This is a genomic window from Roseateles sp. FW305-36, assembly GCF_058787015.1.
On the sequence record NZ_JBYSZK010000001.1, the window covers coordinates 830,402 to 938,066 of the forward strand.

At 62.9% G+C, this 107,665-nt stretch carries 99 protein-coding genes; 62 read left to right on the forward strand and 37 right to left on the reverse strand.

Translation table 11 applies throughout. The features are described 5' to 3' along the window. Positions 1–305: 305 nt before the first annotated feature. Positions 306–806, reverse strand: coding sequence for a hypothetical protein (locus AC3WOE_RS03750; RefSeq protein ID WP_492688354.1), 501 nt, complete (start codon positions 804–806; stop codon positions 306–308). 91 nt (positions 807–897) lie between these two features. After that, positions 898–1,242, reverse strand: a complete 345-nt coding sequence (locus tag AC3WOE_RS03755) for a copper-binding protein (RefSeq protein ID WP_268149155.1) — start codon at positions 1,240–1,242, stop codon at positions 898–900. A 151-nt stretch (positions 1,243–1,393) separates the two neighbouring features. On the opposite strand from AC3WOE_RS03755, the gene AC3WOE_RS03760 reads away from it, so the two are divergent. The 4 genes from AC3WOE_RS03760 (at position 1,394) to AC3WOE_RS03775 (ending at position 4,384) form a co-directional block, all read left to right on the forward strand. Then, positions 1,394–2,071, forward strand: a complete 678-nt coding sequence (locus AC3WOE_RS03760; protein WP_492688355.1) for a heavy metal response regulator transcription factor — start codon at positions 1,394–1,396, stop codon at positions 2,069–2,071. Positions 2,072–2,136: 65 nt separating this feature from the next. After that, entirely contained in the window at positions 2,137–3,567 is a 1,431-nt protein-coding gene (locus AC3WOE_RS03765) for a heavy metal sensor histidine kinase (protein WP_492688356.1), read from the forward strand. Between the two features lie 92 nt (positions 3,568–3,659). After that, positions 3,660–3,953 (forward strand): CopK family periplasmic copper-binding protein, encoded by a 294-nt coding sequence (locus AC3WOE_RS03770; protein WP_492688357.1) that lies wholly within the window; start codon positions 3,660–3,662, stop codon positions 3,951–3,953. A 74-nt stretch (positions 3,954–4,027) separates the two neighbouring features. Then, positions 4,028–4,384 carry a DUF305 domain-containing protein gene (locus AC3WOE_RS03775; protein WP_492688359.1) on the forward strand — a complete coding sequence of 119 codons (357 nt, stop codon included), beginning with the start codon at positions 4,028–4,030 and terminating at the stop codon, positions 4,382–4,384. A 102-nt stretch (positions 4,385–4,486) separates the two neighbouring features. Here the strand turns inward: AC3WOE_RS03775 and merR are convergent, their stop codons facing one another. Continuing rightward, positions 4,487–4,885 (reverse strand): mercury resistance transcriptional regulator MerR, encoded by a 399-nt coding sequence (gene merR / locus AC3WOE_RS03780; RefSeq protein ID WP_492688360.1) that lies wholly within the window; start codon positions 4,883–4,885, stop codon positions 4,487–4,489. A 77-nt stretch (positions 4,886–4,962) separates the two neighbouring features. Between merR and AC3WOE_RS03785 the strand changes: the two genes are divergently transcribed. From AC3WOE_RS03785 to AC3WOE_RS03795, 3 genes are read left to right on the forward strand one after another with little or no spacing between them, the layout of a single operon-like run. Further along, positions 4,963–5,304, forward strand: coding sequence for a mercuric transporter MerT family protein (locus AC3WOE_RS03785; protein WP_492688362.1), 342 nt, complete (start codon positions 4,963–4,965; stop codon positions 5,302–5,304). A gap of 11 nt (positions 5,305–5,315) precedes the next feature. After that, the gene (gene merP / locus AC3WOE_RS03790) at positions 5,316–5,594 is read left to right on the forward strand and encodes a mercury resistance system periplasmic binding protein MerP (RefSeq protein WP_492688364.1); all 279 of its coding nucleotides are present in this window, start codon (positions 5,316–5,318) and stop codon (positions 5,592–5,594) included. A gap of 26 nt (positions 5,595–5,620) precedes the next feature. Continuing rightward, positions 5,621–5,818 carry a GDCCVxC domain-containing (seleno)protein gene (locus tag AC3WOE_RS03795; protein WP_268149454.1) on the forward strand — a complete coding sequence of 66 codons (198 nt, stop codon included), beginning with the start codon at positions 5,621–5,623 and terminating at the stop codon, positions 5,816–5,818. A gap of 279 nt (positions 5,819–6,097) precedes the next feature. Here the strand turns inward: AC3WOE_RS03795 and AC3WOE_RS03800 are convergent, their stop codons facing one another. The 6 genes from AC3WOE_RS03800 to AC3WOE_RS03825 form a co-directional block, all read right to left on the reverse strand. Then, positions 6,098–7,918: a 2Fe-2S iron-sulfur cluster-binding protein gene (locus AC3WOE_RS03800; RefSeq protein WP_492688365.1), complete on the reverse strand. Its 1,821-nt coding sequence runs from the start codon at positions 7,916–7,918 to the stop codon at positions 6,098–6,100. Then, positions 7,915–8,607, reverse strand: a complete 693-nt coding sequence (locus AC3WOE_RS03805) for a PepSY domain-containing protein (RefSeq protein WP_492688366.1) — start codon at positions 8,605–8,607, stop codon at positions 7,915–7,917. The genes AC3WOE_RS03800 and AC3WOE_RS03805 overlap by 4 nt, the downstream gene beginning before the upstream one ends. Positions 8,608–8,675: 68 nt before the next feature. Continuing rightward, complete coding sequence (locus AC3WOE_RS03810) at positions 8,676–11,384, reverse strand: TonB-dependent receptor (protein WP_492688367.1); 2,709 nt, start codon at positions 11,382–11,384, stop codon at positions 8,676–8,678. Between the two features lie 242 nt (positions 11,385–11,626). After that, positions 11,627–12,052 (reverse strand): hypothetical protein, encoded by a 426-nt coding sequence (locus AC3WOE_RS03815; RefSeq protein ID WP_492688368.1) that lies wholly within the window; start codon positions 12,050–12,052, stop codon positions 11,627–11,629. A gap of 149 nt (positions 12,053–12,201) precedes the next feature. Then, positions 12,202–12,501, reverse strand: a complete 300-nt coding sequence (locus AC3WOE_RS03820; RefSeq protein WP_492688370.1) for a hypothetical protein — start codon at positions 12,499–12,501, stop codon at positions 12,202–12,204. A gap of 235 nt (positions 12,502–12,736) precedes the next feature. After that, a complete protein-coding gene (locus tag AC3WOE_RS03825; RefSeq protein WP_492688372.1) occupies positions 12,737–13,141 on the reverse strand; it encodes a hypothetical protein in 405 nt (134 codons plus the stop codon). A 446-nt stretch (positions 13,142–13,587) separates the two neighbouring features. Between AC3WOE_RS03825 and AC3WOE_RS03830 the strand changes: the two genes are divergently transcribed. Beyond that, positions 13,588–14,430 (forward strand): class I SAM-dependent methyltransferase, encoded by an 843-nt coding sequence (locus AC3WOE_RS03830; protein WP_492688374.1) that lies wholly within the window; start codon positions 13,588–13,590, stop codon positions 14,428–14,430. A 12-nt stretch (positions 14,431–14,442) separates the two neighbouring features. On the opposite strand, the gene AC3WOE_RS03835 is transcribed toward AC3WOE_RS03830, so the two are convergent. Together AC3WOE_RS03835 and AC3WOE_RS03840 are read right to left on the reverse strand one after the other, a co-directional pair. Further along, the gene (locus AC3WOE_RS03835) at positions 14,443–15,741 is read right to left on the reverse strand and encodes a hypothetical protein (RefSeq protein ID WP_492688375.1); all 1,299 of its coding nucleotides are present in this window, start codon (positions 15,739–15,741) and stop codon (positions 14,443–14,445) included. Continuing rightward, positions 15,725–16,039 carry a helix-turn-helix domain-containing protein gene (locus AC3WOE_RS03840; protein ID WP_492688377.1) on the reverse strand — a complete coding sequence of 105 codons (315 nt, stop codon included), beginning with the start codon at positions 16,037–16,039 and terminating at the stop codon, positions 15,725–15,727. The genes AC3WOE_RS03835 and AC3WOE_RS03840 overlap by 17 nt, the downstream gene beginning before the upstream one ends. A 99-nt stretch (positions 16,040–16,138) precedes the next feature. Between AC3WOE_RS03840 and AC3WOE_RS03845 the strand changes: the two genes are divergently transcribed. Together AC3WOE_RS03845 and AC3WOE_RS03850 are read left to right on the forward strand one after the other, a co-directional pair. After that, on the forward strand, positions 16,139–16,798 hold the full coding sequence (locus AC3WOE_RS03845; RefSeq protein ID WP_492688378.1) for a hypothetical protein: 660 nt from the start codon (positions 16,139–16,141) through the stop codon (positions 16,796–16,798). A gap of 81 nt (positions 16,799–16,879) precedes the next feature. Then, a complete protein-coding gene (locus AC3WOE_RS03850) occupies positions 16,880–17,284 on the forward strand; it encodes a hypothetical protein (RefSeq protein ID WP_492688380.1) in 405 nt (134 codons plus the stop codon). A 342-nt stretch (positions 17,285–17,626) separates the two neighbouring features. On the opposite strand, the gene AC3WOE_RS03855 is transcribed toward AC3WOE_RS03850, so the two are convergent. From AC3WOE_RS03855 to AC3WOE_RS03880, 6 genes are all read right to left on the reverse strand, one after another. Continuing rightward, positions 17,627–18,949: a hypothetical protein gene (locus tag AC3WOE_RS03855; RefSeq protein ID WP_492688381.1), complete on the reverse strand. Its 1,323-nt coding sequence runs from the start codon at positions 18,947–18,949 to the stop codon at positions 17,627–17,629. Between the two features lie 104 nt (positions 18,950–19,053). Then, on the reverse strand, positions 19,054–23,046 hold the full coding sequence (eruA, locus tag AC3WOE_RS03860) for an NACHT domain-containing antiphage protein EruA (RefSeq protein WP_492688383.1): 3,993 nt from the start codon (positions 23,044–23,046) through the stop codon (positions 19,054–19,056). Between the two features lie 41 nt (positions 23,047–23,087). Next, positions 23,088–24,059: a tyrosine-type recombinase/integrase gene (locus tag AC3WOE_RS03865; protein WP_492688384.1), complete on the reverse strand. Its 972-nt coding sequence runs from the start codon at positions 24,057–24,059 to the stop codon at positions 23,088–23,090. Positions 24,060–24,464: 405 nt separating this feature from the next. Next, positions 24,465–24,800 carry a helix-turn-helix domain-containing protein gene (locus AC3WOE_RS03870; protein WP_492688386.1) on the reverse strand — a complete coding sequence of 112 codons (336 nt, stop codon included), beginning with the start codon at positions 24,798–24,800 and terminating at the stop codon, positions 24,465–24,467. A gap of 486 nt (positions 24,801–25,286) precedes the next feature. Then, a complete protein-coding gene (locus AC3WOE_RS03875; RefSeq protein WP_492688388.1) occupies positions 25,287–25,664 on the reverse strand; it encodes a hypothetical protein in 378 nt (125 codons plus the stop codon). Beyond that, the gene (locus AC3WOE_RS03880) at positions 25,661–26,185 is read right to left on the reverse strand and encodes a hypothetical protein (RefSeq protein WP_492688389.1); all 525 of its coding nucleotides are present in this window, start codon (positions 26,183–26,185) and stop codon (positions 25,661–25,663) included. The genes AC3WOE_RS03875 and AC3WOE_RS03880 overlap by 4 nt, the downstream gene beginning before the upstream one ends. A gap of 313 nt (positions 26,186–26,498) precedes the next feature. On the opposite strand from AC3WOE_RS03880, the gene AC3WOE_RS03885 reads away from it, so the two are divergent. From AC3WOE_RS03885 to AC3WOE_RS03925, 9 genes are all read left to right on the forward strand, one after another. Further along, a complete protein-coding gene (locus AC3WOE_RS03885; RefSeq protein WP_492688390.1) occupies positions 26,499–26,894 on the forward strand; it encodes a BPSL0761 family protein in 396 nt (131 codons plus the stop codon). Positions 26,895–27,549: 655 nt separating this feature from the next. Beyond that, positions 27,550–29,667, forward strand: coding sequence for a TonB-dependent receptor (locus tag AC3WOE_RS03890; protein ID WP_492688392.1), 2,118 nt, complete (start codon positions 27,550–27,552; stop codon positions 29,665–29,667). Beyond that, on the forward strand, positions 29,667–30,725 hold the full coding sequence (locus AC3WOE_RS03895) for a PepSY-associated TM helix domain-containing protein (protein WP_492688393.1): 1,059 nt from the start codon (positions 29,667–29,669) through the stop codon (positions 30,723–30,725). Before AC3WOE_RS03890 ends, AC3WOE_RS03895 begins: the two co-directional genes overlap by 1 nt. Positions 30,726–31,712: 987 nt before the next feature. Continuing rightward, positions 31,713–32,228: a hypothetical protein gene (locus AC3WOE_RS03900; protein WP_492688395.1), complete on the forward strand. Its 516-nt coding sequence runs from the start codon at positions 31,713–31,715 to the stop codon at positions 32,226–32,228. Further along, on the forward strand, positions 32,225–34,174 hold the full coding sequence (locus tag AC3WOE_RS03905) for a hypothetical protein (RefSeq protein WP_492688397.1): 1,950 nt from the start codon (positions 32,225–32,227) through the stop codon (positions 34,172–34,174). The genes AC3WOE_RS03900 and AC3WOE_RS03905 overlap by 4 nt, the downstream gene beginning before the upstream one ends. Then, the gene (locus AC3WOE_RS03910) at positions 34,164–35,150 is read left to right on the forward strand and encodes an AAA family ATPase (protein WP_492688398.1); all 987 of its coding nucleotides are present in this window, start codon (positions 34,164–34,166) and stop codon (positions 35,148–35,150) included. Before AC3WOE_RS03905 ends, AC3WOE_RS03910 begins: the two co-directional genes overlap by 11 nt. 103 nt (positions 35,151–35,253) lie before the next feature. Next, on the forward strand, positions 35,254–36,813 hold the full coding sequence (locus AC3WOE_RS03915) for a hypothetical protein (protein WP_492688399.1): 1,560 nt from the start codon (positions 35,254–35,256) through the stop codon (positions 36,811–36,813). A gap of 72 nt (positions 36,814–36,885) precedes the next feature. Beyond that, entirely contained in the window at positions 36,886–38,385 is a 1,500-nt protein-coding gene (locus tag AC3WOE_RS03920; protein WP_492688401.1) for a PIN domain-containing protein, read from the forward strand. 167 nt (positions 38,386–38,552) lie between these two features. After that, positions 38,553–39,158: a hypothetical protein gene (locus AC3WOE_RS03925; protein ID WP_492688402.1), complete on the forward strand. Its 606-nt coding sequence runs from the start codon at positions 38,553–38,555 to the stop codon at positions 39,156–39,158. 132 nt (positions 39,159–39,290) lie between these two features. Here the strand turns inward: AC3WOE_RS03925 and AC3WOE_RS03930 are convergent, their stop codons facing one another. Then, on the reverse strand, positions 39,291–39,632 hold the full coding sequence (locus AC3WOE_RS03930) for a hypothetical protein (protein ID WP_492688403.1): 342 nt from the start codon (positions 39,630–39,632) through the stop codon (positions 39,291–39,293). A 241-nt stretch (positions 39,633–39,873) separates the two neighbouring features. Here AC3WOE_RS03930 and AC3WOE_RS03935 point away from each other — a divergent pair, with 241 nt between their 5' ends. From AC3WOE_RS03935 to AC3WOE_RS03950, 4 genes are read left to right on the forward strand one after another with little or no spacing between them, the layout of a single operon-like run. After that, entirely contained in the window at positions 39,874–40,557 is a 684-nt protein-coding gene (locus tag AC3WOE_RS03935) for a phosphatase PAP2 family protein (RefSeq protein WP_492688405.1), read from the forward strand. Beyond that, on the forward strand, positions 40,554–42,233 hold the full coding sequence (locus tag AC3WOE_RS03940) for a phosphoethanolamine transferase (protein WP_492688406.1): 1,680 nt from the start codon (positions 40,554–40,556) through the stop codon (positions 42,231–42,233). The genes AC3WOE_RS03935 and AC3WOE_RS03940 overlap by 4 nt, the downstream gene beginning before the upstream one ends. A 38-nt stretch (positions 42,234–42,271) precedes the next feature. Further along, positions 42,272–42,808 carry a hypothetical protein gene (locus AC3WOE_RS03945; protein WP_492688407.1) on the forward strand — a complete coding sequence of 179 codons (537 nt, stop codon included), beginning with the start codon at positions 42,272–42,274 and terminating at the stop codon, positions 42,806–42,808. A gap of 16 nt (positions 42,809–42,824) precedes the next feature. Then, the gene (locus AC3WOE_RS03950; protein WP_492688409.1) at positions 42,825–43,214 is read left to right on the forward strand and encodes a diacylglycerol kinase; all 390 of its coding nucleotides are present in this window, start codon (positions 42,825–42,827) and stop codon (positions 43,212–43,214) included. 104 nt (positions 43,215–43,318) lie between these two features. Here AC3WOE_RS03950 and AC3WOE_RS03955 read toward each other — a convergent pair whose 3' ends face one another. After that, entirely contained in the window at positions 43,319–43,456 is a 138-nt protein-coding gene (locus AC3WOE_RS03955) for a hypothetical protein (RefSeq protein ID WP_492688410.1), read from the reverse strand. Positions 43,457–43,614: 158 nt separating this feature from the next. Then, entirely contained in the window at positions 43,615–44,478 is an 864-nt protein-coding gene (locus tag AC3WOE_RS03960) for a BrxR family transcriptional regulator (protein ID WP_492688411.1), read from the reverse strand. A 62-nt stretch (positions 44,479–44,540) separates the two neighbouring features. On the opposite strand from AC3WOE_RS03960, the gene AC3WOE_RS03965 reads away from it, so the two are divergent. From AC3WOE_RS03965 to AC3WOE_RS03980, 4 genes are read left to right on the forward strand one after another with little or no spacing between them, the layout of a single operon-like run. Continuing rightward, the gene (locus AC3WOE_RS03965) at positions 44,541–45,971 is read left to right on the forward strand and encodes a Wadjet anti-phage system protein JetA family protein (RefSeq protein ID WP_492688412.1); all 1,431 of its coding nucleotides are present in this window, start codon (positions 44,541–44,543) and stop codon (positions 45,969–45,971) included. Further along, positions 45,961–46,599 carry a DUF4194 domain-containing protein gene (locus AC3WOE_RS03970; protein ID WP_492688414.1) on the forward strand — a complete coding sequence of 213 codons (639 nt, stop codon included), beginning with the start codon at positions 45,961–45,963 and terminating at the stop codon, positions 46,597–46,599. The genes AC3WOE_RS03965 and AC3WOE_RS03970 overlap by 11 nt, the downstream gene beginning before the upstream one ends. Continuing rightward, a complete protein-coding gene (locus AC3WOE_RS03975; RefSeq protein WP_492688415.1) occupies positions 46,596–49,991 on the forward strand; it encodes an SbcC/MukB-like Walker B domain-containing protein in 3,396 nt (1,131 codons plus the stop codon). Before AC3WOE_RS03970 ends, AC3WOE_RS03975 begins: the two co-directional genes overlap by 4 nt. After that, a complete protein-coding gene (locus AC3WOE_RS03980) occupies positions 49,988–51,211 on the forward strand; it encodes a Wadjet anti-phage system protein JetD domain-containing protein (protein WP_492688417.1) in 1,224 nt (407 codons plus the stop codon). The genes AC3WOE_RS03975 and AC3WOE_RS03980 overlap by 4 nt, the downstream gene beginning before the upstream one ends. Before the next feature lie 26 nt (positions 51,212–51,237). Here the strand turns inward: AC3WOE_RS03980 and AC3WOE_RS03985 are convergent, their stop codons facing one another. The 3 genes from AC3WOE_RS03985 to AC3WOE_RS03995 form a co-directional block, all read right to left on the reverse strand. Continuing rightward, positions 51,238–52,602 (reverse strand): esterase/lipase family protein, encoded by a 1,365-nt coding sequence (locus AC3WOE_RS03985; RefSeq protein ID WP_492688419.1) that lies wholly within the window; start codon positions 52,600–52,602, stop codon positions 51,238–51,240. Positions 52,603–52,745: 143 nt separating this feature from the next. Then, positions 52,746–53,033 carry a PepSY domain-containing protein gene (locus tag AC3WOE_RS03990; protein ID WP_492688420.1) on the reverse strand — a complete coding sequence of 96 codons (288 nt, stop codon included), beginning with the start codon at positions 53,031–53,033 and terminating at the stop codon, positions 52,746–52,748. A gap of 128 nt (positions 53,034–53,161) precedes the next feature. Continuing rightward, entirely contained in the window at positions 53,162–55,723 is a 2,562-nt protein-coding gene (locus tag AC3WOE_RS03995; RefSeq protein ID WP_492688421.1) for a TonB-dependent receptor, read from the reverse strand. Between the two features lie 21 nt (positions 55,724–55,744). On the opposite strand from AC3WOE_RS03995, the gene AC3WOE_RS04000 reads away from it, so the two are divergent. Further along, entirely contained in the window at positions 55,745–57,118 is a 1,374-nt protein-coding gene (locus tag AC3WOE_RS04000; protein ID WP_492688423.1) for a hypothetical protein, read from the forward strand. On the opposite strand, the gene AC3WOE_RS04005 is transcribed toward AC3WOE_RS04000, so the two are convergent. Next, positions 57,112–58,494, reverse strand: a complete 1,383-nt coding sequence (locus tag AC3WOE_RS04005; RefSeq protein WP_492688425.1) for a sensor histidine kinase — start codon at positions 58,492–58,494, stop codon at positions 57,112–57,114. The genes AC3WOE_RS04000 and AC3WOE_RS04005 overlap by 7 nt on opposite strands. Next, the gene (locus tag AC3WOE_RS04010; RefSeq protein ID WP_492688427.1) at positions 58,494–59,153 is read right to left on the reverse strand and encodes a response regulator; all 660 of its coding nucleotides are present in this window, start codon (positions 59,151–59,153) and stop codon (positions 58,494–58,496) included. The genes AC3WOE_RS04005 and AC3WOE_RS04010 overlap by 1 nt, the downstream gene beginning before the upstream one ends. Before the next feature lie 102 nt (positions 59,154–59,255). Here AC3WOE_RS04010 and AC3WOE_RS04015 point away from each other — a divergent pair, with 102 nt between their 5' ends. Next, entirely contained in the window at positions 59,256–60,095 is an 840-nt protein-coding gene (locus AC3WOE_RS04015; protein ID WP_492688428.1) for a MipA/OmpV family protein, read from the forward strand. 92 nt (positions 60,096–60,187) lie between these two features. On the opposite strand, the gene AC3WOE_RS04020 is transcribed toward AC3WOE_RS04015, so the two are convergent. From AC3WOE_RS04020 to AC3WOE_RS04035, 4 genes are read right to left on the reverse strand one after another with little or no spacing between them, the layout of a single operon-like run. Beyond that, complete coding sequence (locus AC3WOE_RS04020) at positions 60,188–61,132, reverse strand: hypothetical protein (protein ID WP_492688430.1); 945 nt, start codon at positions 61,130–61,132, stop codon at positions 60,188–60,190. 2 nt (positions 61,133–61,134) lie between these two features. After that, the gene (locus tag AC3WOE_RS04025; RefSeq protein WP_492688432.1) at positions 61,135–61,533 is read right to left on the reverse strand and encodes a hypothetical protein; all 399 of its coding nucleotides are present in this window, start codon (positions 61,531–61,533) and stop codon (positions 61,135–61,137) included. Then, positions 61,530–62,042 carry a GNAT family N-acetyltransferase gene (locus AC3WOE_RS04030; RefSeq protein ID WP_492688433.1) on the reverse strand — a complete coding sequence of 171 codons (513 nt, stop codon included), beginning with the start codon at positions 62,040–62,042 and terminating at the stop codon, positions 61,530–61,532. Before AC3WOE_RS04030 ends, AC3WOE_RS04025 begins: the two co-directional genes overlap by 4 nt. 14 nt (positions 62,043–62,056) lie before the next feature. Then, the gene (locus AC3WOE_RS04035) at positions 62,057–62,644 is read right to left on the reverse strand and encodes a hypothetical protein (protein WP_492688434.1); all 588 of its coding nucleotides are present in this window, start codon (positions 62,642–62,644) and stop codon (positions 62,057–62,059) included. A gap of 798 nt (positions 62,645–63,442) precedes the next feature. Between AC3WOE_RS04035 and AC3WOE_RS04040 the strand changes: the two genes are divergently transcribed. The 23 genes from AC3WOE_RS04040 (at position 63,443) to AC3WOE_RS04150 (ending at position 88,030) form a co-directional block, all read left to right on the forward strand. Further along, positions 63,443–63,784 carry a hypothetical protein gene (locus AC3WOE_RS04040; protein ID WP_492688435.1) on the forward strand — a complete coding sequence of 114 codons (342 nt, stop codon included), beginning with the start codon at positions 63,443–63,445 and terminating at the stop codon, positions 63,782–63,784. Positions 63,785–63,869: 85 nt separating this feature from the next. Continuing rightward, positions 63,870–65,186, forward strand: a complete 1,317-nt coding sequence (locus AC3WOE_RS04045) for a TolC family protein (protein WP_492688436.1) — start codon at positions 63,870–63,872, stop codon at positions 65,184–65,186. Then, positions 65,183–66,364: an efflux RND transporter periplasmic adaptor subunit gene (locus AC3WOE_RS04050; RefSeq protein ID WP_492688438.1), complete on the forward strand. Its 1,182-nt coding sequence runs from the start codon at positions 65,183–65,185 to the stop codon at positions 66,362–66,364. The genes AC3WOE_RS04045 and AC3WOE_RS04050 overlap by 4 nt, the downstream gene beginning before the upstream one ends. A 13-nt stretch (positions 66,365–66,377) precedes the next feature. Next, on the forward strand, positions 66,378–69,545 hold the full coding sequence (locus AC3WOE_RS04055; protein ID WP_492688440.1) for an efflux RND transporter permease subunit: 3,168 nt from the start codon (positions 66,378–66,380) through the stop codon (positions 69,543–69,545). Next, positions 69,542–69,883, forward strand: a complete 342-nt coding sequence (locus AC3WOE_RS04060; RefSeq protein ID WP_492688441.1) for a P-II family nitrogen regulator — start codon at positions 69,542–69,544, stop codon at positions 69,881–69,883. Before AC3WOE_RS04055 ends, AC3WOE_RS04060 begins: the two co-directional genes overlap by 4 nt. 39 nt (positions 69,884–69,922) lie before the next feature. Next, a complete protein-coding gene (locus tag AC3WOE_RS04065; protein WP_492688443.1) occupies positions 69,923–70,264 on the forward strand; it encodes a zinc ribbon domain-containing protein in 342 nt (113 codons plus the stop codon). After that, positions 70,264–70,812: a hypothetical protein gene (locus AC3WOE_RS04070; protein WP_492688476.1), complete on the forward strand. Its 549-nt coding sequence runs from the start codon at positions 70,264–70,266 to the stop codon at positions 70,810–70,812. The genes AC3WOE_RS04065 and AC3WOE_RS04070 overlap by 1 nt, the downstream gene beginning before the upstream one ends. Next, a complete protein-coding gene (locus tag AC3WOE_RS04075) occupies positions 70,812–71,207 on the forward strand; it encodes a hypothetical protein (RefSeq protein ID WP_492688444.1) in 396 nt (131 codons plus the stop codon). The genes AC3WOE_RS04070 and AC3WOE_RS04075 overlap by 1 nt, the downstream gene beginning before the upstream one ends. Positions 71,208–71,239: 32 nt before the next feature. Beyond that, positions 71,240–71,971: a hypothetical protein gene (locus AC3WOE_RS04080; protein ID WP_492688446.1), complete on the forward strand. Its 732-nt coding sequence runs from the start codon at positions 71,240–71,242 to the stop codon at positions 71,969–71,971. Next, entirely contained in the window at positions 71,961–73,256 is a 1,296-nt protein-coding gene (locus tag AC3WOE_RS04085) for a hypothetical protein (RefSeq protein ID WP_492688447.1), read from the forward strand. Before AC3WOE_RS04080 ends, AC3WOE_RS04085 begins: the two co-directional genes overlap by 11 nt. A gap of 301 nt (positions 73,257–73,557) precedes the next feature. Then, complete coding sequence (locus AC3WOE_RS04090; protein WP_144397096.1) at positions 73,558–73,875, forward strand: hypothetical protein; 318 nt, start codon at positions 73,558–73,560, stop codon at positions 73,873–73,875. 144 nt (positions 73,876–74,019) lie between these two features. Next, positions 74,020–74,370, forward strand: a complete 351-nt coding sequence (locus AC3WOE_RS04095; RefSeq protein ID WP_144397095.1) for a CzcE family metal-binding protein — start codon at positions 74,020–74,022, stop codon at positions 74,368–74,370. A gap of 155 nt (positions 74,371–74,525) precedes the next feature. Next, on the forward strand, positions 74,526–74,906 hold the full coding sequence (locus tag AC3WOE_RS04100; RefSeq protein ID WP_088481193.1) for a DUF2946 family protein: 381 nt from the start codon (positions 74,526–74,528) through the stop codon (positions 74,904–74,906). A gap of 107 nt (positions 74,907–75,013) precedes the next feature. Beyond that, the gene (locus AC3WOE_RS04105; RefSeq protein WP_088481192.1) at positions 75,014–76,315 is read left to right on the forward strand and encodes a TolC family protein; all 1,302 of its coding nucleotides are present in this window, start codon (positions 75,014–75,016) and stop codon (positions 76,313–76,315) included. Positions 76,316–76,339: 24 nt separating this feature from the next. Then, the gene (locus AC3WOE_RS04110; protein WP_277583787.1) at positions 76,340–77,953 is read left to right on the forward strand and encodes an efflux RND transporter periplasmic adaptor subunit; all 1,614 of its coding nucleotides are present in this window, start codon (positions 76,340–76,342) and stop codon (positions 77,951–77,953) included. A gap of 13 nt (positions 77,954–77,966) precedes the next feature. Next, positions 77,967–81,146, forward strand: coding sequence for a CusA/CzcA family heavy metal efflux RND transporter (locus tag AC3WOE_RS04115; protein WP_088481190.1), 3,180 nt, complete (start codon positions 77,967–77,969; stop codon positions 81,144–81,146). Between the two features lie 97 nt (positions 81,147–81,243). Continuing rightward, positions 81,244–81,927, forward strand: a complete 684-nt coding sequence (locus AC3WOE_RS04120) for a heavy metal response regulator transcription factor (protein WP_088481189.1) — start codon at positions 81,244–81,246, stop codon at positions 81,925–81,927. Beyond that, a complete protein-coding gene (locus AC3WOE_RS04125; protein WP_088481188.1) occupies positions 81,924–83,315 on the forward strand; it encodes a heavy metal sensor histidine kinase in 1,392 nt (463 codons plus the stop codon). Before AC3WOE_RS04120 ends, AC3WOE_RS04125 begins: the two co-directional genes overlap by 4 nt. Before the next feature lie 30 nt (positions 83,316–83,345). Next, the gene (locus tag AC3WOE_RS04130) at positions 83,346–83,537 is read left to right on the forward strand and encodes a hypothetical protein (protein WP_088481187.1); all 192 of its coding nucleotides are present in this window, start codon (positions 83,346–83,348) and stop codon (positions 83,535–83,537) included. Positions 83,538–83,569: 32 nt separating this feature from the next. Next, a complete protein-coding gene (czcI, locus tag AC3WOE_RS04135; RefSeq protein ID WP_088481186.1) occupies positions 83,570–83,932 on the forward strand; it encodes a cation efflux protein, CzcI family in 363 nt (120 codons plus the stop codon). A gap of 162 nt (positions 83,933–84,094) precedes the next feature. Beyond that, positions 84,095–86,800: a heavy metal translocating P-type ATPase gene (locus AC3WOE_RS04140; RefSeq protein WP_268149236.1), complete on the forward strand. Its 2,706-nt coding sequence runs from the start codon at positions 84,095–84,097 to the stop codon at positions 86,798–86,800. Positions 86,801–86,855: 55 nt separating this feature from the next. Next, positions 86,856–87,296 carry a DUF6328 family protein gene (locus AC3WOE_RS04145; RefSeq protein WP_241516792.1) on the forward strand — a complete coding sequence of 147 codons (441 nt, stop codon included), beginning with the start codon at positions 86,856–86,858 and terminating at the stop codon, positions 87,294–87,296. After that, on the forward strand, positions 87,293–88,030 hold the full coding sequence (locus AC3WOE_RS04150) for a ZIP family metal transporter (protein ID WP_088481183.1): 738 nt from the start codon (positions 87,293–87,295) through the stop codon (positions 88,028–88,030). The genes AC3WOE_RS04145 and AC3WOE_RS04150 overlap by 4 nt, the downstream gene beginning before the upstream one ends. A gap of 86 nt (positions 88,031–88,116) precedes the next feature. On the opposite strand, the gene AC3WOE_RS04155 is transcribed toward AC3WOE_RS04150, so the two are convergent. From AC3WOE_RS04155 to AC3WOE_RS04175, 5 genes are all read right to left on the reverse strand, one after another. Continuing rightward, positions 88,117–89,979 (reverse strand): hypothetical protein, encoded by a 1,863-nt coding sequence (locus tag AC3WOE_RS04155; protein WP_158218119.1) that lies wholly within the window; start codon positions 89,977–89,979, stop codon positions 88,117–88,119. After that, a complete protein-coding gene (locus tag AC3WOE_RS04160) occupies positions 89,970–90,464 on the reverse strand; it encodes an ABC-three component system middle component 2 (protein ID WP_088481181.1) in 495 nt (164 codons plus the stop codon). The genes AC3WOE_RS04155 and AC3WOE_RS04160 overlap by 10 nt, the downstream gene beginning before the upstream one ends. After that, on the reverse strand, positions 90,461–91,537 hold the full coding sequence (locus tag AC3WOE_RS04165) for an ABC-three component system protein (protein WP_088481180.1): 1,077 nt from the start codon (positions 91,535–91,537) through the stop codon (positions 90,461–90,463). The genes AC3WOE_RS04160 and AC3WOE_RS04165 overlap by 4 nt, the downstream gene beginning before the upstream one ends. 78 nt (positions 91,538–91,615) lie before the next feature. Next, complete coding sequence (gene flgB / locus AC3WOE_RS04170; protein ID WP_088481179.1) at positions 91,616–92,062, reverse strand: flagellar basal body rod protein FlgB; 447 nt, start codon at positions 92,060–92,062, stop codon at positions 91,616–91,618. Between the two features lie 63 nt (positions 92,063–92,125). After that, entirely contained in the window at positions 92,126–93,172 is a 1,047-nt protein-coding gene (locus AC3WOE_RS04175; RefSeq protein WP_088481178.1) for a porin, read from the reverse strand. A 372-nt stretch (positions 93,173–93,544) separates the two neighbouring features. Here AC3WOE_RS04175 and AC3WOE_RS04180 point away from each other — a divergent pair, with 372 nt between their 5' ends. From AC3WOE_RS04180 to AC3WOE_RS04195, 4 genes are all read left to right on the forward strand, one after another. After that, the gene (locus AC3WOE_RS04180; RefSeq protein ID WP_158218118.1) at positions 93,545–95,137 is read left to right on the forward strand and encodes a tetratricopeptide repeat protein; all 1,593 of its coding nucleotides are present in this window, start codon (positions 93,545–93,547) and stop codon (positions 95,135–95,137) included. A 94-nt stretch (positions 95,138–95,231) separates the two neighbouring features. Beyond that, a complete protein-coding gene (locus AC3WOE_RS04185; protein ID WP_193466476.1) occupies positions 95,232–95,840 on the forward strand; it encodes a mechanosensitive ion channel family protein in 609 nt (202 codons plus the stop codon). Between the two features lie 22 nt (positions 95,841–95,862). Continuing rightward, on the forward strand, positions 95,863–96,633 hold the full coding sequence (locus tag AC3WOE_RS04190; protein WP_088481176.1) for a hypothetical protein: 771 nt from the start codon (positions 95,863–95,865) through the stop codon (positions 96,631–96,633). Between the two features lie 62 nt (positions 96,634–96,695). Further along, positions 96,696–97,163 (forward strand): hypothetical protein, encoded by a 468-nt coding sequence (locus AC3WOE_RS04195; RefSeq protein ID WP_088481175.1) that lies wholly within the window; start codon positions 96,696–96,698, stop codon positions 97,161–97,163. A 19-nt stretch (positions 97,164–97,182) separates the two neighbouring features. Here the strand turns inward: AC3WOE_RS04195 and AC3WOE_RS04200 are convergent, their stop codons facing one another. Continuing rightward, positions 97,183–97,425: a hypothetical protein gene (locus tag AC3WOE_RS04200; RefSeq protein ID WP_492688452.1), complete on the reverse strand. Its 243-nt coding sequence runs from the start codon at positions 97,423–97,425 to the stop codon at positions 97,183–97,185. Between the two features lie 94 nt (positions 97,426–97,519). Next, a complete protein-coding gene (locus AC3WOE_RS04205; protein WP_163334438.1) occupies positions 97,520–97,657 on the reverse strand; it encodes a hypothetical protein in 138 nt (45 codons plus the stop codon). 330 nt (positions 97,658–97,987) lie between these two features. On the opposite strand from AC3WOE_RS04205, the gene AC3WOE_RS04210 reads away from it, so the two are divergent. Together AC3WOE_RS04210 and AC3WOE_RS04215 are read left to right on the forward strand one after the other, a co-directional pair. Continuing rightward, positions 97,988–99,310, forward strand: coding sequence for an MBL fold metallo-hydrolase (locus tag AC3WOE_RS04210; protein ID WP_492688454.1), 1,323 nt, complete (start codon positions 97,988–97,990; stop codon positions 99,308–99,310). Positions 99,311–99,340: 30 nt separating this feature from the next. Then, positions 99,341–100,420 carry a restriction endonuclease gene (locus AC3WOE_RS04215; protein ID WP_492688456.1) on the forward strand — a complete coding sequence of 360 codons (1,080 nt, stop codon included), beginning with the start codon at positions 99,341–99,343 and terminating at the stop codon, positions 100,418–100,420. A 402-nt stretch (positions 100,421–100,822) separates the two neighbouring features. On the opposite strand, the gene AC3WOE_RS04220 is transcribed toward AC3WOE_RS04215, so the two are convergent. Continuing rightward, positions 100,823–101,290 carry an antirestriction protein gene (locus AC3WOE_RS04220; protein ID WP_492688458.1) on the reverse strand — a complete coding sequence of 156 codons (468 nt, stop codon included), beginning with the start codon at positions 101,288–101,290 and terminating at the stop codon, positions 100,823–100,825. A gap of 697 nt (positions 101,291–101,987) precedes the next feature. Between AC3WOE_RS04220 and AC3WOE_RS04225 the strand changes: the two genes are divergently transcribed. From AC3WOE_RS04225 to tnpA, 4 genes are all read left to right on the forward strand, one after another. Then, positions 101,988–103,016, forward strand: a complete 1,029-nt coding sequence (locus tag AC3WOE_RS04225; RefSeq protein ID WP_492688460.1) for a DNA-binding protein — start codon at positions 101,988–101,990, stop codon at positions 103,014–103,016. A 487-nt stretch (positions 103,017–103,503) separates the two neighbouring features. Further along, a complete protein-coding gene (gene iteA, locus AC3WOE_RS04230) occupies positions 103,504–104,667 on the forward strand; it encodes an anti-phage ATPase IteA (protein ID WP_373716923.1) in 1,164 nt (387 codons plus the stop codon). Next, positions 104,633–106,936 carry a S8 family anti-phage peptidase IteS gene (gene iteS, locus AC3WOE_RS04235; protein WP_492688461.1) on the forward strand — a complete coding sequence of 768 codons (2,304 nt, stop codon included), beginning with the start codon at positions 104,633–104,635 and terminating at the stop codon, positions 106,934–106,936. Before iteA ends, iteS begins: the two co-directional genes overlap by 35 nt. Positions 106,937–107,228: 292 nt before the next feature. Continuing rightward, positions 107,229–107,573: an IS66-like element accessory protein TnpA gene (gene tnpA, locus AC3WOE_RS04240; protein WP_492688463.1), complete on the forward strand. Its 345-nt coding sequence runs from the start codon at positions 107,229–107,231 to the stop codon at positions 107,571–107,573. Positions 107,574–107,665: the final 92 nt, after the last annotated feature.

Sequence of the window (107,665 nt, forward strand, 5' to 3'; positions counted from 1 at the left end):
GCTGTTGGTCTGGGCAGCGGTTGCGCTCTGCTTGACCGCCGGCGATGTAGTGCTCTGCGCGCTGGCAGGGCCGGCCAGTGCCGAACTGGCCAACGCTGCAGCGATCAGCACGGTGTGGTGAGGTGACATGAAATTCCTGCTTGTGCGAGCAAGGCGCGCCGAGGATGGACACACGCTTGCCAGGGAAGGGGAGATCGTTTCGGCGCGCCGGATCTGGCGGCGCAACGACTGGGTCGGTCGGGGCTCATCCAGCTCGCGCACGGCGTGTGCAGGCATGGCGGCGCCGCGCCGGCCCGACCGGCGCTTCAGGAGCGCGACGTTCGTGGCGGCCGCTCGGGCCCGCTCGTCAAGAAGGCAATGGGCGCCTGCGAAGTCCAAGCCATAACGCCCTGGATGGGCACCGCCTCATCGATGATCAGGGTGCGCGATGGCAGCGCGGCGATCGTGCAGCAGCTTGCGCAGACGCTGCACTTCATCTTTCCTGGCTTGCTCAGGTCATGATGCCCGCCACCGTGCTCATCGTTCGGCTGGCTGCTTGAACCGCCGTTAGCGGCGTGATCATCGGCGGGATGGTCGTGGCCGGCATGGTGGTGGCCACGCGCTTCGTGGCCTTCGCCGCCCGCAGGGGACAGGCTGTCGGGTAGCGAGCCAGAGGGTGCCGCGGTCGACTGCACGACTGAGGCAGCGCCGATCGACACGTGGTGATGGTCTGGGCCGCAGCACAGCATCGATGCAGACGCCCATCCCTGCATGGGAAGTGCGAGGGCAAGGAGCCACATCAGCGCTGATCTGAGCCAGGACCGCATTCGCAAAGTCTAGTAGAGCGTCTCGGAAGAGGCATCTGTCCGGGCTGCCTGACTTGCACAAGGCAGCCCACGGTCATAAGCCCAGGCTGATTCAGCGTGCCACCAGCTCCGTCACCTTGATGGCGCCGTCGACGCGGTCGGCCTTGAACTTCACGGCGTCACCCACCTTGAAACCGGAAAGCGTGGCAGCGTCGGCGCGGAACACCATGGTCATGCCCGGCATGCCGAGGTTGTCGATCGGGCCATGCTTGATGGTGACCTTGCTCTGCTCGACATCGATTTTCTTGATCTCGCCCTCGGCGAAGCTGGCGCCCTTGGCTGCGGGCGCGGTCGCCTGCATCGGTGCCGATGCGGCGTCGCCTGCGGCCAGCGCCCACGGGGCGATCGCACCGAGGGAGGCAATCGTCAGGACGGAGAAGATCATTCGGATGGACATGGATAACTCCTGGGAAGCTTGGCTGTTGCTAGGAACCCGCGGGTGCTTGTTCCTCTGGGCGCCACTTTATGCACTTGGCTGGCACTTGAGGGTGACTGCAACATTACGAATTCGTAATGAAAGCCAGGCGAGCCACAGCGACACTTCGACGATGCGCATCCTCGTCACCGAAGACGAGCCTCGGCTCGCGGACTACCTCAAGAAGGGCCTGACCGAAGCCGGCTACGTCGTGGACGTGGCGAACAACGGCGTCGACGGCAGCCATTTGGCAACGGAGGGCGACTACGACCTCATCGTGCTGGACGTGATGCTGCCCGGCATCGACGGCTTCGGGGTCCTCCGGAAGTTGCGTGAAACGCGCAACACGCCGGTGCTGATGCTGACAGCGCGGGACAAGGTCGAGGATCGCGTCCAGGGACTCAAGGGCGGCGCGGACGACTATCTCGTCAAGCCATTCGCGTTCAGCGAGCTTCTGGCGCGCGTGGAGGCGCTGCTGCGACGTGGCGGTGCGGTGACGTCCCAGCCGCTGACGTCGATGCGGCTGGGCGACCTTGAGCTGGATTTGGCGCGGCGCAAGGCGACGCGTGGGGGCCAACGCTTGGACCTGACGCCCAAGGAATTCAACTTGCTCACGCTGATGCTGCGCCGGCAGGGAGAGGTGCTGTCCAGGACGGTCCTCGCCGAGCAGGTCTGGGACATGAATTTCGACAGCGAAACGAATGTCGTGGACGTGGCTGTGCGGCGTTTGCGATCAAAGCTGGATGACCCGTTCGACCAGCCGCTGTTGCACACCGTCCGCGGCATGGGCTACGTTCTGGAAGAGCGCTGATGGGCGGGTGCTGCGATTCTTCGCCGGAGCCGTCCCTCTCCTTGCGCGAGACCATATCGCTGTCCATGCGTTCCATCTCGGGCCGATTGACGTTGGCGGTCGCCATCGTGGGGTTGGCGGTCTTCGTGGTGGTGGGATCGATGCTCCAGTGGGCTCTGCGGCGTGAGCTGGAGCGCATGCGCGACCGCGATCTCGATGGCCGGGCCGACGTCGTTGCCCATTTTCTGGACGAGGTCGAGGCAGGGGACGATCTTTCCGAACTGCGGCATCACCTGGACGACGTGCTGATCGGCGATGGCCAACTGCGCATCTGGTTGATCGCGGACTCAGGCGCCGTGGTCTATGGCGGCAAGACCCGACCTGCAACTCAGCCTGCAGATCCCAACGCCGCGGTGGGAAAGCTGACGATCTGGCGCGAGGACGGCGTGGCGTTGACGGGGCGGTCATTTCGCGTCAAAGCGCATGGCCCTGTGCCCGACGGCATCGCGCTGATTGGTGTCGACACTCGCAGCGACCAGCGCTTGCTCAGTGCGTATCTGGGCGCTCTGGTCTTTGTCTGCGGGCTGGGTGTGGCAGCGCTCTCTGCGCTGGGCGCATGGGTGGCGAGGCGCGAACTGCGGCCTGTGCGCGAACTGTCCACGGAAGCAGCCGCGATTTCGCCACGAGCGCTGTCGTTGCGACTGTCGTCCCAGGGCGTGAGCGTCGAGCTCGAAGACCTGGTCGACAGCTTCAACCGTGCGCTGGACCGGGTGCAATCGGCCTACGAGCACCTGGAAGCGTTCAGTGCCGACGTCGCGCATGAGCTGCGAACGCCGCTCACCACCATGATCAGCGCCACGGAGGTCGAGCTCGCCCGAGAGCGCACGGTCGCAGAGCTGCGCGACACGCTGTCTGGAAACCTCGAGTCCCTTCACCAGTTGACGACGATGGTCAACGACATGCTGTTCCTTGCGCGCGCCGACCAGGGTGGCACGGCGCAGACCTTGGTAGTCACGGATCTGCGACTGGTCGCGGGGCAGGTCGTCGAGTACTTCGACGCGGTGCTCGACGAGCGGCTTCAGCGGGTCGATATCGTCGGCGAGGCTCAAGCGCCTGTGAATGCTGCTCTCGTCCGACGCGCGCTGGCCAACCTGTTGAGCAATGCGAGCCGATACACGCCGGCCGGCCGAACCATCTCGATCCAGCTGAGCACGGTGGCAGCGACCTCCAGCGACGAACGAGTCGCCATCACCGTGGTCAATCCTGGTGAGGGCATCGACCCGGTGGTGCTGCCGCGGTTGTTCGAGAGGTTCTTCCGTGCGGACACATCGCGCCAAGGATCTGCCGAGCATCACGGGCTGGGACTGGCCATCGTCCGCGCGATCGCGCGCATGCATGGCGGGGATGCCTTTGCCGCGAGCGCAGGCTGCATCACAAAAGTTGGCTTCACGCTCCGCACCGCAGAGGCGAGCCCGTTGCCTGGCGATGGGGCCATCGAGCCGCATGGAGACCCATGACGAAATCGTAATCCGCGCGTTGGCCTGGCGTCGGTGCCCGGTTCCTAGAGTTCAAGCGTGCTTCGGGCACTCAACCAACGAAAGGAACACACATGAAGACGCTCATCATCACCACCACGCTGGTCGCCGCACTCGCAGGCATCGCCGCGCCGGTGCAGGCGCGTGACGCGCTGGAAAACGCCGTCAAGACGACGATCGAGCTGCAGGACGGCTCGACGCTGTACGTGTTCAAGGACGGCAAGATGGCCAGGGAAGACTCCTTCGGCCGCGCCGTCTTCCTCAAGGCCGGCGAGACGCTGAAGGCCAAGGACGGCCGAGAGATCAAGGCCGTTGGCAACGAAGTTGCACGCCTGGATTCCCTGTTGCGCGAAGGTCACGGCGGCTGACGTCAAGTTCAGGTCGCGTCAGCTGAGACGGGCACGCAGATTGCCGAGGTTAGGCTCAACTTTCAGGAGCACACATGCGCACCCGTTTCGCCCTACCTATCGTGGTTTCCTTCATCATCGCTGTGCCGGCAGTGAGCTTCGCCCAGACTGACTCGATGGGTATGAAGGGGCAAGCTGATCAAGGCTCACAGCAGCTGCATCAAAAGATGAGAGGCGGCATGGAAAGCATGCAGGCGTTGAAGCCCACAGGCAACGTCGACAAGGACTTCGCGATGATGATGAAGATGCACCACCAACAAGCGCTGGACATGGCCGAGATCGAACTGCGCAATGGCAAGTCGCAAGAGATGCGCGACATGGCGCAGATGATCATCAGCGCGCAGAAGAAAGAGATCGCGCAGTTCGACAAGTGGCTGGCCGCCAACAAGTGACTTCGGTTCTACAGCGCTTGCACGCCGGTCCGGTTTGTTTACCTCGGAGAAAGAAGCCCGGAGGGGCTTCGCAAGCGTCCGACGATCCCGTCTTGTGGCGGATCAGTCAGCGGCCAGTGCGTGGATGATTGGGCAGCCGCCCTTGGTTACCCCCGTGTCGCATTGATGCAGCAGCGCCGTCAGCGCTTTGCGCATCGCTTTCAGGTCGGCTAGCTTCTCTTCGATGACCTGCAGCTTGTGCGCGGCCAGCTCGCGTGTTTCGGCACAGGCGCAGGCCTCGTCGAGTTCGAGCAAGCTGCCCACTTCGTCCAAGGTGAAGCCCAGCACCTGTGCTCGCTTGATGAAGCGCACACGCTTGATTGCATCCGAGGCATAGCGGCGATGCCCGCTCGTCGGCTTGTCGGGTTCGGCCATCAAGCCGCGGCGTTGGTAGAAGCGGATCGTCTCGACGTTCACGCCGGCCTCGTTGGCCAGTCGCCCTATCGTCAGCTCGGTTGTCATCTGAATCCCCTTGACTCCGTACCATGGTACGGACTCTAGACTGTGCGCCATCGAATAAGTTCACCCCGGTGATGGCAATGTTGAGGATCAAGGGTTCGCTGATTGCTAGCGTGCTGGCGGCGGTCGGCGCGTCGGTATGTTGCGTCGGGCCGCTGGTACTGCTGACGCTGGGCATAGGTGGCGCATGGGTCTCCAGCCTGACTGCGCTGGAGCCGCTGAGGCCCTGGCTCCTGGCCACGACGTTGCTTTTCCTGGGCCTGGCGTTCCGGCACCTGTACCTGCGGCCGCAGGCCTGCGAACCAGGTGCTATGTGCGTTGAGCCAATCGTCCTCAAGCGCCAGCGGCTGATCTTCTGGGTTGTTGCACTGGCACTCCTCTCGTTGTTGTCTGTGCCTTGGTTGGCACCGCTTTTCCTCTGAAGGGACTACCCATGCGTAACTTGTTTGCCGCTGTACTTGTCGCAGTGATGCCGTTGGCCGCGCTTGCCGCCACGCCGCAGACCGCCGTTCTCGACGTCCAGAACATGACCTGCGGGCTGTGCCCGGTGACAGTGAAAAAGTCGCTGGAGCAAGTGGCCGGCGTGACTCAGGTGCGGATCGACTTCGCGAAAAAGACGGCCACCGTGACGTTCGACACTGACAAGACCAATGCGACGGCATTGACCAAGGCCACGACCGACGCGGGCTACCCCTCGACGGTTCACAAGTGATAACGACCGCACCTCAATTGGAGTCGATGCTGACATGCCCGGAGTGCAGCCACGCCAAGCGCGAGGTCATGCCGACTGACGCCTGCCAGTTCTTCTACGAGTGCGAGCACTGCAAGACCGTGTTGCGGCCAAAGGCCGGTGACTGCTGCGTGTTCTGTTCGTACGGCTCGGTCAAGTGCCCGCCGGTGCAAACGCAGCGGGGCTGCTCGAGTTGCGGCGCCTGATGGGCGCCAACGGTGCGGCAGCAGCTGCAGCGGCTCATCACCGCGGCAGCGCGCTTGCCCGTATGCAGTGAGCCTGCGAACAGCCAGTCCCAACGGCCCAGCGCGATCGGTCGCGTCTGATTTTTGACGCCGTTCTTAGCTTCCATCTTGTCCAGCCAATTGCCGGTTGGACAAGATCGATAGCACTCCCAAAGCGCTTCTCAAGACGGGTTCGCTGGACGCTTGAGGGGCTTTCTACATTTCTGGGGGCAAGTTCGCGGCGCGATAGCCGAGAAACGATCAGATCTTGAAGTCGTCGAAGGCCACCCGGTCGTCCTCCACACCGAGTTTCTTTAGCAGCGCAAGCATCGCGGCCAGCATCGCCGGCGGACCACACAAGTAGAAATCGCAGGCCTGCAGGTCAGGGTGTGACTGCAGCACTCGTTCCCTCACCACCTCGTGAACCATGCCGAAGGGATGCTCCGTACCTCGCTCGTCCGACAGGACCAACTGCCAACTGAAATTGGGATAGCGCGCCGCCAGCGCCTGCATCTCGTCGACGTAGGGAGCATCGGCAACCGTGCGAGCGCCGTACCAGAAGTGGATGGGCTCTTCGGCACCGGACTCCAGCAGATCCCTCACCATGGCGCGCAATGGCGCCATCCCTGCGCCGCCGCCGATGAAGATCTTCTCCCGCTCGCCGTGGCGAATAGCGAAGTCCCCGAAGGGCCCGCTGTACTTCAGCTTGTCACCCGCCTTGAGGCCAAAGACATAGGACGATCCTTTGCCTGGCGGATGGTTCTTGCCACCCTGTTTGCCGTGGCAGAAGCGCACGAGCAAAGACAGCCGCCCGTTCGTCTGGTGGACCGGTGCCGACAACGAGTAGGACCTGCGCAACAAGCTGCCGCTGGTCCATTGAGTCGGCAGATGCAGACCGGCCCATGCTGGGCGGTGTTCGTCGGGCGATTCGATCTGGTGCTTGCCCATCTTGTAGGCCGGCACATGGATCTGGATGAACGAACCGGGCCGGTAGTCAGGGCCGAGCTTGTCCTTGGGCAGCAGCACGACCTCCCGCAAGAAAGGCGACAGCGCGCGGACGCTTTCGACTTCGGCATCGTGCACGGCCCCAAGTTCGGCACCACCGCGGACTTCGATGTCCAGGTTGCGGTCGAGCTTGAGATTGCAGGCCAGACGGCAGCCGGCTTCTATCCTCGACGGCGAAAGCAGCGCGCGATCCGCGCTGGTTGCGTCGGGAGCTGCTCCGCGCACGCGCACCTCGCACAGACCGCAGGTCTGGCCACCACCGCAGTTGGACGGCAGCTGCAGCCCTTGCTGGGCCAGCGCGGAGAACACGGTGTCGCCGGCGTGGGCACGCACGCTGCGCAGGCGACTGCCATCCGGCGCATGGATCATCAGCGCCCGGGTGCCGCGCCATCGCTTCGGTATGAACTCGGCCAGGCTGAAGCTCGTGAACAGCAACCAGATGCCGCTCAACGCCAGCCAGAATCCTCCGACGGCAGCGCTGACCACGAGCGGATTGTTGAAGTCCTGGCGTCCGCTGTAGTCCATGATGTGGAGCATCCAGAAGAAGTCGAACAGCCGCCAGGTCTTGTTACGGTGCTCCAGCACATCGCCCTGCAAGGTCAGGTAGACGGTGGTGTCTTCTGCGTCCGCGAAGACGACGCGCCACACCTTGCCGTCGTGAGCACGAGTCTCCAGCGACTTGTCGACGAGCTCCGCAGACTTCACCGTGCCCGGGCCGCGGTACGAGGCCTGCGCGAGGCGCTGAGCCAGGGCGGCATCGAGCTCGACCCGCTGGCCGCTGCGGGCGTCGATCAACTGGGTCGACTTCTCGCTGACCAGCCGGTAGACGGGGCGATCCATCAACCAGCCGGTGGAAGCCACCTGGGTCAGGGTACGTTCCTGCGCCAGCAGGCTGCCGACCGGTTGAACATCCTGAGGCCAGGGCCTTTTGGCGGCCGCAGGCGCTCGGAACTCCCGCCCTCGAACCTTCTCAGCATCCAGAAGACTCATCACCAGGCCGCTGCACATCCACAGCACGAGCTGCAAGCCGATCAGCAAACCGATCCACTTGTGAATCTTGCGCATCCAGGGGGTCATGGCTGTGCCCTCCGACGGAAGCTGTAGAACACGAGCCAGGCGCCACTCAGCGCGAACACCAGCCCGGTGCCGGCCGCGACGCGCAGCAGGTTGTTGTTGACGTCGTCGCGCGTGTCGTAGTCCATGATGTGGAACATCCACAGGAAGTCGAACCAGCGCCAGAGATCGTGACGGCGGGCCAGAAGGTCGCCGGTGTCCGGCGAGAAGTACAGCGTCGTGTTGGATCGGTCGTCGAAACGGACGGCCCACATCGGCACCGGCCGCTTTGCCACCTCCTGGGGTGCCTGCGTGATCCAGGTCACCTCGCGGATTTCAGCCTCACCCTGGTAGATGTCCTTGGCGCGCGCAACGATTTGCTCCCTTGCCAACGGGCTCAGCACATTGCCTTTTCGCGCGTCGACGAGGGTTGCCTTGCCGCCGGCACGCAGCTCGTAGACCTCCTTCCCGAGGAACTTCTTGAGCTTCATCGACTCGAAGCCGGGGCGGATCTTGGCGAGTTGCTCGATGTCCAGCCGCTCGCTGACCTGGTCGAGAGGGCCATCGAAGACATGGGCGAGGTGGTCGCCATGGATCACTTCGAGCGATATCGCGGTCATGTACAGGCCACTGACCATCCAGAGCAAGGCCTGGACGCCAATGACAAGGCCGATCCATTTGTGGGCTCGGCGCACCCAGAAGGGTAGGTTCATAGGAGATGTCTCACTGCATTTGATGCGTCACGGGGCACCGCGGGGTGAACCGCGGCGCCCCGCTGGACTTACCAGCGATAGCCGGCGCGAACGTGCCAGCGACGACCTTGGAGGTCATAGGTCATCGTGTCGGTGTTCGCATCGGTATAGGACTTGACGAACGGCGCCTTCTTGTCGAGCAGGTTGTCGACACCGACAGCGAAGTCCAACTGCTTGCTGTAGGCGAACTTCAGCTGCGCCGAGTGGTAGGTGATCGCCGGTGCCTTGGCCCCGATGTCCGTCGGTGCGGCATTGATGTCGTCGGCCGAGCCGATGTACTGCAGCGTGTAGGCCCCCGACCATGCCCCCTTGGCCACCGTCAACGAAGTCAGCGAACGCCATTGCGTATAGCTGCCTCGACCGCCGGTGGTCTTGTTGGTGTAGTCGATGGCAGCGGCGCCTGGGAACGGACGAACCTGGTAGTTCTTCAGGTGCGACACCTCGGCATTGATCGTGCTCGTGAAACCGCCGAAGCTGAACTCGTACAGGCCGCCCAGGTCGAAGCCAGAGATTTTCTCATCGGCCGCGTTGACCGGTTGCGACGACAGGAAGTCGATCTCGCCCGTGGTCTTGTTGCGCGTGAAGCTGGAAGGGCTGCAGAAGATGTGCGTGAGGCCCGGCGTGTTGTAGCAAGTCGCCAGCTTCGTCGATCCGGCCACGCTCTGGATCGCGTTGGTCACCTTGATGTTGTAGTAGTCCAGCGTCACGGTGAGGGTCTTCATTGGAGACCAGACCACGCCTGCGGTCATGGTCTTGGCGTCTTCAGGCTCGAGCTTGGGATTGCCGCCCACCGTGGTGAGGATGGTGTTGCCCAGCTGCTTGAAGCCTGCGGGAACGCCGGCCGCCTTGCAGTTCTGCGACACGACGGACGAGGTCGGTAGCGTGCTCCAATTGCTGCAGGGGTCGGTCGTCGTCAGGTTGCCTTCCGACACGCCGCCGTAGAGCTCGGGGATGTTCGGGACACGGAACGCCGAGGACACGTTGCTCCGGAACTTCAGGCTCGGCACGACTTGCCAGTCCAGGCCAGCCTTGTAGGTGCTCTTGGAACCGAACAGGCTGTAGTCAGAGAAGCGCGCCGCGGTGTTGAACTGCAGCGACTCGACGAAGGGGATGCGCTTGAGCAGCGGCACGGCGAGTTCCGCATAAACCTCGCGTGCCGTGTAGGTGCCGGAGATGGGATCTTGCCGGTTGGTGTTGGCCACGCCGATGACCGTCAGGTTGTCCGGGTTGCGCCAGCCGCTTTCCTTGCGAACTTCTGCACCTGCCGCAAATCCCACCGGACCGGCAGGCAGCGTGAACAGCTCGCCGCTGATGTTGGCGCTGATGCTCTTCTGGTCGTTGCCGCCAGTGTCGCGCGTCGTCGCAAGGATGTAGCGCAACACCTCGGGTGTCAGGTTGCCGTAGCCGAGGTAGTTGCCGCACGGAATCGCGGCGCCAGGTGCCGTACTGCACTTGGTGCGGTCCAGCGTCTGATCGACCCGGTCAAGGTTGGCCACGTTGGTCGTGCCGTCTACACCGGTGTTGCGTCCCCAGTTGACTGCCGCGGACCAGTCCCAGTTGTCGCCAATGCTGCCCTTCACGCCGGCCACGACGCGGAAGATGTTCGATTCCTGCGAGAAGGTCCGGGTGCCAGCCTCTTCAAGTCGCCGGCGCTCGAGCACGAGGCTCTGGCCGGTGGGGTTGGTGGGATGGTTGGCCGCGATGTTGATGGTGCGGTAGACGCCGAGCGAACCGGGGGTGGCCAACTGGTTCGACTCGCGGTGCGAGAACAGCATCTCGGTGAACAGCTGGGTGTCTTCGGTCAGCTTCACCGTGCCGAAGGCGCTCAGGCCCAGGCGCTTGATCGGATTGACCGCGTTCAGCGCCGGGTTGCTGTTGTAGTTGTGCTTCGCCGCCGAGTACGGCTCATACGCGCTCGGATTGCCGCCGGGCGTCTGGTTGAAGTTGACACGCGTCCCGTCGGCGAGGCGGGCCCGCCCACCGATGGTGGCGGAGCTGCCCACGCATTCGAGCTTGCCGTTGACTTCACCCAGGCCGCAGGGTGCGCGGGTGGCCATGTTGATGGCGCCACTCTCTGAATAGTTGATGCCGGTCACGAGCGAGCCGCCAGCGGCCTGCAGTCCCCACGTCAGGTCGATTGCTTTTTCATCACCGTCGCCGCGGGTGGTCTCTCCGTAGCGCACGGAGGCTTCCACGCCCTTCAGACCGGTCTTGGTGATGATGTTGACGACGCCGGCGACCGCATCCGCGCCATAGATCGCCGACGCGCCGTCCTTGAGCACCTCGATGCGCTCGATCATGGCGACCGGGATCATGTTCAGGTCGACGGAGCTGTTGGCACCGGTGCCGCCGTTGACCACGCGGCGGCCGTTGAGCAGCACCAGGGTGCGGTTGATGCCCAGGCCGCGCAAGTTGACTTGGGTCGTGCCGTAGCCGTTGCCGGTCCAGTAGGCGCTGGTCTGGTTGCCGGCGGTGCCGGCCGAGGCGGGCAGCCGCTGCAAGAGGGTTTCGGCGGAGATGGCGCCCGTGCGCTGGATGGTTTCGGCATCGATCATGGTGACCGGGCCAACACCGGAGATCTGGGCCTGCTTCAGGTTGATGCGGCTGCCGGTGATTTGCACCTTGTCCAGTGACGTAGGTGCAGCGCCGGCGTCAGCGGCGGGAGCTTGGGCCGACGCGCTGTTGACGAGAAAGAGGACGGCGGCAGCGACTGCCGTTTGGGTAAGTCTGATGGGCATCATGTACATCCAGTTGGGTGCCTGGCGTCGCCGATTCAGTGGCCGGACGCGATTCAAGGCACCTGCGAACAGTTGTTCGTTGGCGAGTACATGGCGAAGGACGAGCCGGAAGGAATTGGGCTCGAAACGGGGGCGCGATGAGAGAGCCGGCCGTCTATCGACGCATGCGACTCAGCCAAACCTTGTGCCAGCAGTAAGTGCGTGCGCCATCGCGCTCGCAGCCTGCCGGCGGCGGTGCTGAGTCAGCTGGCTCTGGGTGGGCGTTCCTGCCCTGACAGCAGAAATTCCGCTCTCGGTCCCAGGGACTCGGGGAGGAGGGTGAGCGGAAGCGGGAGCGCATCGGTCCCGACATCCGCGTTCATAGCCATGACCGGGCAGGTACCGCAGCCAGAGCATTGGCTGCAGGGCGTCAGATCGCAGCAGTGGTCGCCTTGCTGATCGGCAGAAGCAGCCTTCGCAATCTGGACCTTCGCCTTTGCCTTGGGCTTGGCTTTGGCCATCTTGGCATGAACACCCGACGCGGCCGCGTGCTTGGAGACGCTCGCGCTCTGGGTTGCCTCCCGACGCAGTTCAGCGGACGTCGGAGCGGTCGTTGCCGAAGCAATGACCGCTGTCGCCGGTATCAAAACGGCGAACAAGACGAGGAGCCAAAAGGCGAGGAGCTTCATGCGGCGGCAAGTGAATGTGCTGCATTGCACCAAGCCGTCGGTTGCCTGTCTAGCTAGGGAGTTCCCCGCCGCCTTGGCGTGACTTTTGGCCGCAAGGCCGCAGCCGCCTTCTCCTAGGAGCCGGGGCTATGCCTGAGGTCACCGCCGGTTCACTTGGTCTTTGACGCGCACGCCTTCAACTGTGCTTCGTGGCGCTCTCTGCGCAATTGATTGATGTAGGGACTCGTATCCGCCCGTGGTCCGTGGTCGAGTTGCAGCACCAGTGGGTCCACACGACATTCGCCTTGTGCACCTGATGGGGGCAAGGAACTGGCATGTTGGGCAGGTTGGACAGCGGCCTGCTTGTCCTTCCGAGCCTTCTCGATGATCTGCCAATCAGGGCCTGCCAGCGCTGGTGCAGCGGCTGAAAGAGTGAATGAGCCGATGAGGGTGATGAGTAACTTCTTCATGATGAACTCCTTCGTGGACTGGCGGGGTACTGCCAGCACGCGCATTGATGAACCGGTGTCGCTCAGCGACCGGCGTAGAACTGATGAAACGGTGAGTTCGCGCGGCCCAGCTCGCCTCGGTACGGACGTGCTCAGACGCTCGCCGTGTGTTGGCGTAGTGGGGATGACGTGACCCAGCGCGCGTGTCTGCGCGGCTGGCCAACGGAGTCAACTCAGCGCGCGCTGCGGCAAGGGATCAAAGTCGGAAGCAGCAGTGTCGAATCGCAATGGGCGGCGCCGTCGTGCGCTGCAGGAACGACGCCTGCTCGGCTGCCGGGAGTGGCAAGGCGACAAGGGGTTGCAGCGGGAGAAGGATGGTCGAGACGATTGCGACAGCCGGTGTGACCGTCGGCACTTCTGGCTTGTCCAGCGACGACTTGCCGTCAAGGCAATGCGCGTGGCAAAGACCGAGGCTGGCAGCGTCCGGCTGATCGCAGCCAGGCATCTTCGATGCTGGTGCCTGGTCAGCAACCCAACTATCGGGGGCGCCCTCGCTTTGAAGGTCCGGACAGGAATATGACGCCACGGCCGCCTGCATGAACAGCATGCTGAACAGCGCGATGAGCGCGGTCAGGATGCGGTGATTGCGGGACGTTTTCATGTTCATAGATTAGGTCGTGGCTACCGGCTTTTCCTTACGTTTTCAGCCTGCCAGGCCAAGGCTGAGGAGCCAGTTCTTCCACTGTAGACCTTCCCATAGCAGGAAGGTCAAGCCCCATTGCAGGGCGCCCGATCGACCACGTCACCCTGTGTGAGGCATCGGCGCGCGATATGCCGACAATTTGCTGCGGCCGGCCGCGTCCGAGACCCTCCCTGCAGCAGCTCCAGGAGATTGGCCCCGAACACGAACCGTCCGGGATACGCCGATCCTCAATCCGCTCAGCTTCAAAATGACCGGCGTGCGCCACGGCTCGATGCCGGCCAGGCGCCGAGTTGCCGCTAACCTTGTTGCCACCCATTCAAAGGGAGAGTGCAGGTGTGTGAGACGGTCATCGAGAAAGAACATGCTTCGCGTATCGCGAGGCGGGCGTTGGACCACGCGCCGGAATGAACGCCGCGACCGCCGCTCCCGGGCTTCTCGGCGACACCTCGGCGCGGGACTACGCGCGCAAGTTGACGCTCTTCAACGCGTTCGCCGCGCCGGAGATCCGCCTGGCGATTGCGAGTCTTGCTCTTGAACCCGGCATGCACGTCCTCGATGCGGGGTGCGGCACGGGCGAGGCACTCGGCTGGTTGTCTGCGGCGGTGCAACCTGGAGGCACGGTTGTCGGCATGGACCTGTCGACAGCACACGTGACTGCGGCGCATTCCCGGGCGCCCGAAGGCTCCCTGGTCATCCAGGGTGACCTGCAGCGTGCACCACTGGCCGCCGCGAGCTTCGACGTCATCTGGTCCTCCAACACCTTCAACCATTTGCGTGACCGTCTGGAAGCCGTGAAGGCGGTGTCGGGCCTACTTCGACCAGGTGGGCGGATCGCGCTGGCACAGAGCGCGCTGCTGCCGGACATGGTCTTCGCCTGGGATTCGCGGCTGGAGCGGCTGACGAACGAAGCGGTGCGGCGCTACTACCGGGATCGCTATAGCCTCGAAGAACGCGACTTGGCCGATATCCGGGCCATCGTGGGCCTTCTTCGATCGGCCGGTCTTCGGCGCGTCAACGCGCGCACCTTTGTCATCGAGCGCGTGACGCCGTTGCGTCCGGAGGACGAAGGCTACCTCCTCGAGGCCATCTTCCAGAAGACGTGGGGAGCACGGCTGAAGCCCTATCTCGCGCAAGACGACTACGAAGAACTGTCCCGACTTTGCGATCCTCAGCATCCGGAGTTCGCGCTGCGGCGTCCGGACTTCCACTTCCTGCAGACCTTCACTTTGGTGGTGGGCGACGTTTGACGGGCCGTCACGTCAATCTAGACCGAGGAGATCTCTCAGGCGAGCCTTGATGCCGGCCGGGTGGGCAGGTTTAGCAGTCAGTTGGCAGGAAGCATCGTCACGCAGGCTGTCGGTCCAGACCAGCAGGCCTTTGAGGTCGTCAGGTAGGGACGACCGCCTTGCAAGATTGACCCAGCAGGTGGTGTAGTGGACGCGATCGTTTTGCGCATTGGCATCTCGATGAGCCACCAGCGCATCGATCAACGCGGGCGCTTGGTCAGGCGCGCTCAGTCGCCAGTAGCCAACGAGAAAAATGTCGGAGAACACCTCGCGCCATTGCTGTGTTGCCGGCTCTTCAGTGGCGGCCAAGTAGCCGTTGATGTCGGACACCTTGGTCGCTTGGACCGGCGCTATCGAATGCGTGGCGACTTTGCGGCTGGACGCGAGAGCCAGATCGCGCCACGTGTCGACGCAATGGCCCAGCTCATGGATAGCAACGCCCCGGACCCACAACGCTGGATCCACACCGGAGCCGCCCCCGAAGCCGGCATGAATTCGGTTTGGTGAAAAGTTGAGGGTACAAAAGCCTGACCCCAGACCCATCGACGCGACCGAAGCCTCTGGCACGCGCACACTGGTCAGAGACCAGCTCTGATCGACGCCACCGAGGACCACGTTGACGCCAAAGGTGTCACTTGCAAGCTGCCGGATCGCTTCGAAACCCCCTGGATCGGCGGCATAGGCTTCGCGTTCGAGCTGGAACGAGCGCTTGGAAGCGGACTGGATGATCAGCATGGCCGAATCGGGCACCAGCATGGAAACAGCGACGGCAAACGCACCTGCTGTTGAGCAGAGCATCCGCCGCTGCCAGCGCGTGGCCGTTGAGACCTCGTGATCAAAGATGCTCAAGGTCGCCGCGGTCGCGTAGCCGAGCAAACCAGTCAGTCCCAGGGTCACGAGATAGAGCACTGGCTGCGGGGCGAGAAGCCAGCTCAGGTTGCATAGGGTCGCCAGCACCAAGGACCAAGCCGCCAACAGCAAGCCCCCTCGCAACAGGTTGGGAGACTCCTCGCACATGCGCAGGCATCGCAGGAGATGGCTCTTCTGGTCCGGATTCAGCCTGTGCAGCTGCTCATATTCGTCGAGACGCGCCTTGAACTGCCACTTCCACCCCGGTCCGCGGTCGATTGCCTGTTGTTCAAGGCCGGCACCAATTTCATGCGGCTGGATGTCCGCCACCACCCTCAGGACGGCAAAGAGGTAGCGGACGCGGTCTTCGTTCGGTACCCGGGCCGCTCGGGTTGATGACTGACGCTTAGCGAACGCGGCCACGGGAGGGGCGGGGCTTGCGCGGCGCCGGCACCGCTTCTTCCGGCGGATCGCCCGCTGGATCAAAAAGGGAGCCCGGTGTCACGGCAAGGCTGGTTGCCAGCGCGTGAATCATCGTCAGCGTCGGATTGGCCTGGCCCGTCTCGATGCGGCTCATGTAGGTCCTGAACAGCCCACAGCGCTCGGCCAGGTCTTCCTGGGTCATGCCGGCAAGCAGCCGCAGCTCCTTGATGCGGGAGCCGAAAGCCTTCTGGGGAGCAATTGCACGTGTGGACACGCGCGCACTTTCCAGAAAGTACACTCATTCATACACACACTAATTCGTACATTTCGGCGCGCGCTGTTTTGGCCGATGTTCCCGTTCGGATGTTTTCATCAGGTCATACATCAAGGAGGATCCATGACCGTTCCACATCACGCTTCCACGTCATCGGTGTCTGCTCGGTTCTTGCAAGCGCTCGCCAGCGCTGCAGGGCTGTTTCTGGTGGCCTCAGGCCTGGCGGGATGCGCAAGCACCACGCCCACGCGGGAGACGAGCCAAGCCTATGCGATCTATGACGTGAAGGCCCCCGACGTGGCGCCTGCACGCCTTGTGGAAGCGGTCAAAGTCGGCCTGCAAAAGAACATGAGCGCGGTCCAGATCAACAACGGCATCCCGCCCTCGCCGCTGCCTCAACGAGCGCCAAGGTTTCAGCTGGCGTCGCCGCTCAAGGGCACCGGTCTCGCCGCGCTTGCCGCAGTTTCCGGCCAGTCCCTGCAGGTGCCCACCTGTGAAGGCGCGATCATGACCGCCAACGGCCGCGACACGTCGATGTCCAAGTACGGCGAGGGGACGACGTTTTTCGCCTGCGTGATGCCCTACGAGGGCGGGTACTCGGTGAACATCTATTCGACCTTCACGAAAGCGTCCGGCGCGTTCAGCGCGGCGACCTTGGGCGCCACGCTGGCGCGGACTGTCACTGGTGATTCGAGCCAGTTCATTCCGCGCACGATCAACGACATCGTCAACGGAATCAAGGCGACCGGAGCGACCGTCACGCTGACGGAGGCCTATCCCTAACAACGAGGGCGCTAGGTCGATTCGGACGTCTGGGCCGTCACGCTTGATCACAATGCATGCTTTGGCATTTAGAGCATGCCCATGGCCGCTTGGCAGTTCGATGTTTTGGCAGTCTTTGACGGCAGCACCTCACTGCCGCCACCGCTCCGCCGTCGGGCGGAGAAGCTGCTGGCCGAACATTACGGCCAACCGTCGGAGATGTTCAAGGACTTTCGGGTCTACGGAGGGGCTGGGGGAAACCGGATCGACCTGATCACCAGCGACGACGGTTGTGGCGAGCTGTGGATGCGGGTGGACGCCCGAGCGGAAATCGACACGTTCATGCGTCAGGTCGTGATCCTGATGATCGAGATGGAGTGCTCTCTCAAGGTGGCCGAGACCGGGCACCACATGCCAGCCGAGATCGACTTGTTCAACCAGGCGCTGCAACGGTCTGACGCATGGAAGTTTGTGCTCGGCGCTGCCCCGTCGTCAGATGCGGTTTGATGCCGTCCAGACGAAAGGGCAGGGGAGTGTTAGCGCGTGCGTCTCAGGCAGGCAGCGATCTTCGTTTCGCGAGTTGCACATAGCGCTCATGCGCCAGGCCCAGGACAAACGAGGCCTTGCTGAGGCGTGACATCGAGGCGGCGTCACCCGGCCGGACTCGTGCCAGAGCCGCGCTGTAGATACGCTGTGCGGACAAGACGCGCCGATTCGCTTGTAGCAACGGACTGGGTGTCATGAAGCCTCCCGAGCCAGAACCCAGCATAGGCGGCCTCGTGAGGAAGGTGAAGCGGCTGTTACATCGGTGCCGTCGCTGCAGCGCTCAGGTGTGACCTAACTATCACTTCACCGGCTCTGGTCGACGATCATCCGCAAGTCGTAGTACCGGCCGCTCCACCGCAACGAGTACAAGAAATATGGGTCCAGGATGGTCACGCCGCGGTGAGGCTTGAAGTCCAGCGTGGGAATCTTGAAGGACTTGTTCTGGGCGACCTCGGTCATCAGGCTGAATGTCTCTGCCAGTAGCTCACGATCTGGACCCTTGTCATCGGCAACGAGCCGCGCGGCACGTTCTTCCAATGAGTCGCGCTGTGCCACGAAGGGAATGTTGATCCTCGGCGGGCTCAAACAGAGTGTGGCAACGGCCAGCTCGTTCATCGTCAGGGTTCCCTCGCCCTTGGCGCGGAAGACCCTGGGCGCCGCAGGCTTGGGCGTGTTCTCGAGCAAGTAGATGCTGGCGCTGTAGTCCACGGACCGGATCGTTGTGCCGAACACCGCATTGAGCTGGTCCAGCCGAACCTGGAAGCGTTCCGGGGCGGGTCGAGCCTCGCTGATCTCCAGCTCCTTGCACAGATCCAGGCACAGACGCTGCATGAGCTGCGGACTGCCGGCTGACTCGTCTGCAATCGCGAGCAGCGCGGATTCGTTGATGATCACGTTCAGCTTCTCGAAGCCCTTCATAGCAATCGATACCAGGTCCTCGGCGGACCAGTAACTGAACTCGATACGCTCGATGCGGCCGGACAGGTCGGGCAGATTGGCGATCGGATCGTCGGCCATGTGCGGCACCTCGGCCAGCACGATCTTGACGTTCTTTTCCGCCGCGGCCTTGAGCTGAGCCGCCACATACCTCTTCATGGTCGAAGGGATGGTGTGGAAGTCGTCGATGAACAAGAACCGCCCCTTGCGCAGCAACTCGTCGGTCGCCGCACCGAAGAGGTCGTCTTCGATGGCGTGCTCAAACGATCGCTCTTGGGAGGTCTTTCCGGAGCCGCCGATCTTGCCGCCCAGGCTCACGACGCCCAGTTCGAGACCGACTTCGCCTTCGACCTCGGCGCCTTTTTCCATCGTCGTTTGGGTGGTGGCCTTGCGGTCTACCCGAACTTCCAGCTTTGCGGACACGATCCGCCACAGCGACTCCTCGCTGTATAGCGAGGATCCAGGCACTTTCACGAACTGGGCCTCGGGGATCATGCGGTGCAAGGCAACGGTCTTGCCCGACTTGGAGGGGCCCGATACCTGGACGATCATGCCGGGCCTGTTGAAGGCCTCGGTGATCTCGTTCTCCGGGTCCCGCAAACGCTTTGACACCGGGTCGGTGAACCGACGATGGACGTAGGTATGCGTGGGGAATCCCCCAGCGATGAACACGTCGAAGCGTGACGGCATGATGGCTCCCCTGGATGGTCTTGTCGTCGATAGGTTAGCGACAAAGCTTGCTAGGCATAAGTGGGGGCTGCAACCCTCAAACTGCTGAGGCTCGAGACCAGGGATCAGGGCTGCGCCGTCGCGGCATGAGCATGCGGCAGCAAGCGGGTGATCGATGTGCGCTCGAGGTCCAGCACGACGACGACCACCCGTCCCTCCTGTGCAGATCGACTGGACGCAATGAGCTTGGTGCGGAACTCTTCGGGGCTGGTGGGGGCTCTTTTGCCGCGTCCCGATGATCTCGGCAGCTTGGATTTCAGGACCTGACGGCCGAACCAGAGGACCAGGTAAATGCCGCGGCGCTCGGCCGCGTAGTCAGCGGTGTAGAGCCTGTCGAGCTGGGAGTCGGCGGCGGTCCAGACGTCGGCATGCCACTGCCCCTTGATCTCGACGGGAAGCCGCATACCGGCCAGGATCCCGATGATGTCGGCACGCTTGTCGTTCGCCAGGTGCCCCTCCGGCAACATTTGAATTGACTCGGGCCTGGGGCCCAGCATGACCAGCAAGTAGTCACGACAGATTTCTTCGTTGTGTGGACCCGTCGGACCGTAGAAACCCCGCCATGAATCGGCCGGGTCCGAGCGAACCCGCGCTTGCACCTCTTCGAGAAGGCAGAGCACGGTCGATTGCAGGTCTGCCACCGTGGACGGCGGCTGGGCACGCACGATGGCTCCTACGCTGGCGAGCGTGGGTGGGCGGTATCGCTCTTCCGTGGCTTTTCTTCGCTGCTCGGCCGCCAGCACCTTGAGGTATTCCGTGTGGCTGTCCTCGGCCGCATTGCGAAGTGCGGTCAATCCGGATATCGCTTCGTCAGATGTCATCTCTGCCAACCGGTCCGCCACGTCGGACAGGAACTCGGACGCCGGCGCGCGGGTGTCGTCGCCGGTGTCGCTCCCCCTACGCCCATGGGGGAAGACACCCCGGAAAGTAGCGAGCAGCCACGTGAGCTGAGCCGGCGAAAGCGCAACGCTGAACCGGCGGTTTCGGCTGCTGGCAGATCGGCTGCGAACCGCCATGATCAGTTCGGCGTCGGCTCTGGCCCAGCCTGACAGTTGGGACTGGTACGAGTCGAAGTTGGCGACGAACTGCACGGCCTGCCAGTTTCGTCGACGCTCATCGCTCAGCTGCTGTTTCAGCCGCGCTTGGGCCAGCGAGATCAGCGCTGTGAACCTACGGGATGCGATGAGACGGTCGATGAGCGTGGCCTCGGGCTCCCCGGCCATGTCAGGTATCTCTTGGAGCCACTGAAGGGACTGATCAGCCGCCTGCTGATCCGACAGGTCGTCCCAGACCATGGAGTGGAGTTCAGACACGTAGCTGCGCCGTGCCTCCAGCTGGGGGCGGATCCATATCGCCAACGTCGGCGCGACGAGACCTCGTGACTTCGCCTCGGCTTCGACGGCGTCTTGCAGCGTCGGCAGCTTGGCGTGGTCGTCGATCCGCGTGTCCCGCAATTCCAGGAAGCAAGCGGCAATCCTCTCGTCGCTGATCCCATCGAACCCGCGTCCGGTGCGCAGCCGCTCGGCGATGGCCGCGACGATGATGGCGCCCGTTTGCCACCGCTTGGACTCGGCATGGCTGGCGGCCATGGTGGCCGGGCTCAGGGCGGTACCGTTGTGGAGGAAGGCCTCAAATCCTTCCAAAGCGGCCGCGGTGATTTGGGGGCCCAGCCACTGGGTGAGGCGCTCGACCGGCGTCGCGTCATGGTTCAGATCGTGAAACTTGTCGAGGTAGGCGCTCGACAGGTCGATCATGGGTTGAAGTTGCCCGCTTGCGATGGCGGTCAGCTTCTTGCCGAAAGTCGCACGATGCTGCTGCCATTGAACGGCCTGTTTTGCGGCGCGCCTGCGTTTCTCCTGCTCTTGCTTGATCTCCCATTCAGGCGTCCGGGGTTCAGCCAACCGGTCGATCCAAGCCTGCATGTCGGGCCGGTTCTGCACGAAGCGTTTGGCTGCGTCACGCGGGCCCTTGCCCGCGCTGTCGGAGTGGCGCACCAGCGTCAGCAGATCGCGCCAGCGCTTGTCAGACCGGTTTGTCGGGTCCAAGCTCTCAAGAAGAGCCACGATGTCGTCGTCGGTGTAGCCGTAGCCGCTGGAGCGGCTTTCGAGGCGCCACCCTCGCTGATAGATCGTCTTCGGACCTGGCTCTTCAAGCAGCACCAGGCGCTGAATGGGGCGGCGGAGGTCAGGGCGGTTCTTGATGAATTCATGCACCCTTACCCGTTCTGAGCCACCGTAATACGTGTCGGTGTGAAAAGGCTTGAGCCACCTCCACAAATCCAAAGCCTCAACCGGTTGCCATGCAAGCCGCCTGGCGATAAGCCTATACGCAAGGTCGGTCAGCTCGTGATTGCCAGCCCGCTCGAACCGGCTGCTCGGAGGCGCCAACAGCTTGGCCAGCTCATCCAGGATGCCGCTGACGCGTGCGTCAGGAGCGATCCGGACCATCTTCGAAAACAAGCCGATGGTCCTGTCGTTGCGCTGTGCGTGGCTGACGACCAACTGCGCGATGTCCGCATCACTGAACGGCCCGAAGCCCTTTTCCTCGACGACGTCCAGAGCAAGCCGCACGCCGTCATCTCCGGCACTTCGCAGCGCTTGAACAAGTTCAGGGAGGTTCGTGCGCGAGGAATCGATCAGCACGTCGCAGACGCGAGATCGGACGGCGAAGGCCTCCTGTGGGTCGATTGCGATGTGCATGCAGGCATCGAACAGCGGATCGGCAATACCGGAGCCCCGGACGGCGCCGAGCAGCAGCATGCGCAACCGCAGCGGGGTGCTCCTCTGGCTGACCAGGCCAAGCACCCGATCTAGATGGAACGGCTGCGCCACGCTGGATATCGTGAACCGTTGCCAAGGCCCTTTGAGGAAGTTGGGGTCTTCCCGTGCAGCCTGTTCCAACGCATCCAGCAGCAGACCGGCCTGGGCTCGATCCAGGGAATCAGCGTCGCCGTATTCGATGACGCCCATGGGATCTTTGCCGATGACCTCAGCGGCCAGGTCACCGTGATGGGTGGCCAGCCAGGCGTGAAGGCCTCGAAGCGACGACGGCACGACGTCATGCGAGTGGAAAAGGGCCAGCAAGCGCTTGCGCTTCATCACCGTGGAGCATTGCTTCGCCAGCCACCGCGCGCCGAGATATTCCCCGATGCGCCGGTGGCAGTAGCTGAAACGACTCGCCGCGCCAACTGTGGCGAAAAGCCGGGTGCCCAAGACCGGCCGCAACTCCGAGGCCATGGGCAGCGCCGCCGCCTCCGCAAACGCTATTTCTCCATCTTCCGAGTTGGCCGTGGCCACCGTCACAGCGTCGCTGCCGGTCAGGATCAAGGCCGCGAATGCAGCGCCGGCGGCATCCAACGCTGCCTCCATGCTCGGCTGGCGTTCGATCTTTTCATCGCGGTGTTCAAAGCGCAGCACATCTGCGGCGCGCCGGAAGAGGGCCTCCTTGGTGTTGGGAAGCGGACCCGCCTTGGCGACACTGGCGATCATCTCCAGCGTTTGAGGGTTGGCCAGGAGCCCGCCCAGTCCGACGCCTTCGAAGTGCTCGACGACAGCGACCGCGGCGGCTTCGGTGCCGAGCTTGCCGGTCAAGATGGCAAGGACCTCGTCATCGTCGAAGGCGCACATGTGCATCACCGACACTTCGGGCTCTGCGTAGACCTCATGGATCGCGGCAACGGCGGTTGCGTTGCGCCAGTCCGCTACTCGGCACGACAGCACGAACCGTGGGTATCCCAAGTCACCGAGCCGCTGAAGAACGAGGTCAACGGCGTCCCCGTCTCCCTGGACGCTGAGCTCGTCGAGGGCATCAATGACCACCGTCGTGGCGTCGCCAAGCAATCGAGCCGCATCCAGCCGGGTGTTGTTCAACTTGCGCGCGGTGCAGTAGACATGGCCCGGCTGCTGTCCCAACCAGCTGAGCAGCTCGGTCTTGCCCATGCCTGCCTCACCCAGAACGACGAACGAGTCTGTTCGGGACGGCAAAGCGGCTTGTTCAACGGTCACCGCTCCATCCGTGGACTCATGCCAGAGCTTTCGAGGGAGGGTCAATTGCGGCATCTGATGCAGGGGCTCGTTGGGGGGTAATCGTCAGGGGGCCATCACCCCTGCGTGCCGGCAGCCCCTGGGCTGCTGTTGGAAAGGCCACGCTCGAACTTAGCCTTCACGGCATCACGAGGCACGTCGATGTAGCGCAGCGCCGAGCTGGCGTCGCGCCACCCAACGTGCTCCATCAGCTCCTTCAACTCCCATCCATTGGCGCTGGCCCAGCCCGCGAAACCTCGCCGCAGGGAATGACTCGAATAGGTGGCGGCCTCGGCAGTCCCGGCCTCAGCGAGGATGCGACGAAGCAACGGAAGGATGGCTTGGCTCGCCATGTGAGCGGCGGAGATGTTGCCCCAGCGGTCGATGCCGGGGAACACCGGCCCGGACGTGCGGCCACTGAGCTCGATCCAATCGATGTAGGCGTCGACCGGGCACAGCCTCGAAAGGGCAGGGCAGTAGAAGCTCCGGTCTTCGTCCTCGTCGGTCGTCTTGGTCCGGCCTGGCCGGCAAGTCAGTCCTTGACCCCGCACGGCTTGCACTTCCGAAATCCGCATGCTGGCAAGCTCGTCTGACCGAAAGGCTCGCCAGAAGCCGAGCAGCACCAGCGCGCGGTCCCGGCTTAGGCGCAGCTCCTTGGTGCGGTTCCCCTGCTGGCGCGCAGCTGCCTGGGCAGCCAGCAGCCAGTTGGAGACGTCCTCAAGAACATCCAGCAGCAGCGGTCTGGCGCGTCGTTGAGCCGTCGCATGCTTGGAGCGGATGCCGCGGAGCACCTTGTGGACGAGTGGCGCCCGCGTTGGGTCGGGGAACCCGTTGTCCGCATGCCACCGGGACAGCGCGGCGATGTGCAGCCGTAACGTGCTGAGTCGGTAGGTGGTCGCGTGCTCGGCCAGGTAGCGGGCTACGGTGTCGCTCGTGCTGGGCAGCAGGCCCTTCCAGACTTCCTCGAAGTTTTTGAGGGCACTGGCATAGCTCCGAACCGTGTTCTCACGGTCAGCGGCAAGCACATAGTCTTCGACCTTCGCGGGCATAGATCGGAATTCTGTCTGATGGTGCTCCTGCGATCGACACACGGCCTCCGATGCTGCCTCGGCAGTGCCAGAGTTGCTCAGCCCGCTGGTCTGCGCGGATGGGCATCTCGCCACTGGTGCGCGCAGGTCGCACTCGAGCTGTACAAAAGCACAGTGTATGCACTGCCGCTGCATTTGCGCGGAGGTCAACCGCTCGCGTTCAGGCGATCCCCCGCATGTTGTCTACGCCGGCTTTCTAGTCTCGCCGAGGAAGTCGGCGCGATGCGCGTCAATTTGGTGGCGCACGTGACCATCCCAAGCGACCCTTTTTGGCCTTTGCGCGCAGCCAGCGCCGCGCCGGTCTCAATCCTCTGTGTGACCACCGAGAGGTTGACCGCGTCCGCGCAGACTCCTCAATTGGAGGGACTACTCATCGCTCCGGGGGCGCCGTCGCGTTGTGCCGGCTCGAAGTTGGCGTCGACGCGTTCTTTGGCGCATGCGCGGATCGGTGATCCCGTGGGAGCGCAGCTCTGCGTCCAGCGTTCGAACAAATCTCAAGAAGCTGATGTCCAGCGCAGCTATCCAGTCTCTCAACTGAATGACGTCGAGGCGCCGCTCGCCTCGCTCGACCTTGCTGACCGTTGCCTGACTCTTGCCCAGCAGGACGGCAAGGTCGGTCTGCCGCAGCCGCTTCCGCTCGCGCAGGCCCCTGAGCATGTCCAGGAAGATGGTGTTGTGTCGGCTGTGGAGAGTCTTGCCCATGAGAACCTTTCGGGCGACACGCTACGCGACCGTCCGGAATATTCGGAAAGGGAATTCATCTCCCAACGCCGTGCTCGGCGATCTGCGCCGCTGGTTGGGAAGTGCTTCGGCCGTCTGAGGCATGGGTCCGTCCATCCGCTACACTGTATGAATTAGTGTGAGTGCGATTGAGTGTACGTTTGTGCAGAGACCGCCTGCGCTCGAGCGGCATCAGCCGTCCGTTGTCGACGATGGCGCGACCCCCGTGCGCCTGAACGCCGAAAGGCATCGTCTCAGCGGCGAGAGGCCGCAGGCTCACTGGCCATCTCGATCGGCCGTTCGTCGTCGAAACCGAATGCTCGCTCGATCAATCAGCCCGCGAACCGAGCTTCGATTTCGCGCCAACCGCGCAGGCAAGAACTGCTACTGCGCGGTGTAGCCCTCGCGAGGACGGTTCTTGCCGTGCGTCCTGCATGGTGTTGAAGTAGCTACTACACACGAAAGTAGCTACTGAAGCCCGGCGCTGCTGCGGAAAAGCGAACGGGCGACGACATGGCCGAGAAACTCTGTCCAGGCGTCGTCGCTCACGTCAATGGCTCCCAGGAGTCCTACTCGGATGGCGTTGGCGCGCAGCAGCGCGACGGCCATACGGTCCTCTTCGGGCGAAGCAAGGAGCTTGTAAAGGCGGCCCGACGATGTAGCTAGGGTGCGTCGCTTCAGGTCCACGGCGCTGACGGGCGACGTGACCCGAACAGTTTGTCCATCGCGGTACGTCATCAAGTGAAGAGCGCCGGCGGGCGCCTGAAAGAGGCGCCACGACAGAACCTCCACTGTCGCCTGTTCTTCGACAGGCGGGGGATCAGGCTCATTCACGAAGAAGATCATGCTGACTGATCAGCTGTCCATGCATGCTTTGCGCCTGCTCGCGCGGAGTTCCTGAGTCGGCGGGCGGCGGCCTGCCGCCGGCGGCGCGGCTTGAACTTCAGCAGCAACTGACGATCAGCGACAGCGGTATCTGGTTCAGTCGGCAGGCCTACATCTAGCGCTTGACCATCCGCGTCGATCAGTTGCAGGAACTGGTGTCCATCACCAGCGCTAGCGAGCCAGACCTCGCGAACTTCTCGGGAGGTCCATTGACCACATGGCGCCTTCCAGCCGGGAACCATGCACACCAACCCTTTGATCTCCCCAGCGTCCACGGTGGGTATGAAGCTGATGAGGTCGCTCTCCCAGCCAAAGATCATGGTGCGCACGAAGCTCATCCCGGCTTCGCCATCAGGCACCTCAACCGACAGAAGGAACCACGGGGCGTGCAGAGATAGTTCCACTACGCGCCAACAGCGCGCGTCAGGATGGGCCAGGCCTGGTGGGATGGGGAACTCATAGGGTGGATAGGTGGTGAACATGAAAGCTCGTGCGCCGAGGTAGTGAGTAGTCGGCGCTGCGAGGTTGGAAGCGATGTCCAAATGTTCTGACACCGCCTTTGAAACACCAAGCACTGGTGTGCAGTGCCAGCATGATGCGATCAGGTAAACATTCAGATTCGGAATACCGCCTGATCTGGGCTAGTTTGCTGGGAGAAGCTCCACGCTGATGTGCGTCGCCACGAGGTAGCACTGTTCCGTTGGCATGCCAAATCGGAATTCAAACTTCCGAGTGCAATATTGGGAAAAGCGGTGTCCGAAAGCGGCGAGCACGCGACTCTCGAAAAATGGAGGCATGTCGACACAAGAAGAATATTTGCGATCGTTACGCGAAACGCGCGAGCTACTCGAGACCGTGACGCAAGAGCAGCGTCTGTCTATGGATCTCAGGTGCGGCGCGCAGGCTGCGCTCAAGGGCTTCCCGCACGAGACGGACATCACCGTCTGGTTGGAAGGCGCGACTCATATTCCCACGGCGGCGTGGGGCGTGGCGTTTGCAGCTGGGCGGCTCATGTTGGTGGTCCTGCAGAGCACACTTCAGGTCGACGACCCACTGCGGAGGTGGGCGCATTTTGCGGAGCGACATTTCCCTGAAGCGAGATGGCTTCCTGAGGGGAGTGCAGGGTCCGAAAGATGGGCGCCCTCGTTCTTGGACCCCTTGCGTGCCTTTCGACAAGAGTTGAAGGACTGACAGTTGTTGCTTGCCGGCGGAATCCGTGCAGTTGGCATGCGCGACGCGAGCACCGCAGCGCAGGTTCGAGTTCCGCTGGCTTGCCAGATATCCAACTGCTCTTGACCAATGCCGGGCCTCGCTCCAGCGGCATCCGCGCACTGGAGCTTGGTGGCGGGCACGAAGACGGGCTCGGCTAGGAAGCAGGCGGACGAATGCGGTCCAGGCTGGGCAGCTTGCACGCGGAGGCAGCGGCGTGCGCCAGGGTCTGCGGCAGATCGGCGGCAGGCCTGTCAGGCTAGCAGCGCATGAGGAGCGTGCAGACCAAGCAGCTCCCCACTCTGCAGGCAGGACCAAGTGCGGATTGCGCCGGCAGGGCGGCTCAGCGGCGGCGCACGGCCGACCAGGTCATCAGGCGACGGGCAAACGTAGCGGCTCCCCAGGCCCAGGCATCACCCCAAGCCGTTGAACCCCAGGATCCTGCACGGAACGCTGCCGGCCAACGGTCACCGTGTCCCGGGCCGCGGCCATTCCACACGTAAATGGCCGGAGTACATCGCGGCAATCGGGGGACGCGAAACATGCAAATGAGATTGATTCGCATTATGAATTAACATTGCTTTGTATCGAGCCGAGCGCTCCTCCGGCAGTGCCCCCCACTTTCGAAATCCAAACCGTGACCTCCCTGCGCTTCAGCCCGCTCGCCCTTGCTCTGTTCTCTGTGCTTCCCGCTGTCGCCCAGCAGCCCGCCGACCCGCAACTGCAGCGCGTCGTCGTTACCGCCACCCGCGGCACCAAGGCCATCGACAAGATTCCCGGCGCGGTATCGGTCATCACCGCCCAGGAGATCGAGACGCAAACCCTGGTCGCCGAGGACCTGAGCGCGGTGTTGTCCGTGCTGGCGCCCTCCTATGCACCGTCGCGCCAGAAGATGACCAGCTTCGGTGAATCCATGCGCGGACGCACGGCGCTGCTGCTGTTCGACGGCGTGCCGCAGAGCAACCCGCTGCGCAACGGCGCCCGCGAGGGGTATTTCGCTGACCCTTCGCTGATCGAGCGCATCGAAGTCATTTCCGGCGCCTCCGCCGCCCAGGGCCTCGGCGCCACCGGCGGCATCATCAACTTCATCTCCAAGACACCGCGCGAAACCGGCACCCGCCAGCGCGTCGAGCTGAAGTACGGCACCCAGGGCCACAGCGACGACGCGCTGTGGAAGGCCGCCTACACGCTGGAGCACAAGGGCAACTTCGACGCGCTGCTGCACGTCGGCGCGACGCTGCGCGGCGTGGGCGTGGACGGCGACGGCCGCCGCCTCGGCCTGGAGGCCGTGCAGGGCGACACGCAGGACTCGCGCGCCGACGACATCTTCCTGAAGCTGGGCCACGACTTCGGCGCCCAGCGCCTGCAGTTCTCGTTCAACAACTTCCGCCTCGAAGGCGATGGCGACTGGAAGCCGGTGCCCGGCAACCGCGCCACCGGCCAGCTCACCGGCGCCACGCCTGGCACGCCGCCGGGCAGCCCGCCGCGCAACGACGTGCGCACGGTCTCGCTGGACTGGAGCCACGCCGATCTGGCCGGCGGCCAGGCGCGCGCCCAGGTCTACAAGCAGGACTTCGCCGCCCTCTACGGCGCGACAGCTGCGACCACCTTCCAGGACACCCGCATCGCGCCGCAGGGCCAGCTCATCGACCAGTCCGAGGTGGTCGCCGACAAGGCCGGCGTCAAGCTGAGTTGGGTGCGGCCCGACCTCTTCGTCGAAGGCCTGGAGCTCACCGCCGGCCTGGACTGGCTGAAGGACACGTCCCAGCAGTGCCTGGCACTGACCAACCGCACGTGGGTGCCGCCGCTGAAGTTCACCAGCACCGCACCGTTCGCGCAGCTGGAATACGAACTGGGCCCGGTGACCATCCGCGGCGGTGCGCGCCGCGAGAGCGCCAACCTCAAGGTCGACAGCTACCAGACGCTGGCCTTTTACAAGAACACCGCCGTGCAGGGCGGCGAGCGCAGCTTCAGCCAGTGGGTCAAGAGCCTGGGCGCGGTCTGGCGCCTGGGTGGCGGCTGGTCCACCTTCGTGGCCTACAACGAGGGCTTCGGCGTGCCCGACGTCGGCCTGGTGCTGCGTGCGGTCAATACGGCCAACCAGTCGGTGGACAAGCTGATCTCGCTGGAGCCGGTCGTCACCGACAACCGCGAGGTGGGCCTGGCCTGGCGCGGCCGCTTGGGCAGCTTCTCGGCCTCGGTCTACGACTCGCGCTCCAAGCTGGGCTCGCAGATCCGTGTCGACGCGGCCACCGGTGTTGGCGGCGTGCTGCGCGTGCCGGTGCAGGTGAAGGGCTTGGAGTTCAACGGCGAGGTCAAGCCGCTGGCGGACTGGACGCTGAGCGCCAGCTACGCCCGCACCCGCGGCAAGACGGCCACACAACCCGATGCACCGTTGGACGTGAGCCTGGGCGCTCGTTCGCAGGGGCCTGACAAGCTGGTGATGGCCGCTGCTTGGCAGTTCGCGCCTAAGGGCAACGTGCGCCTGCAGGCCACGCGGCTGGCCTCGCGCCATATCAACACCGGCCGCATGGTCGGCACGTCGCGGCTGGAGGAGAACTTCGATGGCTACACGTTGGCTGACCTGGCGGCCACCCATGGCACGGCCTGGGGCGATTTCGGCGTCGGCATCGAGAACCTCTTCGACCGCCAGTACGTCGGCTACTACTCGCAGGCCAACCCGGCCGGCACCAACGACGACTACTTCGCCGGCCGTGGCCGCACGCTGACCGTCAGCTGGCGGCGCAGCTTCTGATGCGCCGCTTCTGGCTGAAGCTGCACCGCTGGCTCGCGCTTGCACTGGCCTTGCCGCTGATCGTCGTTGCGCTGCTGGGCAGCATCCTGGTCGTGCTCAAGCCGCTGGACCGTTGGCTCAACGCCGAGCTATTCAGCGTATCGGCCGGCCCGGCCGCGCTGGACCTGCTGGAGCGCACCCGCCGGCATTTGCAGGCCGAGTTCGGGCCTGAAGCGTCCTTCGTGTTGCGCCCGCCGCGCGAGGCTGGTGAGAGTCTGCGCGCGACGGTGCGCGGAAAGGCGTGGGAAGGCTTCATCTACCTCGACCCGCGCGACGCCCGCGAACTGGGCCGCCGCGGCGAACGTGAGGGGCTATTCAACTTCGTCTTCGAGCTGCACAGCTCGTTGCTGCTGAACGAGACCGGCAAGCCGCTGTTGGCCGTGCTGGCCTTGGCCTATTTGGTGCTGTTGATCGGCGGCTTGGTGCTGTGGTGGCCCAAACGCTGGAAGCAGGCCTTTGCGCTGACACTGGATCGCGGCGTATTGCGCGGGCTGTTCGACCTGCACCGCACCGCCGGCGCTCTGCTCGGCCTGCTGATCGCTGTGCCGGTTGCCAGCGGGGCCTACATGGCCTGGAAGCCGCTGTCCCAAGCGGTGACCTCGATGGCAGGGCAGACGCCGCGGACCCCGCCCAAGATCAAAGTCGGCGACACGGCCCTGCAGCCCGCCCCGCTGGATGCCCTGGTCGCGACGGCGATGGCCCGCTTCGGCGGCGCGCCCGTCGGCTACATCGCGCTGCCCGCAGGTGCGGCCAAGCCGGTGCGCGTGCGGCTGATGCTGGCCGACGACCCGCATCCCAACGGCCTGACCTCGGTCTGGATGCATCCGCTGACCGGCGCAGTGTTGCGGGCCGACCGTTGGAACGAGCTGGACCCCGGGGCGAGCGCCAACAGCGTCATCTACCCGCTGCACACAGGCGAACTCGGCGGCTTCGCGCTTGAGGCGGTGAACGCCGTGCTTGGTATCGCCTTGGCTGCGACGGGCATGACCGGGCTGTTGCTGTGGTGGCTGAGACGCTGATCCGCCATCAACTGATCCGCATAAGCCGTGTATTGGCTGTCGGTGATTGCCCCACGATCCTGCATAGCCGCGATGAGGCGGCAGGCGTAAGAGACCAACAAGGCAACCGACGTCTCTACGGGGAGAAGGGCCCCTCTGAGCTCGCTGCACGTTGCCAAGACGCCAACTTCCGCTGCCAGCGCAGAAGGGCAACTTCCTCGTAACCGCTGCACAGTGCCAACAAGATTCGGCGGTGCTTGCCGCGCACGATCAGTCGCTCCGCGGCTGCCAAACCTGCCAAGTCTTCCAGCGGCCGCATGAATTGGTGCGTGGGGCGCACGCGCGTACCAACAACATTCGCAGACTTGACGCGCACAAGAAGCCAACTTCCTGAACACCCCAAGGTGCGCTTCGACCCCTGTCGCGCGTCAATGGAAGCCTAGCCACGCCAGGGGAGCACGGCATTAAGTTCGCGCAGCCGTTTCACGCGCAAAAAGCAAACTTTTCTGCGCGCACAAAACTCAAACTTTTGTTGACGCTTCGGAGTTTGGACATTCATACCTAGCAAGTTTGCTAGCTACGACCGAATATACACGCCAGAACTCAGGCCGGCGGAGACGCAAAAAATAAGCGCGCAGCCTCCTGGAGGACTGCGCGCATTTGAAGAAAAGGCTTGATCTATCGGCGCCAGAACGGCTACCGTGGAACGATGTCCAACTCTTGAAAGCGCAAACGGAGCCCGCCAACCACGACCGCTCCGTTGCTGATCGACCCTTCCTGCACAAAAGTTTCGACCTGCTTTGATCCTACGTTCAAAACGCGACGTAGTCAAGGCACGGGAATGCTTTTGCCTGTCGATCCCGCGCTTAGGTCGCGACGATGAAGCAAGCAGCGAGTCCCGGTGCGCCTTCCAAACTCGGATGGGCCAAAGCACTTACCAGCTCTGGCGATCAATGGATCACGGAGTCATATAAGTCTGGAATCCAGTCCATCATTTTAATGTCCGCCATGGACTGGATTGTTAGCCATGCGCTTGAGTTAGATCCCACAATCGAAAGATTCAATTATTTGCGAGACGCATGCCGACCTCGTAAGCGCAAAGATGCACCCACGCCACGATGGCAGTTTTGGGTGAAACCCAGGGCCGGTGATCAGTACTTGCTGGAGGTTCTCGAACGGAACCGCAGGCGTTCAGACAAATCCACTTCCAGGCGCCATCGTCAATGTTTTATTGATGACCTGCCGGAACCGGAAATTGGCGTTAGCAACATGGGCGCCGTCGCTTACTTGGCTTCCACGTGGTTTCATAGCACGGCCCACGAAGAATCGGCAATTCTAAGGATCAGCGCTGACGGACAGGTGCGCACGCTTAAACAGATGTTCGAGCAGGTGCGCGGCAACCATGCAGTTTTTGTGAGCGCTGTGCTCCGTTTGCACATTGTCGGATCAATCTCCACCAATCTTGAAAGCCGCCCTCTGGGTTGGCTGACACACATTTCGGTCAATGTGGTGAGGCCAACTTGACAAAAGGGCTCACTCGAACAAACGTTTCGGCGTCACTGATTGCGTTGCTTGTCGATGTAATTCCAGAGCCTGGGCGGCAAACCGATAGATATAACGCCCTAAGCGAGTATATCGATGGCAAACCGATCAAATATATAGAAGCCACTCACCATGTAAATCGATCAGATGTGCTCCAAATGTTTCGCGCGGCGCTCGAGCGGCACGCAGATGGCAGACTCTGGGGATACCGCGTCTGCAAACGATGGTCGCAAGTAAAAAAGCGGAAGAAGAGGGCGTCGAGTAAGACGAGCGCTGGGAAGTTTGAACATTGGCTGGAATCGCTCAAGCCCGAGCATGCCGCTTTTATGGTTCGAGTCTTTTCGGTGGCAAAAGAGAGCAAGCGTCTAAATTGCGCGAAATATTGGCGAAATGTAGTTGTTCCTTTTCTGAAGGACACTGAGAACGGACCGGGATATACGAAAACGAACTATCCACTCAAGAACAGAGACCTTGGTGCCGAAGCATTTCGAAGGCATTTGAAGAAGGCAGCTGCACCCAAGCTTAGCGTGCTGGCCACAGCGGCAGAAGCGATTGGCGCAACCGCACTCAATCCGCTGATGCGATTTGCACGCCCACTCGACTTCATTCAAATCGACGAGTGTGAAATCGATTTCGTCCGCACCGTCCGGGTGGTCGATGCGAGGGGCACCGTGCTGTGGATACCTACTTCTGATATTACGATTCTTGCGGCTCGGGACGCCTGTTATCCAATTGTCTGGGGATTCATTGTTTTCTATCACAAGGTGGTCTCAGAGGAAGATATGTATGACTTCCTCATCACCTTCAATCAGAGATGGACTCCCAGGCGAATCAAGAGCGGTAATGCTCAATACGCAGTCGGTGCGGCTATGCCGACGGGACGTTTCCCGGAGTTCATTGGCGCCCAATTCTCAGCACTGATGGCCGACCGGGCGCTGGCACATAAGGCTTATTCGTTCACGCACAGCGCTCGCCGGGCACATGGGTTCTCGTTGAACCTGGGACCGGCGTACCGTTGGATCGTGCGGCACACCATGGAGGGAACGTTCTCGATCATGGACACCACGCACGTCCATCAAGAGGCAGCGACGCTGGGGACTGGGCCGGATGATCCGCGCAGAGAGCATGCCTTCACAGTCGCGGTCGATCAACATATCGAAGAAGCCGAGTTGCTCGACCTGCTCTCAGTGGCCTTCGCGGACTTCAACGGGGCGCGTCATGGTGGTCCCAGCGGGCTAGAGCAGTTGGAGAACTACTTGAAGTTCGACAAGAACTTCATGGTGCGCACGCTGCCACCTCCGCTTCCCAATGCGCCACCGCTGTACGTCATCGTCGTCAACTTAAGAGTCAGAGCAAGTGCCACTGGGAACTATGTCCATCATCACGGGACCTGGCGTGGAGGAGCGCTGAACAGCTTTGCACCCGAGACCGTGGTGCAACTGCACATCGACAGGCAAGACATCCGAGCGCCACAGCTTTACTTCGAAGGTGTCGACCATGGCTTCGTGACTGCCGAGAAGCGGTGGAACGGGGATCATCCGATTCTGTATTCCTCTCTGGTTGCGGCGTCGCGGCGCTACGCCATAACCAAGGCCGACAACGGCCAGGACTCTCATCCTGACTACCTGTCGGCGCTGGAGCGTGCGGAGCAGAAAGTCGCGGTGACCAAAGGCAGCAGGCGCAATTCACCCTCGAAGGATGCCAGTTTGCTCGCTGACTTGCGGCGCCAGACCCCGACGGACCAACCGCCCGAAATTGATTCAGAACGAACACCTGGCACCGAGGTGAAAGAAGGCAAGAAGAGTTCCGTGCCTTCTCGGATTTCGGTCCCGCAGCCGCTACCGACCCAATTCCAGTTCGACGAAGAATTGCTTCAGCGAATTGCGGCACTAGGGTCAGTTTCGAGGGAGCGGAACGATGACCAGTGACGAATCAGCCAAGAAGCCAAAACTTAGCGAGTGGCAATCCAGCATCATTCAGCGGATTCGGAATGAAGGGATGCAGTTGATTTCGAATCCGGGAGCTGATCTGTTGCTCGCAACAATTGTCCTGGCGCTCGAGCGACGTTGGCGGGGAATCATCGTCACCGCGTTCACAACGTTTGGGAAGACGTTGGGAATCGAGTGGGCAATGTTGCAGCTTCCGAAATTACTCGGAACCGTCGTCCCGTGGTTGTCTGTCGAAACCCCTGACAAGAAAGTATTCAAGTCGCCTACCGCCTTCTTGGACATGATGGTCGCGGAAGCAAAAATAGAAGCGCCATCCCGGAATTCTGTGAAGCGAATGGATCAACTCGCGAAGCACTTCACAAATCTGGCAGCTCGTTCAAAAGCTCGGTCATTCATTTTAGTAGTTGACGAAGCGCAAGAGATGAAGCTTGACGACTACGAGTTGCTCAAGCTCATTGGCAATCTGAAGAAAAAGAGGAAGACGCTGCTGATGGTCGTGCTGATTGGTCAGCCCGGACTGGCGTCGCTGCGATCACAGCTATTGGAAGCGAAACCGATCGATGCAGATCAACTGTATGAGCGCTTTGCAAAACGCGTGATTCGCTTTCCCGGCATCCGGTCGGAGAAAGAGCTTTTGGCGTTCATCACAAAATTTGAGGCAGAAATAGAGGTGAACGGAAATTCAGTCGTTGCGAGCTTTGTTCCTATAGCGGTTGACGCAGGCTTCTCGCTGGCGACAATCGTTCCGAGACTGTGGGAAAGAATATGCGCACAAGCATCGGCGTCACAGCAAGCGACGGGTGTTGAAATTGGCATTGGGCACGTCGTAGAAATTATCGCCTTCCTGCTTTCGGACATGGCGCTGATAGACAAGGTTGATCTGCAGATTTCCAATGAGATGCTAGATCTTTGCATCAGGAATTCCGAGTATCCGAGTTCAATCATCAACCAATAGCGAAGCCCAAATAATGTCTCGCGCGAGGTATGATGAAGAAGGCTCAGCCGAAAAACTCATTTGGCTGCCCAATATCGTGCGGCCTTACGAATCGCTTGCGTCCATGGCGGTCAAGCTCTGCTTCATCTCAGAGGAACGACCGAAGCAATTCTTCCCAAGGCTCGTCAAATTGATGGGATGTGATTTTAATGAGTCAGCAACACTGACAACATCCCGCCTGGAAAAACTCCAATCACTAACTGCGGAGAGCCCCAAGCTGCTGAGGTTGTCGGGACAGCTTCCAATTCCAGCCGGCTTGGATCAATTTCTGGATCACGCCGAGCCTAAGGCCAGAAGGCTCCATTTCTGCAGTGATTGCATGGCCGAGGGCTATCACTCAACTCTTCATCAATTGACTTGGCTCAATCGATGCTTCAGGCATCGGACTGAACTGAAAGCGGCACCTCGCGGCTTGGCGTCGCTCGGATTCTTGTATTCGAATTGGTTTGGGCCAACCGCAGAGTGGCCCCAGCGTACCGACCCGTGGGAATGGGACGCGTTTTCACGACGGGACTACCTTGGTTTGGTGCCAGAAATTCTCAGGGACGTCGGTGTGGTATGCCGAGCCAACAAGATGGGGGGATTAGCGCTTCAAAAGGGGGCGCAGATCTCGGGGAGCGACAGTGCGAGACTCCGGGTGCTCGCGCTGTCGGCCACAACGCGACACGGGGCCATCTCACCTTCGACGGCAGCACTGTTGGGCACCGAGGACTTTGAGCTCGTCAGGGTAGCGCTTCCGCTGCGGTCCTCGGCCGTGCAGACGCTTTTGAGCCGAGCTGATCTGCCGACCCTGGTCGCAGCCAGGCTGGAGTCCAACCTTGCCGCCGGCGGCTCCTCACCGTGGATCGCAGAGATGCGCAAGGGCATCCGCGCGGGTTGCGTCGAACATTCCCAGTGCATTCGGTTGCTGTGTGCTTGCGTTTACCGGTGGCAGAGCATCTGGCCTCATCGAAGCGAAGCCGGCCGCTCGTCAGAGATCCTGCACGACATCTTGTCGGTCAGCGGCCTCGAAACCTGTCCTGCGGTGCGGTTGATCGAGCGTCTTGCCTCCATGCGAATGGCGGACAGCTTTCGAGGTCGACGTTCGGCACCATGGTTCTCGTGGAGCAATCCGGAGCAAGCGGTTGGCAAATGGCTCTACCGTTCCAGGATCATCGAGACCAAGCGTCCCCCGCCCACTGACCCGGCGACCGTGCGGATGTTGGATCTCATGGTCGAGTTCTGGGTCAAGACGAGACTGTCACAGTCGTTGCGCCATCGTCAGCAGGATGCGCTGGCGAAGCAGGGCACTGGTTCACTTGCCGAAGCCAGCGCCGGTTTGAGCGGTATCAACACGTCGTCCTGCGAGGCCGTCCTGCACATCGACTTCATGAACCACGCCTTGTTTGTTGAGGAAAACGGGCAGGGCTATGTGCTAGTCGGGATGCCGAGAGTGTGCTTGGCGCCAGACTCGTTCTCCGCGGCACACTTCGAGTCGCTGAAGACTGCGGTCACGCGAATCGAGGTGGCCAGTGAGCTGGAGTGGCCGAGCGACAAGTTTGTCCGCGCCAGTCCGGTGCCGGCTGTGCTCAGGTCGCGAATGTGCAGCCCTGGTGACCCATCTCCAGCTGGCTTAGCTGATTGAGCTGCCACGGGCTCACGCGGTGATCCGGTTAGGGTGGGCAAAATTCAGCCAACACAGCATTCACCGCCGCCCTTGAAGACTCTCTACCTTTTCCCTGACACCAACGTCTTTCTTCAGTGCAAGCCGCTGGACCAGCTGAGTTGGGCGGCCATGGGCGATTTCGACGAGATCGAACTGGTTGTGACGAGGCCAGTGCAGAAGGAGATCGACTCACTGAAGGGAAAAGGAAACTCAAGGCAGGCCTCTCGAGCTCGAGCTGCTGCCAGCCTGATCGATCTTCTGCTGGATTGCGAGGATCACCGGCACAGAGTGCGGGACGGAAAACCTGTCGTGCACCTGCGACTCGATCTGCTGCTGCGCCCAGAGAAGCCGCAGCCAGACAGCCTGGACTATGAGCAGCACGACGATCAACTCGTAGGCATCGTGCTTGGATACCAGAACGTGCATCCCGACGCCGTCGTCAAACTCTTGACAGACGACAGCGGCCCCAAGTTCAGCGCCAAGACCGTCGGCGTGCAGTTCCAGTCAACACCCTCCGAATGGTTGCTGCCGCCGGAGGAGGACGAAGCGACCAAGCGTGCCAACGTATTGAAGGCGGAGCTGGACCTCTACAAACGCCAGGAGCCCAACTTCAAAGTGACGTTGAAGAAGCCCCAGGGTAGCCGGCTAGAGATCAGCGTCGACAAGTACGAACCGCTGACTGCGGAAGAAGTCGACAGCCTGATGACCCGTCTGCAGGAAGATCACCCGCTCGTGACAAACTTCTTCGAGGCCCAGCCGAAGCAGCATGTGCCTAAGGGTCCTTTGGACCTTGCCGCCCTGGCGATCCCAGTGGAGGCGGGCATGCAGCCGATGGCACCAGCGGATATCGAGCACTACCGCAAGCGGTACGACGAATGGCTGCAAGATTGCAGAGCGAAGTTGACGAACCTTCCCAAGGCGCTCCAGCAGCAACTGGCATGGCCGGAGATCAGCGTCACCGTGGAGAACGTGGGATCGCGACCTGCAGAGGATGCGTTGGTCGTCGCTGAGTTCGAAGGGCCGTTCGGGATTGGTCTACCCAAGAGAAAGTCTGACGACGAACCGGAACGCTCGCCTTACCAGAGGGGCACCGAACTTGCCAATCCTCCCCGAGCCCCCGAGACAAGGGCGATCGGAAAGGGTGCCTCCTCCATGGCCTCGCTGATCAAGCGAAGCAGTTCTTCCCTGGTGGATTCGAAGGTGACGTTGCCGCACGTCTACAAACCACCGGAACTCAGGGATCCCAACGCGTTCTATCTGAAGGTCGGCAGTCGCGGGGCGCCACTGCAGCGGATCGTGTACTCGTGCGATCAGTGGCGTCACGGACAAAGGGCCGAAGACTTCGATTTCGAGTTGTGGTTCCACACCAATCCCGGCACTCATTCAGGCGTAGTCAAGTTCGGAGTGCATGCGGCGAACCTGACTCAACCTGTGAGAATCAACCTGCCGGTGTCGATCACTGTCAACCCGGTCTCGTGTCTGACGTATGCCACCGCGATGGTCGCTGCCGTCAAAGGCCCGTCTCGCTATCGCCTGGCAATTACTGAGTGACACCTGATGGCGCTGGCCATCCAGGGATAAGTGGGTCGCTACCTCGCGCCATTGCTCAGTCGCCGGCTGATGCCGCGGCGAGCCAATCCGAGCTATTTGCGGCAGCCTGTGCAAGTGTCCATCGCGTTAGTTGATTGGGCCCTGCATCGTTCCGAGCAGAATGCACCATGACCGACGAACCACCCTTCCATAGATATTCAACGGTTGCTCGGTCCTACCTTGCGAGGGCGGAAGAGCATCTCAAAGCGTTCCAGGATGAGGGCGACGTCGCACGCTTCTTCTACGCGGCCCTGGAGCTCCGATACGGCATCGAGGCAAGACTTCAGGAGTACATCGACGCCGCGCTCCGTTCGTTGAAGCAGGAGCCGTCAGACACGTCAGCGTACGTGGCGACCAAGCTGATGCAACAACTGAAGAAGTTGAACCCCGATGCGGACAAGGTCCAGGGGATTCGCATTGCCGAAGAAGGCTCGGGCGCTTTGGCGTTCTCAGGACATTACACGCCAGTGACCCCTCGGTTGGCCAAGATTCACGGCATGCTTGGGGAACTGCTGCACTACAAGTTCTTTGGCAACAACAAGAACTGGTTTATCAAGGGGGCCTCACGTGGTCCTGGCAAGCAGACGCTGACTGACCATGCGGCGCTTCTACAGGAGGCCATCGAAGAATTGAGGATGGCTACTAGCGGAACTATCTTGCATTCCAGCTTCATCAAGGCTGCCGTCCAATCAGCGTTGGACGAAGGCCCTCCAGCTGAGGCAGTCGACGAATAGTTCCAAGTCCCGAAGGCCCGTAGAGCAGCAAACGCTGCTGTTTGCGCGCCGAAGTCCGGGTAGCGTCGAGCATTGAGGGCAGGGGCTTGGACGGCAACTTTTGCCCTTCGCAGGATGCCCGCTCGAAGAGGCTCAGGCTGTGCCTCCAGGAGCCAGCATCGACGCATTGATCGCCCCGGCCGTGGTGTCGCCGTCCTCGAAGATGACCAGGAACCAGAAAGACTGTTCAGGAGCGCCGAGGAGTTCCTTCAACTCGCTCGCCGGCTTGGCGAACTTGCTCTGGATCTCGGGTCCAAGCGCCGCGGCCTGCGCCAGACGCTCGCGAGGAACCGCCTCAAACGACGGATCGCCGTCGCTCAGATCCAGCAAAACGACCAGGTCGTTGGACTTGTAGTGGCGCTGGGCGGCCTGGGCGAACTCGAACACACGGTGGTCGATGACTTCGCGAAGTCGGGCGGGGATGTGCGCAAGCAATGGCTCTCCTTTGTGACAGTAGTCAATCTTCCACCCAACGTGCCTTCTGAGCTGACAAGCCCGGCCCTGCGCCGGACCTTAAGCGTTCCTTAAGGCACCGCCTTGAACACTGCGCGCCGTTTTGAACGGCTCACCTGTGTTCGTGACTCCAGACCCTCTGGCCCAGCCATCGGCCCATCCCCTTAGCCGCCCTGGCGCTCCCGCGGCCAAACCACTCTCCATCGACCGGGCGCAGCAAGACGTGTTGGTCCTGCTGATGGGCCTGGCCGCGCTCGCCCTGTGGGAGTGGTCTCGCTTGGACCTGCCGCTGGTGCGCCTCTATGCGACGGAGCAGGGCTTTGCCTGGCGCGATCATTGGCTGACGGCCAAAGTCCTGCATGACGGGGCGAGGCTCGTCGGCTGGGCATTCTTCTTTACGCTTTTGGCGAGTGTCTGGCGTCCGAGGTTGCTGCTCCCGGAGGTGCCCAGACGCGAGCGCATCTGGTGGATCCTGACGACGTTGGTCTGCGTCGCACTGATCCCGCTGATGAAGCGCGTCAGCACCACGAGCTGCCCGTGGTCCCTGGTCCAGTTCGGCGGCGAGTTCGCGCGGTACGTCCCGCATTGGGTGCTCGGATCGCAGGACGGCGGCCCCGGAGGTTGCTTTCCGTCTGGGCATGCATCGACAGCGTTCGCGTTGCTACCTGGCTGGTTTGCGATCAGGGACCATGTGCCACGCGCGGCCCGCCTCTTCCTTGCGGTTGTTATCACCTGCGGCGCGTTGCTCGCCTGGGTCCAGATGATGCGCGGCGCTCACTACTTGAGCCATTCGCTGTGGACTGCCTTTATCTGTTGGACGGTCAGCGTCATCAGCTGGCATGGGTTGCAGGCGTGGCGTGACCGGAAGCGCCTCGATGGCCAGCCTGCACGCGAGGTCCTCCCGTGAAGCGGGTCGTCGACTGGCTCTATCCAGATCCGTCGCGACCGCTCACCCAGGTCTGGATCTCGGCGATGTGGATGGGGCTGGTCGCGAACTGGCCGTTGTGGAAGCACCTGCAAACGCTTCCGGATCTCAGCGGAGCGCGCGGCCTGGTGTTCATCGTGGCCTTCGCCGGCATGGTGACGGCCGCGACCGGCGCATTGTTGAGCCTTCTGGCTTGGCCGCGTTTGATCAGGCCGGTGCTGACCGTCCTGCTGGTGGCATCCGGCTCGCTGGCGTACTTCATCCACAGCTACGGCATCGTCTTCGATCCGACGATGGTGGTGAACCTGGTCCAAACGGACGTCCGGGAGACGCGTGATCTTCTGAGCCTGCGGCTACTGCTGACCGTCCTGGTCATCGGGCTCGTGCCGGCTGCCTGGCTGTGGATGCAGGCCAGGGCTCCTAGCCAGCCTCTCCTCAAGCGGGTGGGTGGCAACCTGGCCAGCCTCTTCCTGGGGCTCGCGGTGATGGTGGCCTTGGCGCTGGCGGTGTTTGCGGACCTGTCCTCAACGATGCGCAACCACAAGTCGTTGCGATACATGGTGACACCGCTGAATGCCGTCTACTCGGTCACGGCCGCGGCCGTACGAAGCCAGGCCGCGCCCGGTGGCCCACCAGAGGTCATCGGCGCGGATGCCCATTTGTTGCCGCGGCCGGAAGGGACCAAGCCACCGCTGCTGCTGCTGGTCGCCGGCGAAACCGCGCGCTCGATGAACTTCAGCCTCAATGGCTACGGGCGCCAGACAAATCCGGAACTGGCCAAGTTGCCCGTGGTCAGCATGCGCGACGTCACGTCCTGCGGCACGGCGACCGCCGCCTCCTTGCCTTGCATGTTCTCGCCGCTCGGGCGGTCTCGCTTCGTCGATCTCAAGGGAACTCAGGAAAACCTATTGGACGTTCTCCAGCGCGCCGGCTTGGCTGTGCTTTGGCTGGACAACCAGAGTGGCTGCAAGGGATTGTGCGACCGGGTTCCCAACAGTCCGACGTCGAAGCTCCCCGAGGGTGCAAAGCCTCTGCCCGAGATGCTGTGCACCAGGGATGCGATGGGCGAGTCGGAATGTTTCGACGAGGCGCTGCTGCACGAACTGGACAAGCGCATCGCGACGCTGGATCCGCAGCGGCTCCAGCGCGGCCTGGTGCTGGTCATGCACCAGATGGGCAGCCACGGGCCGGCCTACTTCAAGCGGTCGCCAACTGATCTGGAGCTCTTCAGGCCGGAATGCCAAAGCAACGCGCTGCAGCAATGCAAGCGGGAGGAAGTCGTGAACGGCTACGACAACACCATCGCGACGACCGACCGGCTTCTGGCCAGGTCGATTGGCTGGCTGCAGACGCAGTCGGAGAGGTTCGATGCAGGGATGCTGTACGTGTCCGACCATGGTGAATCGCTGGGCGAGAACGGGCTCTACCTCCACGGGATGCCCTACGCCATGGCGCCGCGTGAGCAAACCCAGGTACCGATGATTCTGTGGGTGCCTGCCGGCGGGGACCTCGACCGCTCACTGAAGCCCGGGTGCTTGGCGGCCCTGCGTGACCGGTCTGCGTCGCACGACAACCTGTTCCACACCGTGATGGGATGGGTCGGTGCGCGAGCAGACGTCTACCAGCCCGCACATGACCTGCTCGCCGGATGCCGTTGATGGCTGGTGAATCCTGGGTTGGTCTGCTTGAGAAGCATATGAAGGGCGAGAACCAGATGAACCTAGATCGAAGGACCCGCGTCGCCCTCGTTGGGCTCATAGCCATGGCGGCACTCTCTGCGAGCGGGCAGGCGCCGGAGCCCGACCGGTCACCCGGCGCAACGCTCTCGGACAAGTCTGCGGCGCTGTTTGGCAACCAACCAGGCCACAGGTTCAACGGCACTCCGCTAGCGGCCGCAACGGTTCCGCCGCGCACAGACACGCTGACCCTGACGATCGCTCCCGGGAAGGGTGTTCAGGTGAGGACTCAGGTTGATGCCAGCCAAGGGTTCGTATTCCAGTGGACGGCGACTGCCGACCTGCTGATGGACATGCATGGCGAACCGGCTGAATCGACTGAGACCTACACGGCGTATGCCATCGGCGCGAAGCGGCGGCAGGCGTCGGGGACATTCGTCGCCCCGTTCTCAGGCAAGCACGGCTGGTACTGGCAGAACCCCAGCCTGGATCCCGTCACGGTGAAGGTGGTCGTGACCGGGTTTCAGAAGGATCTGCTGCGGGCGATAAATCGGTAGAAGCATCCTTAACGCCATGATCACCAACCCCCACAAGGGCCGCACAGGCTTGGACCGGATCGCTCATGCTTTCGGCTACTCAATGTCAGGCCTGGCCGACGCTTTCAAGGGCGAGAGCGCGTTCCGCCAGGAGGTCGTGCTAGCGATCGTCTTGGTGCCGCTGGCGCTATGGCTGGCGAGCGACTGGGCGCAACTCATGCTGATGATCGGCTCGCTGATGATCGTGCTCATCGTTGAATTGCTCAATTCGGCCATCGAAGCGACGGTCGACCGCATCTCGTTCGAGCATCACCTGCTGTCCAAGCGCGCGAAGGACATGGGCAGCGCGGCCGTGCTGCTCTCGCTCGGATTGGTGTCGTTGGTCTGGGGCTCGGTGATCTGGGTGCGCCTGGACGAGGCGTTCTGAGGCTCGCGGCCACGGGTGGCTGGGAAGTCAGCGTGCCCGGGAATAGGCAAGAGGCGACTGCGCAACGGCAGTCGCCCTGGATGGACAGACATCTGCCCAGCCTGCTACTTCTTCTTCGGGTCGTGCTTGTGGATCGGCAGCGTCGGGTGCTTTTTCGAGTTCTCCTCGTCGACGTGGCGGCGGCGGTCGTCCGTCCCGTCTTCCTTCTTCGGCTTGGGGCCAGGCTTGATGTGATAGGTCATCAGTTCATGCTTTCGTGTTGCACAGCCACAGTGGCTGCAACAGTGATTTAGCCCCTGCGCGCCTCATCTCACAATGCTCGAAATAGAGGGCTTGAAACGGCGAGCCGCGCCTCTATTTCGGGCCGCGCCGCCGACGGCGATCTCCGAGTGGGACTGGCTTAACTCCCGTTTTTGGCCTCCGGCAAGAGGTCGCCGATGTCCTCAGGCGAGGCCAGCGCTAACTGGAACTCCGGTGGCAGATCGCGCTTCAAATCCACCGCCACGCGGAGATCCTGCAGGACGTACATCGCCAGGCTGCGTCGCACCCTCAGGCGCTTGGCACGGGCGCCAGGGAACATCTCGGACGCGATCAGGTTCTGCTGGGGCTCTGTGAGGCTGGGATGGGGCACAAGACGCAGATCCACCATGCGCGTCCAGCCGGTGTCACGGTCCTCGGCGGCCTCAGGGGGGCGTGCCGCATCGACGCCTTCTGCGGCCTGCACGCGCGACAGGACGAAGTCCCGGAAATCGCGACGTTCGGTGCACCACGCTCGCATGTGCCAGCGCCGCGGCGCGCGAACCAGAGCGTGGGGGAACACGATTCGCGGAATTCCCTCCGGATGGTTCATGGATCTGTAGAGGATCTTCACGCCGGTGCCCGCCCTGGCGGCCTGCAGCACGGAGGAGAACACGCCGGGATGCACGGCGGTCAGGTCAATCCGGGCGTCATGAAGGCAGGGCAAGAGCGCATCGGCGCCCCCAGGCGCGGACGAAACCAGCTTCAGGTAGGCGTCCGGGGACTGCCTCAGGTTGGAACGTGGGGCAGGGGAGGCCCAGACGATGGGGCCCCGCTTGTTGGGCCGCTTGATCAAGGCGCCAAGTCGCTCGATGAGTTCAGCGAGCAGCCGGCTGGCCCAGACCGGCTTGACACCCAGGAACTGCCGGATCCGGGCGTTGTCCAACTCGCCTTCCCATCGGAGGATGGTTTCCAGATCTGCCAGCCGATCTGGCGCTCGTTCCTCGACGACGTCGTCTGATGCCATGAGTCGCCTCGGTAAAAGTGATGTTGACAGTTAGTCTAGACCATAACTTATATTAGAAGCTAATGAACATCTTCGACCGCCTCCCCCTAGGCCTGTTCGGTCCGCTGACTGGGCGGAACGGTCGTCGGATGTGGGATCTGATCGGGCGCCTGGCCCAGCAGTTCTTCGGGCCGGACTGCATTCCTCCCTACGCCGAGGGTTATCTGCATGAGCAGATCACCAAGGAAATCGAGCGGTTTCTGCTGGACGCTCAATGGGAAGACGAAGAGCGCGGCGAGATCCTGACCACCCCGCTCAACAGCCAGGCCAACAACCTGCAGGAGCGACTGGTCAGCACTGGCTGGCTGATCGAGGACCGGGTCGGCGCGCGCGTATTCGTGAGCATGCGGCCCGTGGTGGCACGGTTTTTTGAGACGGTTCACCAGTTTGTCGAGGATGGCCCGCCACTGATCGGCGGCAATGTGCAGTTGGTGTTCAACCAGTTGCGCAGCGTTGTCGAGTCGCCGCGGGAGCAGGCTCAGGGGTTCATTTCCGCGGCCCAGTTGTGCGTCAGGCTGATCCATTCCCTGTCCGCCACCACCCTGCGCGCGCGAGATCTGATCAAGGAGCTGTTGCGCGAGAGCGAGACCCCGGCCTTCGTGAGGCGGTTCTTCGGCGAACACATTTCCGAGTTGTACGTCCGGGACTTCAAGAACCTGCGGACGGAAAACCATCCACTGCGCCTGCGCGGGGAGATCCTGGACATGGTGAGCCAGGTCACCACGGATCCGGTCGCGCGGGCCGAGCTGCTCGCGGGCTATGCCGCGATTGCCAAGAGCAGCGAAGTGCCGGAGCAGATGTTGGACCGCGACATCCGGCGCTTCGAGCGACTCATTGACGTGCAGCAGTTCATCGACCGCATGGACCAGGTGATGGAGCAGGCGGGCCGCATCGCCGCCAGCCACCTTGAGTACAGGCTCAAGGCGACTGACCGCATCGAGTCGACCATCGAAGACACCATCCGCGCCCTTCAACGGGCCGAGACGCTGGGCATCGACGTCGAAGGATCGTTGTTCACGCCGGCTGGCTTGGTCTCCGAAGCCCGCCTGCGCCTGCCAACGCCAGCGCCGGTCAAGCAAGTGCGCCAGCCGATGCGCAAGCGAGAAATGACCTTGCAGGAGCGTGCTGCCCAGTTGCTGAGGCGGGAGATGACCCAGCACCGGGATTCTTCGCCGAAGGTCTTGCAGGCCTACGTGGCGAGTCACCTCAAGCCGGGTGAGACGCTGCCGGCGAACAGCCTTCCGGTCGACAAGGTAGAGGACGCCGTTGCTTTCCTGGCGCTGGTTCATATCGGCTCCATCTCCAGGCATGCGCCACGAGCCATCCAGCAAAACCCGTTGCTTCGGCGGATGGACTTCGAAGTCGAGCTCCTGCCGTTTCCGGCCCGAGTTCAGACACCGCTCTTCGACGCGCCGGATTTCGTGATCCGCAGAAAGGGTTCCCATGCCTCGTAACTGGCTATCGCTCGCCGAGAGCACCGAAGGCGACTATGTCGTCGCGGACTTCCAGCAGGCCCTCCACCAGTTGGTGACGCAGCAATGCCTCTATGCCAGGTTTCTGCACCAGAGCGTCGCCTACCGGCTGATCTGCGCATTCCGCGACGACTTCCAGGACGCCGTGGGGCTGCAGGGCCTGCGCTTGGGGTTCAAGGACAACTGGCAGTTCTGTTTTGTGACTCAAGAGGTGACGAAGCCGCAGCTGATGGACAAGAGGGACACCCAGTTCCTGCTGGCGCTGCGCCATGCCTATCACCTCCAGGCAACGGGCGGCGCCCTCAATGAACTCGGCGAAGCGCACGTGGGGCTGGTCGAGTTTCAGGAGGGATACAAGGCGCTGACGGGTCAGGACATCGACGTCCGGACCAAGTCGATCGAGCCACTTTGCAAGATGGCGTTTCGCCAGGGCTTGGCCAAGCTCGTCGATACGGAGGACGGTGACGTGCAGCCGCATGCCATCCTCATTCTTCCTGGCATCGCCGAAATCCTCAGCGAGCAGGCCATCGGGCGGTTTGGTGCGGCACTGAAGGCGAGCATGCCCGCCGCCAACGATGCCGTGGTCGAGCCGAGCGGGGATGCCGAATGAAGCACCTCATCGCGGTCCACCTGGTGCAGTTCTCGTTCTGGGACTACGAAACCTTCGTGCTGTCCAACGGCGGCACTGCGTTCATCGGTCCTAACGGCGCGGGCAAGACCAGCCTTGTGGACGCCGTGCAGATCGCGCTGATTGGCGCGAATGGCAACAGCATGCAGTTCAACGCCCAGTCGGTGCATGCCAACGCGCGCTCGCTGCGGGACTACGCGCTGGGCACGATGCGCTCAGGCGATGGAGATGCAAGCCTTCAGACGCGCAAGCGGGACGAGGCGACTTCGTACATCACGCTGGTGTTCCAGGATGAGGTGTCCGGCGAGACGTGCAGTGCTGGCCTCGCAATGGAGAGCAGCGCCAAGATGCGGGACGAGGTGATCCTGGGCCTGTTCGTGCTGCCGGGCGTGATGTTGACGCTGGACCACCACCTCGAGGACCTTGGGGCGACGGGCAAGGCGCCGATGGACTGGGACCTCTTCGCGGCCCAGGCGCGGCAGCTGTCGGGCAAGGCGGGCCGAACACCCACGATCACCAAGAAGCCAGAGACCTACCTTGAGGAACTGCTCCACCATCTGTCCGACCAGAAGAAGGGCATCGACCCGCGCAAGTTCCTGAAGGCGCTCAGGCAGAGCCTGAAGCTCAAGGACATCCAGAGCGTCAACGACTTCCTTCGGCAGAACCTGGTGGAGGCGACCAAGATCGACCGGTCGAGCACGCTGCGGTTGATGCAGACGTACAGGAACATCATCGATCAGATCGCGCTTGTGAACCTGCAGCTTTCGCAGCTCGACTCCCTGACGGGCCGGTATGACAACGTGGCACGCCTGCACAAGACCAAAGCTGTCGTCGAAGCCGTCCGGCTGGCGCTCCTGGTCGAGTCGTCGGATGCCGAGGTGGCCCGATTGACCGGGCTTCAGGACAGTCTCAGCGGCCAGGCGGCGATCGGTGCCAAGGCGCTAGAGACCGCAAAAGCCGACGTGGCGTCGACTTTCAGGACCTACGAGGAACTGTTGGGCGCGCTCAATCGCGATCCGGAGGCCAGCCAGCCAGAACAGGCAAGGCAGCTTCAACAGGCCATGGCCAACGCAAGTGCTTCCGCTCAGCGCGAGGTGGAGCAGCTTGAGTTCCAGATCGCCGATGCACTCCAGCAACTTGTGATCGCCTTTGAGGCCGCCGATCGCGACGTCCATGAAGCGGCCTATCAGGCACTCAAGGCTTGGGACGCGCGGCGCAACAGGAACATCCGACCTGACGCAGGTCAGGTTTCAGAAGCGCTGCAGTTGCTGAGGCGATCGCAGGTCAGCCTGGAAGGGCTCTTGAAGACCCGTGGGGCCGAACTTGCTCGGGCGGAGCGGGCGAAGACGGCCGTGGCTAACAAGCTCCATTCGGCGGCCAAAGGGCGCAACATCAAGGACGAGAACATTGCGGCCGCACTGAGGCTCTTTGACGACAAGGGCATCGGCTGTCGCACCGCGGCCAGCGTGCTGACGTTGAAGGACACCAGTTGGCAAGAAGCCGTCGAGACGCTGATGGGCGGCACGCGGTACGCGATCCTTGTCGATGAGAAGAGGGAGGACGACGCGATCGGCCTTGTTCGCAAGTACCAGATCCCTGAGGTTGCGGTCATTCAGCCGGACCACTTCCAGTCGTACATCGGTGCAGCGCCGGTGCCTTCGACTGTCGCCGCGCTTTTCGAATCGAAGGATCCGGTGGCAAAGGGATTCGTCAACTTCCTCTACGGCACCATGAGGACGGTGCAGACGGAAGAGGAGCTGCGGAAGAACCCGCGGTCGCTGACCAAAGACGGCATGCTGAGCACGGGTGGCGTGACGAAGCGCATGCGGCTCATTGAATCGGGCGATTTCCTCCTCGGCGTCGAATTGTCGCTAGACGATCGGGAGAGCTTGCGGCGCGAATTAATCGCCGCGACCGAGGCCGAACGCCGAGCCCTCGCCGCGAAGAACCAGGCTCAGGTGGCTTTGGGGGCAGTCGGCCAAGCCGTTCGCTCGGTCACCGAGGACGCGTTCCGGTCCGCATTGTTGGCCAACCAGTCGGCACAACTCCAAGCCACTGCAGCGCTCGAAGCGGCAACGAAGGCGCCGTCCGAACGGCTGCTCCAGATGCGGGCGGCTGTCGACGAGGCGCGGGATACTCATACAGCGGCGCAAGAGCGATCTGGAGAGGCCGATCGAGCCCTGACCATCGTGAGAGGGAAGATCGAACAGGCGACGGTCGACTTGGGCAAAGCCACCCAGTTGCTGGCAGAAGTCTCGGCTCAGCATGACGTAGCGCTGGCAGATCCTGACTACGACCCGGATCTGGCGGCGTCGCGCGTCGACCAGGTCTACCGTGCCGGCGCGGATGGTCTGGCACAGGAGCTTGGCGCGCTGGTCACCGAGGGCAACAAGGCCGCAGCATCCATTGCCAAACTGGTGCCGGACATCCGCGATCAGTTCATTGCGTTCATCAACGAGCATTCGATGGGCCTCGTCGAGGAGCGAAATGATTGGCGCCAGGCGGCCGGCTGGATCAAGACGTTCAGCGACAAGCTGCGAAGTTCGACTCTGCAGGACTACAAGGCCGAGGCCGAGGCCGCAGAGGAAGCCGCCAAAGCAGCGTTTGAATCGGACATCAAGTTCGGCCTGCGTGAGGCACTGCGCGGCATCGACCGCGAGATCAAAGACCTCAACAAGATCCTGGCAACGTGCCCGACGTTTTCGAACAACGAGCGCTACAAGTTCGTGTCGTCGGTCGACCCGCAATACGCAGCGCTCTACGACCTCATCGTCAATCAATCGGAGGACGGCACCAAGGCGATGTTCGGGGCGGGGACCTTGCAGAGCCAAGTGCTGAGCATGCTCAAGGAGGCGGAGCTGGGCGGTGCGAAGGGCAAGAACCCCATTTCGGACTACCGGCTCTTCTACCTCTTCGACCTTGCCATCATGGTCGATGGCCGGGAGGTGGACAGGCTGAGCCAGCGCATGGGCAAGGCCTCCAACGGCGAGCACCGTGTGCCCTTCTACGTTATCGCCGGCGCATCGCTCGCTTCGGCCTATCGCATCCAGCAAGGCGACCGGCACAAGGGCGCCGGCATCATGATCCTTGACGAGGCGTTCTACGGCATGGATGCCCAGAACACCGTAGCCACGGCCGAGTTCCTGAAGTCGCTGGGCCTGCAGCTGGTGATGGCGGGGCCCGATGCAGACACCAGCAAGCTGACGGCGGTGCTCGACTCGTACTACGACCTGACACGCTTCGGGCCGGATGTGTTCGTTCACTGGATTGGAGTGAATGAACAGGCAAGGCAGCTGCTGCAGAGCGACATGCCCAGCCGGCACCCGGATCTACTGGATGCCAAGGTGCAGCAGTTGTCCCTGGTTGGCGAATGAACGGGGTCGCCGAGCGCGCGCTGCTTAAGCTCCTGGCCCTGGCTGAGACCGCCTGGGCCAATGGCACCGATGGCAAGGCTCTGTCGCTACCGTTTTCCGAATCGAAGTTGCGGGCGTATTTCGAGTTCGCGACGAGCGCTGATCGCGTGGCATGCAACGCCGACTTGGGGCTGGCTGAGCGGGCGCGCGCCATCGACATTCAGTGGGATCCCCGAAGCGGCGACAAGCGGCAGATTGCTCGCATCACCCTGGTGAATGCGGACAAGCTGGCTGCTTTCCTCGAGGTGCCGCCAAGGTGGGCCGTCGTGGATTCAGCGACTGCCTCCGTGAAGCACCTGGTGGGAGAGTTTCCTGTCTTGCACCAGGTGCTTGCAGCGTGGAAGGCAGGCGTGCTCGTGCGCCGGACGAGTGCCGCGGACGTGCTCGACTGGCAGGAAGCCTGTCGCGTCATCCTCCACCGACGTGCCAGCGGCGACGTCGATCTCCCACATCGCGGACTCAGCGTATCGCTGTTCAACGACAGCAAACGTCTCGAGGCGCTTTGGCCGATGCTCGACATCCTGCTTCAAGGCGGCATGGACGGCGCCTCGCGCAGTGACGAGGAGATCTGTGGCGAACTCGGCATCGTCAAGTTTCCGTCCACGGTGCTGATGGCGGGGAGCGTCCGCGTGATCTACGGCGGGGACGCCCTGGATGTCCGTCGGCCGTACCTTGGCCTGTCGCCAACGCATATCGACGGGGTTGAACCGCTGGGACAGATCGACACACTGCTGACCGTCGAGAACTTGTCCACCTTCCACGAGCTCGCTCGTCAGTCGTTGGCGGACCGGCGATGTGCATTGATCTACACAGCGGGCATGCCCAGCCCCTCGTGGCTGCGGATCTACCGGTTGATGCTGAGGGCGCTACCGGATGCCGCCATCGTCCGACATTGGGGTGACATCGATGCCGGCGGGTTCCGGATCGCCAACCGGCTGGCCACCGCCTGCCAGGATGAGGGGCGGGCACTCATGCTGTACGGCATGGCTGGAGAGCTGAACAAAGAGGCCAACGAAGCAGGCGAGGGCGCCCGCAAGGCGCTGGACGATGCCGAACTCCGGACGATTCGCCGGATCTGCCTGGCGCGGGGGTGGGATCGGGAGCGGGTTTTCGTCGACGAGCGCAAGCTCGCGTATGAACAGGAAGGCATGCGCGCAGCCTTGCCGACCCTCGGGTCATGAGGCGCCAGGGCGAACGCTGACTTGTCTCAGACGTACTGCGTCAGCCGGAAGACCTGCGCGTTCGGGCGGCGAGGAATGATGATCTTCAGGAAGTGGGTGCTGTAGCGCTTCAGCCAACGAGCTTCTGGGTGGGTGTCGTCAAAGAGGTGCAAAGGTTTGAACCCCTGGGAATCGCCGCCCTCCGCACTGAAGTAGCGGCTGTTGGGCCCCGGTGGCGCAGCTGAAATGCTCAGCAGCAGCTCCTTCTTCGCGTTCCCGGCGATGCTGGCATAGAAGCCGTTCATCAGCTCCGTGCGGTCCAGGTAGAAGCACCTGCAGCCCGCTTGGGTTGAGTTCTGGTGGACGTTTCGAATCACCTTGTCGTGGAAGTACATCATCGGCGCCGAGTTCGTCTCGTGATCCGGGCCGTAGAACTCGATGAAGTGGTCGTCGACGGGGTTGCCGAGGTCGTCGACGACGAATGTGTTGAGCATGAAGAAGCGGTGGCGAGACGAGTCCTTCGCCACCTCAAGTGCATCCGTCGCCGTGCTCCATGTCTCTTGGATCTTGCGATATTCGGCGACGTCCTTGCATTTCAAGGCTTGGATGATGAGGTTCAGTGTGTCGGCACCGCTGGCACTCTTGATCGAGGTGTGGTCCTCATCTGCCAGCGCCTGGTAAGCGTAGGGCGCCAGGTTGTCACGTGGTTTCCAGGGAGTGAAGTCCGGGTCCTGTTCATTGACGGTGAAGTCCAGCGTAGCTCCGTATGCCGACAGGTTGGCTGCAGGGGCCCTGACGGTGCCGTCAGCTCCGTCTTCGTTGACGATCTTCATCAGGATGCCGGAGTAGCCCTTGATGCCGGAGAGCACAAAAGGAAGGCATCCGCCTTCGCCGTAAGTCGGCGAGGGATCGCCTAGGCTGCCGTCGGTCGTCAGCACATCCGAGAGGGCAAGGCCCCACTGGTAAGGAGAACCGAGCTCCAGTGCGTTCAAGACCTGCGTGCCGGTCTGGAAGCCGTTGCTGATGCCTTTGGTCACGCGACCGATGAAGGACTTGCCCTTGGCCGCCAAGGCGGAGCCATAGTTCGCCGGCGCCAGCATGACCAGGCGCTTCAGCCAGCGCGGCTTGCGCATCCGGTCGTAGAAGACCAGCCATTGGCGGGATACCAGGCCGCCCGTGCTGTGGACGACCATGTCAAACGGAGCAGTCAACGTTCCGGCGTTGACCAGTCCGGATATGACTTCTTCCATGCGCTTGGCGATGTCGGGAATCGTGACATCGTCATCCATGGACTCGTAGTCCGCGAGCCAGATGTCCAGCGTGTCAAAGCCGTTGTCCTGAAGCTTCTTGCTGAGCTCCCGGAATGATCCGGACTGGTCGCTCCAACCGTGCAATACAAGGACCTGTCTCATGGGTTCTCACTCCAGTTCTGGCTGTGCCCGGAGACTGTAGGCCCGCCGTTAGCGCGGCGTCATTTCCGGCAGCCAGCTGGGGCGCGCCACGCCCTCAACTTTGAGGAGATCGGCAACGAAAGCCGGCCTGCGCTCTAGAGGATTCACTTCTTCCCCACGGACTTCTCGGCCCGGGGATACACACGATCGAAGGTCTTGGGATTGAAGAAGGCCTCGACCTCGGCGCCCTTGCCATCGGTGGCGTGGACCTCGTAGCAACCGTTGGCTTCCTCGATCTTGCTGACTTTCCAGCCGTCGCCCTCGAGTTTCTTCTGGAGTTCTGTCTGCGGTTTTTTCTCTTCCTTGGCAATGGCAGGGCAAGAGACGTCGACGTGGGCATGGGCGGTCGAGGCCGCAAGCGCGAGGAGCAGGGAGGCAAGGAGCTTCATCATTGGCCTTTCCATCGATGGCGGGAAGACGGGCGGAGTTTTGGGCGCCGGTGTGTAGGCATCGATCTTCGGCGCCAATGTGCTGCACGGCAAACCGGCCCGAGCCTCGCGGGCCCGGGCCATTCACAACATCAGAACTTGTAGCTGCCGGTCACCGTCACCACGCGCCCCGTGCCGGGAACGTAGAACGTGGGGTAGAGCGCGTCGGCGTAGCGTTTGTTCGCGACGTTGCTGACCATGAGCTTGAAGAGCAACGGTTCCTGCACCGCGTACTCGGCCATGACGTCAGCCGTGACGAACTTTGGGGCATAGAAGCCGGGATTGCGGAACGGTTGCTGGCTGCTGCGAGCATTCAGGCCGCCACCGAAGCGAAGCTTGGGCGAGGCCTGGTAGGTGGTCCACAGGCTGCCGGAGTACTGCGGTGTGAGCGACGGACGTGCACCCTGGCCTTCGGCGCCCGGCGCGGCTACGTCGATCTTGGACACCGGCATCCAGGTGAAGTTGGCGAAGATCTCCCACTCCGCCGTGACGCGGCCGACCAGATCGAGATCCAGGCCGGCAGCGTGGCGCTTGCCCGAGAGCACCACCGCATTGATTAGCGGGTCGGTGTTCCGTTCGTGCAGCTTGGTGTTGCGGAAGATGCCAGCGCGCGCGCTCAGCTTGCCGTCGGCGGAATCCCACTTGGCGCCCAGCTCGACATTGACCGACTGCTCTGGCGGCACGTTTTCGTTGGCAGCGCTCAGCGAGTAGGTGTCGCCGGAGCTGTTGAAGGACGTGGCGCCCATCAGGTGGAAGGACCACTGCTCGTTAGGCTGGAACAGCACAGCGGCGCGCTTGCTGATCTCCGAGATTTTCATTCGGTAGGAGGTGGTCACCGGCGGTACGGCAGCCGAGTACTGCTTGTACTTGCCGTCCAGGTTGTCGTAGCGCAGGCCGGCGAGGACCTTCCATGCCGGTGCCAGCTGGATCAGATCCTGGAAGTACACGCCGTACGCCTTGGAGGTGTAGTCGTTGCCGGTACGGAAGGTCCGAACGTCTTCATTGATGGAAGCGCCGTCGTACGGTGTGCCAATCGTGGTGTTGGGCTTGGCAGGATTGGAGCCGTTGGACGCGAAGACCTGCTTCTTCTCGTTGGCGAAGTCCACTCCCGCCTGGAGCGAATGCTCAAAGCCCATGCCCTTGAACTTGGCGCTGAGGTCACTTTGTGCGGTCAAAGTCTGCATGTCCTGCTTCTTGATCTGCAGGCCGCGCGTGAGAACGGTCTTGTCGCTCAATGTTGCGAGGGAGACGGGCTGGCCACCCGGCTGGAGGGCCGCGCCGCCGAAGTTCCAAAGCGTGGCGCGCTGGTCGCGCGTGTAGTCGGCGGTGCGAACCTTGGTCAGCAGCTCCACGCCTGGCGCGATACGTCGCGTGTGCGTGAAGGTCACATAGCGCGCCGAGCCCTTGTTGAAGTCGCTGGCCATGCCGTAGTACGTGTTGGGATCGACAGGCAGCAGCGTGGTGTCGCTGGCAGAAGATGCCGCCGTGGGACGGATCCAGCGCACGTTGAAGTTCATGCCGTTGTCGTTCTGCAGCGCGAAGCCGGTCAGGCTGAACTCGTCCTGCTCGTCGATGCCCCAACGCACCGTGCCGCCAATGCCCGCCTTGCTGATCTTGGTACCGGCACCGTTGCTGTCGGCCTCGTTGACCATCGTGCCAATACGAACAGCTGCGTTTTCGCCGGTGCGCAGGTTGAAGTCGCCCACAGCCCGGACGGCGTTGTGGCTGCCGACAGAGACATCCACCTGGTTTTCGTTGGCCAGTCGCGCTTGCTTGTTGACCTGGTTGACGGCGCCGCCTGTCGAGCCACGCCCAAACAGCAGGCCAGCGGAGCCGCGCAGGACTTCGACCTTGTCCATGAAGAAGGTGTCGCGGTCGTAGAAGGCCGGGTCGCGCATGCCGTCGATGAAGACATCACCCGTGCTTTGCAGCGAGATGCCGTGGATCTTGATGTCTTCCTCGCCGCCTTCCGCAGCCAGGAAGGTGATGCCGGATGTGTTCTTCAGAACTTCCTTGACGCTGGTCAAGCCGCGGTCATCCATGACCTTCTCGGTGATGACCGTCAGGGATTGGGGAATATCACGGATGTCCTGCTTGCCCTTGCCGATGCGGGTCTCGGTGGCTTGGTAGGCATCCTTGCCCTGGGGCTCCGCGCTGGCCCTGGCGCGCACTGTCGGAAGAGTGGTTGCTTCGGTCTTTGGCGCGGAGGCGGCGGCAGCCGGGGCGGACGGGACCTGCGCGAAGGACGTAGAGGCCAGGCCGAAGCCAGCGGCGAGGGCGCCGACGGGCAGCAGCGCATGTGCTTTTTTGGTGTTCTTTCGGGACATGAGGAACTCCTCTGGGACTGGGGCGGCAAAGCGCTGCCCACGCGGCCTGGCGATGGCTTGGCCGTCTTGTTGATGGAAATGGAAATGGGATTCGGGCGGCCGGGCTGGGGGCCTCGGGCGAAAGCCCTCGACAACTGGTCTGTCGATGCATGAGGCGTGGATCGCCTCATGCGCCGCGCAGCCTAGCGACGGAGAGTGGGAAAGGCCACTGGCATGACGGATTGGGTGGGTTGGCGCGAGTGCCGACTGCCGGAAATTGGTTGTTTCGGTGCCTTTGCGCTCACAGTGGCTCCGTTCGAACGACGGCTGGGTACATTCATTCCACAACAGCCGAAATGGAGGACGAGGGTGGGACGCGACTGCATCATTTGTGGAAATTACGCTGGATCAGCGGAGCACATCTTTCCAGCGGCCCTCGGTGGCAAGCGCAAGAACAAATCCATCTATTGCGATACCCACAACACGGCCTACTCGGGGCTGGTGGCACTGCTCGCACAGCAGCTCGAGCCGCTGAACTCACTTCTCGAAGTGAAATCCGATCGAACGAACGAGGTTCGCCCAGTCAAGACGACGGAAGTGGGGACGGGTTTGCCGATGAACGTCGTTGGCGGCCGAGCGGCACTCACCGCTCCACGGATCATTCGGGAAGAGCCACAAGCGGACGGAAGCGTCAGGCAGCAGCTCAGCATGCTCAGCAAGAAGGATGCATGGGCGAAGATCGATGACATGCGAGATCGTGGGGTCCTTCTCCACAATGAGAAGCCTAAGCGCACGCCTCGAATCGTCGGCCAGCTACGTCAAGGGCTTGAGCTGGGATCCGGCGATGGCCTCAGAGCTGCGGGCTACATCTTGCAGACCTACCTGGCGCAGGAGTTCCCAGAATTGGCGCGCAGCGCAGCCATAGATGCCTTCAAGGCTTACACGTTGGGCAAGGATTCAACGACTCGAGTGCGGTGGGATTTCGAGAAGGCCGACGCCTATCCGACCAACGCGTTCAAGTTCGGACACCAGGTACTTCTTGGCGTCGATCCAGAGTCTGGGCGGATATATGGACGGTTGAGCTTCTTCTCGACGATCTCGTTTGTCGCTGAGATGGGGAAGGTCGACCTGGACAAGGCCCCTTCAAATGCCGTGGTCATCGACATCGACCCGCTGGCCGAAGGACAGCCTCAAGATCAGTCAAGAACGGAGTTTGCCGCCGGTGCATTCATTCCGGCACAGCTTGCGGAAGAGGTTGCTCAGAAGGCGATGCAGGATGGTGGCGTGCAGCAGGCTTTTGGCCGATTGATCGTCAAGATCGAAGACCATATGCGCGAGCGGCAGGCCCAAGACATCATCGACCGCCTGCAGGCGAAGAACGCCAGCTCTGAGGCCGATAAGGAAGCAGTCCTGTCGGCGATCAAAGGCGAGCTTGTGCAGCGCGCTTTCAACCTGGCCGGCCATATCTTGGAATCAGTCCGCCTGGATCCGCGGGTGGCAAGGTTCGCGCCTCGCTTCGAAGCGCTGCTGCGACAAGATGACACAGCCATCCATGGCATCAGCGACGAGGGTTTTCAAGCAGTCCAAGACTGCGCGTCTGGCCTTGCCGAGCAACTGCGCAAGGACTGGTCGAGTGGCCAGCTCGTGCTGGACGACGTCGCCATGCTCATTGGCGGCGGACGTGGTGCCGGCATCGTCGGCGATGTTCTGTTCACCAAGTACGCCGGGGTGCAAATTCAGTGAGCGGGCGGTGAGGGTGGCATTGCATCGCTGTGGGGAAGTGCGCCTGAAGCGCGGGGAATGAAGACGATGGTGACCGCCAAGCCTCGGCCTTGGCGGCCCCAGTCCAACTCCACCTCGGCACCGTGGCGCTCGGCGATCGCTCGAACGATGGACAGGCCAAGGCCGCTGCCGCCAGGATCGTTGCTGCCGGACACGCCACGGAAGAAGCGGTCAAATACCCGTTCCCGTTCTTCCGCGGGGATGCCAGGGCCGTTGTCGATGACGCGAAGAACCGGCTGAGCCGTCTCCGTGACGACCTCAATGTCGACGGCGCCGCCCGGGGCATAGCGCAACGCGTTATCGACGAGGTTATTCAAGAGTACGGTGAGCTGCATGAGATCGCCGTCGATGACAGGCCGATCGCGGACACGCACGCCAAGATCAACGCCTCGCGCGTCGGCCCGCACAGCGAACGTGCCTGCCACGCTGCGCGCAAGAGAGCCCAGGTCGATGGGCTGCGTCCGGATGGCTTCGACATCCCGCTCGCTGCGTGCGATCTCTAGCAGTTGCTCGACGAGGTGCTGAGAGCGGTTGATGCCCGCCTCCAGGTCCTCGAGGGCTGTTTGTCGGGACTGCTCGTCTTGACTGCGCTGAAGCAGTTGCAGTTGCAGTCTGAGGGCGGTGATGGGCGTGCGAAGTTCGTGCGCCGCGTCGGCAAGGAACCGGCGCTGGGCAGAGAAGGAGTCGGTCAGGCGCCGTAGAAGCTCGTTCGTGGAATCAATGACCGGCATCAGTTCGCGGGGCGTTTCGCCGGCAGGGATAGGGGAGAGCGCGCCAGCGCTGCGGGTGGCGATGTCGCGAGCGGCAACGTCTAGCGGCGCAAGACCTCGTCGAAGACTGAGCACCAGCAGCACGCCGACTCCGGACACCAGCGCGACCATCAACGTCGCAATCTGTGCGGCCGATTCGCCCGCCATTTGCTCTCTTTGAGACTGGCGCTGGGCGGCCTGTGCAACGTAGTTCTGGCCGACGACGGTATGCATGATCCAACGGTCACCGCGAACGATGGGCTCGCTGTGGCCGCTTTCCGCAGCGAACGGCAGTGAGACGCGTGGGTCAGAGATGAAGAGCCGCCTGCCGGACGCCCTCCAGCTCTGCGTGACGATCTCTGAATCGTCCGGCTCATCGGTTCGGATGGGGAGGGCGGCACTGGCGCTCCAATCTCGGTTGGCCTGGTGCATCCGGGCCACGCCTTCGGCAATGGTCTTCAGTTCGGCGTCGAAGACCTCGCGCATTTCCTGCAGCGTCACCCAGTAGGCTACTGCGGTCAGCAGCACTGTGCCGAGCGCCAGAGCGCCGACGATCCACTTCAGCAGGTCGCGTTCAAGGGAGCGCATCAGGCCTCCGCCACGCGGTAGCCGACCCCACGTAGATTGCGAATGCGCTCTGATCCCACCTTGCGACGCAGGTTGTGGACGTGCACCTCGATGGCGTTGCTGGCGATCTCTTCCCCCCAGCCATAGATGGACTCTTCGAGTTTCTCCTTCGAGATCACGGTGCCAGGTCTGAGCATCAGCGCCTCCAGGAGCCCGAATTCGCGGGCGGATAAATCAACAGGTTGGTCTTGCAGGGTGACGATGCGCTTGGCAGGGTCGAGCATCAGCGCGCCGCATCGCAATATGGGAGTGCTGCTGCCGGCGTGCCGGCGCAACAAGGCGCGGACGCGGGCGATCAGCTCGTCGAGATCGAAGGGCTTCAGAACGTAGTCGTCGGCGCCGGCTTCGAGTCCTGCAATCTTGTCCCGGACGTGGTCTCGCGCGGACGCGATGAGAACCGGCATGCCGTTGCCACGGCTCCGAAGCTTCCCAAGCAGTTGCATGCCGTCGATCTTGGGCAAGCCGAGGTCGAGGATGGCCAAGTCATGGATGCCGTGGCCAAGCGCCAGTTCGGCCTCGCGGCCATCACGGACCCAGTCGACGCAAAACCCAGCCTGAACCAGACCCCGCTGCAGGGACTTGCCGACCATCTCGTCGTCTTCGACCAATAGCAGGCGCATGTCGTTCTTGTTGCCTCAACGGGCGCATCTTAGATATCGAGCTGACATGGTCCCGTGATGTTTCTTAAGGCCGGCTTAAGCCTCGGACTTCGACGATGGGCCATGATCTCGCCCCATCGTCCCCTGTTTCGCACGCTCCCATGCGTCCTTGCCCTGACCCTGCCAGTGCCAGCCCTAGCTGGTGATGAGGATGACCAGAAGACCTCCCAACACAACTACCTGCTCGGCGCCATGGCGCTGTCGCAGCCTGAGTACGAAGGTTCTGACCGACGGGTGCTGAAGATCCGGCCCCTCTGGGCGTACCAGTGGGGAAGGTTCAGGCTGAGCACGTCCCGCTCGGCCGCCGCGATGAACTTTGCCTCGGATCCCCAAGGGCCAGGCGCCAGTGCCCTTCTCGTGGACGGAAAGCGGTTCCGGTTTGGCGGAGCCCTGCGCATCGACAGCGGACGGCAGTCGGGCGACTCGCCGCGGCTGAACGGACTTCCAGACGTCGAGCGGACCTTGCGGGGGCGTGTCTTCGTCGGATACCGGTTGAGCGACAACTGGGATGTCAGCGCCAACGTCTCCCAAGACCTGCTGGGTCGCAAGGGCGGTGCCGTCGGGAGCTTCGACGTGGGTTACCACCGCAGGCTGGGTCAGAACGTCCAGTGGTCAGCCGGAGTCGGTCTATCCATGGCGAATCGACAGAACATGCAGACCTACTTCGGCATCACGCCGGAGCAGTCAGTGACTTCCAAGCTTCCGGTCTTTATGGCCGGTAACGGAGTGCGGAATGTCTATGCCGGCACGGGCTTCATCACCGCACTGACACCCAGCTGGATCTTGTTCGGCAATGTGGGCGCTTCTCGTCTGCTGGGAGATGCGGCGGCCAGCCCGCTGACGGTGAACACCAGTTCCGTGTCTGCGGGGCTTGGGCTCGCCTATCGCTGCTGCAAGTGGTGAAAGGAAGCGCGGGCAAAGCAAGCATCTAGAGCAAGCGGGCCCGACAAGCGGAGTCGCCTATGCGGGCAGCACCTGCCTGGAAGCCGCACCACTCACTTCTTCGAGGGCTTTGCGATGGACATCCACCATTGCGCCAACGTCAAAACTTCGCGGCTTCCACAGCTCTGCTTCAGCAGGCGCATCATCATGTCAAAGAAGGCAGAGCCAGGGCCGATGGAAGCATGAGTCAGGATGTTGCTCGAGGAGACAAGCAGGCCAATGATTTCTTCAAGCGCAGCTGTCATGCGCCGGAACTTGTCCACCTTCATGCCCTTGAAGCCGTCTACTGAAGCAGCATCCCAATCCTTGGAGTACTGCTCAAAGAGACTCTTGATGCGATTGATCAGGTCCGCGTCGACGTAGATGCACTTTGCGCCCTTGCCGGTCTCCTTGACAGCCGCAAGCCACTTTTTCTTGTCGTGGTTGGCTTCAAGCCCTTGCAGGGCGGCAACAAAGTTGAATCCGCCTTCATTGGTTGAGCTTGAACTGGAACTGCTGCTCGCGCCAGACTTCTCCTCCGCTTCAGCAGCACGCCGCCTCTGGAGCTCTCTGTACAAACGCTGCGCGTTGGCAAGAAAGACCATCAACGTGTCGTACATGTCCCTGCACTTCCGGGCGAGACGACGCATGTGCTCGACCGACGCACGTTCATGGATTAGGTCATCTTCTTCTTGTTGCAAGGCATGCTGCAACTCCGGGCTCGCGATGCTCATGATCTGCTCCACCAACTCGGACAGTTCAGGAGATTCAAACGTGTACCTCTCCAGCCAGATGTCCAGGTTGAAGCCGTAGGGGTGAAGCTCGGTTTCCAACAATTTCATCAGCTCAAACAAGGCAGCGGCAGCTTCCGTGGCGACAGCTTCGTCAGCGTCGCTCATGATTTCAATGGGAAGCTTCTTCTTCCGGTCGTCATCGCCGTCATCGCGACCGCCGCCGCCTTTTCGAGAACCTCCGACCAGTCGGTCCGTAACAATTCTTGCTGCGTCAGGCGCTTCCATGGTCAAGCTCCCTTAGATTGAAAGGTCGTCGCAAGACGATCGACGGCGACCAGCAGTGGATCGGTCAGGTGAAGGACGTCATCACACCCTGATATCAACTCGTCGGTGAGGATCCAAGACTTCATCTGAGCGACGCTTTTGGCGGAGTCGAGGGGTTGGGCAAGCTTCTCCTGAGCACTGCGCACCATGGCCGCAGCCTTCTGGTAGTCACTTCCACCGCGTCGGTCCATTTCCGCAGCCAACTGACGAAGCGCCGATTGAGCGCGCAAGGAGGCACCTTCCCATACCAAAGTGCCGACGCGGTCCTGTTCCGAAGACTCGCCAACGGCCTCAACTATCACCTCCAAGGGGACGTCAAGGGCCGTCATCAGCCATGCATCTTGTTTCTTTCGATCACTCATATCGCGCTCCATTGCTTATTCCAGTGCGATTCGAAGAGCTGTGCGGCTTCGGCGTCCTGCGACGACGCGCTTGCGGCCGATTTCTGCTCCGTTGAAACGAGACTCCACCCGATAGCTTGGAAGAAGGCGCGTTGCGCGCTGACCGCGTAAAGCCTTCTTTCACCCACCTCCGCAGCCTCTTGCATCAGCCAGCTGACGAGCCGGCGACCCAGGCCTTGTCGTCGGTGGGGGAAGGCGACGACCAGGTTGGAGAGGCACGTAGCGAGCCGACCGGATTCAGGCAAGAACGTTCGCACGACGCTTGCGCAAGCCATGACTTGGTGGTCACCCAGCGCAATCGCTGTGAAGGGCAGGTCTGAACCCTCGCAGCGCGGCAAATGGCAACCTGGCCATTGCGCCAGGAAGAGGCGGCGAGCTGCAGCGTCGAGGGCGTCATCCTGTCCGTAGCGAACGAACCGCCAAGGCGGCAGTTCGACATGCGGCCCTGCCATCACTTCATTCACCTCCATCGCGTGCTCCCGACCTACCTCAGTTTTCCGGACAGATCAGTCAGCGACCGCTCAAGCGTGGCGCGTATCGTGACCGGAACAAATGGGTTCGAATCGAGTTCGCCGATGAAGGGGTCGCTGACAGCCTGCCGATGGAAGAAGCGAACCAGGCGAGCCGCCTCGCGATGCAGTGAGTCTCGGTCTGAGTCTTGCGGCCCGGCCGCCAAGCGGTTGAAAAGGCCGGAAAGATCGTCGGCGAATGCATCCAGCACGCCGTCCAGCTTCCGTAGCTTGCCGGCAATCTGCGGAAAACCTTCTCGCTTCCCGTAGACCTCCGTGATCGCATGCTCGAGCTTCTTAAGTTCGGCTGCGACCTTCGTTTTGGTCGCATCCCAGACGAGCCGGCATTTGGCGTAATCGACCATCCCGGCTGTACTGCCGGCACGCTGGCGAGAACGTCCAGCATCCGGCTCGTTCGCTGATTGAGGCGCTGAGCTCTCCTTCAGGCGTATGGACTCGAGAACCTCGCGCACCGCGGACTTTGAAGGAGTTGGCATGATGGTCACCGGGGTGAATACATAACTTGCAGGTCGGTCGGCGTAGCCGACGGGCTCAACGAGCAAGAAGACAGCGCCATTTAGTCGCCCGGGCTGCTGGAAAGTTCCGTTAGCAGAAGCGCAGAAAACAATGGACAGGCATACCCGAATACGCCGCAAGGGCATCACCGCGTAAGGGGCGGCCCCGAGTACGCCGATTCAAAGCAGCGTGGTTTCGGGAGGCGACGGTCAGCGCCGCTATGGACTTCGATGGTCGAGCGATCGCGATGGCCGATCCGTTGGCGCCGCTGACCTCTTTGAAGATCTGAAGGAGCGGGAGGGCGGTGCCGTCGCGAGTTTGGACATCGGCTACCTCTGCAAGGTGGGCCAAAACTCCCCCCGGACGTCGTGGGCGCAGACCTGGCTGCCACGCCGAGCGACCTCGGCAGAACGTGAATGCAAAAACGGCCAGCATCTGCCGGCCGTTCATGCAGTGAAATCGCAGAGCGATTCACCAAGTACAAGCGGTGTCAGTAGCCTTCTTCCAAGTCTGATGGCGCGCCGGCCAAGATACGGGAGCAATGAATTGCCTGCCGATCCTCAAGCTCATCGCGCCAAACTGAGAGTGGGACACCGGCACCGATCTCAGTTGGCTCGCTCTTTACAGAGGCAGAAGTCCCCGTACCTTTGGAACGAAGCCTTCCGCACCCAGAAGATGCCCTGCAAAACATGCAGGAGCAGAGAATTTGCCACACGCCCGCCCAGCATGCAAACGTCCGTCGAGCACTCCAGAAGGCTGACACGATGCTTGTCCCTCAGGGGCAGGGCGATCCGCCCCTAAGGGCGAGGCTGGCAAATCTGTTGGCCATGGGTACACTGCAAAACGTGAGACGCCTCTTCGTCATCCTGTTGATGATCGTCCTGCCGGTGCAGTTCACCTGGGCTGCGGCATCCGGGTTTTGCGGCCACGAGAACGGCGCTGCCGCGAAGCACTTCGGTCATCACGAGCACAAGCATTCCGGCCAGGCGCAGACCAAGGAAACCAAGGCAGCCAGCCTTTCGCATGCTGATTGCGAGATGTGCCATTTCGGATTCAGCGTTCCGAGCGTGGACGTGCTGATCACCGCCGACACACCCCCCAACCAGGATGTCTTCGCGGAGCCGCTTGAGCACCCGTCCCACATCCCTGGGCTGCCAGAACGACCTGACAGACCGCGCATCGCCTGATCCGGCGAGACGCGCGCTATCCCCTCTCTGACTTCGACGACGTCTCGTCGGATTCCCCGTTGGTTCATGCCACTAGGAGAATTCGATGCGAAAGCGTTCGCTGGTACTTTCCAGCGTTGTGCTCATGGCCGCTGCCATGTGGTGGGCGGAAGCTTCAGCACAACCGGCGTCTGCGCCGGCCGGCAAAGGGCCGGACCTGACTCTGGCTTTGGCTCTGCAGATCGCGGAGTCCAACAACGCCACCTTGCGGGCCACGCAGGCTCAGCTTGACGCCGCTCACGGCGCGCGCCGGGAAGCTCGATCGCCCCTCTACAACAACCCGCAGGTGTCGGTCGACCGTACGCGGCGGGATGTGCCTCAGGCAGGTTTGCCGACCGACCGGCGGCGGGAGTGGGGTGCGGGCGTCACGCAGGCTTTGGAGATCGCCGGACAGCAGGGCCTGCGTCGCGACATCGCTGGCGCCACGCTCACCGCCGTCCAGGAAGACATCGAGGCCACGCGACGCGACGTGCGCGCCGAGGTGGCGCAGAAGTTCTTCCGCGTGCTCGGCCTGCAGCAGCGCATCACCGTCGAAGAACAGGCGGTGCGCCTGTTTGAAGGAACTGCAAACGCCGTTCAGAAGCGCAGGGCTGCCGGCGAGGACACCAAACTCGACGCCAACCTGGCCGCCGTCGAGTCGGAGCGCGCGCACAACCAACTTGCCATGCTGCAAGAGCAGCGCGATGACGCGGCGGCGGAGCTGGGTGTCGCGATGCAGGCCACCAGCCGCATCCTGCCTATGGTTGCCGGTGACCTGGAGCGAGGTCTGGAAGCAGGCCTGCCGAATGTGGATGACTTGCTTGCGACGGCGTCCTCGCAGCCGCGACTGAGGTCGCTGACGGCGCGCGTCGACAGCGCTCGCTCCAAGCTTGGACTCGAGCGGGCGGGGCGTTATCCGGACGTCACGGTTGGCGTCAACGTCGGTCGGGAAGGGAGCATGGACGCGCGTGAGCGCCTCACCACGCTGTCGCTGTCCCTGCCCCTGCCGGTCTTCCGTCGCAACGACGCAGCCATCGGCCAAGCGTCCACGGACCTGACGCAGGCACAGATCGACCGTGATGCGGCTCGCAGGGACCTCGACAGCCAGGTCAGGGTGCTCTGGTACCGACTGCAGAGCCTCAAGCAGCGAGTGCAACGCCTTAAAGGCACGGTTCTGCCCACGCTTGCGGACAACGAGCAGTTGTCCTTGAAGTCACAGCGCGCCGGGGAGATCGGCCTACTGGAACTCATCGTCGTGAACCGGCAGACGCTGGACGCGCGACGCGACCTCATTGACGCACTGGTCGATTTCCAGACCACCCGCATTGCCCTGGAACACGCCGCAGGGCGCGTCCCTGCCGAGGATCAAGGAACCCAACCATGAAGAACCGCCCAGTCGCCACCTTGGCATCGGTCGCAGCGATGGCCATTGTTTTGGCCGTCAGCGGGTGCGGCAAGTCCGACAAGCCTGATCCTGCCAAGGCTGCTGAGGCCCCGTCGGAGAAGGCCAGCGCTCCCGAAGGGCTCAGGTTGGCGCCCGACGAGGCACAGCGTGCCGGTCTTCAGTACGAGACCGTGCAGAACAAGTCGGTACCGGACGTCATCAGCGTCACAGCCACGATCCGGGTGAACCAGGACCGTATCGCGCGCGTCGCGCCGCGGGTCGAAGGGCGAATCGTCGGGGTGTCGGCCAATCTGGGAGATCAGGTGAAGGCGGGGCAGCCCTTGGCCACTCTGGACAGCCTGGCGATCGGTGAAGCGTCAGTGGCCCTGCTTCAGGCGCAGTCCACCGATCGTGCGGCTGAGGCGGACTTCAAGCGCGCATCCGCACTGAACGCTGAGGAGATCATTGCGCAGAAGGACTTCCTGAGGCTCAAGGCCGAACGCGAGCGCGCCGCAGTCGCCCTGCGCGCCGCCGAGGACCGGCTGAAGCTGCTGGGCGTGGACCCCAAGCGTCTGAGCCGCGTCGAATCCACGTTCCCGTTGACGGCGCCGTTAACGGGCACCGTGGTGCAGAAGAAGGCCACCGTCGGCGAACTGGGAACGCCCAGTGATCCGCTCTTCACGGTCGCTGATCTGTCGACGGTCTGGGTGGAAGCCAATCTCACTGAAAACCAGCTTGGCAAGGTGAGGCCGGGCGTTACGGCTGGTGTGACGGTAGCGGCCTATCCAGACCAGACCTTCCAGGGCAAGGTCACCTACGTGGCGAGCTTGCTGGACAAGGAAACTCGCACCATTCCGGCACGCATCGAAGTGGCCAACAAGGACGGCAGGCTCAAGCCAGAGATGTTTGCCAGAGCCGTCATTGACACCGGCGGTGGCGCACCGACATCCACGGCGATCAGCGTGCCGGACGCGGCCATCGTCCTCATGCAGGGCCAGCCGACCGTCTTCGTGTTCGCCAAGGGCGGGTACGAGCAGCGTGCCGTCGAGCTCGGCGACAAGCTCTCCGGTCGTACGGTCGTGAAGTCGGGGCTGTCCGTCGGCGAGCAGGTCGTGATCGCAGGCACCTACGCGCTCAAGGCACGGGTGCTGAAGTCGCAGATCGGCGACGAACACTGAGCAGGAGCCGACCATGCTCAATGCCATCGTCGACGCGTCCTTGCGCTACAAGGTCCTTGTCATCGTTGCCTTCACCGTGCTGGTGGGGCTGGGGGTACAAGCGTTCCGGGAGGTGCCAGTAGACGCGTTCCCGGACGTGACCCCCATCCAGGTCAATATCTATACCGAGTCTCCCGGCCTTGCCGCGGAGGACGTGGAGAAGCTGCTGACCACGCCCATAGAGGGCGCCATGGCAGGCCTCCCGGGCGTGGAGGAGGTGCGTTCGGTCTCCCTCTTTGGCCTGTCCTACGTCGGCGTCTACTTCAAGGACAACGTCGACATCTACTTCGCGCGCCGACTGGTCGGCGAGAAGCTGCAGGAGGCCAAGGAGCGCTTGCCGCAAGGCTATGGGGAGCCGGTGCTCGGACCGAACAGCTCCGGTCTTGGGCAGGTGTTCTGGTACACGATCGAGTCGGCTGACAGCAAGCTGACTGCGATGGACCTGCGCACCCTGCATGACTGGACGGTGCGACTGATCCTGCGTACTGCACCAGGTGTGGACGATGTCATCTCCTGGGGCGGCCATGAGAAGCAGTTCCAGGTCCAGATCGATCCGCGCAAGCTCATCAAGTACGGCCTCAGCTTCAAACAGGTGATGGAGCGCCTGGCGGCCAACAACAAACAGGTCGGAGGTCAGTACATCAACCTCGGCGCGGAGCAGTATCTGGTGCGCGGCCTTGGGCTCGTCACGGGCACCACTGACATAGGGACCATCGTCGTGGAGGAGCGCAACGGCGCGCCTATCTACGTCCGCGACATCGCCGAAGTGAAGGAAGCACCCGCCCTGCGCTTCGGTGCCGTGACCCGCAACGGCAAAGAGACCGTCCTGGGCATGGCCCTAGCGCGCGTCAACGAGAACGCCAAGAGCGTCGTCGACGCGGTGAAGGCCAAGATCTCGATCGCCCAGGCGGCGCTACCCAAGGGGGTGGAGCTCAAGGCGATCTACGACCGCACGGAGATCGTCGCCAAAGCGTTGAAAACGGCCGAGAGCGCCCTGGTCGAGGGCTCGGTGCTGGTCGCGATTGTCCTGTTCCTGTTCCTCGGCGAGGTGCGCTCGGCAGTGGTCGTCATCGTGACGCTGCCACTGGCCATGCTCATCGCCTTCCTGCTGATGAACCAGTTCGGCCTGTCCGCCAACCTGATGTCCCTGGCAGGTCTTGCGATCGGGACCGGGATGATGGTGGACGGGGCCGTTGTCATGGTCGAGAACGCCTTTCGGCTTCTGGCCCACGCGAAGGAGTCGGGCGGGCCGATCGACAAGACGCACTTGATCCTTGAGGCGGCGCGCGAGGTGGCCAACCCGATCGCGTTCGCCATCCTCATCATCATCGTGGTCTTCATGCCGCTCTTCTCCCTCAGCGGTTTGGAGGGCAAGCTGTTCAAGCCGATGGCCCTGACCATCACGTTCGCGATGGCCGGCTCGCTCTTGCTCTCGCTGACCCTGGTGCCGGTGCTCGCCGCGTTGATCCTCAAGCCTAAAGAGGAAAAGGACACCTTCATCGTGGCGCGCACCAAGCGCGTCTATCTGCCGCTGTTGGACTGGGCGCTTGAAAGAAAGCGCCTGGTCGTCGGCATCGCGGTGGTGCTGCTGATCGGCTCTGTCGCCTTGTTCCCCTTCTTGGGCAAGGAGTTCATGCCTCAGCTGCAGGAGGGTTCCATCATGTTCCGCATCACCGGAATTCCGTCTACATCGTTGGATGAGTCGATCCGGGTGTCGAACGCAGTGGACGCCAACCTGCGCAAGAACTTCCCTCAGGTGAAGACGGTACTGGCGACGATCGGCCGCGCTGAGCGCGGTGAGACGTCGGACGTGAATTACATGGAGGTGCTGCTGGAGCTCAAGCCGCAGTCCGAGTGGACGGAGAAGATCTCCTACGGTGCCCTGGCCTCTCAGATGCAAGAGTCGCTCGAGAAGCAAGTGCCGACAGCGGTCTTCGGCGCGACGCAGCCGATCCAGATGCGGGTGGAGGAGCTGATCTCAGGGGTTCGCGCCACGCTGGCGCTGAAGCTGTATGGCGAGGACCTGAACACGCTGGATCGACTCACCGCGGAGATCAAGAACGTGCTGGACAAGGTGCCTGGCGTGGCCGACCTGTCGGCCGAGGCGAACAAGGGCAAGCCGCAGTTGGTCATCAAGGTCGATCGGGAATCCGCGGCGCGCTATGGGATCAACGCCGACGAGATCCTGGAGGTGGTTCAGGCGGGTATCGGCGGGGCGACGGTCAGCACGCTGATCGACGGCACCAAGCGTTTCGATATCGCTGTACGGCTAGCCGACGAATTCCGCGCCGACCCGGCTTCGATCGCTGCCATTCCGATCCGCACAGGGGAGGGCGCGCTAGTCCCGTTCTCGCAGGTGGCCAAGATCGAGCTGGACGAGGGCTACTCGTTCGTGCGCCGTGAGTCGTTGCAGCGCTACTCCGTCCTGCAGATGGACGTCAAAGGCCGGGACGTTGACAGCTTCGTCAAGGAGGCTGGCGCTCGACTGACAGCCAACGTGAAGCTGCCGCCCGGCTACTGGGTCGAATGGGGCGGGGCGTTCGAGAACCAACAGCGCGCCATGGCGCGCTTGGCTGTGATCGTGCCGCTGACCATCGGCTTGATCTTCATCCTCCTGTACACCGCGTTCAACTCGGTTCGGCACGCGACGCTGATCATCGCCAACGTGCCCTTCGCCATCATTGGCGGGATCGTTGGGCTGTTCATCAGCGGCCAGTACCTGTCCGTGCCGTCGGCCATCGGCTTCATTGCGGTGTTCGGTGTGGCCATGCTGAACGGCATCGTGATGGTCTCGTTCCTGAACGATCTGAGGCGTCAGGGCTTGCCGATTCGCGAGGCAGTTCGCCACGGGGCAGCACTCCGCCTGCGCCCGGTGCTGATGACGGCTTCGGTGGCCATCTTGGGCCTCATTCCGATGCTGATCTCGACTGGAGTCGGAGCGGAAACGCAGAGGCCCCTTGCCACGGTTGTGGTCGGCGGCCTTTTCACGTCGACAGCGCTCACCCTGCTGCTGTTGCCGCTCATCTACGAATGGTCCGAGACCCGCGCGGCAGCACGTCAAGCCGCAAGGCAGCCGGCCGCGCCGCACGTCGCCAACGAGATTGGCGTGCACCACCCAGAACCACCCGAGGAGTCGACATGAAGCAGATCAAGGCCTACATCCATAGCCATCGCGCGGCAGACGTCATTGACGCCATCAAGTCCACCAAGGCCTGGGAGATCCTGGACGGCGACCCGCATCACTACCACCTGAGCGCCACGCCGTCGCAGGGAACCCTTCCGCCGATCGACGACGCTGAACAGCACTTCTCCGTGAACCTCGGCTTGGCGGTTGTCAACGAAGTGCGGCTCGAACTGCATTGCGACGACGACTGCGTCGACGAGATTGTCAAAGCGATTCGAAGGTCGGCCCGTACGGGCCAGCGTACCGCTGGCTGGGTCTACGTCACGACGATCGACGCCGCGCACGAAATTCATTGAACCGGCGCGGGAACTCCGCGCCATACGAAGGAGCAACACATGGGATTCTTGGATCGACTGCTGAAGGGCGGACTCGGCGGTCACGGGGGTGGCGGCCATCATGGAGGGGGACGCTCTCACGGGGGTGGGCATGGAGGTCATGGCGGCCATGGCGGTCACGGGGGCGGCTACTACCCGCCTGCGCAGAACGTACCGCCCCAACCGACTGCGCCCGTTTCCGGCGGTTTGATCTGTGCCAAGTGCAGCAGTCCCGGGGCGCCTGGGGCACGGTTCTGCAGCGCGTGCGGTGGCCAGCTGGTTGCAACTGCCTGCCAAGGTTGTGGCACACCGTTCGCGCCAGGCGCGCGGTTCTGCAACCAATGTGGCAAGCCTGCTCCGTGATGGTCATGGACCGGCGGATTGCGATTGCAGGCCTCGTGGCCATCGCCGGACCGCCGTTGTCTGGCTGCGCAGGGATGCCCCGCAAGCCGCCCGACGACCGCTACTGCTTCCAGGTGAAGACACACGCCGGATCGAGACCTACTTGCACGCCAGGGCCCGTGCCGGATCTGTCGGCAGACGCACACGCGAAGAAGTTCGAGGTCGTTCCAGGCAGCCTCGTCGTCTACATCGTGCGCCAGCGATGGGGAGATGCGGTGAACGTGGTCAACGTCGGTGTCGATGGCGAGGCACTGGTGGCGACAACGCCGGCGTCATTCATCAGGTTGGTCCTGGCGCCGGGCGCCCATCGACTAGGTTTTGAGTGGAAAAAGGGCAGGGGCGACCTCGAAGTTCGCGGAGAGGCTGGCCAAGTGCTCTTCGTGGAGTTGATCGGCAGCCTTTGGTTCTGGAACGAGTGGTACCGCCTGGAGATGGCTGATGCCTCCATCCGGAGTAGGGCAATGAAGAGTCGGCTGGTGGCCGACGTGAAGGTGGCTGGAAACGAATGATGGACAAGAGGCGACAAGACATTGAGAAAGAGGAGATGGTTCCCGACCTTCCTCCTGAATCAGCGGCGGCGCACTTCGAGGCGATCGGCAAGGCCATCGGCGATATTGATGTGATCGTGCGAGGGCTCCTCGACCGGACGCCACCGACCAAGCCCTGGCAGCGCCAGTTGAGAGTGCATCTCCAGGACGCGGATCGTCACGTTGAGATCCTCCGTCTGGCGATCTCTCTCGAGCATGACCAAGCCGAAATTCACGACTCAGCGCGCAAGCTCAAGCAGGTGATCGAGACGGCCAACGTGCAAGTCGTGGGAGGACGCGCTGACGGAACTACTCGGAACGCCTTGATGGTCGCGTACAGGAACGCCGCCCTGCTGAGCTCCTTGCTTGCACCCTGAGTCGAACCCAATCGCGTTGGAGGAGAAATGCGATGACCGACAGCAGAGCAAAGGCCCACGAGCGTTACCACGCTGCCATGGTGGAAGTGAAACGCCGCCTGCGCGCCGTCAACCGCGTCCTGGGCGCCAAGAAGTCCCGCACGCTCACTCTGGACACGGACAACGAGTTCTCCTGGCTCCAAGTGCGCAAGGTGATTGAACTGGTGGCCTTCGCGGGCATTGCATCGGACGAGGCGCGCTACGCTGCGCTGCGGATGGAGGCCAAGGACAACCCGGACTACACCCGTGATTGGAAGGTCGGGGACATCCTGAGGCGACTCTCGAAGATCACGCCGCACTTCCTTCCGATTCCGATTGGCAGCGTCCAAGTGATGGGCGACGGCCTGTGGCACTTCAATGAGGCGAAGGAAAAGCAGACCCTGGAGCGCTTCGTCGAGATTTACGAGCGCGCCGGCGAACACCTTCACGTGCCCAACCCTTTCGGCGAGGTCTCTTTGGAGCGACACCAGCAGTTGCTGACCTCTTCGAGGAAACAGCTTTACAAGGACGTTCTGTACCTGACCGGCGTGCTATGGACGCATGCCAAGGTTGGTCTGGAGTTCGACCCTACCGATGACGAGCCGCGTGGGGCGGCCAATCCGATTTCGGCGTGGCTGGTCCAGCTCGGGAAGCCGGAAACGGACGAGGTTCGGGTCGTATTGGCAGAAGGGATCGCTCGTCCCGCGGGCGATGGCGAAAAGGAGGACGTGACACGTGACGAATGAAACAGCGCTCCCGTTGTCCGCGCTTTGGCAGAACGAGTTCAACGCCGACAACCTGATCGACTACGCACGTGCGTCGATAGATTTGTCGGACTACATCCGCGTGCTGGTCAAGGAGGGCTACAGGCACCTGGTCGTGCCCAGCCGAGGCGCAGTGCCATTCATCAGCGCCGCCGCAGCTGCCTGGCGGCTCGATGTCCGATCGCTGCCGACGTATGACGAGCGGTTGAAGGAGATGAGCGAGCTGACCTATTCGCCATTCCTCCAGAAGCTCGTCCTGCCGTTTTCGGCCGACCCGCAGGACGCGACGCAGACAACCGCATCGATCCGACGCTATTGGAGCCGCGTTCTTGCGGCGCTCGTTCGACGTGACGGGACCGATCCCTACCTCACGTTCTACAAAGTACTGGTTGAGAACCTGGCCAAGAGGAACTGGCTGGCGGCGCTGCCCAGCAAGCTCCCAACGGAGAAGTTCATCTTTGTAGACACGGTCATATCGGGACGCGCCATCAGCGAGATCTTCAAGGCCTTCGAAGAGGTTGGACTCGACAAGTGCCACTTCATTCTGATCGTCGACGCCCGGGGCGCGGAGGTGGCGCAGCGGTACCAGCGGGAGATCAAGGCGATGGCGGATCAGGGGCGGTGCACGGTTCTCCCCGTCAACAGGCTTTTCACGGAAGACCGCGGGCCTGCCGTCAGTGGGGTCTGGAGCACGGTCTATCCACAGATACTGGATGCCGTCCGACAGCGGTTTGAATGGGCAAGGGATGCCTATGGCGCAGGTACGTTCTATCACCAGGTGTCGAGCTCACAAGTGAAGCCTCGTCAGGGCATTGGGACCCCTGACTACAACATGCCAGTCACGCAGATGTATGCATCCCTGTATGTAGGCATCTCGACGGCAGTGAGGGCGCTGCGAGACGCCGAAGCGGCGGAGAAGAAGCTGGCCGATCAGGTCGGTCGCGAGTCGAGCGCCTTCGCGGAGATGCTTGCTGAGCGCCAGGCCGACATCGATCTCGACCTTCGCCGCCAACTCGAATACCAGCTCATGAAATTCCGGGAGGCTGTGGAGGAAATGAAGCCGTACAGCCCTTTGGACAAGGAGACAACCCGGATCCTGGCCGAACCCCGCGTTCATGAGGCGCATCCGGACGCCGTTGTGACGGTCTCAAGTTCCCACCTTGTGCGTGTCACGCTGCCTGACTCAGAGATCTCCCGGGTGATGCTCGAGGCTGAGCGGGAAATTGCGTTGGGCAAGGACGTGCTGGATGACGACTGGTTCCGGTAGGCCTACCGAGAACTGGAACGCGGTGGCGAGACCCGGCTGGCGTGTTCGAGCCACCGCGGCCGCCGCATCAGTGTTGATCTGTGGTCTGTTTATCCACGTGCTCAGCGCCAGCCACTTGCGTTGGATTCCTCAAGTTGGAGCTGCCCCTGGCCCATCGATCAGCGTCAGACTTGTACCCCTGCGCCGCGCGGCACCTGAGGTCGTCGCGGCCGTCCCTGCTAGAAGGCCTCAAGCGGCAAGCTCACGGACGGGATGGAATAGGGGCGCCGCGAGCAACGCGCAGCCGTCGGGCACGGCTCCAATGGCTGGTCAGGATGTAAATGCCGACAAGCAGCCAGGTGAGCCAGAACAGCTTGAACCCGGCACCGTGCCACCGCCGATCCGTCTTGATCTTGGCGTGGCCATGGCCGGCGCGCGCCCGGAGTTCCGCAGGATGGCCGATAGCGCTGGCGTCGCACTCCAGCTCGGCGGGCTGTCGAAGGACGAACGCATCGCGCTTGCAATCACTCGGACCGAGAAGCGCGATTGCCTGGGGCCGCGCAAGGACCTGAAGGCAGACCTGGTCCAGCTCGCGATCTACCTGCACACGGTGGCCAGCGGCAAATGCAAAGGACAGTAGCCGCGGGTCACGCTGGCGCCAACATGACGGATTTGTAATGCGAAGGCCACGCTTCCCGTTGGGGACGGATTTCTAAAGTTCCTTCCATGGTGAACGCCTCAGGTGGCTCTCCCGAGTCACCCGTCCGCCGAAGTAGGAACTCTCATGAACCGCACCATTTCCGCCTCCGCCCTGATCGCCAGCCTTGTGTTCGCCGTGGGCGCTGCCCAGGCAGGTACTGCCGCTGGGAACGACCGCATGTTCAACGGCAAGTCGGTCCACGGCGAGGCCGTCACCGCCACCCAAGGCGCGCGTGTGGTCAAGGTCGATGCTGGCAAGGCCATCAACGTGAACTGCGGCGACGTGGTGACGTTCCAGAGCGCGGGCAAGAGCTTCACGTGGAAATTCAGTTCCGCCAGCCATCGCGCACTCGACGTCCGCGACATCGCGCCCCAAGGCTTCACCGACAAGAAGTTGATGGTCTACGTGTCCCGCGCCGATAGCGAAGGCGCATGACCCTCCGAGCCCTGCGATCCGCGGTCGGAAACGAACCGCGGGTCTGGGCGAACAGCTTCCAGTAAGGCGAAGCACCGCTGCTTTGCGAACGATTTCACTGGAACAGCCAAGGCCAATTCACCCTCGTTTAACCGTTTCAAGACACAATCCGGTCCATGCGTCGCTGGCTGACCATCCTTTTGCTGTTCATCCTGCCCGTCCAGTTCGCCTGGTCGGCAGCGGCAGCCTATTGCCAGCACGAGCAGATCCCTGCCAAGGCGCACATCGGTCACCATGCCCATGAGCATGGGGTACCCGGTGATGCCGGATCCAAGGTGTCCGGCAAGCATCTCGACGACAAGTCGCCTTCCAAGGGCGGCAAGCTGCTCGGGGACAACGACTGTGGCTATTGCCAATTGAGCTTCGCGAAGCCGCTGGTGCCCGTCGCGCTGCAATTCGACAACAACGTCGCATTCACTCTGGACCCTGCGTCCAACCAGGCCTTCCGTTCGCGCGGGCCTGACCTCCTCGAACGCCCCAACTGGCGCGTCGCCTGATTCGGCGAGCGCAGTTTCGTTCCAACCCCTCTCGTTTGATGCGGCCCTAGCCGCAGCACTGCACTCGCCGAAACCCTCGCGTTGTCCCTACAACCCTGGAGTTTTCGATGCGCAGAACCTTCGTGCCGCTTGCATGCGCGGCACTCATTTCCTCCCTTGCCCAGGCGCAGTCGTCTGGGATCCCTCCCGCTTCCGCTGACGTTCAGATCGCTCAGGCGACAGTACCAGCCACCCCGACGGTCGCCCCGCAAACCACGCCGTTGTCCTTGAGGACGGCGGTCGACACGGCGCTGGCACAGAACCCCCAGCTTCGTGCCGCCGCAGCCGAGCTCGATGCCAATGACGGCACTGTCCGCCAGGCCGGCCTCATCCCGAATCCGGTGCTTGGCGTGGACCAAGAGGACCTCAAGTCCGGCACCCGCGTCACGACGATGCAACTCAGCCAGACGCTGGAGACCGGCGGCAAGCGAGCGGCGCGGGTTGAGCTGGCACAGCGCGGCAAGGACATTGCAGCGCTGGATCTGATCGCTCGCCGCGCTGACATCCGTGCCACGGCCGTCCAGGCCTTCTTTGACGCACTGACGGCCCAAGAGCGCGTCAAGGTCGCTGAAGAATCGCTGCGGATCGCCGGCAGTGGCGTTGATGCCGCCGCACGTCGGGTGACCGCCGGGAAGGTGTCGCCCACGGAGGAGACGCGCGCTCGAGTCGCTGCTTCAACCGCTCGAATCGATCTGCGCCAAGCGCAAGCCGAGAGTTCGGCCGCGCTGCGTGCGCTGACCGCCGTTATGGGCGTGCCTGAGGGCACCATCCAGCGCCTGGACGGCAGCGTCGACGTGTTGCCGGTAGCCCCGTCAGCGCCCGACATCATGGCGCGGCTGCCCGATGCGCCGGCCGTGCGCCGCGCTTTGCTTGAGGTCCAGCGCGCCGATGCGGGCTACACCCTTGCTCGTGCCAAAGGCGTGCCGGACGTGACTGTGGGCGTTGGTGCCCGCCGCGCCCAGGAACTGGGTCGGACGCAGGCTGTGTTCAGCGTGTCGGTGCCGCTTCCGTTCTTTGACCGGAACCAAGGCGCCCAGTTGGAGGCTCTGCGTCGCCGGGACGCCGCGCAAGCCAACGCCCAGGCCGAGGAGCTGCGCCTGCGCTCTGAAGTGCTGCAGATGGCAGACCTCCTGCAGGCGCGCAAGGACGAGGTCGAAGCGCTGCGCCGCGAGGTGCTGCCTGGTGCGCAGAGTGCTTACGAGGCGGCCAAGACCGGCTTCGAGCTCGGCAAGTTCAGCTTCCTGGACGCCCTCGATGCCCAGCGCACCTGGCTTCAGGTCCGCAGCCAGTACTACACCGCGGTGGCCCAAGTTCACCGCACTGCTGCAGAGATCGACCGCCAGCTCGGCACCACGACTGATCGCCCCTGAGGCACACCCAACATGAAATTCACGATGAACGACAAGCAAAGCACGCTCGACCGCCTGCGTGGCAGCCTGGGCAAGAAGCAACTGATCGCCATTGCCGCCGTGCTGGCGCTGGGCGCCGTCGGTACGGTGTCCATCCTTCGCATGGGCGGCAGTGCACCTGCCGCCGAGGAAGAGCATGGTCACGGCCACGATGAAGCAAAGGGGCACGCCGACGGTGAGCACCATGGCGAGGCCAAGGGCGAAAAGGGTCACAAGGACGCCGAAGGTCACGGTGACGGCGAGCACCACGAAGAAGCCAAGAAGGGCGCCAACGGTGGTGACGTCATCGGCACGCAGAAGGAAGTCAGCGTTGAGCTTCTCCTGGCCGACCAGGGCGGATCTCCTCGCATCAAGCTGTGGCTGACCAAGGGCGGCAAGCCGCTGCAGCTCAGCCAGCAGCAAGTGGCTGTGACGCTGGAGCGTCCCGGGCAGAACCCCGAAAAGATCGCGTTCGCACTCGAAGGCGGTGCCCTGGTCAGCGCCCAGATCATCAGCGAGCCGCACCTGTTCAAGGGCACCGTTGAGGTTCAGACCGGCGGTGGCGTCGCCCAGTTCCCCTTTGTCAAGGATGAGGGTGCCGTCACCATGACCGCAGACCAGATCAAGGCAGCGGGCATCTCGCTGGATACCTCCGCGCCTTCAACCATCCGTTCGGCGCTCCAATTGCCCGGCGAGATCGCCTTCAACGAAGACCGGACCGCTCACGTCGTGCCGCGTGTTGGTGGCGTTGTGGAATCGGTCGCCGTGTCCCTGGGTCAACAGGTCGTGAAGGGCCAGGTCCTGGCTGTCATCAGCAGCTCCAGCGTCTCCGACCAGCGAGCCGAGTTTCAGAACTCCCAGAAGCGCCTCCAACTGGCTCGCACGACCTACGAACGTGAGAAGCAGCTCTTCGAACAGCGAATCTCGCCCCAGCAGGACGTTCAGCAGGCTGAGCAGGCCATGCGCGAAGCCGAGATCGCCGTCGCCAACGCACGCCAGAAGTTGCAGGCAATTGGCGCGTCGGCGGACTCGTCGGCCCTGAACCGGTTCGAGCTGCGCGCGCCCTTCAACGGGATCATCGTTGAGAAGCACATCGCGCTGGGTGAACAGGTGCGTGAGGACACCAACGTCTTCACCATCTCTGATCTGAAGTCCGTCTGGGCTCAGATCAATGTGCCCGCGCGCGACCTGCCGCAGGTGCGCATCGGCGAGAACGTGGTCATCAAGTCCACCGCCTTCGAGCAGAAGGCCGTCGGCAAGGTGGCCTATGTCGGCGCCTTGATTGGCGAGCAAACCCGCACGGCCCAGGCGCGCGTCGTTGTCGACAACCCCAACACCGCATGGCGTCCCGGCCTGTTCGTGAACGTCGAGGTCTCGGCTGGCGAATCCAGCGTCCCGGTCTCGGTGACTGCTGACGCCATCCAGACCATGGAGGGCAAGTCCATCGTGTTCGTCCGTACGCCGAGCGGCTTTGCGCCGGTACCGGTCGAGCTGGGTCGAAGCGACGGCAAGCGCACCGAGGTGACGTCCGGCCTGAAGGCAGGCGCGCAGTACGCGACGTCGGGTAGCTTCGTCATCAAGTCTGAAGCCGGCAAGGCCTCGGCCAGCCACGAGCACTGAAAGAGGCGTCCACATGTTTGAACGCATCATTCGTTTTGCCATCGAGCATCGATGGCTCGTCATGTTGGCTGTGCTCGGCATGGCCGCGCTGGGCGTCTTCAGCTACCAGAAGCTGCCCATCGACGCGGTCCCCGACATCACCAACGTCCAGGTCCAGATCAATACCAAGGCGCCCGGCTACTCGCCGCTCGAAACCGAGCAGCGCGTGACCTACCCGATCGAAACGGTCATGGCGGGCTTGCCCGGCCTTGAACAGACCCGCTCGCTGTCGCGCTACGGCCTGTCCCAGGTCACGGTGATCTTCAAGGAAGGCACCGACATCTACTTCGCCCGCCAGCTGGTCAATGAGCGCATCCAAAGCGCTCGCGGTCAGATGCCGGCCGGTGTGGAGCCGAACATCGGTCCCATCTCCACCGGCCTCGGTGAGATCTACCTGTGGACGGTCGAGTCGCAGCCGGGGGCAAAGAAGCCCAACGGCGAGCCTTACACGGCCACCGACCTGCGCGAGATCCAGGACTGGGTCATCAAGCCCCAGTTGCGCAACGTGACCGGTGTCACCGAGATCAACACCATCGGTGGCTATGCCAAGGAGTACCACGTTGCTCCCGATCCGAGCCGTCTGGCTTCCTATGGCATCACGCTGGCGGACGTCGTCAACGCGCTGGAACGCAACAACGCCAACGTGGGCGCCGGCTACATCGAGCGCCGCGGCGAGCAGTACCTGATCCGCGCCCCGGGCCAGGTCCGCTCCATCGCCGACATCGGCAACGTGGTCCTGCGCAACGAGGGCAGCGTGCCGGTCCGCATCAAGGATGTGGCCAGCGTCGAGCTCGGCCGCGAACTGCGCACGGGTGCGGCGACCGACAACGGCAAAGAAGTGGTGCTGGGCACCGTCTTCATGCTGATCGGCGAGAACAGCCGCACCGTTTCCCAGGCCGTCGACAAGAAGATGGCTGAGATCAACAAGAACCTCCCGGCCGGCATCCACGCCGTCACGGTCTACGACCGCACGACCCTGGTCGACAAAGCCATCGGCACGGTCAAGAAGAACCTGATGGAGGGCGCGATCCTGGTGATCGTCATCCTCTTCCTGTTCCTCGGCAACATCCGTGCGGCGCTGCTGACCGCGATGGTGATCCCGCTGTCCATGCTCTTCACGTTCACGGGCATGGTGAACCAAAAGGTCAGTGCGAACCTGATGAGCCTCGGAGCCTTGGACTTCGGGATCATCATCGACGGCGCGGTCGTGATCGTCGAGAACTGCGTACGCCGCCTGGCGCATGCACAGGAGCACAAGGGGAGGTCGCTGACGCGCTCAGAACGCTTCCACGAGGTGTTCCTGGCGTCGCAGGAGGCCCGGCGTCCGCTGCTGTTCGGGCAGCTGATCATCATGATCGTCTACCTGCCGATCTTTGCGCTGGCTGGCGTCGAAGGGAAGATGTTCCACCCGATGGCGTTCACGGTCGTGATCGCGCTGGTGGGCGCCATGATCCTGTCGATGACCTTCGTGCCGGCAGCCGTCGCGCTGTTCATCGGCGAGAAGGTCGCCGAGAAGGAAAACTTCCTGATGGGCTGGGCGCGCCGCGCCTATGAGCCGGCGCTGAAGCGTGTCATGAACGCCAAGCCGCTGGTCATCACCTTCGCGCTGGTCACGGTGTTCCTGTCCGGCCTGCTTGCAACCCGCATGGGCAGCGAGTTCGTGCCGAGCTTGAATGAAGGCGACTTCTCCATTCAGACTTTGCGGATCCCGGGCACCAGCCTGTCGCAGTCGGTTGCGATGCAGCAGCAACTGGAATCGACGCTGAAGACCAAGTTCCCGGAAATCGAGCGTGTGTTCGCCCGTACCGGTACCGCGGAAATCGCGTCCGACCCCATGCCGCCCAACATCTCGGATGCCTACGTGATGCTGAAGCCCGTGTCCGAATGGCCGGAGCCGCGCAAGACGCGTGACGAACTGGCCGCTCTGGTCAAGGCCGAGGTAGAGAAGATGCCGGGCCAGAACTACGAGTTCTCGCAGCCCATCCAGCTGCGGTTCAACGAGCTGATCTCCGGCGTGCGCTCCGACGTGGCCGTCAAGGTGTTCGGTGACGACATGGACGTCATGAACAACGCCGCTGGCCGTATCGCTGCGGTGCTGAAGGGCATTTCCGGCGCGACCGAGGTCAACATCGAGCAGACCACTGGCCTGCCGATGCTGAGCGTGCAGATCGACCGGGAGAAGACGGCGCGCTATGGCCTGAACGTCCAGGACGTGCAGGACACGCTGGCCACCGCCGTCGGCGGCAAGGAAGGCGGCACGATGTTCGAGGGTGACCGTCGCTTCGACATCATCGTTCGCGTGCCCGAGAACGTGCGCTCGGACCTGGAGGCCATCAAGCGCCTGCCGGTGCCTCTGCCTGCGAGCGGCACCAGCAGCGCCCGGAAGTTCATCCCGCTGAGCGAGGTGGCCGATCTGTCGCTGTCACCTGGTCCCAACCAGGTGAGCCGCGAGAACGGCAAGCGCCGCGTGGTGGTCAGCGCCAACGTGCGCGGCCGCGACATCGGCACCTTCGTCGCTGAGGCCGAGCAGGCCATCCAGCAACAGGTCAAGCTGCCCACGGGCTACTGGATGACCTGGGGCGGCCAGTTCGAGAACCTGCAGTCGGCGACGAATCGCCTGAAGATCGTCGTGCCGGTGTCCCTGCTGCTGGTCTTCACGCTGCTGTTCGTGATGTTCGGCAATGCCAAGGACGGCTTGCTGGTGTTCACCGGCATCCCGTTCGCGCTGACGGGCGGCATCGTGGCTCTGTGGTTGCGGGACATTCCGATGTCCATCTCCGCGGCAGTCGGCTTCATCGCGCTATCCGGCGTGGCGGTGCTGAACGGCCTGGTGATGATCTCCTTCATCCGCAACCTGCGGGAGTCGGGTCGTAGCCTGGACGAGGCCATCTTCGAAGGCGCCATCACCCGGTTGCGACCGGTCTTGATGACCGCGCTGGTCGCATCGCTGGGCTTCGTGCCCATGGCGATCGCTACCGGCACGGGCGCCGAGGTGCAGCGTCCGTTGGCCACAGTCGTGATCGGCGGCATCTTGTCTTCGACGGCACTGACCTTGTTGGTGCTGCCGGTGCTGTATCGCATCGCCCACCGCAAGGATGACGAGGAAGACGCGCCTGCGCCGCGCGCCAAGCCGGATCAGGAGGTGCTTGCATGAACGCACTGCCGCATTGCGCGGCGCACCGGCCGCAAGGCCGGTGTTTCGCGGACCTGAGCCTCTGGCATGGAGGGCGGCCGCAAGGCCGCAGGGCCTCATGAAAATCCTGGTCGTCGAAGACGAAGTCAAGGCGGCCGCTTACCTGCGCAAAGGACTGACCGAGGAGGGCTACCAAGTCGAGGTAGCTCACACCGGCGTCGACGGACTCCACATGGCGTCCGTGAACGAGTACGACCTTGTCATCCTGGATTGGATGCTTCCGGGCATCGATGGGCTGGCGGTCCTCTCGGCTTTGCGTCATACGCGGTCGGTTCCGGTCCTCATGCTGACCGCGCGCGGCCAGATCGAGGATCGGGTGCGCGGCCTGCAGAGTGGGGCGGACGACTACCTGATCAAGCCATTTGCCTTCTCGGAGCTGGTCGCGCGCGTCCAGGTGCTCCTGCGTCGGGGAAGCGTGCACCGGAATGACACGGAAACGCTGGTCATGAAGGTGGCCGATCTCGAGGTCGACACGGTGCGCCGCAAGGCGACCCGGGCAGGTCAGCGCCTGGAGCTCACACCCAAGGAGTTCAGCCTGCTGATCTTGCTGCTGCGGCGCAAGACCCATGTGCTCTCGCGTACGGAAATTGCGGCCCAGGTCTGGGACATGAACTTCGACAGCGAGACCAACGTCGTCGAGGTGGCAATCCGTCGCTTGCGGGCGAAGTTGGACCAGCCCTTCGAGAAACCGCTGCTCCACACCGTGCGCGGCGTGGGGTACGTGCTGGAGGAACGGCCATGAATGTGTCGAGCATCCAAGCACCGAGCCTTCGAGCGCGGTTGTCGCGCCAGTTTGCCCTGCAAACCATGGTCGGCCTGAGCCTGGTCTGCGGCGCGGTCTACCTGGTGATCTCGCTCACGCTGTCCGCTCGCCAGGACGACACCCTGGTCAAGAAGCGGATCGCGGTCCAGCGACTTCTCAAGGAGGGGCAGGAAGTCCATGACATCCCGGGCATCAAGCACCTGATGAGTGATTTCCTGGCCGGTCATGACGATCTGTCACTGGTGGTTCGGCAGGAGAACCGTGCCGCTGTCTTCGAGAAGGACGATCCCAAGCGCCCTGATTCGATGAGCAAGCGGCTGAGCTTCCCGGTTCAGCTACCGACGGAGCTGGGCGGGGCAGGGCAGGCGGAACTCATCTACGACGTCAGTAAGGATGAATCACTGCTGAGCCGCCTGTGGTGGACGCTGCTGACCGCCTCCATCCTGGGGACTTTTGCGGTCTCGGCGACAGGCTTCGTACTGGTGAAGAGAGGGCTGGCGCCACTGAATGCGTTGGCGCGTCGGACCTCCGAGCTCGATGCGAGCCGCCTTGATCAGCGGCTGGATGCGGCGGGCCAGCCTGAGGAAGTCCAGTCGCTGCTCCTGCAGTTCAATGCGCTGTTGGACCGACTACAAGTCGCGTACCAGCAGATGGGGGCATTCAATGCCGACGTCGCGCACGAACTGAACAATCCGCTTTCAATCCTGATCGGCAGCTGCGAAGTGGCCCTCAGGCGGCCTCGATCTGCGGCTGAACTGCATGACACGCTCTCCTCCAACCTTGAGGAGCTGCGACGGATCGCGACCATCGTGGCGGACATGCTCTTTCTATCGAGCGCTGAACGCGGAACACCTGCGCGCCGATCCTTTCCAATGAGCATTGCCGACCTCGCAGCGGAAGTCGCGGACTTTCACGAGTTCGTCCTGGAAGAGGCCGAACTGCGCGTGGAGGTGCGTGGAGATGCACGCGCAGCGGTAGACGCCGGCCTGGTTCGGCGGGCGATGTCCAACCTGCTGAGCAATGCGTCGCGCTATGCCACCCGTGGCTCCCTGATCGAGGTGCGCATTGCGCGAGTCGATCCTCGGCACGTTTCGATCGGGGTGCACAACCAGGGGCCGGTCATCCCGGCCGAGCATCTGCCGCGTCTGTTCGACCGGTTCTACCGCGTCGATCCGTCACGAACAAATGCCGACCGAAACCACGGTTTGGGACTGTCCATCGTCGCAGCCATTGCACGCATGCACGGTGGGACCGCCATCGCGGAGTCAACGGATCAAGGTACGTACATCCGCTTCACGCTGGAGGACCCTGGTGCGTCTGACGCGAAGGCGGTGGCGGCCCCTGCCGCGTCGGGGAGGCCGTCATGACCTTAAACACACCTTGGAAAGGAGGCCGCCATGTTGAACTTGTTTGAGCACTTGCGTGAGCGGCATCCGGGGTTGGCGACCTACATCTTCGGCACCTCCGTTGCGGTCATCGTCATTTCCTTGCTGCTGCTGATCTACTTCCTTCGCCAGGACCGCGCCAAGAAGGAACAGCGGCGCGAGGAGCGTCGTGACAAGCGCCGTCGGGCACGCCAAAAGCGGTGACCTCCTACACAGGCCACTGCTAGGATCATTCGGTGCGCAAAGCTCTCCTGACCTTCTTGCTCGCAGTGCTGCCTTTCCAGTTCGTCTGGGGGGCGGCCGCTGGATACTGTCAGCACGAGCAGGGCACGGAGGTGAGCCATTTTGGACACCACGCGCACAAGCACGCAGGCAAGTTTGCCAAGACCTCCGACGCCTCGGCCGACAAGAGCCAGCAGGGCGGCGCCGATGACGCCGACTGCATTGCTTGCCACATGAGTGGCGGCACTGTGATGTCGGACGCTCAGACTCTTCCCAGGGTCGACCAGATCGCTCAGCCGGTCACGACCGTTCGGGGAGCGCACTCCAGGTTGCTGGTACCCACCATTGACCGGCCCAAATGGGCATCGCTGACTTGATCTGAGCCCGGCGCGCAAGCGACGGGTAGGCCGCCGGAAACGTTCAGCCGGCGATACCGATGGACTCCATGGCCGCTGGCCAAAGCGAGTCCGATCAGCAGGCAGCCAGCACAACCTCACCCCAACTGCTGGCCGCCGCCTTCCAAGAAAGCGACGCCGTTCATGAGCAAGAACCAGAAGCTGCGGCTGGATCTCCCGTTGGTGCTGCCGGACATCCACGGCACCGACGATCCCTGCGTGAAGCGCCTGCAGGACAAGCTGGCCGGTCGACCTGGCATCGATGCCGCCCACGTCACTGGCGTTGCCGAGGGCAAGCCCCAGTTATGCGTGCACTACGACCCCAACGTGATCTCGCTAGGCCGCGTTCGCGAGCTGGTCGAGTCTGAAGGGCTCGAACTCACGGATCGGTTCGCGCATATTCTGGGACGGGTCAACCTGCCCATGCACGCGCGATTTGCCCAGCGGCTCGCTGAACAGCTCCGGGCTTTGGAGGGTGTCATCGAGGCGGACGTTTCGCCCGGCGGCGTGGTGCGCATTGAGTTTGATCGGACGCGCATCGACGAGGCCAAACTGAACCAGCGTCTGACTTCGCTTGACATCACGATCGACGGCGACAAAGGCGCATCGAAAGCCCCGGTTCGCAAAACGACCAGCCAACCCGTCGCTGCCGCGCCAGAACCGGGCGAATCTGCGGACAAGGCTGCCAACGATGAGCACGCGGGACACGACCACAGCGACCATGACCACGACCCGAAGGCCAGCCATGACCATGCCGGCGAGGAAAAGGGCAAGGTTGCGCACAAGCACGATGAGAAAGGGCATGCCGGCCATTCCCACGACAAGGAGGGGGAGGGCGGCGAGCACAGCCATGAACACGGCGGGCTGTTCGGTGAAAAGACAGAGCTGATCTTTGCCAGTTTGTCGGGCATGGCCCTCTTGGCCGGCTGGCTGATCGGCCGCGCAGGCACGGGACCCGATTGGCTACCGACGGCGTGCTACGTACTCGCGTATTTCTTCGGCGGGTATTACACGGTCAAGGAAGCGATCGAGAACCTGCGCGCCAAGCGATTCGAGATCGACACCCTCATGCTTGTCGCCGCGGCCGGCGCCGCCGCCCTGGGTTCGTGGGCTGAAGGCGCTCTGCTGCTGTTCCTGTTCAGCATGGGTCACTCGTTGGAGCATTACGCCATGGGACGGGCGCGGCGCGCGATCGAGGCGTTGGCCAAGCTCGCGCCGGAAACGGCCACAGTCCGACGCGACTCCGGAACCGAAGTGGTAGCTCTGGACAAGCTGCAGGTGGGTGATGTCGTCGTCGTGAAGCCTAACGAGCGCCTCCCCGCGGACGGCGTGGTCGTGGTGGGAACTTCGAGCGTCAACCAGGCGCCGGTCACCGGTGAAAGCGTGCCGGTCGACAAGCGACCTGTGGAAGACGGCAAGACGGCCATCGGCAACTTCGAGCGAGTCGCCGCGGAGAACCGAGTCTTCGCCGGCACGATCAATGGCGCTGGCGCAATGGACGTGATGGTGGCGCGCAAGTCCGACCAATCGACGATGGCGCGCGTCATCAAGATGGTGACAGAGGCGGAGGCACAGCGGTCACCGACTCAGCAGTTCACCGAGAAGTTCGAGCGGATCTTTGTGCCATCAGTGCTGTTGCTGGTTGGCCTGTTGCTCTGCGCAGGCTTCGTCATCGACGAGCCGTTCTCGCAGACGTTCTATCGGGCAATGGCCGTGCTGGTGGCTGCAAGCCCCTGCGCTTTGGCGATCTCCGTGCCCAGCGCCGTTTTGAGCGGCGTGGCGCGCGCGGCACGCGGCGGTGTGCTGGTCAAGGGTGGCGGCCCGCTGGAGAACCTGGGCACGCTGACGTCCATCGCCTTCGACAAGACCGGCACCCTGACCGAGGGCAAGCCGAAGCTGACCGACGTCGTGCCTGCGCAGGGGGTGCCTGAGGAGGAATTGCTGGCAGTGGCGCTTGCGGTGGAAGAGCACAGCGACCACCCGCTCGCGGCCGCCATCGTGACGGGTGCCAAGGAGCGTCTGGGAGACAAGGCCAACTTGCTGCAGGCGTCTGAGGTCAAGAGCATCACGGGACGGGGTGTGCAGGCGCAGCTCAGCGGCGAGACCGTGCACATCGGTAAGCCGGTGTTGTTCACCGAGCTGCCCGACTCCAACGTACCCACGGATGTCGACGAGGCGAACAAGAAGCTCGTGGCCGACGGGCGGACCACCATGATCGTTCGCAAGGGCAGCCAGTTCCTGGGCGTGATCGGAGTGATGGACACGCCGCGGCCCGTGGCGGGAGAGGTCATGGCCGAGCTGCGCAAGCTGGGCATCGAGCGCTTGATCATGATCTCTGGTGACAACCAGAAGGTGGCCGAAGCAGTAGCCCAGACGGTCGGTCTGACCGAGGCTCGGGGCGACCTGATGCCAGAGCAGAAGGTTGAGGAGATCAAGAAGCTCCGGACCGAGCACGGGAAGGTCGCGATGGTGGGAGACGGCGTCAACGATGCACCGGCCATGGCCAACGCGACCGTGGGCATCGCCATGGGTGCAGCCGGCTCCGACGTTGCGCTGGAAACGGCCGACGTTGCGCTGATGGCAGACGACCTGGCGCAGCTTCCATTCGCGGTAGGCCTGTCTCGCAGCACGAGTCGCGTGATCAAGCAGAACCTGTGGGTGAGCCTGGGCGTCGTTGCGGTGCTGATTCCTTCGACCATCCTCGGCCTGAGCATCGGAACCGCCGTGATCTTCCACGAGGGGTCGACGCTGCTCGTGGTGTTCAACGCATTGCGGTTGCTGGCCTACAAGCCCTTCGACAAGAGCGCGAAGGCGGCTGACGCTGGGAAGCCCGCCGAGGCGAAGGGCTGAGGCTGCCATGAGACCCGAGGATCAACAGAATCGTCCGACACCGACGGTTCAGGCCATGGACGATGACGACGGCGACCTGACAGACATGTTGGGAGAGCTGCGGGTACTGCTACCCACCGCCCAGCTGCTGTCCGCCTTCCTGATCGCCGTTCCGTTCGCACCGGGATTCAAGAGCATCGTCCAGGCTGAGAAGAACGTCTTCCTGGCCACGTTCATGCTCTCGGTGGCGGCCCTGGTGCTGTTCACGGCGCCGGCTGTCCAGCACCGGCTGATGCGGCCCTTGCGAAGGCGGGCGGATTTCAAGGCGAGGGCGAGCAGGCAGATGCTGGTCGGCGCAGCACTTTTAGCGATCGCGTTGGTCCTGGCGACGCAGTTCGTGCTGTCTGAGGTGCTGGGGCACACCGTTGGCAACGTCGCAGCGGCCGTCATCGGAACGCTCATCGGCCTGATGTGGTTGCTGGTGCCGCTGACCTGGAACCGAAAGCAGTCCGCATGAGCGCCCAGCCGATATCGCTTGCCGGCGTGATGATGTTTGCCGCAGTGCCTGCGGCGGCAGTGATCGTGGGCGGTGTCGTGGCGGCAGTGCGCACGCCAGGCCCGAAGGTGCAGAGCGCCGTTCAGCACGTTGCCGCCGGCGTGCTTTTCGCAGCGTTGGCAACTGAGCTTCTTCCCGACGTCGTTCACCGTCGGTTGCCGTGGGTGACTCTGGGTGGCTTCGCGCTGGGTGTGATTGCCATGCTCCTCCTCAAGGCGCTGGCGCGCCGGCTCGAGGAGCGCGAGGAGAAGACCGCGCCTTCCGCGCTACCCACGAGCCTGTTGCTGGCCTCAGCGCTCGATATCGCCCTGGATGGGCTGTTGATTGGCGTGAGCTTTGCTGCCGGGGAGCGGCAGGGCTTGCTGATCACGATCGCGATGACGCTCGAGGTGCTATTCCTCGGCGTGGCAACCGCAGCTGCAGTTCGAGGGCTAAACGCGCGTCGGTTGGTGTTGGCCACGACCATCACCTTTGCTGTGCTGCTCATGGCCGGCGCAGGCATTGGGGCTTACTTCCTGGCCAGCGCCAGTCCTATCGTGCTGGACGGCGTGCTGTCTTTTGGTGTGGCTGCGCTGCTCTATCTAGTCACGGAGGAGTTGTTGACGGAGGCTCATGAGGTCGACGAAACACCCGTTCTGACGTCCATGTTCTTCGTCGGGTTCCTGGCGCTCCTGATGATCGAGATGATGGTCTGATCTGACGACCGTAGCCTGCGCCGAATGAAGGAGCGTCGGGGCAGTTCGAGGTAGCCACTTCCGCATGCACGGCGGGCTGCCAGAAGCTAAGCGAGATCGTCGAGCGGCGCAGGAGGGGGCGGGGCTGCCGCGATCGTGGGCCGGGGAGGGTAGAACCCCTGGCGCCCTTGCGCGTAATCGTCGGTGAACTCGATGGCATTCAAGGCGGCGGCCATGGCGGCATCCACTTCCTCGTTTTCCAGGACGATCACTTGGCCAGGGCCCTCGAAACGCGACAACCAGCTATAGAAGCGGTCGTTCACCGTCGCAATCGCGACGTCGCGGTCAGTGTCCGTCGACTGCTTCTGTGCATAAGCCTTCAGCGGCGAATCCAGCACTACGGTGCCCAAGTGGGGGTGACCTTCCTTCAATGCGTGCTGCATCAGCGCGATGAACATCGCAGACAGGAAGATGCCCCGCTTGCCGGCGCCATAGCTCAGGCGACGGCGCCCATCGATCATCAGATCGCACGCCGCAGCGTCAACGTAGACCGACTTGATGCCGGTGAAGCCCCAATCGTTGAGCATCTGGCGAGCAACCTCACCGACCTCGGCGCCGTGTTGCCCGATGTTGCGCACGAGCGCGGTCCTCTTCTGCTTCGTTTCCTGCTCGAGGCGCGCGATGTCACCCTGCAATCGGCTAGCCTCGTCGAAGGCATCGATCAGGGACGAAAAGCGGGTATGGGACGCAGCCAGTTCGCGAGGGTCGGTATCGAACTCCTCGCCGGCGGTTCGCAGGAGGAGAGCTTCCTGCTCCTCAAGAGTCTTCAACGACACCGTCAGACGGCTCACATCCGCGGCAGCCGTCGCCAGGCGTGCCTGCTGGTGGGCAAGGGACGGCTGCAATCCACGGCGCAGGTCGCGAATCTTCTCCGCCTCGGCGGCAATGGCGCGGCGATATTTCGAAGGCGCACGGGGCTTCAGGCTGTCGGGATCGGCGTGCTGTTCCACCGGCGTGCCGCAGAGCGGGCAGGGCGTCTCGGGCAAGGCCTGGAAGAAGGCAATGCCCTCGTCCGTCGCTCCCAGCCGGGCAAGATCGCTGGAATATTTCAGGTCGAGCAACGCGAATCGCTCGCGCATCGATGTGGCGCCGGCGAGTTCAGTTGACGCCTCGGCAAGAGCCGCTCCTTCCGCAGCGATCTGCTGGCGGACATCTTTGAGCACGGAGGATCGCGCCTGAAGTTGCGAGGAGAACATGTCCAGTCGCTCGTCGACTCGGGCGAGAGCCTTGACGGCAGCTGCACGGTCCGTATCGGCCGGAATCAGCTTCTGCACGCGCGCCAGCTCAGCTTGGGCTACCGCCAGCTTGCCTTTGGCCTGGTCCTTCACCGCGCTACTTTTGTACAGCTCGACCGCGGAGTCGTCGAGGCCGCTCAGGAACAGCGCATAGGAAGAGACGCGCTTGTCCGACCCATGGCCCTTGCCTTTGGTCGGATCCTTGGCAATCATGCTGGGCTGCGCCAGCAACGCCCAATGCCGCAGGTCGTCGCCGGTGACGGCGCCCTTCTTGCTGCGTGCATGGAGCACTTTTTTCCCCTCAGCACCGGACAGCTTGACGAGCAGATCGCCGAGTTCCTGTGCAACCTCTTCGAGCGGGTTCGGCGCGCCGTCCTCGACCCACAGGTCATCCATTCGCACGAAGACGCGTGCGCCTCCGCCCGACACGGCTTTGCGCACCAGGTACTCGTGCTCGCCATGGAGAAAGGCGAGCTCGAGGGAGTCATAGCCCGCCGACTTTGGGAATTGCTCAGGTTGCGCCGTGCCGCCGAGCAGGAACCACATGCAGTCCCAGATGTGCGACTTGCCGGTGTCGCTGGGGCCGCGGATGAGGGTGCGACGGTCGTCGAACGCGACCACGGCCGGCAGCAAGCCAGGGCCGTGGACGGACAGGCGCTTCAGCGTTATTGCCATTGATGCCCCCGCGCGTTGGCGCCTTCGAACTCGGCGCCCCACAGCCGCCCTTCCTGAGCGAATCTATCGGTCAAGTCGCGCGAGCTGAGCGCTGCGAAGGTGGCGGCTGCCCACCGGCACCGGTTTTCCAGCTCACGCAGGTAGGGCGACGTCAGCGCGCCAACCATGCTCCGTGCGCTGTCGCCAGCGAAGTAGGTGATACCGCATTCGTCCATGGAAACGGCGACCAGGCCGCGGGTGCTCATGAGGTACAGGCCTTGGGCAATGAGATCGCGGCGGCTGAGGTATTCGCTGCCACGGTACGGCACCGGCGTGTGAAGGCTGGGAGGCCCCCCCAGATCGTCCGAGTAGACGACGGCGTAGTCGAGCAGGACGAGCTTCTGGAGGTCGGCACCGGCCGGCTGCAGGGAATTCAGCAGATACACCATCCGCACGCCCAGCTCGAACGGCGAATTGAAGGCGGCGATGGGCTTGGGTTTCGTCATTTGACCCACTTGAGCCTACCGCCATTGGCGAGGTGATGGCAGGTGCCGGGCAGGTCACCCGGCCGGAGCTGGGGTGACAGGCAGCTTTCCGAAACCTGCAGGGTGGATGCCTTCTCCACGGCCGCGTCGACGCGCGCCATGCCCGTTTTGTGCCGGATCTGGGCCACCGTCGGCCGGACGCCTGCATGAACCATGTCGAGCAGCCGCTCGAACTCATGCTCAGTGGGGTAGATGTCGCGGCTGAACCGCTGCAGGCCCTCAGCACAGTAGAAGAGCTGGCGATGCGAATCGAAGTGCTCTTCGTACTCGCTGCCGGCCAGATCGGCGAGGGTGACAGGAGACGTCTTGTCTTCGGAATACACGCGAAGCAGCTGGTCGACGTAGACGGTCTCGTGCTTGGCCGGTTGGGCGGGCATCGGCGCATCATCGCCGCGCTTCGGCACGATGCCGAACATCTCGTGGTGGGCCGTCCGGTCGAGCGCGTGCCAGGCCAGCAGGTCATGCACCGGACATTCGATGAAATCGTCGAAATCGAAGTCGTCGATCGCGGCCTGGACGTCTTGGGTCAGCTCGGCGGCCATGCCTTGCATGCCCGTGTTTTCGCCCTTCCAGGCGGCCAGGAAGTTGGCCTTGAAGGTAGCCGCACCGGCGGCCATCATGTTGTGCAGCAGGTTGCCGACCGCGTGCGGGCAGCAGAAGTAGTAGTGCTTCGGGCGGGGGTAGGTCTTCAAGGCCAGTTGCTTGAAGAACTTGGCCATCTCGGGGAAGGCCTCGCTGGGCTTCAGTCCGGAGGCGTAGTGCTTGCCCTGGTACAGATCCCAACCGTCGCGCACGAGGGCCTGGCCATACCGGGCTTCGATGTCGCGGCCCCCGTCGCCTGCGCCGCCGAGGCGCTTGACGTTCGCGTAGGGTGAACCACTGGGCAGCAGCCGCTGGCGCGTGGCGGCCAGGATGAACTCTTCCCACTGATCGGGATTCAGCAGGATGACTTGTGCCGACGGCTGGATAACGCCGCCCTTGGCGACCAGTTGGTTCGTTCGCGGTGTACGGGTTTTGCCTGAGTTCTGCGGCATGGATGGAGAGCATCGCTGGCAGACGATTCTCGTGGACGCCGGCGCGCTCGAGCCTGGGGGCTAGCCCGGACGCCGGGGTCAGCGGCGCGGATCGGAGACCGCCATCTTGAACTCCTTCAGCTCGTCATCCAGCGAGGCCACGGCGAGTTGGTGGAGGATGGAGTTCTGCAGGAAGGACGCTCGTTCCCTGTCCATGTCCACCGTGTTGCCGTCGAGGTTGGTCTGGGACGGCAGGGCGTGCTCCGCGAACTGCAGGGTGCTGCGGGGCGCCACCAGGTCGGGCGCGATGTGGCCGGGCGATGAGGTTGCCATCGGCGCCGCAGGTTTGGGTCGACTGGCTTCTTCAAGCGCCGCCGAGAAGCTGATGTCGCGTGCCTGGTAGTGCGGCGTATCCGCGTTGGCGATGTTGCTGGCGATCAGCGCCTGACGCTGACCCCTGAAGACCAGAGCCGTGGCCTTCCAGTCGTCATCCGGCGCCGCCGAAGGCGTGCCTGTGCTGGGCGTGGGACGGAGTGCGTTAGACATGGACACCTCCACCGGAGAAAAAGGGGAGCGCCGAAGCGCATCCCCTCGCAGTTGCCTTGGTGATCAGAAGCTGTGGCGCATGCCGACTTCCAAGCCGGACGAGCTCTCGCCACCGCGCATGCCGGTCGGCGTCGTGTACAGAACCGAGCTGCGCGCCGCACCCTTGTTGCTGATGTTGGCGTAGGTGCCGTAGAGCGCCGTCCGCTTGGACATCTCGTGCACGTAGCCCAGCGCCACGCGGGTGCTGTCGTCGGCGTCGGCATAGCCAGAGCCGACCGGGCCACCGGAGCGATTGACGGTGGTGTAGCCGACCCGGAACGAACCTGCTTGGGTCACCGGGACGGTGGCGCCAATCGACAGTTCCTGAGCCTTGCGCGGGCCCCACTTCTTCACGTCGACGAGGGTGTGCAACGTGCCCCAGGGCGACTTGTAGTTGAAGAGCAGGTTGTAGTTCTTGAACTTCGGCTGGGTGCTGCCAACGTCGGTCTGGCCAATGGCACCGCCGACCAGGAACGTGTTGTTCTCGAAGCCGAGACGGCCGCCTGTGTACTTGTTGCCCACGACGCCTTCGCCGGCGGCGACATGCACCTGACCAAACCAGCCGCCCAGGTTCTTGGGCAGGAAGTAGCTGACGCCGTTGTCGGTTCGTTGGGCGGTGGTCGCACCGCTGCCCAGCACTGCGCTGGAGCCGTAGACGAAAACACCGCGCGAACCCACGCCGACGATGCCGAACTCGTCGTTGAGCGCGTTGTTGTACGTCGGGGTGGTATCGCGGCCGAGGCGGATCTCACCAAACTCGCCCATCAGGCTGACGGTGGAGCGGCGGTTCCAGAACTTGCTGGCGTTGGCCGCGCCGGTGTCGAGCTCGACACCCGATTCCAGATGGAAGCCGGCAGACAGGCCGCCGCCAAGTTGTTCAACGCCACGAACGCCCAGGCGGCTGGTCGTGTTGGCGCCCGAAGTGACGCCCTTGACCGTGCCTGCGCTGCCGTTCTTCACCTGGCGGACGGCCGCATCGGCGACACCGAACAGCGTGACCGACGAGGTTTGCGCGAAAGCGGTGCTCGCCATCGCGCTGCATGCCAAGGCCAAGAGGACTGGCTTCTTCATGTACTTCTCCTATTCAGTAGGTACCGGGGGATCTGGATCGCCCCCAGCGCTACGCAGGCTAGGGAAGCTGCCTAGGGAAATCCATGATCTCGACCGTTTGGGTGGGCGCGTGCTGGTGCGCGGTGCCGCAAAGGCAGGGTTGCTGTGCCTTCGAATCGACAGGGGGCACTTGCGCGAAATGAGCGATTTCGATTCACACCCTTGTCATAGCTGGACAAACCCGTGAATCGGCGCGCCAACCTGACAAAACCGTAATCCGCCGGACGGGCAGCGGTCATGGCCGCCTTCTTACGCTTGCCCGTTGGCACTGGCGTCCACGACGCCGTTACGGACGCAGGCGGCTTGGCAAGGGCCACTGCAAAGAAGGCGCGGATGAGAAGACCCGATGCTCAACTGATATCGAGGGCGCGACGAGGAGACATCGCGGCCTGCCTGGAGGCCGGCCGCAAATACCTGCAAGGCACGAGCGGATTCCCGCGCCACGTGACGCTCGGGCTCGAGTACTTGCAGCAGGCTGAGCGCGCCCGAGCCGACGACACGCTGCAGCTCATCGTCGAGTCGCTGGACCTCTACGAGATCGCTGCGCATGGGCGAGTCGCCACGCTGCAGCGAGCAGCGCAGGCCGGCAGAGCGGCCGCGCAGATGAAGCTGGCAATCTGGCTTTCATTGACGGCCGTCGATCCCGAAGAGGCGATGCGCTGGTTCCGAAGCGCTGCGGCGGGTGGTGAGACAGCTGCCAGGAAGGTGCTGACCGCCTATACCCCGGACGATTTGTCCGAAGAACGCGTCGTGGCGCGGCTTCGCTCCCTCAAGGCTGTGCCGGGCATCGGCTGGGCCGCTTTGCTGACGTTTGCGATGGACAGGGCGTTGATGCGTCAAGAGCCGCAGATCCTGTTCCGGGCGCTGGCGGTGAGCTTGGAGTTGGATGGATCACCTGAGGCTGGCTTGGCGGACAAGGTGTTCGAAGCCCTCAGCTATGCCAGCAAGGTGCAGCCCGTGGATACCGCTGTTGATCGTCGGGCGATTGAGGCCCTTCTCGACGACTGCGTTGCACGAGGCAACACCGGCGCGGCGTTGATGTTGGGACTGGCCTTGAGCGGCCAGGATGTCGGTGCCCTGGCGTGGGAATCGCTGGTGACGAGCCAAAACTTCCGAAAGGCCTCAGCGCTCCTGATGCGCGCCGCTGACGGTGGCCACGGCGAGGCATGGAGCCGGCTGTACGAGATTCACTCGAACCACAACGGATCGGTTGCCAACCCGCCTATGGCGCGGTTCTGCCTGGAGAAGGCGGCGGCCAGCGGCGCAGTGATTGCCCAGCGGCGGCTGGGTGCAACCATCCTGCGGGCATCAGGCTCGCTGCGCGATGTCGAGCAAGGCATGCACTGGCTGTACCAAGCGGCACAAGCGGGCGATGAGGCCGCCCACCGGTTGCTGTGCACCTTCGTTCTTCCCGTGGACAGCCGTGACGTCGATGCAGCCCGCGCGCTGGAGGAGATTGAGCAGTCCAGTCCTGGGCTCGCACTTCGGCTTCAGGTGGCCAGGGATTTCGGGCTGACCAAGCTCGAGGCGATGACCGTGGACCTCGTGGGCAGCCAGCGCCCGTGGGGGCTCGTCGTGGGGCGCAATCCGTTCATCCGCCATGCCAAGCTTTCCGCGCCGCGCGCGGTGCCGGCCATCTCGGAGTCAGTCCAGCACAACCTGCGACGCGTCGTGGCGCAAGTCGCTGGCGGCGGCGTACGGGGTGCAGAGTTCCAGGACTTCGATCTTCGTCATCGCATGGTGAGGTTGAAGCAGGTCCTACAGGCTCATGGTCTGGCCGAATCGATGTTCTTTGCCAGGGCGTGCTCTAACGAACTGGATGTCCTTCGTGGAGGGGGACGCTGGGCGCGCATGGCGAAGGCCGAACTGGACGAGGCGATGGCGCTTCCGGGCGGGGCGGCGGAGGGTTCGCAGACAGCTTGTTGAGCGCAAGCTCGACACTGCCGGCGCGAAGCGGCGGCGCAGGTAAAACTCCTGCCTGCGAACATCCGTTCAAACTTCTGACGACGACATTCCCTCCATGAGAAAGCTCATCCAAGCGCTACACGACCAGTTGCCCGTCTGGGCAGCGGACTGGCTCGACATCCTCATTCCTGCGGTGGAGGTTGTGATGATCGTCTTGGGCGCCTGGCTGCTGATGCGGCTGGCCCACAAGCTGATCGACCGAGTCACGACCAAGTACGGCCTGCCGGTCAACATGGCATCGTTGTTTCTTCGCGTGGTCGGCGCCCTGGTCTACCTCGGCGCGCTGCTCTGGGCGTTGGAGCGCATGGGTGTCTCGGGCGCAGTGCTCTGGACGGCGTTCACGGGGTTTGCAACCGTCGGCGCGGTCGCGTTCTTCGCAGCATGGAGCGTGCTGTCGAACTTGTTCTGCACGCTGCTCATCTACATCACCAAGTCCTTTCGGATTGGCGACACGGTCGAACTGCTAGAAGCGGGTGACAAGCCGGGGATGAAGGGACGCGTGGTCGAAATCAATCCGGTCTACACCACGCTTCTCGAAAGCGGCGATCAGCAGAACGGCACAACGCTGCAACTGCCCAACAGCCTGTTCTTCCAGCGCGTCGTGCGGCGATGGCACGGTACGGCCGTGACCGCGGTAGCCCCGGATCAACAAGGAGGCCCGTAGCCAGAGGGCAGGGGAGGAACGAATGCTTTCGCCTTACGAGAACGTCATCATCGGGAACTTCATCTACGGGCTTGGGCTCGTGATGGGCAAGAACCCGAGGCAGATCGATTCATGCGTGAATCTGCTGCAGCAGACGCCACTGGACAAGGTCCTGGGTGACGTCATGCTGCAGTTCCCTGGAGCTTGGCGGCTGATCGAGTTCAAGCGCGTTGGCGCCAACCTGAAGAAGGAGCGCGTCAAGCTGGCGACGTACCGAGGCGCCACGCGCCGAGACGTTGATCTTCGCAAAGCGTCTTTGCGAGCTCACTGGTTTGTCGAGACCGGGCAGCACATCATTGACGAGTTTGACAACTCGACGTTTCAAATGAACGTGCGGCCCTACCTGGAGCTCGAGGAGCACGGAGGGATCTCACTTGAGGCCTTTGCCGAGCAGGTTGCCGAGGATGCGCACAAAGACCCACCGAATAAGGCAGAGCTGGACCTGTACCTCCGCTTGATCAAGCTTTTCGGCTGCCTCGACGGTTACGAAACTTCTGGGCTACTCGTGGGCGTCGGCAGCAATGGCGGTTTGTCATACCTGCCGCTTGAGAACATCACAGACCTGAAGGCGACTTCTCGTGTGCTTCGTGCCCGGCTGCGCGCCAGGGAGGAAGAGTTCACGCGAAGTCAGGCCGCGCGCGGCGCGTTTTCATCTGCTGTGCGACAGGAACTGCAGCGCCGAGAGGTGTCTGGCGAGCTGGCACACGGAGTCGAGCCGAAGCAGCAAACGCTTGATCATGGTCCATCCCTCTGACCTCATTTCAACCGCAGGGCGGAGATTTGCAAGCATCCGCAGGCCCTCATCACCTACCTCACATGTCATCCAATCCCGATAAGAAGCGACCAGAGACGCTCGAAGAGCTGGTCCCCATCGTTGCCGACGTCATCGAACACGCTCAGACGCTGCAAGGAGCAGCAGGCGACGCCGTGCAGCGCGTTAACACGGCCGCAGCGCTCGTCGCTGGCACCGTGAAGACGTTGGTCGCCAATCAACAGCAGATGGCTGCCGACATCGAAAAAGTCGTGGCAGGCAAGTTCAACACCACTGTTGATGATGCAGCTGATCGCATCGGGCAGCAGTTGACCAAGGCGGAAGGCAAGGCCAAGACGGCACTGACCAACTTGACGACTGAAACCAACTCAGCTGTGTCTGCTGTCAATCTCGAGGCGGACCGCCTCAAGCAAAACTGGTGGCTACCTGTGATCATCGGAGCCGTTGTGGGCGCGCTTCTGGGCGCCGCGATCAGCGGCACGACCGTCTACATGGTGCTCCGCGGCGGATGAAAGCCTGAGATCGGTGTACTCAAGGTCCTGAGCCTCGGGGCGATTCGGTCTCGCTCGACCGATCGCTCCCGTCGGCATGGGCGTCCTCAATGCTTTGCGCGACCCGATCGGGCTGAGCCTTGGCATTGGCGTGTCCAGGGCTGTCTTCCGGCTGCGGCGTGATGGGCGCGTCGACCGGCTTGTCCGGCTCGGTCGGCAACTGGACGGGGGATTTCTGATGGTCACCAGGCGCGGTCGCTGGGCCGGCAGAGGAGTTGGTCATCGCGGTCTCCATTGGGACGAGTGGATGTCCAAGGTAGCAGCGGAACTCGCCGCGCACTTGCCGCTGGGCCGCTTTCCCATGTAGGCGAGCTCCCTCAATGACGGATAAGGTAGATCGCGGCAACGATCAGTAGGCCGGTAGCGAGCATGAAGCATGCTCCTACCCGGTGCTGGTCAGCGCTCTCGAGCAACCCTCTGAATGCATTGATGATCTTGGTGAACTGAGCAAGCATGGGATCTCCTTTTGGAATTGAGTTGTGACGGTTCGCCAGATGGCCGACTCGTTGAGACAACGATCGTCGACGGGCCTGGCATCTGGGCTGTGGGTGGTTTGAGCCTAAATAGCCCCCTGAACCTGGCCTGAGAGCAAGTCTCAGGGGTCGAACTTCATTCGGATGGCGAAACCTCCCCCTCTCGGAAGCACCAAACGAGTTTTTTGAGGCTCGACTTGCGTTTTTTGGCTCGGATCGGCCGGTTGGAAGCCGGGCGCGCCTCAGCATCTTCAGTCGGTCAGCAGCCGATGGGCGTGGCGATACTCAGCACAGCGCTTGAGGGAGACAAAAATGACATTGACGATGACGCGCCAGCAGTGGGCGGTCGGCCAGGGCGGATTCCACACTGGCAGGCTTCTGGAAGACGGGGACGTCAGGATTCGGTACGTGTTCGACTGTGGGGCGATGTCCACGTATGAAGCGGCGCGGAACAGCTGCATCGACAGCTATATCGCAGGGGAGGGCGGAAAAGGCACCGACCTCGACTACCTCTTCATCACGCATGCGCATGACGACCACTTGAATGGAGTCAAGCGACTGCTGGACGCGACCAAGGGCATGAAGGTCAAGGTGATCGTTATGCCGCTGTTGAGCGTGGTGGATCGGCTCATCAGCTATGCCCGCACCGCGTCTGTGGATCCGAAGGCGGGTGCCAACGGGTTCTATCGCAGCTTCATCGTTGACCCGGTAAGGGCGGTATCGCAATTCGGCCCTGCGCAGATCATCCAGGTGAGATCGAATGGCGAAGGCGGGGCGCCCTTCAGCATGCCGGATAGCGACCAGGACTTCGATGGCCCGTTCGCTCGCTCCAACGAGCCAGGACCGCGGATGCCGCTCAAGATGGTGGGAAGCGGCGCGGTGCAGCGGGTCACATCGCCAGCGGCAGCTTCCAAGACCGCACAGGCCAAGGCAAAGCCTCAGGTCTGGATCGCCGACGACTCACTGGGATTCCTTTATCGCGGCGCCACTCCAAATGCCACTTGGCTCCTGGCTCCGTACGTCGACCCGAGGGTCGAGGAAGACGCAGCGGCATTCATGGCAGCTCTAGCGACGGAGCGCAAGACGACGGTGGCCGAGCTGAAGATCTGGCTCAAGAAGACATCGAATCTGACGCTGCTTCTGACTCATGGGCTGCCTCATCTGGTGGCCGCGTATCACGCGGTGAGCAAGGATCTGAACGTTACGTCTCTATCGCTGTACTCCGGACCGCTCCCGGACGAGGTGGTAAAGCCGCCAGCTGCCGATATCAAGTTTTCCATCCTCACCGGTCCGATCGTGGTCACCAACAGCGACGATCGTGCCGCCTGGCTGGGCACCGGGGACGCAGCCTTGAAGGAAGTGGCTAGACGGAAGAATTTCTTGGAGCACTACGGCAAGCTTCTGGAACAGGTGCACACCTTCGTCCTGCCTCACCATGGATCTGAAGGCAACTTCGACGTGGAGTTGCTCAAGGAGATCCCGGCCTTCTTGTGCATCGCCGCAGCGGACAGGTTTCACAAGTGGCGACATCCCGGTACAGGGGTCGTGCAGGCCGTCGCATCTGAGGGACGGCTCCTCTGCGTGGTAACAGCAGCGGCGGTTTCGCAAGTCATCGAGATGGTCGAACTCACTTGAACTGAGCAGGGCCTAGGGAAGCATGTAGATATGCAAGAACTTCACTGTCCTTTGTGCAAGGCGCCGCGTGATGGAGGCTTGGGACGGTACTTGCAACCTTGGAGCCCCGTGGTCTGCGGGAAGTGCGGGGAGGAATCGTCCGCGGGATCGTGGGAGGACGGGCAGGGGCGGCCACTTGCTGACCCTTTCGAACCAGACACCGCCTACCGTTCGGGCCCTCTCAGAGTGTTTCTGTCACGCACTAGCGCAGACTTCGAAACCCCGATCCTGAAGCGCCTGGAAGACGACTTGATGTTCACCGCCAAATTGAACATATGGTTCGATAACCGCGGCCCCCGGGCCGGGGACGCAGTGCACAGCTTCATGGAGGATCAGCTCGCAGCTTCCGACTATTTCCTGTTCGCGGTGTCGAAGAACACCTCGAGCTCTGATTGGATGCGGCGAGAGCTTGAGACTGCAAAGAACGTTCAGTTCAGGCAGCAGAGACTTCGTGTGATCCCCGTGGTGGTCGAGAAAAACTCCTCGTGGCCACCGCCCGCTAACGCCATCGACTTCACCGGAGACTATCGACAGGCCTATCGAGCGCTATGCGATGCCCTGGGCATCGGATTCAGTGAGCCGCTAGGGCTTTTCGAGCTTGGCCCGCTTGATGGCTCGTCGAGCATCATCCAGGTCTGCAAATTCTTCGATCAGCGCATGCTCAGCGCCTTGCAGGAATCGCCAGAGCTATTTCGCCAACTGTCACATCGGGACTTCGAGAAGCTGATTGCCGAGATTTTCGATGGACTCGGCTACGAGGTGGAGTTGACGAAGAGAACTCGGGATGGCGGGCGCGACATCATTGCCATTCGCCAGGCCGAAGTCCATGTCAGGTTCTTGATTGAATGCAAACACCCGGACAAGCTCAAGACGATTGGCGTGCGGCCAGTGCGGGAGTTGTTGGGCGTGAAGGCCGACAACCAGGCGGGCAAGGCCATCCTCGCTACGACAGCATTTTTTTCAAAGGACGCCCAACTCATCTTCGAGAGGAACCGCTGGGAGCTTGAGGGGCGGGATCGCGACGGCGTGCTTGACTGGATTGCCAGGTACAACAAGACGAAGGGCAGTTGACCAGTCTCGCCAGTCGCTCATCGGAAGTCCCTGCTCTGAATCTTCACGCCCTTGAGCACCGAGCCCAGATCTTGGAAGTGCTTCGCAAGGATGTTGCCGACCCCGCGCTTTCGTTGCATGCGCCCCTTCACCGCCACCATCTTTTCAGTCAACAGTAGCGGTCGGATATGAGGCTGCTCCGAGACCCCGCGATGGATGCCGGCCTCACTGGAGGCTGATTAGGGATGCGCTTGCCAAGCCCAGAGAGATCGTCGATGTATGCAAAGTGGCAATTGGAATTAGCGACAAGACACCGCTCGTGAATGCAAGTGCGCGCGGGAGCGAGATTCGATAGGTCCGCCTCTGAAGGCTCGCCCTGTCACCGGTTCGAATGAACACCCCGGACGGCGCTGCGCTTGGCGATCAATCGAGCACGGCACGTATTGCCCGGCAATCAGGATGCTGCTCTACGAAGGCGAAGAGGCGCTTGAACGCCTGGCGCCGGTCCTTCGGAAACGGATCTTCGCGGTTCTGTACCGCCTGCATCGTCAGGATGGTCACGCAAAGGCCCGCGCCATCCGGCGATATCTGCTCGTCAAAGTGTCTGTCACTGCGATGGGCACGAATCGGTTCAAGGAGACCGGGCATCAAGTAGCCGCTACCGTTGGACAGCTTCACGCCCAGCCAATCAATCGTCTTCACCCGACCGTCCGTGATCCACGCCAGCTCATTGTTGGCGATGGTCAGCAGGATGTCCGTTGGCAGCGGCGACTGCATGATGGTCTCGAGAAGCCAAACAAGATCGTTCGGCTCGACCAACTGGCGTCCGATCGGCTGCCGGCGCCGTTGATACGGTGCGAGCGATTCACGCGGGTAGTAAGTCCATTGCATCGGCGCGCTCTCCATCGATTGCCATTTGCCGTCTCCCGGCTGGTATCCGGCACAGGCCGATGGTGGTGACGACGATGGGGATGCGCAAATCAGCAACTAAGTTTGGAAGCGATGTCAGGAAGCCGCCAGCGCTGTTGCAGTCGAGAGCGGACTTGGACCGCGCGCACGAATGACCAACTTTCCTCTGAGACGCTCGAATGGCCAACTTTGCGCGGTTGGCGCACGGGAGAAGGCAACATTGCTTGGTTTGATCAACGGTACGGCGTTTCCGTCGGTCGGCAGAACTCCCTAGTTCGCCGCAGAGAAGCCCAACAATGTCAAAGCGGCCGCGCCGTGATCGGTTTGAGGGTGCTAGTTGGTCTTATGCGCCTGCCGCCTCGATGCAAGCGAGCCAGCAAGCCGATCTGCGAAAGCCGAAAAGCCGCGCTCTTCTGAGTCCCATCGAGGCAGTTCAGCCTCAGTTCGGGACGCTTCAAGGCCTGTTTGGCTTTGGGCTCCCAATTCCGATCGGATGTGGCCGTTTTTTTGCCCGGCCGAGGCGTCGCATTTACGCTTTGGGTCGCTCAGATGCAATAACAGCCTATTAAGACTTCTCAGGAATTGGCTGCTCTTGCAGCCTTGACGCATCTATCGTGGTACGTAATACTGACAATACGTAATACATACGAAATTGGCGGCTGACATGGCACGAGCAGGCGTGACGAAGGGCGAGGTCCAACGGGCCAGGCTTGCGCTGATCAAGGCGGGCAGGCACCCGTCGATCGACGCCATCCGCATCGAACTGGGAAACACCGGGTCGAAGGCGACGATCTTTCGCCATCTGAAGGAAATCGAGGCCGACGAAGGTGGCGCCGGCGTGCCCCAGGGATCGGTCAGCGACGAGCTGATGGCCTTCGTCACCAATTTGGCCGGACGCCTGGAATTCGAGGCGCAGGAGCGCTTCGACACGCTGAAGGCCGGCCACGCCGAAGAGGTCCGCGGCCTGAAGGAACAGCTGGAAAAGGCCCGGGGCGAAGCTCGCTCGGGCCGATCCGAGGCTGAGCGCAGCCAGATCGAGCTGTCGACCGAGCGGACCGCTCGGCAACGCGTGGAGGCTGAACTGGCCGCGCTACGCCTGGAACATGGCCAGGTGACCACCCAGCTCACCGCGCAGTTGGAAGGCGTCCAAGAGCAGCTCAAGGCCACCCAAGCCCAGGTGGCGTCGTTGGAGGAGAAGCACATCCATGCCCGGGAGGCTCTGGAGCACTTCCGCAATGCATCCCGCGAGCAGCGCGACCGCGAAGCCCGCCAGCACGAACAGCAACTGCAGTACCTGCAGCGCGAGGTTGCCAACGCGGCCGAAGCCCTGACCGCCAAGCAGACCGAACTGCGCTCAGCGCTGCAAGAGAAGGCGGATGCCTTGGCGCATCTTTCCGCGGCCCGAGCTGAACGACGCCAGGTCGACGATCAGTTGCGTGAGCTCAAGTCGGCCGCTGAGCGCCTGGCCGTCCAGACGCAGCTCGCCGCGAACCTGCGTGATCAGGCCCAGCAAGCGGCCCAGCAGTACGAAACCCTGCGTGCTCGGGCCAGCGATCTGGAGCAGCGCAACGCGGAACTCGAGCGGTTGCTAGCCGGGGCCACCGCGACGGCGCAGTCCCAGGCCGACATGGTCAAGGAGCTCCTTGCGCGAATCAGTCAGCCTTCGCCGGCCGGCAAAGCCAAGGTCAAGGCTGCAGCCGGTGGCTGATGCGTCATCGAGCCGATCGTTGCGGCTTTCTGCCGGAGGCACACGGGCGGCGGCTTGCGCGGTCTAGCTCACGCCTATGCCGGTGCCCATTGGCAGTGAGCCGGGTAGGGCGGCGCAAAGCCAAGAGCCCATGACGACCCGCGCAAACGCCTCTACCGGGAGGCAAGCGGTGTTGTTTTGCGCACGGCGACAACGACTGGATTTCCAGTCATTGATAGCGAAAACTGCCCTCAACGACTGGAAATCCAGTCATTGAACAGTGCGGATGTCGGAATCGCGCTAATCATTCGTTGAGCACGGTCACCCTCTACACCGACGGTGAGGGCTGCTGTCCGCTTCTACGGTTGCTGGTGCCTCGCCGCTGGTTCTGGAAGGCCGGCATCGGCGCGCCGCCTGATACGCATCCCTAAAAAATCGGCGCAAACACTGTGAAAAACGGATCAACGGGCGCCTAAACTGCGACGCCAGCTCATAAAACCGGATCGAAGTGGACCACCTGTCTGAAGTTCTCAAGATACTCGACGGCGCCTTGCGTGCCAATGCGAGTATGGCTGCGAACTACGCGGGTCTCCTCGCTGACAAGCTTGAAGAGACTGGTAATCGGCAGCAGGCTCGTCAGATTCGCGAGCGCCTGTCCCGGGCTCCGGCCGCCCTCGCAACCGCTCAAAGCGCTGAGAACGGCATCACGTTGAACAACCTCCCGGTCGACGGCGAAAGCCGGCTGCACACGGTCGACGTGAGTCAGCCCGAGGTGCGGGACGTGGGGTTGGTCCTGCCTAGTGCCATCGAGTCGCGAGTCCAGGAGTTTCTGTCCAGCGTGCGCCACCATGACGCGTTGGTGCGCGCCAATGCGGCATTGCCGAATCGACTGCTGATGCACGGTCCTCCAGGGACCGGCAAGACCCAGCTGGCACGCTGGGTCGCCGCGCAGCTGGGCCTGCAACTGCTGACCGTCCGGTGCGACACGCTGGTCAGCAGTTTGCTCGGGCAGACCAGCCGGAATTTGAGGCGCGTTTTCGAATATGCGGAGCAGCGTCCGTGTGTCCTGTTTCTCGACGAGTTCGATGCGCTGGCTGGCGCGCGTGGCAACGAGCGCGACGTGGGCGAGCTGCAGCGAGTGGTCATCGCGCTGTTGCAGAACATGGACGCTTTGCCGGACAGCACCATCCTGCTGGCAGCGACCAATCATGACCAACTCCTGGATCTCGCGGTTTGGCGCCGGTTCAGCTTCAGGCTGCCGATGCCCCTTCCCGACGAACTGGTGCGCGAGACGCTTTGGCAGCGGTTCCTGGACACCTACGCGCCAGCGAACATCAATTTCAAGACCTTGGTCGCGCGCTCCGAGGGGCTGACGGGCGCGGTCATCGAACAGGTCTGTCTGGATTCCAAGCGCAGCGCCGTGCTGGCTGGTCAGGCCCAGGTCGATGAAGACGAAGTGTTTCGGCGCCTTGGGCTGACGCTGGCGCTGATAGAACGCGTGCCGCTGAGCACGCAGGATGCCGAGATGGCTTGGCTGCGGCGCTGGGATCGCAAGATCTTCTCGTTGCGCGTGCTGGCCAAGCTCTACGGTGTTTCGACGCGTCACGTCACCAACATCACTCAGGAGGGAGGTACAGATGGCCACGAGGAGGACGACAAACAGTCCGGCTGAACCGCAACGACCGGTGCCGCAACCGAGCCCGGACAATCCATTCCAGCAGATCATGTTTGATCGACAGGATCTGCAAGGGATGCAGCCCGGCGGTGGGCCCAAGAAAGAGTTTGTGCTGGTTGACGCCGCGTATCGTCAAGCGCTCGCCGCGACGCTGGACGGCGCGACGGAGGGCTTGGCGGCACAGATGCAGGCCCACCCGCATTCGCTCGCCCCGTTGATCTTTCGCCTGCGGCATGAGGCCATTGCGAAGTCCCACCGCCCACTCAAGGTGGTTGAGGAAGCAGGGCTGATGCCCGCTGGGCATGAGCGTGTCGAAGAAATGCTGGTCGGCGCGCACAGCGGCAGCATCACCGCGCTGCGTAGCGTGATTCTTGATCGCGACATCAAGGAGATTCGCGCCAACCTGAGTGCTATCCAGCGCATCGAATCCTGGGGGCGGGCCCAGCGCAACCCTGAGGGGACGTTGGCCGTCCAGCAACGCGGCCGCGCACTGCTGCGTTTCTTCCGCTACGGCAACGATGCCGCCAACGCTCAGTTGTTCCAGGCGAGTCGTCACCTGCTGAGTCATCTCGGACTGAAGTACCGCTTTTTCAGACAGTCACGCCACGGCTGGTTCTACGCCAGCCTCATGGACGTCAGCAATCTCGGCGAGGACAAGTTCGATGCGCTGCTCAGTTTCCCAGGCCTGCGGCGCCTGATGCCGGAGCCGCAGTTGCAGCCGGCAGCCACCGGCGGCAGCGCGGTTGCAGTCGCGGCGGGGCCTCATTTGGATCCACCCGTCGCGGGGCTGCCGACCGTCGGCGTGTTCGACACGGGAACCGGGCCTGCTGCAACTGACCTGGCGCCTTGGATCGTGGGCAGGACGACCTTCGTCCTCCCGCCGGACACTGATCACGAGCACGGCACGCATGTGGCATCGCTGGTGGCTGGTGCTCATCGCATGAACGGCGGTCACCTGGACCTGCCACCCGTCGGTGCCCTGGTGTACGACGCGTGCGGCCTGGAGTCCGGCCCGAACGGCAGTTTCGTCAGCGACCTGATCACACGCCTCGAAGAGGCGGTGCGAGGCAAGCCGGACGTGCGGGTATGGAATCTGTCTCTAGGTTCGCCGCATGGGTGCGACGAACAGACCTTCAGCGAGTTCGCACAGGCGCTTGATCAGCTGAGCGACCAGTTCAATGTGCTCTTCGTCGTGGCCGCCGGAAACTATGTCGTGGAGCCGCGCCGCACATGGCCCAGCCTGGCGACGCTCCAAGACCAGGTGTCTTGTCCCGGGGAGTCGGTGCGCGCGCTCACGGTGGGATCGGTCTGTCACGCGGGCGCCGTCGACGCATTGAATGAGCCCGGTGAACCGGCGGCCTACAGCCGGCGCGGGCCAGGGCCGGTTTTCACGCCCAAGCCCGACATCGTTCACGTTGGTGGCGGAGTGCATGCTCCCTGGGCTACAGGAGCTTCAAGCGTTGCAGTGCTGACGGCAGGCAACACGCAGACCCGCAACTTCGGAACCAGCTTTGCAGCGCCGATCGCAGCGAGCATGGCTGCACATGCCTGGCAAGCCATCGCCGGCGGCACGGGCCTGACTGCAAGTCCGGCGCTGGTCAAAGCTCTCATGATCCACGCTGCGCAGTTGTCGTCACCCGCGTACACGCCCTGGGAGCGGCGTTACTACGGCACCGGCCTTCCGCGCGACGTGACCTCCGCCCTGTACGACCGGGCGGACAGCTTCACGCTGATCTTCGAGTCGCGCGTGGTTCCGTCAATACGCTGGCGCAAGGCACCGTATCCCATCCCATCTGGCCTGCTTCGCGACGGAAAATTCCGAGGCGAGGTCATCATCACGGCGGTCTACGCGCCTCCCTTGGACGGCAACACGGGTGCCGAATATGTCCGCGCCAACGTGGAGCTGAGCTTTGGCACCTTGGACGGCGACAGCATCCACAGCAAGGTGCCGCTCAAGGGCGAGGATGGCACCGATGGATACGAAGCTGCGCAGGTCGAACATGGCGGCAAGTGGGCACCTGTGAAGGTGCACCGAAAGTCGTTCCCCAATGGCGTATCCGGCGATACGTGGGCGTTACAGGCACGGATGTTCTTGCGGGAGTTCGAGCCCGCAATGGCAGAGGGCTTGACCGTCTACATCCTCTGCACACTGCGATCGCTTGACGGCGATACGGAGATCCACGCCCAGGGCATGCGGGCCCTGGCGGCAACCAATTGGGTACGCCACGACCTGCCGGTGAGGGTCCCGATCCAGGCACTCGCGTAGCGAAGGATTTCCGAGTGCGAGGTCAGCGATAGCCGCTGCCGTTGCATCGAGGGCCGCCGTGAGTCTCAGCAGCTTGTGCACCCGCCGTTGGCCTCGTGCGAGGACTGTAGGGACAGGCCGATGCGCAAGGCACAGCACGGCGCGCGGCAAAGTTCACAGTCCCGGGTGGGGGCTGGGTGCTTGGTGAGTTTTCACCATGAGTAGGCGATTCGTATGCGTCCGGCCAACTCGCCTTGAACCGTCGGGCTGAGGCAGCAAGGATGGTGTCCACCAACGCAAATAGGTGGACACCATGTCAGACGCCAAGCCGGCCAGTCGCCGGCGTCACCATGCAGAACTGAAACGTCAAGTCATCGCCGCATGCGCGGCGCCTGGCGCGTCCGTGGCCCAGGTGGCGATGAGCTACGGCCTCAACGCCAACCTGGTGCACAAGTGGCGGCGCTTGGCTGTGCAAGATGGCGAGCCTGCTGGCTCCCCTGCTTTCGTCCCGGTGTCGGTCGTCACCGAGGCGCCGCCGTGCGAGCCGGCGCAGTCCATCGAACTGGAGCTGCAGCGCGGCCCGGTCCATGTGCGCGTGCGTTGGCCGATGACAGGCGCGACTGCCTGCGCCGCCTGGCTGCGCGAGATGCTGCGTTGATGCGGGTCGATGCGGTGTGGCTGGCGGTCGAGCCGCTGGACATGCGGGCCGGCACCGAGGCTGCCCTTCGGCGCGTCGTGGCTGTGTTCGGC

What these genes read in the sequence shown, in the direction of transcription:
- AC3WOE_RS03750 (WP_492688354.1), bottom strand. Translation starts at nt 806, where the DNA reads ATGCGGTCCTGGCTCAGATCAGCGCTGATGTGGCTCCTTGCCCTCGCA.
- AC3WOE_RS03755 (WP_268149155.1), bottom strand. Translation starts at nt 1,242, where the DNA reads ATGTCCATCCGAATGATCTTCTCCGTCCTGACGATTGCCTCCCTCGGT.
- AC3WOE_RS03760 (WP_492688355.1), top strand. Translation starts at nt 1,394, where the DNA reads ATGCGCATCCTCGTCACCGAAGACGAGCCTCGGCTCGCGGACTACCTC.
- AC3WOE_RS03765 (WP_492688356.1), top strand. Translation starts at nt 2,137, where the DNA reads ATGCGTTCCATCTCGGGCCGATTGACGTTGGCGGTCGCCATCGTGGGG.
- AC3WOE_RS03770 (WP_492688357.1), top strand. Translation starts at nt 3,660, where the DNA reads ATGAAGACGCTCATCATCACCACCACGCTGGTCGCCGCACTCGCAGGC.
- AC3WOE_RS03775 (WP_492688359.1), top strand. Translation starts at nt 4,028, where the DNA reads ATGCGCACCCGTTTCGCCCTACCTATCGTGGTTTCCTTCATCATCGCT.
- merR (WP_492688360.1), bottom strand. Translation starts at nt 4,885, where the DNA reads ATGACAACCGAGCTGACGATAGGGCGACTGGCCAACGAGGCCGGCGTG.
- AC3WOE_RS03785 (WP_492688362.1), top strand. Translation starts at nt 4,963, where the DNA reads ATGTTGAGGATCAAGGGTTCGCTGATTGCTAGCGTGCTGGCGGCGGTC.
- merP (WP_492688364.1), top strand. Translation starts at nt 5,316, where the DNA reads ATGCGTAACTTGTTTGCCGCTGTACTTGTCGCAGTGATGCCGTTGGCC.
- AC3WOE_RS03795 (WP_268149454.1), top strand. Translation starts at nt 5,621, where the DNA reads ATGCTGACATGCCCGGAGTGCAGCCACGCCAAGCGCGAGGTCATGCCG.
- AC3WOE_RS03800 (WP_492688365.1), bottom strand. Translation starts at nt 7,918, where the DNA reads ATGACCCCCTGGATGCGCAAGATTCACAAGTGGATCGGTTTGCTGATC.
- AC3WOE_RS03805 (WP_492688366.1), bottom strand. Translation starts at nt 8,607, where the DNA reads ATGAACCTACCCTTCTGGGTGCGCCGAGCCCACAAATGGATCGGCCTT.
- AC3WOE_RS03810 (WP_492688367.1), bottom strand. Translation starts at nt 11,384, where the DNA reads ATGCCCATCAGACTTACCCAAACGGCAGTCGCTGCCGCCGTCCTCTTT.
- AC3WOE_RS03815 (WP_492688368.1), bottom strand. Translation starts at nt 12,052, where the DNA reads ATGAAGCTCCTCGCCTTTTGGCTCCTCGTCTTGTTCGCCGTTTTGATA.
- AC3WOE_RS03820 (WP_492688370.1), bottom strand. Translation starts at nt 12,501, where the DNA reads ATGAAGAAGTTACTCATCACCCTCATCGGCTCATTCACTCTTTCAGCC.
- AC3WOE_RS03825 (WP_492688372.1), bottom strand. Translation starts at nt 13,141, where the DNA reads ATGAAAACGTCCCGCAATCACCGCATCCTGACCGCGCTCATCGCGCTG.
- AC3WOE_RS03830 (WP_492688374.1), top strand. Translation starts at nt 13,588, where the DNA reads ATGAACGCCGCGACCGCCGCTCCCGGGCTTCTCGGCGACACCTCGGCG.
- AC3WOE_RS03845 (WP_492688378.1), top strand. Translation starts at nt 16,139, where the DNA reads ATGACCGTTCCACATCACGCTTCCACGTCATCGGTGTCTGCTCGGTTC.
- AC3WOE_RS03850 (WP_492688380.1), top strand. Translation starts at nt 16,880, where the DNA reads ATGGCCGCTTGGCAGTTCGATGTTTTGGCAGTCTTTGACGGCAGCACC.
- AC3WOE_RS03855 (WP_492688381.1), bottom strand. Translation starts at nt 18,949, where the DNA reads ATGCCGTCACGCTTCGACGTGTTCATCGCTGGGGGATTCCCCACGCAT.
- eruA (WP_492688383.1), bottom strand. Translation starts at nt 23,046, where the DNA reads ATGCCGCAATTGACCCTCCCTCGAAAGCTCTGGCATGAGTCCACGGAT.
- AC3WOE_RS03865 (WP_492688384.1), bottom strand. Translation starts at nt 24,059, where the DNA reads ATGCCCGCGAAGGTCGAAGACTATGTGCTTGCCGCTGACCGTGAGAAC.
- AC3WOE_RS03870 (WP_492688386.1), bottom strand. Translation starts at nt 24,800, where the DNA reads ATGGGCAAGACTCTCCACAGCCGACACAACACCATCTTCCTGGACATG.
- AC3WOE_RS03875 (WP_492688388.1), bottom strand. Translation starts at nt 25,664, where the DNA reads ATGATCTTCTTCGTGAATGAGCCTGATCCCCCGCCTGTCGAAGAACAG.
- AC3WOE_RS03880 (WP_492688389.1), bottom strand. Translation starts at nt 26,185, where the DNA reads ATGTTCACCACCTATCCACCCTATGAGTTCCCCATCCCACCAGGCCTG.
- AC3WOE_RS03885 (WP_492688390.1), top strand. Translation starts at nt 26,499, where the DNA reads ATGTCGACACAAGAAGAATATTTGCGATCGTTACGCGAAACGCGCGAG.
- AC3WOE_RS03895 (WP_492688393.1), top strand. Translation starts at nt 29,667, where the DNA reads ATGCGCCGCTTCTGGCTGAAGCTGCACCGCTGGCTCGCGCTTGCACTG.
- AC3WOE_RS03900 (WP_492688395.1), top strand. Translation starts at nt 31,713, where the DNA reads ATGGACTGGATTGTTAGCCATGCGCTTGAGTTAGATCCCACAATCGAA.
- AC3WOE_RS03910 (WP_492688398.1), top strand. Translation starts at nt 34,164, where the DNA reads ATGACCAGTGACGAATCAGCCAAGAAGCCAAAACTTAGCGAGTGGCAA.
- AC3WOE_RS03915 (WP_492688399.1), top strand. Translation starts at nt 35,254, where the DNA reads ATGGCGGTCAAGCTCTGCTTCATCTCAGAGGAACGACCGAAGCAATTC.
- AC3WOE_RS03925 (WP_492688402.1), top strand. Translation starts at nt 38,553, where the DNA reads ATGACCGACGAACCACCCTTCCATAGATATTCAACGGTTGCTCGGTCC.
- AC3WOE_RS03945 (WP_492688407.1), top strand. Translation starts at nt 42,272, where the DNA reads ATGAAGGGCGAGAACCAGATGAACCTAGATCGAAGGACCCGCGTCGCC.
- AC3WOE_RS03950 (WP_492688409.1), top strand. Translation starts at nt 42,825, where the DNA reads ATGATCACCAACCCCCACAAGGGCCGCACAGGCTTGGACCGGATCGCT.
- AC3WOE_RS03955 (WP_492688410.1), bottom strand. Translation starts at nt 43,456, where the DNA reads ATGACCTATCACATCAAGCCTGGCCCCAAGCCGAAGAAGGAAGACGGG.
- AC3WOE_RS03960 (WP_492688411.1), bottom strand. Translation starts at nt 44,478, where the DNA reads ATGGCATCAGACGACGTCGTCGAGGAACGAGCGCCAGATCGGCTGGCA.
- AC3WOE_RS03965 (WP_492688412.1), top strand. Translation starts at nt 44,541, where the DNA reads ATGAACATCTTCGACCGCCTCCCCCTAGGCCTGTTCGGTCCGCTGACT.
- AC3WOE_RS03970 (WP_492688414.1), top strand. Translation starts at nt 45,961, where the DNA reads ATGCCTCGTAACTGGCTATCGCTCGCCGAGAGCACCGAAGGCGACTAT.
- AC3WOE_RS03975 (WP_492688415.1), top strand. Translation starts at nt 46,596, where the DNA reads ATGAAGCACCTCATCGCGGTCCACCTGGTGCAGTTCTCGTTCTGGGAC.
- AC3WOE_RS03980 (WP_492688417.1), top strand. Translation starts at nt 49,988, where the DNA reads ATGAACGGGGTCGCCGAGCGCGCGCTGCTTAAGCTCCTGGCCCTGGCT.
- AC3WOE_RS03985 (WP_492688419.1), bottom strand. Translation starts at nt 52,602, where the DNA reads ATGAGACAGGTCCTTGTATTGCACGGTTGGAGCGACCAGTCCGGATCA.
- AC3WOE_RS03990 (WP_492688420.1), bottom strand. Translation starts at nt 53,033, where the DNA reads ATGATGAAGCTCCTTGCCTCCCTGCTCCTCGCGCTTGCGGCCTCGACC.
- AC3WOE_RS04005 (WP_492688425.1), bottom strand. Translation starts at nt 58,494, where the DNA reads ATGCGCTCCCTTGAACGCGACCTGCTGAAGTGGATCGTCGGCGCTCTG.
- AC3WOE_RS04010 (WP_492688427.1), bottom strand. Translation starts at nt 59,153, where the DNA reads ATGCGCCTGCTATTGGTCGAAGACGACGAGATGGTCGGCAAGTCCCTG.
- AC3WOE_RS04015 (WP_492688428.1), top strand. Translation starts at nt 59,256, where the DNA reads ATGATCTCGCCCCATCGTCCCCTGTTTCGCACGCTCCCATGCGTCCTT.
- AC3WOE_RS04020 (WP_492688430.1), bottom strand. Translation starts at nt 61,132, where the DNA reads ATGGAAGCGCCTGACGCAGCAAGAATTGTTACGGACCGACTGGTCGGA.
- AC3WOE_RS04025 (WP_492688432.1), bottom strand. Translation starts at nt 61,533, where the DNA reads ATGAGTGATCGAAAGAAACAAGATGCATGGCTGATGACGGCCCTTGAC.
- AC3WOE_RS04030 (WP_492688433.1), bottom strand. Translation starts at nt 62,042, where the DNA reads ATGGAGGTGAATGAAGTGATGGCAGGGCCGCATGTCGAACTGCCGCCT.
- AC3WOE_RS04045 (WP_492688436.1), top strand. Translation starts at nt 63,870, where the DNA reads ATGCGAAAGCGTTCGCTGGTACTTTCCAGCGTTGTGCTCATGGCCGCT.
- AC3WOE_RS04050 (WP_492688438.1), top strand. Translation starts at nt 65,183, where the DNA reads ATGAAGAACCGCCCAGTCGCCACCTTGGCATCGGTCGCAGCGATGGCC.
- AC3WOE_RS04055 (WP_492688440.1), top strand. Translation starts at nt 66,378, where the DNA reads ATGCTCAATGCCATCGTCGACGCGTCCTTGCGCTACAAGGTCCTTGTC.
- AC3WOE_RS04060 (WP_492688441.1), top strand. Translation starts at nt 69,542, where the DNA reads ATGAAGCAGATCAAGGCCTACATCCATAGCCATCGCGCGGCAGACGTC.
- AC3WOE_RS04065 (WP_492688443.1), top strand. Translation starts at nt 69,923, where the DNA reads ATGGGATTCTTGGATCGACTGCTGAAGGGCGGACTCGGCGGTCACGGG.
- AC3WOE_RS04070 (WP_492688476.1), top strand. Translation starts at nt 70,264, where the DNA reads ATGGTCATGGACCGGCGGATTGCGATTGCAGGCCTCGTGGCCATCGCC.
- AC3WOE_RS04075 (WP_492688444.1), top strand. Translation starts at nt 70,812, where the DNA reads ATGGACAAGAGGCGACAAGACATTGAGAAAGAGGAGATGGTTCCCGAC.
- AC3WOE_RS04080 (WP_492688446.1), top strand. Translation starts at nt 71,240, where the DNA reads ATGACCGACAGCAGAGCAAAGGCCCACGAGCGTTACCACGCTGCCATG.
- AC3WOE_RS04090 (WP_144397096.1), top strand. Translation starts at nt 73,558, where the DNA reads ATGGCTGGTCAGGATGTAAATGCCGACAAGCAGCCAGGTGAGCCAGAA.
- AC3WOE_RS04095 (WP_144397095.1), top strand. Translation starts at nt 74,020, where the DNA reads ATGAACCGCACCATTTCCGCCTCCGCCCTGATCGCCAGCCTTGTGTTC.
- AC3WOE_RS04100 (WP_088481193.1), top strand. Translation starts at nt 74,526, where the DNA reads ATGCGTCGCTGGCTGACCATCCTTTTGCTGTTCATCCTGCCCGTCCAG.
- AC3WOE_RS04105 (WP_088481192.1), top strand. Translation starts at nt 75,014, where the DNA reads ATGCGCAGAACCTTCGTGCCGCTTGCATGCGCGGCACTCATTTCCTCC.
- AC3WOE_RS04110 (WP_277583787.1), top strand. Translation starts at nt 76,340, where the DNA reads ATGAACGACAAGCAAAGCACGCTCGACCGCCTGCGTGGCAGCCTGGGC.
- AC3WOE_RS04115 (WP_088481190.1), top strand. Translation starts at nt 77,967, where the DNA reads ATGTTTGAACGCATCATTCGTTTTGCCATCGAGCATCGATGGCTCGTC.
- AC3WOE_RS04120 (WP_088481189.1), top strand. Translation starts at nt 81,244, where the DNA reads ATGAAAATCCTGGTCGTCGAAGACGAAGTCAAGGCGGCCGCTTACCTG.
- AC3WOE_RS04125 (WP_088481188.1), top strand. Translation starts at nt 81,924, where the DNA reads ATGAATGTGTCGAGCATCCAAGCACCGAGCCTTCGAGCGCGGTTGTCG.
- AC3WOE_RS04130 (WP_088481187.1), top strand. Translation starts at nt 83,346, where the DNA reads ATGTTGAACTTGTTTGAGCACTTGCGTGAGCGGCATCCGGGGTTGGCG.
- AC3WOE_RS04140 (WP_268149236.1), top strand. Translation starts at nt 84,095, where the DNA reads ATGAGCAAGAACCAGAAGCTGCGGCTGGATCTCCCGTTGGTGCTGCCG.
- AC3WOE_RS04145 (WP_241516792.1), top strand. Translation starts at nt 86,856, where the DNA reads ATGGACGATGACGACGGCGACCTGACAGACATGTTGGGAGAGCTGCGG.
- AC3WOE_RS04150 (WP_088481183.1), top strand. Translation starts at nt 87,293, where the DNA reads ATGAGCGCCCAGCCGATATCGCTTGCCGGCGTGATGATGTTTGCCGCA.
- AC3WOE_RS04155 (WP_158218119.1), bottom strand. Translation starts at nt 89,979, where the DNA reads ATGGCAATAACGCTGAAGCGCCTGTCCGTCCACGGCCCTGGCTTGCTG.
- AC3WOE_RS04160 (WP_088481181.1), bottom strand. Translation starts at nt 90,464, where the DNA reads ATGACGAAACCCAAGCCCATCGCCGCCTTCAATTCGCCGTTCGAGCTG.
- AC3WOE_RS04165 (WP_088481180.1), bottom strand. Translation starts at nt 91,537, where the DNA reads ATGCCGCAGAACTCAGGCAAAACCCGTACACCGCGAACGAACCAACTG.
- flgB (WP_088481179.1), bottom strand. Translation starts at nt 92,062, where the DNA reads ATGTCTAACGCACTCCGTCCCACGCCCAGCACAGGCACGCCTTCGGCG.
- AC3WOE_RS04175 (WP_088481178.1), bottom strand. Translation starts at nt 93,172, where the DNA reads ATGAAGAAGCCAGTCCTCTTGGCCTTGGCATGCAGCGCGATGGCGAGC.
- AC3WOE_RS04180 (WP_158218118.1), top strand. Translation starts at nt 93,545, where the DNA reads ATGAGAAGACCCGATGCTCAACTGATATCGAGGGCGCGACGAGGAGAC.
- AC3WOE_RS04185 (WP_193466476.1), top strand. Translation starts at nt 95,232, where the DNA reads ATGAGAAAGCTCATCCAAGCGCTACACGACCAGTTGCCCGTCTGGGCA.
- AC3WOE_RS04190 (WP_088481176.1), top strand. Translation starts at nt 95,863, where the DNA reads ATGCTTTCGCCTTACGAGAACGTCATCATCGGGAACTTCATCTACGGG.
- AC3WOE_RS04195 (WP_088481175.1), top strand. Translation starts at nt 96,696, where the DNA reads ATGTCATCCAATCCCGATAAGAAGCGACCAGAGACGCTCGAAGAGCTG.
- AC3WOE_RS04200 (WP_492688452.1), bottom strand. Translation starts at nt 97,425, where the DNA reads ATGACCAACTCCTCTGCCGGCCCAGCGACCGCGCCTGGTGACCATCAG.
- AC3WOE_RS04205 (WP_163334438.1), bottom strand. Translation starts at nt 97,657, where the DNA reads ATGCTTGCTCAGTTCACCAAGATCATCAATGCATTCAGAGGGTTGCTC.
- AC3WOE_RS04210 (WP_492688454.1), top strand. Translation starts at nt 97,988, where the DNA reads ATGACATTGACGATGACGCGCCAGCAGTGGGCGGTCGGCCAGGGCGGA.
- AC3WOE_RS04215 (WP_492688456.1), top strand. Translation starts at nt 99,341, where the DNA reads ATGCAAGAACTTCACTGTCCTTTGTGCAAGGCGCCGCGTGATGGAGGC.
- AC3WOE_RS04220 (WP_492688458.1), bottom strand. Translation starts at nt 101,290, where the DNA reads ATGCAATGGACTTACTACCCGCGTGAATCGCTCGCACCGTATCAACGG.
- iteS (WP_492688461.1), top strand. Translation starts at nt 104,633, where the DNA reads ATGGCCACGAGGAGGACGACAAACAGTCCGGCTGAACCGCAACGACCG.
- tnpA (WP_492688463.1), top strand. Translation starts at nt 107,229, where the DNA reads ATGTCAGACGCCAAGCCGGCCAGTCGCCGGCGTCACCATGCAGAACTG.